Source organism: Fibrobacter sp. UWH4, assembly GCF_900142475.1.
Taxonomy (GTDB): domain Bacteria; phylum Fibrobacterota; class Fibrobacteria; order Fibrobacterales; family Fibrobacteraceae; genus Fibrobacter.
Genome location: NZ_FRAY01000003.1, coordinates 288,357 through 403,699 on the forward strand (window position 1 = coordinate 288,357; position 115,343 = coordinate 403,699).

A 115,343-nucleotide genomic window follows, 5' to 3' on the forward strand; every position below is an offset into this window, starting at 1 on the left:
GCCTTGCGTGAGCTTCTGCGGCCACCGCCGCCAAAGCCACCGAATCCGCCACCGAAAATATCGCCAAAGTTCGCGAAGATATCCTCGAAACTGAATCCCTGGCCGCCGAATCCGCCGCCACCAAAACCGCCACCGGGGGCGTTAAAGCCGAACTGGTCATACTGCTTACGCTTCTCGGGGTTGCTGAGCACATCGTAGGCCTCGGCAGCCTCCTTGAACTTCTCTTCGGCTTCCTTGTCGCCCGGGTTCTTGTCCGGGTGGTACTTGATGGCAAGTTTCTTGTAGGCGTGCTTGATCTCGTCAGGACTCGCGTCCTTGCCGACGCCTAGAACTTCGTAATAATCTCTTTTTTCAGCCATAATATGCCTTCGGCATTAAAGTGGTTAGTAAACAGTGGTTAAGCCGTAAACAGGAGTTGTTCATCTACAACAAAAGGATTGCCTCAATTTTAAGGCGAATCCTTTCGTATAATTAGTGGTTTTTGTCAATGACTAAAACTAATCACTAATCACCAACCACTAACCACTTCCTATTAGTCCACCACTTCCGCGTCGACGACTTCCGGACCGTCGCCCTTCTTGTCGTTCTTCGGCTGTTCAGAAGCACCCGGCTGCGGACCCGGCTGGGCCTGGTTTGCACCGGCGGCCTGGGCCATGGAGCTGATCATGCCCTGGAGCTTGTCCATAGCGGCCTTGATCTCCTCCTTGGTGCCGTTGTCCTTCTTGGCCTTGATGTCGTCGATAGCAGCCTGCAGCTGGCTCTTGGTGTCGGCCGGGAGCTTGTCGCCAAATTCCTTCAACTGACCTTCGGCCTGGTATGCCATCTGTTCGGCCTGGTTCCTGATGTCCACCAGTTCACGCTGTTCCTTGTCCTTGGCAGCGTTGGCTTCGGCATCCTTCACCATCTTGTTGATTTCGTCCTCGGAAAGGCCGCTGGAAGAAGTAATCTTGATGGACTGTTCCTTACCGGTTTCCTTGTCCTTAGCAGACACATGCACAATGCCGTTTGCGTCGATATCGAAGGTCACTTCGATCTGCGGCACGCCACGGGGCTTCTTCGGAAGGTCGGTCAGGTCGAACTTGCCGAGCGTACGGTTGTCGCGGGCAAATTCGCGTTCGCCCTGCAGCACGTGAATCGTCACGGCCGGCTGGTTGTCTTCGGCGGTAGAGAACACCTGGCTCTTCTTGGTCGGAATCGTGGTGTTACGGTCGATGAGCTTGGTCATCACGCCACCGAGAGTTTCGATACCCAAAGAAAGCGGGGTCACGTCGAGGAGCAACACGTCCTTCACGGAGGAGTCGCCGCTAAGCACGGCACCCTGGACGGCGGCACCGATAGCCACCACTTCGTCCGGGTTCACAGTCTTGTTCGGTTCCTTGCCGAAGAACTTCTTCACGGCTTCCTGAACGGCCGGAATACGGGTAGAACCACCGACCAGGATCACTTCGTCGATTTCGCTCAGGGAGAGGCCGGAGTCGGCGATAGCCTTGCGGCAGGGTTCCATGGAGCGTTCCACCAGGTGGGCGGTCAGCTGGTCAAACTTTGCACGGCTGAGCGTGAGGTCCAAATGTTTCGGGCCCGAAGCGTCGGCAGTGATGAAGGGGAGGTTGATGTTCGTGGAAGTCGTGGCAGAAAGGTCGATCTTGGCCTTTTCCGCGGCGTCCTTCAAACGCTGCAGGGCCATCTTGTCCTTCTTCAGGTCGATGCCCGGATTGTCCTTCTTGAATTCGTCGTTGATCCAGTCGATAATCACTTCGTCGAAGTTGTCACCGCCGAGCATCGTATCGCCGTTGGTGGCCTTCACGCTGAACATGCCGTCGTCGATTTCCAGGATGGAGATATCGAACGTACCGCCACCGAGGTCATACACGGCGACCTTTTCGCTCTTCTTGGAGTCAAGACCGTAGGCAAGTGCGGCAGCCGTCGGTTCGTTCACGATACGCAGCACTTCGAGGCCAGCAATCTTGCCGGCGTCCTTCGTGGCCTGACGCTGGGAGTCGTTAAAGTAGGCGGGGACCGTAATCACGGCCTGCGTCACCGGCTGGCCCAGGTAGTCTTCGGCAATCTTCTTCATGGTCTGGAGAACCATGGCCGAAATCTCGGGAGGAGCGAACTGCTTGTCGTCCACCTGCACGCGGACCGGGTCGGAACCCGAGCCCACCAGCTTGTAGGGCATGTTCTTTTCGGCAGCGGAGCATTCGCCGGCCGTACGGCCCATGAAACGCTTGATGGAGTAAATCGTCTTTTCGGGGTTGGTGATAGCCTGGCGCTTTGCCACGTGGCCCACCAGACGTTCGCCGTTCTTGCCGAAAGCGACAATGGACGGGGTGGTGCGGAAACCTTCCGCGTTAGCGATGACGACCGGCTTGCCGCCTTCCATCACGGACACGCAGCTGTTGGTCGTTCCCAAGTCAATACCGATAATCTTGCTCATAATGAGTCTCCTATTTTTAAATTCTTGCCGCCCGCGAATCAATCTGAACGGGGCGATTTTTTACGCCCATACATAAGCAAAACCCGTGCCAAATGCTAACAACTGGCAAAAAACGGCCATTTCGTTTCGTTCTGAAACAAGAAAAGCCCCTAAACCGGGGCAAAAAAGGCGTGTTTCATTATGGAACGGCGCTTTGGAAGAATGTGAAAACGTCATTGCGAGGAACGACGCGACGAAGCAATCCATAAAAAAAAGTGGGGGAGGCATCCCCCTGCTTCAGCCTTGCCCTATTGACATGCCCGTGGAAACCTCGGGTGTCATCCTGAGCGGAGCCTGTCATTCTGGAGCGCAGCGATAGAATCCAGGCGTAGTCGATATACGAAACTTGGCTACTTGTAGCCTTAGTTGAGTTAGGTTCGTAGGAGCAGGATCTAGGGCAAGTCTTCCGTCACCCCCTCTCCTAGGGGGACACCCCCTAACACCCCTTCCAGTGAACGTTGCTTGTAAACCAACGTAAAATAAGTTATATTGCCAAAAAATTTTTTCTTTAAATTGATTTAAAATAAGGATTCTTTCATGAATAAAATACCCCTGTTAGTTATTGTATTCACTGCTTTGACAATGTTTTTTTCTGGTTGTGGTAGCGACAAAGGCTCTAGTGCCGACGACAAATCCAATGAAAAAGTTGATGTAAAACAAGGGAGTTTCGTAGATTCACGTGATGGAAAATCATATAAGACTGTTTTCTTGGGTGATCAGGAATGGATGGCAGAAAATCTGAATTATGCGACAGCTGGAAGTTATTGTTATGACGGGCTTGATGAAAACTGCACTGAGTTCGGGCGTTTGTACAGTTGGTACGAGGCGCAGGAAGTATGCCCAGAGGGGTGGCATTTGCCAACAGATGAAGAGTGGAATCTGATGCTGGATTTCGTTGGTGGCAAGGAGGTTGCTGGAAGAAAGTTGAAAAGCGCCAGTGGATGGGAAAATGACGGTGGATGGGAAAATGATTTGAAAGGAGACCGTTGTAACGGACTTGACACTTACGGTTTTTCTGTGAAACCTTCTGGTAATTGTGCTTTTGATAATGTTTGCTTGGGAACTTTTTTTGCGGAGTTTTGGTCCAATAAAAGCCATGGTACAACCAGCGCTTACTATTGGAGTTTTTCTTTCTCTACAGATTCCGTTCTTTACTATGACGGTGAATATAGAGGTAATCGAAAGTCTGTCCGCTGTCTCAAAAACAATTAGGGTCATGACGAGTTTTTCCAGATTACCTCATTGTCAAGAGATTATCTCATCATAAAAAAATCCAAAATGTATTGCGTTTGTGTGGACAAAACGTATATTAATAGACATGAATAAGACCGCAAATTTATACGCCCGTATTGAACCCGATGTCAAAGAACAGGCCGAAAGCGTCCTGGAAACCCTCGGCATATCCGTTTCCAGCGCAATCAACATGTTCTATAAGCAGATAATTCTGCAACAGGGCATTCCCTTTGATGTGAAGTTGCCCAAGGCTCCAGAAAACGCCGCCAAATGGTCAAAAGAACGCTTCGATGCGGAACTCGAAAAAGGCTATGATGATATGCTGAAAGGTCGCACACGCCCTGCCGCGATGGTCCTTTCCGATGTCAAGAAGAAATACAAGAAAATCGATCCACTGGTCTAGACTATGCTTCACGTGATTGACGCAAAATATATTGGCGATTACAGGATATCCGTCGAATTCAACGACGGATGCCGTTTTGTCGCTGATTTCGAAAGCGTCATCAAGTCAGGCCATCGAGCCATAGTGCGGCAACTTGCAGACATCAATACCTTTAGGGATTTCGCGCTGCAAGCGTACACAATCACATGGTCAAACGGCGTCGACTTCGCTCCAGAATTCATCAAGAAACTGATAAATCCCGAACCCAGTCCGGCATAAGCCTGAACTTGATATCGCAATATGCGATTTCAAGTTTTTCTCAAAATAGGGGCTAAAATTTCTTCCGAACGTCTGCAGCGGAAAGCCAGCAGCCCTGTTCGGCAGATCGTTCGCCCTCGGCAAGAGCATTCTGGAGTTTCAATAAAGCCCTGTTCTGTATCAAATAAAAAAAATCTCCGTGGGGGAGATGTTCCCCTTTCGTTTTTTTTCAAGTATTGGTGCTTTCCTGTACTTTCTCGATAATTTCCTCAGGAGTCACAAAGTTCAGTACACTATAAGCGGTCATTTCATTGCCCATATCTTTGAAACTGGCCCCAAAGTGATAGACAGTGTCATCAATCAGCAGGAACCGGTCATGAATCGTCCGCATCGTCTTTAAATCTAGGTCAGGATATTGCTTTTTGTGCAAGGCTACTGCCTCCTTGAATTCGGGAGTGATTCTTGGAGAATAAATAACGGCCTTGACGCCCTTCATACGCATCGCCGCAAATTTCAGTACTTCGATTGTGGCATACGGGTCAATAAAAACTACAGAACGCTTCGCCGACTTCACGAGATCAGCAATTAAAACGAGCCCGTCAAAACGTGTTCCAGTCGCAAGTATGCCTCCTGTAGGAGTTTGCGAAGCTTTGACGAAGAAATCGATGCGTTGTTCGACCGCAGAAAGGCGGGAATCCTGTTCGGCTATGGATTTTTCCACACCTTCAATTTTTACATTTTGGTCCTCAATTAGCTGCCGCTGCTCATGCAAACGGTCAGCAATCTGCAAGTCTGTTGCAATTTTTCGTTGGTTTACAGCGAACCCTTTGAGCATATAGTCTTTCAATACCGTATTTGCCCATTGTCGAAAACGAGTTCCGGCAATAGACTTGACTCGGTAACCAACAGAAATAATTACATCAAGGTTATATAGGGTTGTATTATAGGTTTGGTCAGCATCAGCACCCATATGTGCAAAATTTGCACACGTGATATCCTTTTCCAATTCACCCTCTTTATAGATATTTTTGATATGCCTCCCAATAACGGTCCTATCTTTTTGGAACAAGTCGGCCATCTGAACTTGCGAAAGCCAGACGGATTCATTTTCCATACGAACCTCTAACCGAACTTCACCTTCTGGCTGGTAGAGCACAATTTCGCCTTTTTCTTCTGTTTTATCCATTTTTTACTCCTATAAACAAAAAAAAGCCGGCTTTTGATATATAAAACTCCCAATATTCATTGGGGATATAGCAAAAGTCGGCTTTTCTAGTCGAACGTGGCTTGTAAGCGGAAATCCGCTACCAGTGCCTGTCAAGTTTTAATATACAAAAAAAACTATGACGCGAAAAGTATCGCCAGCAGGGCCATCCACTCGCGGCGAGATAAAACGCCCTCTACTTCATAAAGGTTCTTTCCGCAGTACTCTTTTATTTTGCTGCCGTCCACTTCGTATATCGTGGGGCCGCAATAACGTTTTAGTTTTTCCCCGTCGAATTCCAGCAGGGTCTTTCCGCAATATTCCTTTATTTTATCCCCGTCTATCTCAAAAATGTTTTTGCCGTAATATTCTTTCACCTTGTCGCCATCAATTTCGTAAAGAGTTTTACCATAGTATTCCTTGATTTTGCCGCCTTCTATTTCAAGCAGCGTCTTGCCGTAATATTCCTTCAGTTTAGCCATGATATCCTCTTTTTTTGGGGGCTTCCATTTGAATATAATAAAAACCCTGGCCATCGTTACGGGAGGTCGGGGATTTTTTATGAGTGGGGAAGAATCCCCCCATTAATCGTCAAACGTCTTCGTAATGTCCTTTGCACGAAAGGATGTCGATGAACAGTTAGTCGTTCTCTATTGACTCTAATTCGCTGAGTTCGTTGTTTAAGTTGCATTTCGGTGTGTTTTTATGTATATTTTAACAAAAGAGGTTGCTATTATGTCACAAACCACCTTTAGCATCAGAATGGATGACAGCCTGAAAAAAGACTTTGACAAACTTTGCGAGGAGTTTGGCATGTCGATGACCACGGCGATAAATGTCTTTGCTCGTGCCGTTGTGCGCGAGAAGAGGATTCCTTTCGAGGTTTCGTCTACAAAGGCTCCCGCCTATGCCGCCGACAGGCGTGTTTTCTACAATGCAAATCCAGTTGCGAGCCGCATGTCGATGGTGATGCGCCAGCTTTCTGCCGAGGCCGAAAGAGCTGGGGCCGCCGATATGACTCTAGACGAAATCAATGCCGAAATTGATGCAGCCAGGAGCGGTCGATGAAGTATTATGCGGTCATTGACACGAATGTCATTGTTTCCGCTTTGCTGAAATGGAACTCTGTTCCTGGAGTCGTATTGCAGGCAGTTTTCAATGGATTTGTTGTTCCTGTATACAATGATGAAATTCTGATTGAGTATCGCAATGTTTTGAATAGACCGAAATTCGGTTTTTCTTCAGAGTTAATTTCAGAAACCATATCCCAGATAGAATCCTTGGGTGTTATGGAAAATGCTCTTGAAACTGTTGCAGAAGCCATGCCCGATCCAAAGGATATTGTCTTTTATTCCATTGCGCTTTCTCATGGCAAAACAGCCGAAACGCATCTTGTAACGGGGAATATCAAACATTTCCCTGCAAATCCGATTGTAGTCACCCCGCGACAGATGTTGGATATTCTGTGCATGTACTAAAAATCCCCGGCCTTCTTTACGAGAGGTCGGGGTATTTTAAAGTATGGGGGAGGCTGCGCGCGGTTTAAGATCCGCGGGAACTTATTCCCCGACTTGCAGTTTCAGGGTCTTTCCGGCGGGGTTGCGGACCACATAGACGCCGCTCCCGAAGCCGGCGGTCTTGAGTCCGGCCTTGAGGTCCGTGAGCGTTGCGCCGGCGTTCATTCGGATGTTCCCGAGCTCGGAGCCCATCAGGTCGAATACCCTGTAGCTGCCCGCGGCCCTCGCGAAAGCATTTGCCATGCCTGCGGCTCCTGCAGCTCCGGCGCCGTTATGGGCGATTTTCGGCACGATGCCCGTGGTTCCGTTGCGGATGTCCTCAGCGCTGCCTTCGCTTTCACCCCCAATTTCTCCAAATGCAATCCAGTCGAGGTTCACGTAGTCGCTTGTCACCATCACCTTGAGCACGTGCTCGCCCTCGGTGAGTTCCTTGGTGGTCGTTCCCTTGAAGGTGCCGTAGGAGTCGAAATCCCCGGTGCCCGCGAGTGCGAGCGTGTCGGTAATCGGCTCGTCGTCCATGAACAAGCGCACGCCCGTGTTGTCCATGCCGCTAGCGTAACTGAGCTCGAAGGGGAGCTTCCCGCCGGCCTGCACGTTCACGGTGTATTCCAGCCATTCGCCCTTCTGCGTGTAGCCCACGGCAAATCCGTCGCCGTTCTTCACGATATCCACGCGGTCTTCGCGATATTCCTTGCCTTGGTTTTCGGTGTCCATGTCATAGTAGGCCTTGCCGGCACCGCCCACATCGTAGTTCTCAAAGTCAATGAAGTTGGCGGGGCCTTCAACGCTTGCGCCTATAACCGGAACGTCGCATTTAGCTTCGGGGTCGGTGAGTTTTTCCTTGCAGAAGGGGCTTTGCGGAATGGCTGTCTTGCTATCCTCGAATTCCCAGTAGTCCGCTTCGAAGTCGCCTTCAAATACAAAGAATACGTCGTGCTTGCCAACGGCACCTGTGAGCGGAACTGTTACGAGGCCGTCTGCGGAAAATTCCGCCTTGCCAACAATTTCGCCGTTCACCTTGTCCAGACGGACGGTGATGCTCGACGCCTTCTTGACGTTCAGAACGGACGCCGAGAAGCTTTCTGCGCCTGCATCGCCGAATTCCACGCCACTAATCTTGGTGTATTTTCCTTCGGAAAGATTAGTGATGACCGTATTGCCGGCGGTACCGCTCTTGCGGACCCTCACGTCTTCGCCCCACGACATGGTTTCCGCTTCCACGCGCTTGTACGGGTCGAAATCTTCCACCTGAGCCACGCCATTATCCGGCCAATAATCAATTTTTTGAATAGTGCCGTCGGCGTTGTACTTCATTTCGGAAAGGCCGACAGAACGACGCTCCTTGTGTTGGAATTTCTGGCCCATCTTCTCGGACTTGTAACGCCAAAGTTCGTAATTTAGGCCGAAAACGTAGGATTTCCCCTTGAAATCGATGATACCCGGGTGGTTTCCGTTACTGCGCGACGAATGCGGCATAATGTCCCCCTTGTAGGTCCAGGGGCCCGTAATCTTGTCGCTCATGGCATACCCGATACCTTCCGCACAGCAGGTCGATGCGAAAGTCATGTAGTAATTGTTGCCGTGCTTATAGACCCAGGGGCCTTCCTGGTAATCCTTGATCTTGGGGTAGGTGACGATGGAGCCCTGAGTACTAATCATGTCCTTGTTCAACTTGATCATGTACAATTCGGGGTTGCCCCAGTACATGTAGGCCTGCCCGTCGTCGTCAATCCAGACGGTAGGGTCGATATCGTTCCAGTGCTCGCGCTGCCAGACCAGGGCCTTGTTCAAAGGTTCCTTGAAGGGGCCGTAAGGGTTATCCGCCACCAAGACGGAAATGCCGTTGCCGTGAATGGGGACGTACATGAACCACTTGCCGTCGCGCTCGATGACCTGTTCCGCCCAGGCCCCGTTGGTTTTTGTGCTCCACTTGATGTCGCCCAGGCTCGCTACGGCTCCATGACTGGTCCAGTTGACCATGTCCGTGGAAGTGTGCAAAAGCCAGTCGTACATCATGAACCCGTCGGCATTGTCCTCGTCGTGGGTCGTGTACAGGTAAACCGTATCCCCATGGACATAGGGCGCCGGGTCCGCCGTATAATTTGTCGTGATTACAATTTTCTGAGCGAAACCCGTACAAGCCAAGGCCAATACGGAAGAAACGAATAAGATATTTTTCATCTTAATCTCCAAACATGTTTTACACCAGAGATAAAGATATATCGCGAAAAGCCCCGCGGAACGCCCCGGGATTAACTTATCATTGACATTTTTACAAAAGCGGGGGAAGGCTCCCCCTGCTTGCAGCCTTGCCCTGTGTCATCCTGAGCGGAGCCTGTCATTCTGGAGCGCAGCGATAGAATCCAGGCGTAGTCGATATACGAAACTTGGCTACTTGTAGCCTTAGTTGAGTTAGGTTCGTAGGAGCAGGATCTAGGGCAAGTCTTCCAGCACCCCCTCGAACGGGCGCTCAGGCGCCGCGCCCGTAACGCCCCGGCTTCAAAATGTCCACGGCTCCAGAGCTAAGCTCGCCTCGCTCACATGGCCTCGGCCTTCGGCCGACGAATGTTCGCTCGACGACTTATCTTCTTCCGCCTTAGGGCTTTCATTTCCGGTTGTCTTGCCGCACTTGATGCGGCACCTCCTTTCCCCGCCCGCGTCATGCCGATGGAAATCGGCATTAGCTTTTCATGTCCGAAAAAAAACGCTCCGGCTCAGTCTGCTCCGCACGCTCGCATGGCCTCGGGCTTCGCCCGACGAATGTTCGCTTAGCGGCCAGGCATTCACCGTCGCTTTCTTTAGGCGTCCATTTTGTAGTTCTTGCGAGTGAAATTTTTCTTAATGTTCTTCTTAGACATAATAACCCTCAATGGGCTGTTAAGCACAGCCCTGTTTATTTGTTAAAATTGTTTGTTTAATTAACGATTACTCAACCATTACGCAACGGACGGACGCCCCATACGTTTTATAAAGATCTCGACTAGAAGCCGTTTTATCAGTATCACTCATTGATGAAATTGGAGCACCTTCTTCAGGATATTCAACAGATTCTCTAGGATAAAACCATTGAGTTGCTACTTTTTGATTCTTAAACTTATACGCCCAATTATACCCAGCCCCAAGCAAACTATATCCACTATAATTATACCCACCAAAACTTGTTGCGCGAGCATCTTCTGCGCCATGTCTATTTCCATCTGCATGCAAAATGATATAGAAATCATTTTCAGTTAACAAGCGCCAACCTTTGGGACAAATTCCCTGGTGGTTCGGCTTAATCTGATTTGCACAGCTCTTGGTATTGCACTCGCTCGGTAAATTCATCATCTCGGCCCACTGATAAAGTCCACCATATTTGTCACAGTTGGTAGTGTCATTATCGTAGCAATAGCGTTCTATTTTAGAATCGTTATTTTGGTCTTCTTCACCATCAACCATTTCACCAATATTCAAATTTTCCGCCATCACGGTAACAGAAGCAGAATTTTCATCTTTGTCTTTTCCATTAATTGTCAAATAGTAATAGGAGCGCCCGTTACGGGTATCGGTAAATTTCTTGTAGGCCCCAGTAAGGACGCTATCTGAATATAAAGCTCTTCGATGATTATACGGCACATATTCGCTACTACTCGACGGTTCCACCATACTGCAGCTCGAAACCACAACACTCGAAGAAGACTGCTTAACTTCTTCGCTGCTGCTCGACTTTGCTTCAGAAGAAGAAGAGTTCACCGAAGAACTAGATTCCTTCGCCTTTTCTACTGAAGAACTAGAATTTTCGTCTTTTTTAGAAGACGAAGAGGCGACCTCACCTTCGCTAGAAGATGACGTCGACTTTTCTACCGAGGAAGAAGACTTTTCCTTATCGGCACTCTTTTGCGAGCTAGAAGAATTTTTGGAAACCTCATCGCTACTGCTCGAAACTTCCGCAATCGGGTCAGGGTCGGCACTGCTGGAGCCGCTGTCGCACGCAGTAAACGCAGCAAAGACAAGAGCCATGGCAAGAAGTATGGATTCCCTACGCTTCGCTTCGAGAATGACAGGCCAAGAATGACGCAATGTAAAAATCTTCACAGAAGACCTCCAGTAACCTCGAAATTCTACACCCCAAATTTAATTTATTTTCGCACAAATTGTCCCCTCCGGCTATTGACAGGGGTGTTCAATTTATATATATTAGTGTTCAAATGAGCAAAAATAGTCAAAAAATCAATCCCGTGTCTATCCGCAGTTCCGCTGCAGAATACTTGACTTATGTGGCTGCCGTGGGCGGTTCCGAACAGAGCGTCGAAATGCGTTACGAAGACGAAAACGTATGGCTCACGCAAAAAATGATGGCAGAACTGTACGGGGTCGATGTGCGTACGGTTAATGACCATATTTCAAAAATTCTGGCAGATGGTGAATTGCCCGAAAATCCAACTATCCGAAATTTTCGGATAGTTCAAACAGAAGGTTCACGACAGGTTTCCCGTGAAATAATGCACTACAACCTCCAGATGATTATCGCCGTGGGGTTCAAGGTCAACAACGAGCGGGCGGTGCAGTTCCGCAAGTGGGCGGGGCAAATTGTCAAGGATTACACCATCCAGGGCTGGGTCATGGACAAGGAGCGGCTCAAGAATTTCGGGACAATCCTTACCGAAGACTATTTCGAACGGCAATTGGAGGCCATTCGAGAAATCCGCATGTCGGAGCGGCGCTTTTACCAGAAGGTGACTGATATCTATTCGACTGCGCTAGATTACGATCCCTCTGCAAAAATTACCCGGGATTTTTTCAAGAAGGTCCAAAACAAGCTCCACTGGGCGATTCACGGCCATACGGCGGCGGAACTCATTGTAGAACGGGCTGACAGCCAAAAGGAGCACATGGGGTTAAAGACCTGGGCTGCATCTCCAAAGGGCAAAATTCTTCAGTCCGACGTAGTTGTCGCAAAGAATTATCTTGAAGAAGATGAACTCAAGGCCCTGGAGCTGATTGTCTCGGGTTATCTGGATTTTGCAGAAATGCAGGCCGCAAGGCACATTCCCATGACGATGGAAGACTGGGCGAGGCATCTTGACCGCATTCTTGAGGCTACGGAGCACGAACTTTTGACAAACGCGGGCAAAATTTCCATGGAAGTGGCCCAGGCCCACGCCATTACGGAATGGGAAAAATATCGCGTGGTTCAGGATAAGCTTTTCCACAGCGATTTCGACTACTTTTTGGAATTGCACGAAAAAATGGCACAGTACAAAGCGTAACTGTGCCTAAATAGCGGGGGAGTGTCGCGCGGGATTATTTCAGGTATTGGGAAGATTGTTTAATTTCGTAAACAAGCGTTCATTTTAATTAAACGAGCTTATATTTATTTATATCGCCCGCGTGGGTGTGTTGTTTGGGAAAAATGTATGAAAATCAATCATGGTATAAATTTTGCCATGGCGGTATTTTGCGCAGGTGCCGTAAGCGCGAACGCCGCCATTGAATGGGTAAATCAGTGTGCCAGTAACGGCTTTACACTGATTGCGGAATCGGATCACTTTGAAGTTTGCAAGAAGCCGACGACCGACGATGGCCAAGCGAATAATGTCTCGATTCCGAATGCGGATGCGCAGGGCGTGCTTACGTCGCTCGAAAAAGTTTATTCATTCTATATCGATTCGCTCGGCTGGATATTGCCCTTCCCGAAAAGCCCGGATAAAAAGCTCAAGAGCAACATTTACGTGTTCGACAACTCCGTCATGGCGGCGCTTTACGGCGGGCAGGACTACGTAAAGGGCCTGAACAACGAATTTGGCCCCGGTATGTGGATTGGCGTGGGCTCGCTGAAGGATTACTGGGGCACATCGCACGAATTTGCGCACGGCCTGCAAGGCGTTGCGGGCTGGATGGGCAACAACAGCCATTCGGGCTGGTTTGCCGAAAGCCACGCGAACTGGATGGCGCATCAATACAATCCGAACGACGCCCATTGCTCGGAATACCTGATTAATTATCCATACCTGTATTACGGTTCTACGCGCGACCGCTACTGCAACTGGCAGTTCTTGGAGCACCTCAAGGAAGAATTCGGCGGCGGCTACAAGGGTGCTCACGAAGTCAACCGTATTTGGATGGAATCGATTCGCGACGGGGAAGACGGCCGCATGGAGCAGACTCCGTTTACCGCGATGATGATGGTTTACGGCTGGTCGCTCGATAGCTTGAACCAGCAGTTCGGCAAGTTCGCGATGAAGAACGCGACGCTCGAGTATGCTCCCGCAAAGAAGGCTTTGTATAAAAAATCCTATGGCGACTATGAATTCAAGACGCGTCGTGACGCAAGCTGGGGCGACAACTACCGCAGACACCCGCGCGTGACCATGCTGAACAAGATGGAATGCGCGGCGGGCGAGAAGTGCGCGGACCGCTACATTTCGCCGAGTTATTGGGCTCCACAGCGCTGGGGCTACAACTTGGTGCGAATCTATCCGGATTCCGCCGGAAAGGTCACCGTCAAGTTCCGTGGCATTGTGCAGGACAAGCCGACTGTGAGCGGGTATAAATGCTTTGGCGACAACACCGATCACTACATGGGAAAATCATACAACTGGTGCAATTACGCGCCCGACAAGCTGCCGGACCCGGCCTCGGGCTGGACGGTCGGGCTAGTCGCGGAGGGCGCGGACGGAACGCCCCGTTACAGCAAGATGAAGCATGGAACCGGATTCAATCTTGAAATCGAGACAACGGCAAGCGACAAGGCTTTGTGGCTTGCCGTGACGGCGACTCCGGCTGAAATGCAGACGATTTTGTGGGACCACTTCTACTACAGCATTTATCGTTACCCGTACATGATCGAGGTCGTGAATGGCGCTCCCGAGGGCTACAACAAGGATTTCTGGAAGCCCGCAAATGCGAGCGGATACACTAAGCACAGCAACGGCGGCGGTCTCGTGAGCAGCAAGGCGAAGGTCGATGCGAGCGTGTTCGTGGGCCCCGACGCAGTCGTGAACGGCGGTACCATTAGCGGCAAAGCCCGCATCGAAGACTTCGCGGTCGTAGACGGCGGCACCATTAGCGGGAATGCCGTTGTTCGCGGGCGCGCGCTCGTGACAGCAGGTACCATCGGCGACGATGCCGTGCTCGAAGAAGACGCCTGGCTCGTGAGCGGAAGCATTACCGGCAAGGCGAAAGTCGGCGCGCTTTCGATTATCGTGAATACGACGGTGACCGACAACGCTCAAGTCTACGGCGTGATGTGGGCGGTAAATGGCAAAAAGCTCTCTGGCACGGCGCAGTTGCGCGGCGACCTCGAAAACAACTTCGACAAGGAAATCTCGAAGGGGATCTTCTACGGCATGGTCGACAACGGAATGCTTAACAATGCAAACTACGGCGCAAACCTCACGACTCCGCCAACCGATGCGACTGCGAGCCTCGACAAGGCCGTATGGTATGCCGTGGCCGATGATTCCACTGGAACGAATCCTACGGGGACTGTTCATGCTCAAAGCCTGCGCCTGAATTTGGCGGACGATACTTTTGAAGTGTTCAATTTGAACGGAAAGTACCTGGGTGTCGTTAAAAATGCGGCCCGGGATCGAATTTCTATGCAAGAATCTCTGCGCAGGGCGGGCCTGAACGCGGGCACATACCTTGTTCGTGGCAAGGATTCTCGCGAAATGCACCGAGTAAATCTGCGGTAAACGGGGTTTTAGGGGTGTCCCCTAGGAGAGGAGGTAGCGAACAACGCCGTGTGAGCGAGGGGGAGACTTCCCCCTTTGTTCATTTTTTTGTTATAATAACGGATAGCACAAGAAGGGGAATATTGTTTGCTAAAAATTGTCCTCATAATGCTGGCTTTGATCAGCGTGGCAAGTTTTGCTCAGGACCCGAATCTGCATATCTATATTGCATATGGGCAATCCAATATGGCAGGGGAGGGGGCGCTCTTGAGTTCGGACTATGTGCCGATCCCGCGTTTTTATGTGTTGCGCGCTGCTGATTTTTCGGACCAGAAGGTGGGGGAACTTTATCCGGCGATGCCTCCGATGGGGCATAGTCAGTCGATGATCGGCATATCGGATTTCTTTGGTCGCAAGATGGTGCAGGAACTTCCGGACAGCGTCAGTGTTGCCGTGGCGAACGTGGCTATCGGAGGGCAAAGCATCGACCTGTTCGACAAGGACCGCAATGCAGAGTATATTGAAAGAATGAAAAGTACCGGAACTACCTGGTGGTGGATTCCGTACTTGAACGAATATGGGGGCGACTTGCACCAGCGCATCGTCGAAATAGGCAAGATTGCTAAACAGAAGGGCGTTATCAAGGGATTCTTGTTCCACCAGGGCGAGGCGGATAACCAGATGAACGACTGGCCCAAGCGAGTCAAGAAGGTCTATGACGATTTTATCAAGGAACTGGAACTCGATCCGAAAAAGACTCCCATATTGATAGGTGAACTTGCGCCGACGGGCGACTATGGCTGGAGAAATACGGCGGTTGCGGAAGCCGTTAGTCTGATTCCAAATGCGCATCTGATTTCGGCGCAGGGATGCCCTGTGCTTAAGGAAACGGATGCCTTGACGCATATCTCGTACAAACTCCATTTTACCCGAGAAGGTTACGAGATTCTGGGATCTCGCTATGCTGTAAAGATGCTTGATTTGCAAGGCATAAAGGCCAGCACCGACGCGATTGCGGCGACGCCTCGCGTGCGAGCAGAGGATTCTCGGGAACCACGACTTTATTTTGATACGCGAGAACAGGCCGTTTTTATTCGGGTGCAAAAAAACGGAAGGGAAGTCCGGTACCGTGTGACGGGAAAAAGAAAATAAGGCGTGCGCCTGGAAAGCAAAAGCCCCGGATTAAATCCGAGGCTCACTTAATATTTGCTCATACCTCAAAGTGCCGAAGGCACGACCTCGTGCCTCTAGCGCTTTGGGCGTATCTGTTACACCTGCGGAAGCTGGGCGAGGCTCTTCGCGATGTCTTCATCCGTCGGGATGTAGTCGTTCATTTCGCCGTCGTTGAACTTCTGGTAGGCCACCATGTCGAAGTAACCCGTGCCGGTGAGACCGAATACGATGTTCTTGGCCTGGCCGTTTTCCTTGCACTTGAGGGCTTCGTCGATGGTTGCGCGGATGGCGTGGCTGGATTCCGGAGCCGGGAGAATGCCTTCGGTCTGGGCGAAGAGCTTGGCGGCTTCGAATACCTTGGTCTGTTCCACGGACGTTGCGCGCATGAGGCCCTGATCGTAGAGTTCAGAGAGGATGGTGCTCATGCCATGGTAACGCAGGCCACCAGCGTGGTTGGCTGACGGCATGAAGCTGGAGCCGAGAGTGTACATCTTGGCGAGCGGGCAAACACGACCGGTATCGCAGAAGTCGTAGGCGTACTTACCGCGAGTGAGGCTCGGGCAGCTTGCCGGTTCCACAGCGAGAATGTCGTAGTCGGCTTCGCCACGGAGCTTTTCGCCGACGAACGGGCTAATAAGGCCACCGAGGTTGGAACCACCGCCGGCGCAACCGATAATAAGGTCGGCCTTCACGCCAAGCTTGTCGAGAGCGGCCTTGGTTTCGAGACCGATCACGGACTGGTGCAGCAACACCTGGTTCAGCACGGAACCGAGAACGTAGCGGTAACCCGGCTGCTTCACGGCGGCTTCCACGGCTTCGGAAATGGCGCAACCGAGGCTTCCGGTGGTGCCCGGGAATTCGGCGTTGATCTTCTTGCCGATTTCGGTGTTCATAGAAGGAGACGGAGTCACAGATGCACCGTAGGTGCGCATGACTTCGCGGCGGAAGGGTTTCTGTTCGTAAGAAACCTTCACCATGTAAACCTGGCAATCCAGTCCGAAGAAGGCGCTGGACATCGAAAGAGCCGTGCCCCACTGGCCTGCACCCGTTTCAGTCGTCACGCCCTTGAGGCCCTGCTTCTTGGCGTAGTAAGCCTGAGCGATGGCGGAGTTGAGCTTGTGAGAACCCGAGGTGTTGTTTCCTTCGAACTTGTAGTAGATGTGAGCCGGAGTGCCGAGTGCCTGTTCCAGGAAGTAAGCGCGAACGAGCGGCGACGGACGGTACATCTTGTAGAAAGTACGGATGTCTTCAGGGATTTCGATGTAAGGAGTGTCGTTATCGAGTTCCTGCTTGATGAGTTCATCGCAGAAAACCGGCTGGAGGTCTTCGAAAGTCACCGGCTTGCCGGTACCCGGATTCAGGAGCGGAGCGGGCTTCTTCTTCATGTCGGCACGGACGTTGTACCATGCCTTCGGGAGTTCGTCTTCTTTAAGGTAAGTCTTGACCTGACCTTCGATCTTGAGCGAGTTTCTCATACTAATTCCTTTTTTGCAGCCTGCTTAGGGCGAAAACATATTTTTGCCACAACAATATAAAAAAAGTTTGTCGTAAAATGAGTTTGTCTACGCCGATATAGTCTAAAATGGAATAGTTGACATAAAAAATTTTTTTAGTATATTGAAAGTATGGCTATAAATCATACACTATTCACAGGGCAGACGGAACCGGCAGGGGAGGTCCGCGTGTTGCATACTGGGGAGGGTGCAAAACCACTCCCGGTCCATAGTGGCAAAAAGTCCATTCGCCTGCGTACGCACCGAAAGCCTAAAGTAAAATCCGTGAGCAAGGAACCGTAAACTTTTACGGAACATGCTCATCATCGAAACCCTTTAACGACGTTGCTGTAAAGCAGCGTCTTTTTGTTCTCTCGGGTGGTGCATCCGGTGCTCTTGCTTGATAAATTCCTTATCGATATGCGTATAAATTTGTGTGGTGCTGATGTCGGCGTGGCCAAGCAGTTCCTGCAACACGCGCAGGTCCATGCCCGCCTCGAGACAATGCGTGGCGAAACTGTGCCGGAACGTGTGCGGCGAAACTTGCTTGCTCAGGTGCATGGTATGCTGCTGCACGATTTTCCAGGCTCCCATGCGGCTCATAGGCTTGCCTCGGGAATTTAAAATTATGTTGTCCGTAGTCGGGTGCGTGAGCGGACGGCCGAGTTCAATCCAGGCTTTTAGATTCTCTTTCGCCTTGCTGCCGAGTGGAACCAGGCGCTGCTTGTTTCCCTTGCCGATCGGCGTGAGCCATTCATTGTCGATGTCCAACTGCGAAAGTTTGATGCCGAGCGCCTCTGAAATGCGGAGCCCTGCGCTGTACATGAGCTCGAAAAGTGCCGTGTCGCGTAGCGGGTTCTTGCCGTTTGCGGCACTCTCGAACACGCTGTCGATTTCTTCGCGGGTGAGGTATTGCGGCAGGTAATGGCCCAGTTTCGGACGTTCAAGCATCGAATCGGTGCTGTAGTCATACTCGCCCTGGTTCTGCATGTACTTGAGGAATCCGCGCAGGCTCGAAAAATGCCTCGCGATGGAGGTGGGGGAGTATTCCTCTTGACCGGCGGTAAGCGTCAGGAACTCGTCCAGCTTTTCGGGGGTGAGTTCCTTGAGGTCCAGGCCGATTTCGTCGAGCCAGGCTACAAAATGCCGCAGGTCTTCCTGGTAGCTCTGGATGGTAGCGGGCGAAAGGTTCCGTTCCACTCCCAAGAAGGCTAGGTAACTGTCCATGCGGTTCGAATTAAGGCTCATGGTAATAATATAGAACTTAGAGCTTAGAGCCTAGAGCTTAGAATTAGATTTTTTTGAAAAAAATGCGTTTTTACCCCTTGACAGGGAATTTTTTTTATTCTATAATTGTGCGCGTCCAAGCGACAATGGATGATTAGCTCAGTTGGTAGAGCAGCTGACTCTTAATCAGCGGGTCGCAGGTTCGACCCCTGCATCATCCACTAAAAACCGTCTCCATCCCGAGGCGGTTCTTTCTTATATGTCATGTTTTTCGCAGGTCTCTTTTGGCGATGTGCTTGTAAGTTTTCACGTTGACATTTTGTAAGAAAATTCTATTTTATAAGACAATATAGAGTTGTTTAAGAGGAATTTTTCGATAATGAAGATTGTTTTGCCTGTTGCTGGAAACGGACTTCGCTTGCGCCCTTTTACAGAAAATGTACCAAAGTGTTTGCTCCCCGTTGCCGGAAAGACTATTCTGGATTGGATTGTTGAAAAATCGCTTGAACTTAAGCCTTCTGAAACCATTTTCATTACAGGCTACAAGGCCGAAGTTGTGGACCAATTCCTGACCAAGCGTTCTGCGTGGGGCAAAACCCGCACGGTTCTCCAGGGCAATCCCCAGGGCCTGGGCGAAGCGGTCAGCCTCGCACTTCCATTCGTGGATGACGACGAACCGGTGCTGATTATTTTGGGCGACACCCTCTTCGAAGCAGACCTTTCCATCTTGAACGATGTTGACCAGAACGTCCTCTACACTTATAAGGTCGAAGATCCGCGTCGCTTTGGCGTGGCCGTCACCGATTCTACGGGCTGCATTAAACGCCTTGTCGAAAAGCCGCAGGAATTTATTTCGGACGAAGCGATTGTAGGTATTTACTACATCAAGGATACCAAGGTCCTTAAGGAAAGCCTTAAGTACTTGATGGACAACAACATCCGTACCAAGAACGAGTTCCAGCTCACGGACGCCCTCGAAATGATGATCGAGAAGGGATGCCGCTTCCGTACTGCCCCCGTAAGCAAGTGGCTGGACTGCGGCCTTGCCGAAACGCTCCTCGAAACCAATGCCCATGTACTCAAAGGTTACGACAATTCGTCTTCGGTGAACCTCCCTGGCGTCAAGTTGATAGCCCCCTGCCATATCGGCAAGAATGTGAAAATCGTGAACAGCACCATCGGTCCGAATGTGTCGGTGGGGGATGGTTGCGTTGTCGAGAATAGTACCCTCAAGAATGCTGTCCTTTGGGATGGCGTCAAGGTCGAAGGTCGCACGCTCGATAATGTGATTGTACACGAATAGCCCTGCTGCTTAGACCCCTATTTTTCTAAATTTAAACCTGTAAAATAATCTTTTTTACAGGTCTTTTTTATGTGGAAAATTAAAGGAGCTATCCGTTACTTCCTATCCATCCTAGCGATGACTTTTGTGCAGATGGGAGTGTTCATCTACGCCCAAAAGATTCTCTCGGGGTCGTTTACCAATGTTGAATCGGGGCAGACCTGGCAAGCTTTCATGCTGCAGATTTTCTTCCTGGCACCATACATTCTGATGGTGTTTTTCGCAGGTTTTTTCACCAACAAGTTTTCCAAGAACAAGGTGCTGGCGTGGTCGGCTCTGACCATGACACTCTTTGTGATTGCCCAGTCGGTGCTGGTAACCTGCAACTGTCCGCGCGTGGCGTTCTGGCTTTCGATAGGGCTCAGCTGCGGCTTTGCGGTTCACAGTGCGGCCAAGTACGGTATCCTTAAGGAGATGTTCGGGGTCCGTAACCTGAGTTTTGCGAATGCGTTCTTGCAGATTTTTGGTCTGGGCGGCATCATTTGCGCCTCGTGGCTTGCCGTGGTGGGCGTGAACCTGATTAACCTGGAATCGCTGCAGTCGTACGCTGCCGTGCACCGCATTACATCGGAGTCTGTCGTTATCCCGTGGATCTTGTCCGGCGTAGGTGTCCTTGGTACGGTAGCCAGCTTTATGGTTCCGAAGGTCAAGTACGAAAACCCGAACGTGAACATTTCGAATGTAAAAAAGCACTTGAGCCTCGGCTGGCGTGTACCGACATTGCGAGCCTCGATTATCGCCCTTTCGATGTTCTGGGCCTTGGCGCAGGTGTTCGTGCTGATGTACCAGGATGTGTCGGGAACGAATGAAATCGATACGATTCAGAATTATCTTGCTTTTACGATAGTGGGTTTGATGGTGGGGTCGGTCATTGCGGCCACCAAGTCTCGCGACTTTATTGAAACCGGCTTTATTCCGATGGGGATGATCGGTGTCTCGGTGTGCATGTTCCTGGTGCCGTTCTTTGTGCATCCGTTTGCGCTGGTGGTGTTGTATTCTCTGACCGGTATTTTTGGCGGACTTTTCTTGGTGCCGGTCAATGCGCTGTTGCAGTACAACACGCGTCCGAACAATTCCGGGTCGGTGCTTGCGCTTGCAAACATGATCCAGGCGCTGGTGCTCATTGCCTTCCTGTTCCTGTTCTCGATGATGGTGCACTATACCGACATTCGTCCGCAGCATTATTTCTTGGGACTTGCCGTCGTTTCGCTGCTCGTCTTTGTCTGGACGATTTCGAACTTGCCGCAGGCGCTTTTGCGTACGATGCTCAAGCTCGTGTTCAACCGCTACCGTATTCGCGTGTTGGGCGTGCAGAATATTCCGAACGAAGGACCTGTGCTTCTGGTGGGTAACCATCATAGCTTTATTGACTGGGCTATGATCCAGATGGCCTCTCCGCGTCCGCTCTGCATTGCAAGTAACAAGGACCACTTTGAACGATGGTATCTGCGTGCCGTGCTCAAGCGCCTAGGAATGATCCGTATCGACAATAACAACCCCAAGGAGGCAATGGATAAGATTCATGAGGCTCTCCTTGCCGGTAAGGCGGTCGTGATTTTCCCGACGGGCGAAGTGTCCAAGTCGCCGCATGTGGAACCTTTCACGATAGACTATTCGTCGGCTATTGACGAGACGGATGCGGTTATTGTTCCTTTCTACATTCAGGGACTCTGGGGATCCAACTTCAGTTACAGCGGCTCCGACATGTACGGTGCATCTGCGGACCGTGCGGTAACGGTTGCTTTCGGCAAGGCGATTCCTGCCACTACACCTCCTAACGAGGTCCGAGCTATTATCCGTAAGATTTCGATCGATGCCTGGAAGTACGCCGTCAAGTTTGTCCGCCCGATTGCGGCATCGTGGATTCGTACCTGCAAGCGTTACGTGAAGCATGGCCCGGCAATCTACAATACCGACGGGGGGCATTTTTCGGGCTATAAGCTGATGGGTGCCGTGATGGCTTTCCGTGGACTTTTGAGGAAAAAGCTCGGCAAGGACGAACAAAATATCGGTATTATGCTCCCGCCTTCTCCGGCAGGCGTTATCGTGAACCTGGTGCTCTGGGTCATGGGCAAGACGAACGTGAACCTGAACTATACCTCTTCTGTAGACAACGTAAAGTACTGCTGCGAAAAGGCGGATGTATCGACGGTCATTTCGAGTAGGCAATTTATCCAAAAACTGAAGGGTCGCGGAAACGATTATTCGCAGGTGGCTTCCGACAAGGTGCGTATCCTTTATGCTGAAGACCTGATGAAGGAAATTCCGAAGGCAAAGATTGCCGCCCTGTTGTTCCTGTGCATTATTATGCCGTCGTGGCTGATCCGTTTTGTGTTCTGCAAGCGTACCAGCCTTGACGATACTGCCGTGATTGTGTTCAGTTCCGGTTCTGAGGGTACCCCGAAGGGTGTTCTCCTTTCGCACCGTAACCTGATGGGCAATATCCAGCAGCTGGCCTGTATCATTAACGTGAGCCGCGGCGACGTGATGCTTTCGGAACTTCCGCTGTTCCATAGCTTCGGCCTTACGGTGACGACGCTCTTGAACCTCACGGAAGGTTGCCCGATCGTAGCTGTGGCTGACCCGACCGACGTGAAGACGATGGCGCGCGTTTGTTCTGAATTCCACGTGACCTGCCTAGTGGCGACGCCGACTTTCTTGCGCGCCTTTACGGTTAGCCGCTATGTGCATCCGCTCGTGTTCAAGTACGTGCGTATGATTATTGCCGGTGCCGAAGCCTTGCGCCCGGAACTGGCGACGGCATTCCGCCTTAAGTTCGGTAAGGAAATCTACGAAGGTTACGGCTGTACCGAAACTGCTCCGGTGGCCTCGGTGAATACCGAAAATACGCTGCGTAACGACTATATGACGCTCCAGGTGAACAATAAGCCCGGAACCGTTGGGCCGGCTCTCCCCGGAACGCAGTTCCTGATTGTGGACCCCGAAACGAATATTCCGCTGCCGACAGGCGAGGCGGGCATGATTCTGATCGGCGGCTGTCAGGTGATGCAGGGGTACCTCAAGGACCAGGAACGAACCGATAGCGTTATCGTAAAAATTGACGGCATCCGCTATTACCGTACGGGCGACAAGGGTTACCTCGACGAAGATGGATTCCTTACGATCGTTGACCGTTACAGCCGCTTTGCAAAGCTCGGTGGCGAAATGATCAGTCTCGGAGCTGTCGAAAAGAAAATTCAGGATACGCCGGTGCTGGAAGGTTGCGATTACCTGGTGACGACGATTCCGGATTCCGCGAAGGGCGAAAAGATTGTGCTCCTGTACCAGGGTGAAAAGGATCCGAAGGATGTGCTTTCGGAATTGCGCGCAAGCGGATTCCCGCCGATTATGCTTCCGTCGCTTGCTTTCGCGGTCGAAAAGGTGCCGAAACTTGGTACCGGCAAGGCTGATTTTACCACGGCAAAGAAAGTTGCCAAGGAACTGGCTGGAGTAAAATGAACAATGTGTAGTGTGTAATGTGAAATGACTAATTACACACCTCACACTAGTAAAAGCCTATGACTGAAGAAAAAGAGATCCGTGGACTGACTCCTGTGCGTACGGCTCGAGTGATTTCGACGCTGGTTGCCCTGATGGGCATGGTTTTCCTGCTGATGCAGCGCGTGCTGTCGGCGGTCCTACAGATGGCGACTGATGGATTGAACCTCGGGCTTGCGCGCTACAACACCTTTACCGGACGCATGGCGCTCCAGAATTTTCCTGAAGACCGTCAGCTTTTTAAACTCCTCAAGGATGTCCAGTCGATTCTTCCGAGTGCCGAAATGGCCTTGACGGTGTTAATGGTTGTTGCGATTGTGCTACTTGCGGTGGCGCTGGTGGGGCTTGCTTTGCCGCGTCCTTATGTACATGTGCTGGTGGCCTTGAAAATCCTCAAGTGGAAAACGGGCGATGCCGATGAAGTCGAAAACGCGTCCCTTCGCGAAATACTGGAGAAAATAGGGGATGTCCCGCTCAAGAAGCTTGCGATTCCGTTTGGAATTGTGGCTGCACTCGTGATTGTTGCCCTTGTCATTTCCAACTGCCACGACAAAATCAAGGCTGCTTCGGTTGATGGTGCGGTTGATGAATTGCAGCAGCAGGCGGCAACTTATATCAGTGCGCAGCGTTCCTATTTTGCCCAGAAAAAGGTTGTCGGTGGGGCCAAGGCGTTGCAGCTGCCCGATTCCCTTTCAACGGATGCATTTACATACAAGATTACCGGGTCGCGATTCTTGGCTACATCTAAGGTCCCGCTTGGAGATTGCCCTGCCGGAACCAAGTGGTACGTGAGTGCTTCAGTGAAGGGTGTCTTTGAAAAGGAATTGCAGCTTTACCGTGCTCTTCCGAAGGATTCCGCCTGCGCTAAGCTGACTCCTGAATTCAAAAATATAGGCCGAAAGTAACTTATTTGCTGCCGCGCAGCTTTTGTCCCGCCTTGAGCGGTGCACCGGGTTTCAGGTTGTTGATGCGGCAGAGCGATTCAATTGAAATATTAAACCAGTTGGCGACATCCCCTTGGGAGTCGCCTTTTTTGACGATGTAGTAGTTGTTGTCACGGAGCTTTGCTTGAATTTTTCGGTGGGCCGCCGTCGCTTTTTTCATCGAGAATTGGTCTACGCCGTCTTTGAGACTCCAGTGGGGAAAATCAATAATGGTGCAGGGATCGATATTGACTTCTCCGTAGCGGATTTCAAAATGCAGATGCGCCGCCGAAGATCTTCCGGAGTTGCCAGCGAGTCCGACGATGTCGCCCGGAAAAACTTCGTCGCCGACCTTGAGAAGCCGCTTGGACAGGTGGGCGTAGAGAGTCTCAATTCCGTTCGGGTGCTTGATGAGTACGTAGTTGCCGTAACCGCCCTTATTGTAGCGTGACATAGTGACGATTCCCGGATATGCGGCGACGACGGGTTCATCTTTAATGACATTTACGTCGACGCCCCGGTGCAGGCGGTGGCTACGGATTCCGTAAGGGGAGCCGACGAGCGCCTCGTGAGTGATAGGAAGGAGCATCGTGGAAAAGTCAAAGAATTCGCCGTTGTTACCGCTTTTGCGAGACTGAGCCTGCTTGAGGTCGGCCTTTTTTACGTCGTTTGGCTTTGCGTGGGAAACCTGCTCGTTAGCTGGTCCTGAGGCGTGTTCGTTATTGACTGAATCGGGTGCGCTAGCTTGTTCGAGACTGTCCTGAGGTGAGGGCTGTTGGGGATTTTCTGGCACCGTTGCACGACGCGGAGACTTCTTGGTTTCCACAATTTCGTATTCGACTCCCTGCTTTTCATATAGGAGCGCCTTGGTGAAGGCTTTGGGATCGTCCGCCTTGATCTTTATTTTTTTTGATTTTTTTCGGAGGCTTTCTTCGTTTTTTTATTGTCGCTTTTCTTGGCTTTGCTGGATTTCTTGGAAGATTTCTTGTCCGATTTGGAGGAGGTCTTGCTCGATGTCTTGTGGGAATCCTTGACGCTGGAATTACTCTTGGCTTCGGCGGGGGCACATAGGCAGACGGTTGCCACGATGATTGCGACAAGGAGACTGGCCCATTTATGTGTTGCCGGAAACGCCATTTTGCGGTTTATTTAAGGAAGGCAAAGAAAACGGCCGCGATAATGCAGGCGAAGGCCACGATGTGGTTCCAGTGCAGAGCTTCGTTATTGAAAACCGTTGTCGCGATGACGGTAAACACCGTTAACGAAATGGCTTCCTGGATGATTTTTAGTTGCATCAGGGTGAAGGGGCCGCCGTTGATGCGGCTACCGATGACGTTTGCAGGAACGGCGATGCAGTATTCAAAGAAGGCGATTCCCCAAGAGGCCACAATTACGAGAAATAGCGGCCAGTCGGTGCTGATGTGCATTTCCTTGAGTTTTAGGTTCCCGTACCAGGCGAAAGTCATGAATACGTTGGAACAGCAAAGGAGAAGAATGGTGAAAATGCCGGCTTTCATAATATAGTAGACAGTAGGAAGTAGACAGTAGTCAGTGGTTGGTGGTTAGTGATTAGCTCGCAAACGGTAGGGCTTTCCGGTGCTCATCTGGTAGGCGAGGCGGGCGCGGACTTGTTCCAGGTATTGGATGTACTTTTCGCTTTGGTAGTCGCGGTAGGTCCAGTCGAAGGCGTGAAAGTGCCCGTCCTGGAAGTATAGCGTGGGCTCTACGAAAATACCGCGTTGCATGTAAACGCGCTGGCGTTGGTCCTTGGTGGTCGCCAAGAAGAATTGCCCGAGCGTCATATAGCCGGGGTCTAGGTTCACTGGGCGAAGACCGGGCGTGCCGTTTTGCCTTGCGATTTCAAGTTCGATGTCGTTGCTCCACAGCTTGATGTCAACGATGGATTCTCGTTCCACCAGCGTCTCGTAGCTGAAAAAGGCACGCACGGGGGCGTTCCCGATTTCTTCTTTATAGTAATTGGTGAAGGTAAACGGGAACGGCGGGAGCGCAAGCTCCTCTTCGCCAAAGCGGTTTCGGAGTGTTTCGCGTACAGCCTCGACCGCCTGGGAATCCTTCGCGAGAATCCCTACGATTATCTTGACCTTGGCTGGTGTCCTAAGTTCACCCATGGGCCGTAATTTAGTAATTTTTGCCCATGCGTTTTCTACTTGCCTTTTGTATTCTCGTTTCTATCGCCTTCGCCGAGGCACCTCGTGTGGTTCCTGAAATTTTAGATTCCATTCCGCACGAACAGTCCCATTTTACACAGGGTTTGTTCTTTGACGGCAAGGAACTGATTGAAACCACTGGCCAATATGGACAGTCGGGACTTTATCGCCGCACGATGGATGGCAAAATTCTCGATTCGGCAAAACTTTCCGAACGTTATTTTGGCGAAGGCTCTATAGCTGTTGGCGATGACATTTTTTACCTGACATGGAAATCCAAGAAAGCTTTCATTTATAGTCGCAAACCGTTTGCCCTCAAAGGGGAATTCCGCATTCCGACAGAAGGATGGGGGCTCACTTATTGGAGAAATGCTCTCCTTATGAGTAACGGCAGCAGTGAACTTTTGCAAATCCAGCTGGGTGGCTTCAACGTATTCGGAGCTATTACAGTCACGGACGGTGGCCGCCCCTTGAAATTGTTGAACGAACTCGAAATTGTGGGTGACACTTTGTACGCAAATGTCTGGCAGACATCCGTCATTGCGGTCATTTCGCTCCCAAGCGGAAAGGTGGTCCGTTATCTGGATTTTAGCCGGAAGGTGATGGATCTCCAGCGCAAATACCCGAATATAGATGTGTTGAACGGCATCGCCTACGACGGCAAGAATCTTTGGATTACCGGCAAGAACTGGCCTTATATTTATAAGTTGAAATAGAAAAAGCTGATGCCGGATCTGGGTCCGGCATGACATTTTGCGACTAATTCTTAAAGCTCCAGACGATGCCGTAGGCGAAGCGCAGCCCTTCGGGGGTGTATCCGCTTGCGGGCATATAAATGCTGTGGTTGAAGTTCTCGATGCGGGTGTAGAGTTCAAAGGTCAATATCTGCATACGGGCCTCGAAATCGAGCGCCAGATACTTCTTCATGAGTTCCAGTTCGGGATTTCCGTTTTCGTCAATGGTGCAATCGTAGCGTTCGCCGAACCATTGCCAGTCTACGCGTACACTTACGCCGAGTCGGTCCGAAACGAATCGGTTCTGCCAATGAATGCTGCCCTTGTAGTAAAGTTCCGGCGTGTCGAGGAGCTTGCGGCTACGGTCAAGAGTCTCGCCGCGTTCCAGATAGAATTTCCAGTTGCCAAGCCTGAATCCCACTTGCAAAAGCCAGTCGAGGCTGTTCACATTGTCGATGTTGGTCCAGGTGTAGACTTCTTCGAGTGTGTTGGTTGTATCGACATGTCCCCATTTCACCCAGCGTGGCTTAATCAGGTTGTCAACGTTTTCGTAGCGTAGCCCGAGACCGTAAAAGACTTCTCGTTGCTGGTATCCCAGGTTGAAAATGTAGCGATCGCGTTCTTCGAATTTGAGATCCCTGCGGTGGAAGGCGAGGCGTCCTGTTTCATCGATACGGATTTGTGCGACATCGGGGAACTTGTTGTCGTGACGAAAGGCGACATTGGCGCGTAAATGGTAGGGTAGAAAGGCCAGGACGTCTGCGGAGTAGGCGGGGGCGTAATCTACGGAGTCGCGCACGGAGCTGTTGCGTTGCATACCGGTCTGGGTGCGGAAAAGGAGCCTGTTCCATAAGGTATCGGAAAGCTGCAGGTAACCAGTTTCGCGATCTTGGAAATAGTTTTTCGTTGTATCGTTGTCGCCAGTATGGTCCGTATTCACGAATTCATACTTGAACTTGATTGCCGGATTCAAGAAGGTGTGGTAGGTGATTCCGAAATTGCCGAGCATCGTCTCGTAAGTGGTCAACTTGAGTGTATCGTAGTAAAGCGTATCGCTCTGTTCGATACCGAGCGAGTCAACGTAATCATGCTTGCCTCTAAAAATGTGGGGGAGGGAGTCCTCTTCGATTTCGTGTGTCGTATAGGTAAAATCGGTCGAAAGCGTAAGCTTCTTTATCGGGTAAAATTCAAGCCCCGCCCCATAACCGAGTGTATGGATTTCGATTCCGTATGGGTCGGTCTGGAAGGTTCGAACGGCCTTGTCGAGGGTGTCGAGAAGTACCTTGTGGTTGGAATTGTCCGCATTTTCGAGATTCAGGTAATTCATCTTGACGAACGCCTTGCCGAAGCCGAATCGCCAAGTGAGAATCGGCTGGATGTGCATACTGTTCATCGCGATGTTGCGGCCACCGAACGGTATCTGCGTGGAGTCGCGGCCCAGGGCGAAGTAGGGCGAATGGGTCACGTTCTGGTAGCTGTATTCCTTGGAGTCGACGTCGGAGTGGCTCGCAAGTCCGAATTCAAGTGAAACCGAATCCGTTATGAGACGGCGAAAGTCTAGTCGTAGGGCGTTCCCGCTAAAGGCGGGGCGTTCCCAGTTCAGGTCGGTAATGGGCGTATCGACGGGAATGCCTTTGCGTTCCTCGAAAAGGATTCCGTTTTCGCCGTTCAGGCCGAGTGTCGTGGCGTCATAGCCGAGACGCGTGGTAAAGAGTCCGGCGAGCTTGCTCGGATAGCGGCTCTGGATAGATCCCATCCCCATGTGGTCGGGGTCAAGTTCCGGTGCGCCGAGGATCGAGGTTCCGAGAATCCATTCGGATTTCTGTCCCGCTATGTCGTAGGTGCGTTGCATCACTTCGCGGTGCGGAAGCACCCAGCGACCGGCGTCAGTTTCTCGCGCGGCAGGATCGATTCCCCAAGGAGTCTTGTAGACAGAGTCTTGCGCTGCCGGCTTCACATACTGGTCTGGCTTTAGCGGTTCAGCGAATAGAGAAATTGCGAAGAAAAGAACAAAGAGCAAAGAACAATGAAAAAAGAAAAATGAACTTTTAGCATTCATTCCACCATTTTTAATTCTTAATTCTTCATTATTCATTGTTTTTTCCAAATCTCTAATTCCTCACACCTCATACCTCAAAGCGGCAAAGCCACGACCTCATGCCCAACCACTGCCTACTGTCTACTTCCTACTCTCTTTAGTACCATTCCGCTCTCAGTTTTTCGCGGCGTTCGCGTAATGCGTCTACGACGGAGTAAGGCATTTTCATGCAGTTCGGGGGATAGGCTCCCGCTTCGGTGTGGAAGTCCGAACCTCCGGTACCCACGAGTCCGAACTTTTGAGCCATTTCTTTGTACTTGCGCCCAACGGCACCCTTCTGGGCCGGACTGTAGACTTCGATTCCCTGTACGCCCCATTCCACCATGCTTTCGATGAATTCGTCGCTGAGGCCAGATTTGTAGGGGTGGGCGAGAACGGCGATTCCGCCTGCATTTTCGATAAGCTTGATCGTCTGCTGCGGGTTGAGGCCCTTTTTTTCGACAAAGGCTACGCAGCCGTCGCCAAGGTACTTGGTGAACGCTTCTGAAAAGTTCGAAATGTATTCCTCGTCGACCATGGACATGGCGATGTGCGGGCGTCCGATGACCTTGCCCTTGCAGTAGCTCACGACCTTTTCGTAGGTGATGTCGATTCCGAGGGCGTTCAATTTCTTGATAATCGCTTTGGCTCGCGTGATTCGCTGCTTGGCGAAATCCTGTAGCTCCATGTTCAGTGCGAGGTTTGTCGGGTCGCAGAAATAACCCAGGATATGGATGTCCTTGCCTTCCCATACGGCAGATATTTCGATGCCCGGGATAATTTCGAGCCCGATTTCCTTGGCGGGTTCAATGGCGAGGTTGTAGCTGTCCAGGTTGTCGTGGTCGGTAATAGAGATGCAACGAAGCCCCTTGCGTTTGCATAGTGCAAGTAGCTCCTCGACAGAAAGGGTGCCGTCCGAGAGCTTGGTGTGCATGTGGAGGTCCGCATACCCGCCGCTTTCGGTGACTATGGTAGAAAACCCTTTCTGCATCACTTGACCTCGTAATATTCTCGAATGAGGGCAGCTTCGCTGGATTTATCCGGATGCAGGCTCAGGTTCAGGAAGGGAAAGCAGTTCTCGCTGACAAAACCGATACGGCAAGGGGCTCCGCTCACCTTGGCCAAATACAGCCTGGGCAAGAAAGCTTCTCCCAGATAAATACAGACCTGGGGGGCGAAATCCTTGATTTTTTGTTCTAATTCAATGAAGGCAGGTTCGTCGTAACGGCATTCGAGGTCGCTGTAGTAGAGGGCTTTGGCGCGTTTGGCGGAAACGACTGCCTGTAGCGATTCGTGGGCGCAGAGTAACGCATTGTTAAAAAAGGCGTCAGGCATCGCGTGCATGAATGCGGCCGACTGTTCCATGTCTCGAGCCAAGAAAAGGAGCGTCTTGGGGTTTCCCTTGAGTGCTGCGGGAAAGTCAAATGCTCCGGAATCTTCGCCCGCTTTTTGCAGGAACCAGCGAAATAGAGATTCCTTGCCGCTGAATCTCTTAAAAAAGTAACGAAAACAGTCTTTAAAATACGGGGACGGTTTCACGGGGAAAAATATACTAATTTTGGGGCATGCCGAAACAAAAATTCTATGCGATTAAGACCCCAGATGAAAGTAAAATTGTGATGACCTGGGCGGAATGTGAAAAATTGACCCATGGTGTCAAGGGGGGGCTGTTTAAGTCGTTTGGCTCGAGGGCCGAAGCGGAGGCGTGGATTTCCGGGATGGAAGCTCCGGTACCTTCCGGATTGCGTGTGTTTGTGGATGGCTCCTTTTCTCCGGGGTTTGCAAAATCGGGTTGGGCGTTCGTGGTGACCGAAAACGATGTGGAAATTGCACGCGGTTCGGGAATTACGGCTTTTGATGCGGAAAGCAGGAATATCGACGGCGAAGTGATGGCTTCTTACCAGGCGATGCGCTGGCTCGATTCGAACGACAAGACGGGGACCATCTGTCATGACTACGAAGGGATTGCCCGTTGGGCCAAGGGAGAATGGCAGGCGAAGAGTAATATCGCAAAACGTTACGTGGCGGCGGCGAAACCTTATCTACATCGAGTCTCGTTCGAGAAGGTGGCCGCACATACGGGCGTCAAGTGGAACGAACTGGTGGACCAGTTGGCGAAAGACGCTATCGCCCGTGCAAGGAAAAAGTGAAACTTTGTATTGAGCTACTTGGACACAAATTTTTAAGTTGTCAAAAATTTACATTCTTTTGCAAACAGTTGTTTGCAAAAATGCGGACAACTTTGCCTACATTTGATTTTGCCGGCGAACGTCGGCAGAATACATCAATCACTTGATGGCATTCTTTCAGTTAGGGAGTCCCGCCAATTCCTGGGTGCCGGCGGGGCTCTTTTTTGAATTATTTTTTGCGGTCCTGCCAGGTGCTCTCATTGAAAAGCTGCCCTTCAGAAAGGCCGTATTTTTCTTGGATGCCCGCTTCGCGGATTGCATCTTCGATAGTGATTTTGCCCTGGATGGCCTGCGTGTAAATGAGCACCTTGCGGCGCACGGTTTCTGCGTCTTCGGTGAGCATTTCGAGGCGGAAGTGGTTTACTCCTGCGCTGCGGAGACGGGGGAGCAGCTTTAATGCGGATTGAGGCTTGCCTACAAAGAGCGTATTGCGGCATTCTGCATCGCTCTGCAAGAAATGGCGTTCGCCCTTGTGGTCCAGAATTTCCACCCAGTGCTTAGTGCAAATCTTGCCACATTCGGGGAAGCGACGGCCCGTGGTGAGGGCTCGGGCGAAGGCGCAATATTCCGAATGGAAGGCGGGCATGTACTGGTGCAAGGTGAGCTCGAGGCGCGTTCCGTCGATGTTTTCGAGCAGGTCAAAGAGCTGCGTGCTGTTGAGGTCCCACGAAGGGTGGAGTGTCGAAAGATCTTGTGAAAGGAGCCAGTCGTAGCTTGCGCTATTGGCGGCGTTCAGGCTGTAGTCGCCCGTAAGAGGAATGCCGCTTTCCTTGAGGATAGAGAGCGCGCCGAGGTTACGCACCAGCGCAAAGTCCGGGGCCAGACGAAGGATATTCTTGAGGTAATGGCTTTCGCCCGGCTTGTGGATGCGGAGCGTCGCCATGCCCGCCTTGAAGCCGAGTTCGCGGATTTGCTGCAGGGAATCGTCGTATTTGACTCCCCAGTCGAAGTCCATGATGACACGGTCGATGGCGAGGCCTTCGAGGGCGGCGATTTGATCCGGATTGCGGACGAGCACGCTGATAATCGGATGCGTTGTGCCGCCGGCGGAAGATATACCGCTGGCGGTTGGTGCGCCATTGGTAGAGACTCCGGATTTAAATTTGGCGCGGGTCTCGTCCAAGAACTTTTTGCCAGTCTCGGCGCTCGGGTTCAATGGTTTCCATTCGGTGCGCTTTTCGTCGAGTTTTTCGATGGCGGCCTGGCGGAGCGTACGGAGAATCTTCCCGGGGATGAACGCGTCGCGGTCCACTTGAATGTCGAGGTGCTTTAACTGGTAGGCGGTCGAACTTAAGGCCGAAAGTTCTTTTTGCGCGAGTTCGCGGATAGCCTTGTCCGCTTCGTTTTTGCTGCGATTCTCACTGTTGCGCGCCGCTTCGAGTATAAAATCGGCCTCGACTTCGACGGCGTTTTTCGGTGTGTCGTATACGGACAATTTGAGTGCTTCGCCGATTTTACCCGAAAGTGTCATGGTGACCGGCAGGCGCACGAGTTGTTCGCGGTCCGTAAAAGTCTTGCGCAGTTCGCGTTCAAGCGCAGGGGAGTCGTTGCGGTAAACTTGCATGCCCACGGCAATCTGGCGGGTGTCGAATTCACGCCCGAATTCAAGCTTTAGGAGCTTGGGGTCGCCGCGCTTTGCATGCGGTAAATGGGTGACTTGCGCGGCGTAGAGGCGACTTCCGACACTTATACCGAGGGATGCATTTTCGAACAGGATGCCATCCCCTGGGCGCGGAAACATTCTCGAAGATCCCGAGCTTGCCGAAGGGGCGATATCGGAGATTGCGCTGTCGAGACCGACAATTATTTGCCCACGGTCGACCTTTACAACTGTACCGAGGAAAAGGCCGTGGTGGTTACTGAACGTGCCGTCGACGAGTTCCTGGTGGTTGTCTCCTTCCAAAAATCCGGTGGTCAGCCCGCGGCTGAAAAGCACTTCGAGTGGCTCCATGTCCTTTGCTTCGAGGCTTGTTCCGTTCAATGCCTTGCGGTAGGCTCGTGAAACGGCTGCCACGTATTCGGGGCTCTTGAGGCGTCCTTCAACCTTGAGAGAATCAACACCGATTTCTTCCAGTTCTTTGAGCTTCGGAAGGGCGCATAAGTCATGGGGGCTGAAGAGGTACTGTGCATCTGTTTCGCGATATTCCTTGCCGTCAACAAAGATACGGTAGGGAAGTCTGCAACTCTGGGCACACTGGCCGCGGTTCGCGCTGCGGCCGCCGAAGTTCTCGCTGGTCAGGCACTGGCCCGAGTAGCTTACGCAAAGCGCCCCGTGAATGAATACTTCAAGTTCGAGGTCTGTCGCAGCCTTGATGCTGGCGATTTCCTTGAGCGAAAGTTCGCGAGCGAGTACCGCTCGGTTGAAACCGATGGATTTGACGGCGTTCACGCTCTCGGCGCTGGCTAGCGTCATCTGTGTGCTTGCGTGGATTTCCTGATTCGGGCAAATGGCCCGGATGAGTCTCGCCAGCCCTATGTCTTGAATAATGAACGCGTCCGGCTCCAGGGAAATCAGTTTTTCAAGGAATTCGGGCAGTTCCTGCAGTTCTCGTTCAAAAACAAGGACGTTCATTGCGAGAAAGGTCCGTACCCCGCGGATACGTGCGTAGCGAATCATGTCGCGGACATCTTCAAACGAAAAGTCTTCGGTGCGGCCCCGGGCATTCCAATGAGGAACTCCGAAATATACGGCATCTGCGCCGTTGTTGACGGCCGCTTCGAGCATTTCTCGCGTGCCCACGGGCAGCAGAAGTTCCGGCAAGCAATTCCTTGAATCCATAGAACCAAAGATAAAAAAAGAGTGTGCCGCCGGTGAGCCATGAACGACTCGTATTGACGAGTCGTGTAGGCGAGAGAACCTGCATCAGTGTAAGGTATAAGCGGATTTTAGCCGGTCCGGTCTTTTAATAACATAAAGTAAAAGGGAGCTCACTAAGAGTTCCCTTTTACTTTATGGAGGTGAGGGGAGTCGAACCCCTGTCCAAAATCACGTCCATGCACGTTCCTACAAGCGTTCCCTTCGTACTTAAGTTCTCGTCTGATCTACGCCCAAGAAGGTCGGCGCGGACTTTGACCAGCCTAGTGAATCTCGGACTCTAGCCCCAGGCATGCGAGAATCCTATCCCATATTGCGTCCGGACGTACACCCCGATGGGAGCGGAATGAGGCCCGGCGTTGCCGTTAATTAGGCAGCGAGTGCGTAGTTTTCGTCAGCACTTATTTTTTTTCAGACTTTTTTACGAGTGCCCTCGTCTGAGACCTCGGCTTGCAACTAACACTTCGGTAACCCTGTCGAAACCAAAGCACCCCCATTTTTTCACTTAAGGTGCTTTGGGTTCGACCTGTCGACTAAATGCGAGCGGGCGAGCATTTAGGCCCTTAAGCTCACGAAGTGAGCGCAAGGCCCGAAGGGCAAAATTGCTGCGAATAGCAGGAATTTTGGCAAACCAGAGCACCCCCAGTAACTGAGGTATATGCAAATATACAAAGATCAATGGAATTTGTAAAGTAACTAGTTTAGTTGAGACTGCCCCATCGATTAAACGCGACCAAGGGGAGCGTTTAAGCCTTTGAGAACGCAAAGCGTTCGAAAAGCCCGAAGGGTGAGAATAACGCGAATAGCGTTATTCGAAGCAAACCAAAGCACGTCGGTGCTTACTGTTTATATCAAATATAAAAAATAATTGTCAAATGGGAAGAGGACTATTTTCTATATTTAATCCTATGAAGAATCTTATTACTTTATCTGCAATCTTGTTGACTGCCGTATTCATTTTTTCACTTTCTGCTTGTGCCGATGAAGCAGCCGAGGCCGAAATGAATCGCCTTAAAGCCGAAAATGCGGTGCTCCAGGGTCAGGTAGATTCGTTGCAGAAAAACCTGGATTCTCTGACCGCCTATGGCGATTCGGTCAAAAAATCGCTCGAAAAGCTCGATATGCACCTCTAACCGCCCTAGGTAGTTCAGAAGCCGGAATTCTGATTTCAGAACTGATTTGGCTAAAAAGACGAAATTTTCAGCTCTAACAATTCTGAATTCTGAACTCCGAAATCCGAATTTTCTTATATTTGCGCCCGTGGCTCACCATGGTCTGCTGCCGCGGCAGCGACCCCTTAATGTTTCGCTGGCCCAATTTGCCCGAAACCTTATCGCCGTCAAGCCTCTCAGGAGGCGCTAGTAAGATGGCTTTAAGCACACACAAACACGAACCAGCCACACCGCCTGCGGGTTTATTTCCAGCCTGCACCTGCGGTCAACCCTTACTTATGAGGTGCCCCGAATGGAATACATCGCACTCGCACTCTCACTCGTTGCAGTGATTCTGTGCATCGTTATCCTCACGAAGGTTAACAAGCTCCTTACCATGCTTCGTACCCCGATTTTCAAGAAGCTCACCCCGGACATGAACTTGAAGCCGGCTTCCCGTCGCCCGATCAGCGCTCAGGAAATGGCTCAGCGCGGTGAACGCAAGGAAAATCGCCAGAACAACAATGGCAAGGACCGTCCTGCTAAGGAAAATCGCGACAACCGCGCTGCTGACAAACAGCAGCAGCCTGCTCGCGACCGTAATGAACAGCGTGACCGTGGCAACCGCCGCGATCGTCGCGACCGCCGCGAAGGCCGCCGCGAACAGAACGTTGAAGCTCAGAACGTAGCTGCCGAAGCCCAGGCTCCCGCAGCTGCTCTCGCCGTCGAAGCAGCCCCGGCCGCCGCTCCTGAAGCCCGCCGCCCGCTCGCTCCGCGTATTCCGGTTGAAACTCCGGCCGCTCCTGCCGTTGAAGCCCCGGTTGCTGCTCCTGCAGCACCTGCCGCTGAACCCGCAGTCGAAGCCGTCGAAACCACCTTCGATCCGTCCAAGGTCCGCTACGGCCGCCGCAACGTGATCAAGAAGGCTCCGGAACTCGCCGACGAAGACTAATTGAGCACGCGCTAGCGCGAAATTGAAAGCCTCCGGTCATCGACCGGAGGTTTTCGTTTTTTTCAAAGCGAACAAAAAAATCCCAGATTCTTACCGAGGGATTTTTAATTTATATAAAAAGTCCCCGCGCTGGCGGGGACCGATTCTGTTATTCTCGACCCTGGAGCGTGTAGCGCGATAGGGGAGGGAATCCAGTGCAGCTTCCTGTCGCCTAGAATTCCACGAGGCCCTTTTCGGCGTCGGCGAGAATCACCTTGGTCGCCATGCCCACGAACAGGCCGTGACCGACGATTCCCACGATGTGTTCCAGGTCGCGGGCGAGCTTGTCGGCGTCTTCGATAATGCCGAACTTGGCGTCTGCAATCAGGTTGCCCGAGTCGCTAATCACCGGGCCGTCCTTACCGGGAGCACCCATGCGCACCTTGAGGTCGCCGCCCAGCTTCTTCACGCGTTCGGTCACCACGGCGATAGCGCCCGGAATGATTTCCAGCGGTACCGCGAACTTTTCGCCGAGCTTGTTCACCTTCTTGCCGCTGTCCGCGATAATCACGTAGTTGTCCGTCATCGAGGCCACAATCTTTTCGAGCAGGTGGGCAGCCCCGCGGCCCTTGATCAAATTGCGCTGGTCGTCGATTTCGTCGGCACCGTCAATCACCATGTCAAGGTGGCTCACTTCGCCCATTTCCTTGAGCGGAATGCCGAGGTTACGGCACTGCAGCGTGGTGCTCCAGCTCGTGCTCACGCCAACCACATGCAGGCCTTCGGTCTTGATGCGCTCGGCAAGGCGGTTCACCATGTGGGCGGCGGTGCTACCCGTTCCAAGACCCACGGTCATGCCGTCCTTGATCATATCTGCCGCGCGTACGCCTGCAGCCTTCTTGAGTTCGTCCATCGATGCCATTAGCGCCATCTCCTGTTGTGGTTGTTGTCGTCAAAATCTTCGCCGTCGGCCCCATCGAAGCCGTCGTCAAAATGGTCAAAATCTTCTTCGCGGTCGGGGTAGCCGGTTTCGAGCTCGGTAAAACTCGGCTGCTCGATGGCGACCACCGTCACGTCGAAAGTCAGGTCCTTGCCCGCAAAGGGGTGGTTCCCGTCCACGACCACCGTGTCCTTCTTGATTTCCTTGATCGTGTAAATCCCGTCGGATTCTTCGTCGTCGTCCAGGTTCAGCCCGTCCACGAACTCGTCTGCCGTCTCCGGTAGCTGGAATTCGCGCACGTCCTCGTCCATGTACATCTCGAGTTCCATTCCGAGCCAGATTTCGCCCACCTCGCGGAGTTCGTCCTTCGGGACCTCCATCACCAAGTCGGGACGGTAGGGGCCGTAGCCCTGTTCAAACGGAATATCGACAGAAAAACTTTCATTCAAGTGACGGCCTTCCAGCGCGTCTTCAAGCCCCGGAATAATGTTGTTCGCCCCGTGAATGTACACGAACGGGTAGCTCGCGGGCACTTCTTCGAGAATCTTTCCGGTGCGTTCCTTCAAGGAATAGGCAATGCTGACCTTCAGCTTGTCTTGAATCATTTCCATACGCGCCCAAATATAGAAATATGTTGCCTTATGGTTTAGTGTGAGCCTTAAGCGACTCGTCTTAACGAGTCGTGTAGGCGACCTTTGGACACTTGGCAACTTGTTGCCTTAGTGTACATGGCCACCTTTAGGTGGGAGTGAGGCGATGTCATAGTTTTTTTGAAGCGATAGAGCCGAACGGTCTGTAGATGGGGGAGGTTTCCCCCTGCTTGCAGCCCCGGCATACGTCATTGCGAGGAGCAAAGCGACGAAGCAATCCATAGCCGGGTCTTCCAGCACCCTCTCGCCTAAGGGGACACCCAGAATCTTCGGGAAGGTTGAATAAGCGCCATTCCAGCACCCTCTCGCCTAAGGGGACACCCCTTAAAAACCCCGGATGTCACCCCGGACTTGTTCCGGGGTCACCTTTCCATCCGAGAAAACGCTTAGCAAGCAACGCTCCGACTCAGCCTGCTCCGCACGAGCCCAAAGACCGTTCGTCTTACGCCTCACTCTCGCAAACATGCTTGGTTAATACCAAGCATTTATTACTCACAGAAATTACGGCCTTCGGCCTTTACTGTCCGCTTAGCGGCCAGTCATTCGCCGTCGCTTTCTTTTGGCGTCCATTTTGTAATTTTTACGGCTGGAATTTTTCTTATTATTCTTGATGTTGTTGACGCCTTCGGCGTCCGCGGCGTCACTCGGTCATAGAATCAAACAAGTTTGATTCTGCGACACTCGTTTAGCGCGCTTTTCTTAGACATAATAACCCTCAATGGGCTGTTAGGTACAGCCCTGTTTATTTGTTAAAATTGTTTGTTTAATTAACGGTTACTCAACCATTACGCAGCGGACGGAAAAGCCCTGAGTCTTATACGAATCATCATAAGAATTTCCAGTTGCAGTTCTCCATTGCGAACTTACCTTAGAAGCAATTCCATTATATTGGTCGCTTTCTACAGGATAATGCCAATATGTACCATTTTCTACGTTCGTGAACGAATGATCCCAAAGATACCCCGTACTAATAAGGCTATAGCCACTATCATTGCTACCGCCAAAGCGACCAGCACGGGTGCCCTCCACTCCATCTTCATTGTTATCAGCATGCACCACAATGTAGTAGTCATTATAAGTCAGCAACCTCCAGCCACTGGGGCAGATTCCCTGGTGGTTCGGCTTAATCATGTCAGCACAGCTTTCGGTGTTGCAACGGCTCGGCAACTGCATCATTTCTGCCCACTGGTATAGGCCACCGTACTTGTTACAGTTCGTAGTATCATTATCGTAGCAATAACGTTCTATTTTAGTATCGTCTTCCTGGTTTTTTCGGCCTCTTATAAACTCACCGACATTCAGGTTTTCTGCCATCACCTTGATTGTGGCAGCCTTGCCTGCCGTGTCTTCGCCGGTAATTTGTATGTAATAGTATTCACGGTTGTCGCGCGGGTCAACAAATGCTTTATACGCGCCAGTACGCCAAAGCGATCCTTTAAACGCCTTGTCGAACGAACTGCTAGATTCTTCCACCACACTGCTACTCAATGGTTCCTCCATACTGCAGCTCGAAGCCACAACACTCGAAGAAGATTGTTTAACCTCCTCGCTACTGCTCGACTTGGCTTCCGAAGAAGAAGACTTCACAGCGCTGCTGCTAGAGTCTTCTTTTTTGACGGAAGAACTACTCTTGTCGCCGCTGACGGAGCTAGAAGAATTCTTAGTTGCTACCGAGGAGCTAGAATCCTTCGCACTCTTCTCGCTAGAAGAAGACTTGTCCTTATCGGCGCTCTTTTACGAACTCGAAGAATTTTTGGAAACATCACCGCTACTGCTCGAAACTTCCGCAATCGGGTCAGGGTCAGTACTGCTGGAACCGCTGTCGCACGCAGTAAATACAGCAAAGACAAGAGCCATGGCAAGAAGTATGGATTCCCGCTTCGAGAATGACAGACCAAAAATGGATTGCTTCGCCCTTACAGGGCTCGCAATGACGTTTGTAAAAATCTTCACAGAAGACCTCCATTTGTAAAATCCCACCAAACTAAACTCATGTGCAAATATAGACAATCTAATCTAGACTTCTAGCAGTTCTCGACCGATTTTATGGATTTCGTCACAAATCATTTTTTGACGTTCTGGTGATGGGTGCTTTGAACCGTTCATATATGCGGCCATAAGAGATTGCTGTATCCCTAGTCGGCGGGCTACTTCAGACATGTTTATGGGCCTTAGTGCGATAGATAGTCTTAGTGGAAAATTTTCAGGTTCGAAAATGGAGTCGTAAGAAATATCCTCGTCAAGGGAATCCCATCGGAGTCCGCCAAAGGACATTCTAAAATCAAGCCTCTGTTCGGGAGAAGCCTGTTTTAAACGGTCGAACATTGCAAAAAATAGTGTTGCGGTACGTCCGTCTTTTGCGCTAAGGCGTAGCCCTTCGTTTACCGGTTCAATTTTTTCAATGTCTTCACGGTACATTGTTACTCCAGATTTTTAAAATACTTGACCCATTCATTTTCAAAATGTTCCTTGTTTTCTTCTACAATCGATTCTGCGAGTTTCAATTCATTGAGTCTCATTCCCTTGCTGTCTACAAGTTTAACAATTCCTCCTTGAATTTCAAACTTTGCAAGACCTTCGTTGCTTTCTACATGGACATGAACGGGTTCGTGTTCTCGAGAATAGAAGAAAAACCTTAGGCCGAAAACAGTGAGCAAATTGGGCATGTAGCCACCTTTAAATATAGGATATATTTTTATATCCTGCAATGGTTAAACATTTTTATAGGGGAAGTCCCTCTTCTATACACGCTTATTTGACGCTTTTGAAAACCTTTCCTGCTTGTAAAATTTTTATAACGGGGCGGAGGTGCGTGATTGGGGGAGTAGGGCGCTTGATATTATTTTTCTATGAAAGCAAAACTCGTTTTATTACTATATTACAGCTATGCTTTACGGTATTTGTTCTGATATCCATTCGAATGCGGTTGCCTTTGAAGCGGTTATTGCTTCTATGAAAGACAACAATGTCGATAGGAGAGTTTGTCTTGGTGATTTAGTGGGTTATGGTGCGGATCCGGACGAATGCGTTCGTCTTGCTCGCGAAAATATGGACATTTGCATTATCGGCAACCACGACAGCGTGGCAATCAAGCACGAGTCCAGCGCCGGGTTCAACCCGTATGCCAAGCAGGCCATCGAATGGACCCAGAATCATTTGTCCGACGAATCCGTCTCGTTCTTGAGGACGCTCCCGTACATTTGCGAAGAAAACGATATTTGCTTTGTGCACGCCTCTCCGCTTTCGCCCGCGGACTGGGTGTACGTGACCGAGCTCGAAGATGCCCTCGACGCTTTTGAACATTTCAAGGGCCGCTACTGCTTTGTGGGCCATACGCACAGTCCGGTGATTGTGGCGAGCCGTCCGAACGCCATCCCCAAGATTCTGGATGAATACGAATACACTATCGAGGACACGGAACGCCTGCTGGTGAACGTGGGCAGCGTAGGCCAGCCTCGTGACCGCGACCCGCGTTCTTGCTGGTGCCTGCTCGATACCGAGGCCAAGTGCGTGCGCCTGATTCGCGTGGAATACGACGTATACCAGACGCAGGAACGCATGAAAAAAGCCGGCATGCCAAGCTTCCTCATAGATCGTTTAAGTGTGGGAAGGTAAATAGTGATTAGTAAACAGTGATTAGTATACAGGGGCGCTGGTATCAAGAATTCCTAACAACAGGTCATTGCCTACTACCTACTGCAACGAAGTTCCCCTAACCACCAACCACTAATCACTAGCCACTAAATTATGAAATGGGTTCTAGCAGTTTTTGGTAAGGCGGGTTCGCCGTTTATTGCCGACGAGGTCGACAAGTACGTGAAGCGTTTGCGTGGGGGAGTGTTCCCGCTCGAAGTCGTGGAACTCAAGGAATCCAAGATAGACGACCGTTTTCCGGGAAACATCGTATTCTTGATCGGGTCGGCGTACGGCATCGACGAAAACTTGAAAAAGACCGCCGACTTGCTCCTGTCGCTTTCGCCGCTGACTTTTACCCATGACCACGCCCGCGTACTTTTCGCGGAGCAGCTTTACCGCGTGCAGATGGTCATGCAAAACCACCCGTACCATCATAGGTGACCGCTCGGCTCTATTGCTAAAAAAAATGTGATATCGCCTCGCTCCCACCTAAAGGTGGCCATGTACACTAAGGCAACAAGTTGCCAAGTGTCCAAAGGTCGCCAATACGACTCGTTGATACGAGTCGCGTATGGCTCACAGATGACCGCTCTCATCCACTAAAGGAGGCGTCATATTCTCAAGTTCAAGTATGAGTGTATACGCTTAAGTCATCCTGGAACCGAAGGTTCCGGGATCCATAAAGCTTTATCGGTAGGCTATGCCTTAATCGTGAATTGAGTTCTTAAGGCTTTCGATGAGGCGGGCGAAGCTCGGGTCAGTCTCCATTTCCTTCTTCACGCTCTTGATGGCGTGAACGACGGTGGAGTGGTCCTTGCCTCCGAAGCGGGAGCCGATGCTCTGCAAGCTAATGGGGGAGCATTCGCGCATCAGGTACATGGCGACTTGGCGAGCCTTCGAAATTTCCTTGGTGCCGCGGCCCGATTCGGTCAGCTTGGCTTCGGGAACTTCGTAGTGCTTCGAAACGGTATGCAACACGGCGTCAAGGCTTACGCGGCGACGGAGCGTCGGTGCAATTTCAGATACGACCTTCTGCGCAATGCTCATGTCGATATCGTGGTGCATCAGGCTTGACTGTAATGTCAACTTGATGATAGCGCTTTCGAGGCAACGCACGTTGCTTGCGATGCTTTCGGCGAGGTAATGCAACACTTCGTCGCTGATTTCGAGGTGGCGTTCTTCGGCCTTCTTATGCAGAATCGCTTCGCGCGTTTCGACGTCAGGCGGTTGAATGTCGACAGTAAGGCCCCATGAGAAGCGGCTCACGAGTCGGTCAGAAAGATTCTTCACTTCGGCGGCGGGTGCATCGGATGTGAGCACGATCTGCTTTCCTGCCTGGTGCAGCGCATTGAAAATCAGGAAGAATTCATTCTGAGTTTCGTATTTGCCGGTCCAGTTCTGGATATCGTCAATCAGCAGAATGTCGACTTCGTTCTTGTAGAAGTCGGACATTTCCGTGATACGCTGTTCGCGCAGGCATTTCATGTATTGCTGCGAAAAATCTTCGGAGGTCAGATAGCATACGCGCTTGGTCGGATCTTCTTCGAGAATGTAGTTGCCGATAGCCTGCAGCAGGTGAGTCTTGCCGAGACCCGAAGAACCGTAAATAAATAGCGGATTGTACTGTGTGCCGTCAGGATTCCTTGCAACGGCGAGAGCGGCGTTGAACGCGAGCTGCGCCTTGTCGCCGGGAACGAAATTTTCGAAACGGAACGATCCAGAAAGCGGAATGCTCGGCTTCAGGAAATCCTTGAAGCTGTTGTTCGCCTGGGGAGCCGGTTGTGCGACAGCTTCCTGCTGCTGGAAATCGAATTCCATGGTCGATTCGTCGTGAGTCACTTCTCGCCAGGCCAGGCGGATAAGTTCCTTATAGGCGGAATAGACTGCCGTGTCCAGTCCGGAAGGAACAGAGATCGTAGCATGACCGGTCGTCTGACTGGTAAGCTTGGTCTGTGCAAAATAGGTCTTATAAACCGAATCCGAGAGCATTCCACGGAGGTAGTTCAAACATCTTTCCCATTCAGCTTGCATTTCAATTCCTCATCCACAAAAGCTTGCAAATCTATCCACAATTAGTCTATCAAATTTAGAAAAAAGAGGCGCGGTTGTTGATAAGTTCAACCATTCGCTGGCAATGATTAAAAATAGAAAAACAGACTGCCACCGTAAGTCCATGATACTCAAACAGATAAAATTGCATTTTGCCGTATAGTATAAAGCAGGGAAATGGCGAGAGAAACCTGTTCTTCCGATTATTTAGTTTACATAATCCGCATTATCGGCAATAAAGAGACAAGGTAAGGGGAGGTTCGCAACGCTCGATTTTCCTACGCAAAAACTATCCCAATGCATCCTTGAACGCCTGATAATTCGTTATTTCGTTGCCCCAGTAGAACACGGCGAATTCAACAAGGTCAAAGGCTCCCTTGAATTCTTCCATGAGTTTGGCATAAACTTTGGCGACAACTTGCGGATTGTTCCGGAAAGCCCCGCAACCAAATGCCCCCAGCACAAGACAGTCAATTTTGTTCTCGACTGCCACATCGAGAATTCTACGACCGCGTTGCAGGTGCAGCCGCTCTAGTTCCGCATCGGAAATCGGTTCGGCATGCCGCAGGTTCGGTGCCGCGCAGGTGATGACGTCCACGTCGAAGAATCCGCTGCTGTCTAGACGTTCGGGATAGTCCGTATCGCTCTTGATGACCTTGACACTGGGCGTATAGATGCAGCGGTCCGTGTAAAGCGGATTCTGGCGGCTTCTGTGAAAGTCGTAGTAATTCATCAGAAGGCTTTTTTGATTCAGTACAGGGTAGAGCGTTGAACAGCGGCACAGACTTTCTTCCTGTGCAGAACTCCCCCATACGACGCCTCCTCCAGGATTTGTTGCAGAGGCAAAATTTAAAACCCCGATGCGTTTGTCAGGATTTTTTTCGTGGATTAGGTCTGCCGCTTCAAGGGTCCTGTGATTGGTGACCGTGACCAGTGTCTTTTTTCCGAATTCAGGGCGGTTAAATTCAATATTGTCGTTAAAATAAGTTCGGGTATTAGCCCTGGAGGCCTTGATGGATTCCTGCAAGTCCTGTGATCGCATCATTTCTACGGAATCCTTGAATATTGTCGACAGGCGAGTCCTGCGTGCTTCGCGAGCGGCATCTCCCCTGCTGATTCTGTATCTTTCGTTCATAAAAACTCCAATTTTTTATAAATATATCGTCTTTTTGGCTTTTTTTGTAAAATCAGAAAAAAATTTCAAGCTGTGTTTGACAATTCCACCCTTTTGCCTTGATATAGATTGTATCGCAGAGTTTTGGTAGAGGTTCTTTTTGTATATTGTATAAAAAATGAGACGAATTCTTTTATCTATTATCTTTTTTTTGATGACGGCCTTGATGATGGACGGCTGTGCCGTTACCAAAAAGTTGTCGGCCGCCGATATCCTTTCCCAAACGGTCCTGGAATTTGACAATTTGTCGCTTGACTCAGCCTCGATAAATAAGGATCTTTTCCCGAAGTCCGATGATTTGAAGAAAAGCTTGTTGCCGAATCCTCACGTGATTGCCTTGGTGCAAGATTTTGCCCGAGGAATTCTCGAAAAAGAAATCGGCAAGATTCATTTAACGGCGACTTTGAATGCCAAGAATCAAAGTAACGATACGCTCTGGATTCGTGGCCTGATGGCGAACCTGGTGCTGGATACCTTGATGGAACTTCCTGTTGCGCTTCGCGATTCCGTAAAGCTTGTCCCCGGCGACAATAGGATCGTTCTAGTAACGGAAATGCCGATCGACCGCCGTATATTTAGGTTGATGGATGTCAACGTCGTCCATATCGTGGGGCGTATGGATGTTTCGCTCAAGGAACAAGAAGAGGCTTTCACGCTAGATTTCGACCAGGAGCGTAAAATAAGCCAGGAAGAAAAGCAGGCGCTTGCCGACAAGGCGCGCACCTCAGTCCTAGACAACATCGTGAGCGACTGGGTGGGAGCCATCAGTTTTTAGACGAGTGAACGCTCATAGGCAAGCTTCAGACGAAAGATTTTAACTAATAACTCAAGACTTAGACCAATGAATAAAAGAACTTTTGTACCTGAAAATTTCAATGTAGACAATGTAAAAGATGTCGAGGCGCTTTATCAGAGATTGCTTGACGAAGATGTTGCAAACTCCCCCGATGCCCTGCGCTCCTGGATTTTAAAATGGAGCGAACTGGGTTCGGTTCTTTCGGAAGTTTCTTGTCGGCGTTATGTCGCAATGACTTGCAATACCCAGGATGAAGCGGCGGCAAAGGCTTACGAAGACTTTGTCAGCAATGTTGACCCGATTTCTAACGAATACAGCGACAAGCTCAACAAGAAACTCATGGCGCACCCGGCCAAGGACAAGCTGAAGGAAGAATTCGGCATTTGGTTCCGTAGCGTGCAGGTTTCTCTGGACCTTTTCTCCCCCGCAAACATTCCTCTTGAAACTGAAGAGACGATGGCCGTTCAGGCCTACCAGAAGATTACGGGCGGCATGAGCGTAGAATTTGACGGTGGCATCAAGACGATGCAGCAGTTAGGAGCCTACCTCGAAAAGACCGACCGCGACCTGCGCGAACGCGCTTTCCGCACCATGTGGGACCGTCGCTTAAAGGACAAGGATGCTCTCGACGAATCCTTCGACAAGTTGTTCCAAATCCGCAACAAAATTGCGAAAAATGCCGGCTGCAGGGATTTCATCGACTACATTTTCCTCGCCAAAAGGCGTTTCGACTACTCCCCCGCCGACTGTAAGAATTTCCATGAAAGCGTCGAAAAACTGGTGCTTCCGCTCCTCAAGGAAATCTACAAGAAACGCGCCGACAAGATGGGCCTCAAGACGCTTCGTCCGTGGGATCTCTCTGTCGATCCGCTGAACCGCGCTCCGCTGAAACCGTACAAGAGTGGCGATGAACTCATCGAGAAGGTCGACCAAATTTTTGAGTCGATCCACCCCCAGGCCGGCAAGTGGGCCCGCGAAATGCAGGCGAAAAAGTTGATCGATCCGGATAGCAGGCTCGGCAAGGCTCCGGGCGGCTACCAGATTGGCTTCGACGAAAGTCGCCTCCCCTTCATCTTCATGAATTCGGCGGAAACCGACCGCGACATTTATACGCTGCTGCACGAATCGGGACATTCGTTCCATCAGTATGCTCTTGCGAACCAGCCTATCCTCGCCTACCGCGACGTGCCTTCGGAATTCGCCGAAGTCGCGAGCATGAGTATGGAACTGATCGGCATGAATAACCTCAAGCCCTTCTACGGAGACGATTCCGAGGCAATCCGCCGTAGCATCGAAGGTGAGCTTGAGGACGTCATTTGGCTGTTCCCGTGGGTGGCAAGCATCGACAGTTTCCAGCACGAACTGTACAGCCGTCCGAACCATACCGCGAAAGACCGCGAAGCGATTTGGAAGGGAATTATGGACCGCTACGACGCTGGCGTGGACTACTCCGGTTTCGAGGCTGTTCGCAACAACCTGTGGCAAAAGCAGCTGCACCTGTTCGAGTGCCCGTTCTACTACATCGAGTACGGAATTGCACAGCTCGGTGCGCTCCAGGTTTGGGCGAATTTCAAGAAAAACCCGAAAAAAGCCATCGACGACCTGTTCAAGGCCGAAAGTTTGGGTGACAGCCGCCCGCTTCCGGAGCTTTTTGCCGCTGCAAATATCAAGTTTGACTTCACAGCAAAGACGATCGAGCCTCTGATGCAGGTCGTTTGGGACGAATTAAACTAGACGAAAGAACGGCTTTTCGTGCCAATAGACGAAAGACTAGAAAAAAAATGCATTTTTTTCGTAAAAAAGCCCAAAAACGGTTGACAAACGAAAAATAAAATGGTATATTTGGCGCACATCCTGGAGGGATGGCCGAGTGGTTGAAGGCGCACGCTTGGAAAGCGTGTTTACCTCACGGTAACGAGGGTTCGAATCCCTCTCCCTCTTCTAAACAATTTCAGAGGTACCTAGATGGCTGAAGAACAGAGAGTCTATCTTGATGACATTTACGCAAACGAACAATGTCAAGGCTCCGTTTTCCGCGCAGTGGTCATGATGGCCCAAGAAGCACGCTTCGTCAACAAGCAGGCAAACCAGGGTTATATCAACCTGACTAAGAAGCCGACCACCATCGCTATGTACAAGTTCAAGGAAGGCAAGCTTTCCATTACCGATAAGAAGGCTTCCGAACAGTCCGACTCCGAAATGGCTGTTGCCGAACCGGAAATGACTGCCGCTAATGCTGCCCAGGTTTCGGGAGCTGCAGACGACGCTTTCGGTGCATAATTCAATACTTTTTTTCTCCTTAAAAAAGTGAAAAGCGGTTCTTCTGAACCGCTTTTCTTTTTCTCCTTCTTCTTTGTTCTCCTTCCCCAGTTCTCCTCTTAACCCAATCTCCTACCCTTTCTCCTTTTCCTCAAATTATACCTGCGCGGTCTTGCCGTAGAAAGTCTCCGGGAACGTTTTTGCGGCACAGCTGTTGCATAGCATGCGAAGCCTCGTCTCCGGAGCGGATGCTACGCGGATTTGCGCTCCACAGTCGCTGCACTTGGCGAGGAATACCACCGACAGCGGAACTGTCTGCGGGACATAAGCCTTTCCTTCGCCAATTTTGTGAATCGTATTGCGGAAAATGACTTCCCCATCGGCATTCTGGAAGATTTCTCTGACGATGCAGCAGTCGAAGCTGCGACCGCGTCGATTCTTCATGCGCATAGTGAAGCTTGCGTTTTCCGTATCGCGCCTGAACTTTTCCCAGTCGCCTACATGGCGATAGAGATCGGTCACGTAGTGCCACGGAATTTCCGACGGCTCGAAGCCGAACATACGGCAGAAACGCCTATTCCCGCTGAGGAGGCGGCCGTGTTCGTTGACTTCAAAACAAGCTATGTCAATCATGTTCATCATTGTTCGCCTCCATTCAGATAGTATCGATACAGGACATCAGCAGAAAAGATTGCCTTGTTCCCGAGCTGAACCGAGTTCAGCGTCACCGTCCCTTCCTCATCCCCAAATACAACCGGTGCGTTTACGACGTTCGAAAGATCGACCGATCCGATTCTAAACGCAACCGGAAAACCATTCTTGTAAAGCCAAAGCGAGGTTCCGTTCCAAACCGCCGTGAGAGCGAGCGGAACACCAGTTTCTACTGTTACTCCAGAGATAAGGGCGTTATCACAGGAGTATGCGGAGCCGTTTGAGGCGAAGAAAGCGAGAGATGGTTTTGTTACGCCGCAATCGTTGTTGATGACTGCCAGGCTGAATACCCCGCTTGTTTTTTCCCATTGCTTGCTGACGATATTGAGACGGTACGAACTTTCAGGATCGAGACTGCCGATGATGACGTTCGCCTCAATGGTAATCGCTTCAGGATTTGCTGTCAGGTCGCATTCGGACGTTGCCGTTCCGTTCTGAGAGGCTTCGTCCCACGCGCATACGTGTCCGTAATCGGGTTCGTGCGGCATTTCGCGTACAGAATAACAGTTTATATCATTTCCGGAATGGTAAACAACCGTATCATTCTTGCCGTTGCCGTCCAAGCTTGGAAGTGAATCGGGAAGATCCGTGCCGCCTGCATCAGGAATGATGGTCTGCATCGGAGGTGCAGTCAGATCTGTTGCGGTCAGGTTTTCGGATTCCGATGCGGGAATCGGGCCCAGCAGGGAACAGCCGTTTCCGTTATTCAGCAACAGGAAGGCGACATCGCCCACGGTTCCGTCTTTTGTCGTGTAGAGCACGTGGGTTCCTTCGGGAACATTTTCGAAGGTGAATTTCCCATTCAGGTCTGTTGTCGTGGAGATGAAATTTCCGTCAACATTCAGCGACAAGTCTAGAGGATTTCCATTGTTTCTGATAATTCCCGTAAATTCATGCTTGCCCAGCTCCGGTTCCGAAGTGGCTGTAGAAGAAACCGGAATTGTATAGGACGAGCTACTGATCCGGATAATGGGATCCGGAAAGACAATGGCAGTGCCTTGTTCAAGCTCGGATGAAGTGGGGGCGGACGGATCGGCAGGAGTGGAAAAAGAGGAAGACGATTCGGAATCTGGCTGCGATATCATCTCGGAACTAGATGCTGGTAGATTATTTTCCTCCGCGGCACCTGCAATCGTATTCTGTTCTTCATCGACGCCACCTGCCCAGAAAGTGCCACACGCAGACAAAACGAGTGCAACTGTCGGGGCGATGGCCCAAAGACGGATGTTGGCCGCTTTCTTTTGCAATTTAGTCATGGCGTTCCTCCTTGGGCAGGGTGTTGGTAAGGGGGAACAGCTGAACATTCAGGCGGTAGACGCGCTCCTCGCCGGTGTCTTCCATGACGATCGAACTGACGCGTCTGCGGAAGTCGGCGATTTCTTTGATGATTTTTTCGTAGGCGGCTTCGGAAATACCGATGGTAAGTCCAGAAACGTCGCGCTCCTTGACGGGAACGTGGTCGAGGCTTTGCACGCCAAGCTCGCCCATCTGGCGGTGCATTTCGCGGATGGCGAGCGAGGTGACGTCGATGTTACCCGTGGTCACCGAGCGGTTGCATTGGACATAATGGCCCTGCTCGTCTTTTTCGAGAAAGCCGTTCTTTTCGAGGAGCTTGAGCGAATTCTTGACGTGGGCCGCATCGCTTTCAAAGACGAGCTCCCCCGCCATCTGGGCGGGTGTCGCGCCGTTCAGGCGCGGGGCCATCTCGCGGAGTACAGGATTCAGCCAGCTGCCGTAATAGTCGTACTGGTCCTCGCCCACTAACGCAAAGGAATTGTCATTAGCGAGCGCTCGCATCTCGGCGAATATCTTCTTCTTTGCGGCGGAGGACTTTTCCTGGTCAAACGCGACTAGAAGCCTGAAATACTGCAGATCGATGCCGACAAGTCCCATGGCCGAAGCGACACGTTCTATACCCGCTTCGCTTAGGTTCGTCTTGCCGTCGCAGACAAGCTTCAAGAAAACCGGAGAGGAATACCCAGCAGCCTTTGCGAAATCGCGCCACGTAAAACCGGAGCGTTCCTTACGTTCGGCATAAAAATCGCGAATATAAATGCGATAGCTGGTGTATTCCATTAAGGGTTTCATGCCCCTAATATAAATTCTTCATTTACAAAAGTCAATAGTTCAAGATACAAAACCGCCAATTTTCGTTTAAAATTTAGGTTAAATGTCTAAATTTTCACATTTTAGGTGATATTCTATGATACAAACTTGCAAAAAATGATGATAGAGAGCATATTGAAATGTCTCGCCCATAAAAAAAACGCCGCACTAACGGTGTGAGTGGGCGATTTTCCGAAATTGACGCTATACATACCTTGTGTATAGACGCTCAAATTTTGGGATGGTATTTTTATCTGTGGCCGTAGTGGAGTTTCTTGTCCTCGTACATCAGGACATCGGCTTCGTGCATGGCCTTGCGTACGTCTCCCCCATTTTCATCATGGAAAAATCCGAGCGCATAGCTCACGTTTCCTTTCTCCTTGGATTTCTGGCGGAGCTTTTCAACACGGACTTCAAGGTCCGCTTTGGGCTTGTCCAATGCGACCACGACGAATTCGTCTCCGCCGGCGCGAAAGATTTCGCAATCGTAGAAAGTATCTTTCAAAATCTGCGAAGCGCGTTTCAAAAGGGTGTCACCTGCGTTATGACCTTCATTGTCGTTGACGGGCTTGAGTCCGTTCAAGTCGGCGAATACGACGGACACAGTCTTGTATTGGATAATTCCGTTCACCAACTGGAATACCTGGTTGTTCATGGCATTGCGATTTTTGACCCCAGTCAGCAGGTCAACATTGCTCAATACCTCGAGCTGCTGCACCAACAAGTAACTCGCCACTTCAGAGGCTATAAAGAACGTCACCAGTTCAAGAGTTTCCTTGATGCGGAGCGCTTTTGTGGTATCAAAGTTCGTCACCCAGATAAAGCCGATAAATTCATTGTTATGCGTGAGCGGAAGCAATACCTGGCTCTTGACGTTTGCCCCTGTTAACGAGGCGTGCCAAGCGGGATTTCTTTCGCGGACAATTTCCATGTCGGCATCGTTTTGGATAATCAGACAGTTGCTGCCCTTGAGTGTTTCAATCCAGGATTCGGCGTAATCGACAAATTTGTCTGATATAATTTCGTGGATGTTCGTGACATTGGCACCCACTTTTGTGGAAGAACCTAAAACCGAGCAGGTTCGGTTCTTGAAATCCGTATGCAACACGCAACAGGATTCTGCTCCGCACAGTTCACGGATGTCTTCGATGACCTCGTCCATGGTCTTAAGAAAATTCTTTGTTCCGCGCAGCTTAATACAAGCCTTGAGTACATTGGACGAATTCTCGGCCGAAAGCCTTGTCATTGTTTCTAGGTCCGCTTTGGGAGTTGCTTCGAGCGAATAGACGCAATAGCTTTTTTCGGCGTCGTCCACATCGATCGGCAACATGAACAGGTTGATCCAGAATGGAAAGCGTTCCGGCTGAATGTAGGCGAGGACGGGTTTTTGAAGTATGGCGCTCTGGTAGCAGAACTTTTCAAAGTTCAGCTCCTTTTCCATGTACATTTCGTAATTGGAACCGGGGATAAATTTCTGGTTGAAAACGGAATTGCCATTATCGTCCTTTCGCTCCATAGACTTGATGTAAAGCTCGTTTCCAGCTTCGATGCAGATTGTCCCGATGCTCCCGTCGTTCGTTTTTTCGACGGAAAGAATGCAGGTCATCGTATGGAATGAATCGGCAAACTGTTGCAATTCCTCTTTTTTCATTTTCTCCTCATAGGAGGATAGCGGTCGTAGAACCGTTTTTTATCCTCGTACATCAGGACATCGGCTTCGTGCATCGCAATACGGATGTCTCCCCCGTTCTCGTTAAAATAAAAACCTAACGCAAAACTAACATTTTCTGGATTGGCGGAATCCTTGCGTAGCTTTTCGACGCTCTTTTCCAGCTCTTCTTTAGGCTTGTTTGTTGCCACGACGACGAATTCATCTCCTCCGGCACGGTAAATCTCGCATCCCTCAAAAACGGACTTGAGGATAAAGGCGGCTTCCTTCAAGAGGCAGTCTCCGGCGTTATGTCCTTCGGAGTCGTTGATCGCCTTGAGTCCGTTCAGGTCCGCAAAAATGATTCCCAGTTTTTCGGGAGCTCGTTCGCGGCCTGTCACCAGTCGAAGAACCCTGTTGTTCATGGCGTTTCTGTTCAGGACCCCTGTCAGCAGGTCTGTGGTGCTGAGCATCTCGAGACGTTGTAGCAGCTGGTAGTTTGCAATCTCGGATGCGATAAAGAGGGTGGTCAGTTCCAGGGTCTCTTTTATATATTCAGTATTTTTCGTGTCAAAGTTCGTGGCCCAGATAAAACCGATCGTTTCGTTGTTGTGCTGAAGAGGGAAAAGCACTAGACTCTTGACCCCAGCACTCTGAAGCGAACGATGCCAGTTCGGATTCCTCCGCTTGACTTCTTCCATATCGTGATTGTTTTCAATAATCAGGCAGTTGCTTCCGGCAATGGTCTCGAGCCAACTCTTGGCATAATCAATAAAGGGGTCGTTCAGATAGTTCTTGAGCGAGTATTGGCCGGAGTTCGGCTTGATGCTTTCGCACAGCAACGAACAAGTCCTCTCGTGAAAGTCGGTGAGAAGGATGCAACAGTAACTAGATTCGCAAATTGAACGGATGTCCGCGATGACTTCGTCCATGGTCTTGAGAAAATTCTTGGTACTGCGGAGCTTGATGCATGTTTTCAGCACTTCGGAAGTGGTCTGTGCCGAATGATTTGTCAGCTGGTCGATGTTTGCCTCTGTCGAGATTTCTTGCGTATAGGTGCAATAACACTTGTTCGGATCGTCGATGCTCAGCGGCTGACTAAAAATATTGAACCAAACATTAAACCGGTCCGGATGAATGTAGGCATGCATCGGCTTCTTGTGAACCGCGCTGCTAACAATAAAGTGTTCAAAATTCAGGTCCTTGGGAATATATTCCGTATATTCCTTACCGGGAACGAAAGCTTTGTCGTTGTCGAGACTGATTGGTGAATCGTAATTTTTTTCGAATGAGGCTAGGTAGGCCTTGTTGCCTGCTTCGATGCAGATTTTGCCGTAGCTCCCGTCGGGCTTTTTCTCTACGGATAAGATGCAAGTCATTAAATCGAACTGGTCGACGTATTCCTGCAAGTCCATAAACATCTCCTTATCTGCACAAAGACAGATAACATAAACACCTGAATGATATAATAGCACTTTTTATAGGAAAAAGTGCTATAAAAAACATTAATGTAAGGAATTCCATATTACAATTTGGAATAGTCCCTACTTAGAAAGATCCTTGACGACCATGATTCCGCTGCGTTCAATTTTGGGGTATTGACGCATTCCTTCGCCGCCTTTGCCCTTGTCGAGAACCTCCAGGAGATCGCCCTTTGTGGAATAAAGATGCAGTTCCCAGGGCCCGTTCGGAGCATTGAAGTAGCCGGAGTTTTTTTGCACATTGCGTTGGAAGGTGCGATTGAGACGATCCGCCACGCTACGAGCCTGGACAAGCGAAATGTCACAGAGTTCCCACGAAATCGGTACGCCGCCCATATCGTAAATGAGCAGGGCCTCCATATCGCTAGCTTCTTTCATGGTAAACTTCCAGCTGAAGTTTTGCCAACTGGTACTCAAGTCCAAGATACGTCCGTTTGCGTAGGGAGTGTATTCCTCGGCGTCCTTCTTGATATTCACATTCAGGGTGCGGGGCTTGTCGGCCTTGGCGCGCATGCTGAAAATGTAGGTGACGCCTTCGCGCAGGGAAAGCTTTTGCTTGAACTGCAAGTTCCAGGATTCCTTGCCCGCCTTTTTGATGTCGAAACGGACGATTCCCTGGTTGACCTGTACATCGGCTTTGCCTCCCCAGAAATCCACCTGCCAGTTCGAAAGAGGTTCTTCGCTTGAGAAATCTCCATTCTGGATCAGGTTCGTTCCCAATACCTGCGAGCCGATGTCGAAATTCTTTTCCTGGATGAACGTCGGGATGACACTTGTGTTCTGGATGCCGTTCGGATTGTCGACGCAGACATCCTTGCCCCAACCGACCAGGGTGTTGAATGAACTATGGACGGTCATGTCCATTTCGGGACTGTCCGAGTTACCGGGACCCCAGCTCCAGGCGAGCCAGCCGATATTCAGTCGTTCCGCCTCGGACATAATGTACCTATAAGGGATATCCTTGATTCCCCCAGCGGCAACGGGCGCGAATTCACCAATAATTAAAGGCAACTTGCTGTCGACGGATGCTTCCAGCACGCCCTTGATGCGGTCCTGAACGGTTGCGTAACCCGTCTTTTGCGCATCGTGACGTTCGGTGGGCCACCACATGTGAATCGAAAACAGCAGATTGTGCTCAGGGTCCGCCTGCAACAGCTTCGGGCCCACTTCGAGAAGGTTCTTTTCGCTTTGCCCCCACTGGTCTGCATCAATCATCAGGGGTACGCGGATTCCCGAAGCGCGCATTTTGGTGACAATCGCATTGTAGGTGGTGAAAAATTCGTCGGAATCCATCATGTCTGCACCGGGTTCATTACCGATGTTCACAATCAAGTATTGCTGATGGTTGGTAATTAGCTGGAGCGTTTCTTCGCGAAGCCAGAATTCCATCGCTTCCATCAGGCGGTCCCAGTTGCCCGTTGTGTCGTGAATTTCCGGAATGGGAATCATGCCGTTTGAAATGCACTGGGTAATGATGTTGTCCAGATCGCTGACTCGACCGCGTGTATTCCAAACAATTCGAACGCAGTTTGCACCGGTTTTTGCAATTTCAGGAATCGTCTTGCCTTCACGGTCAGTCCAGATGAACATGTGGTTGATGCCACGAAGGATGACCTTTTCGTTATCTTTGCTGTATAAAAAGCGGTCCTGAACAAAAAATCCCGGTTTAGCCGAAGCCATATTCATAAAATCAAATTCTCCATTTTTTACAACTGAAAAATACAATTATTTATGAAACAAGGGATGATTTTTTTCAAAAACACAAAAAAAATGGTTGGAATATTTGCAACAAGGGAATTTTTAGGCCCACTTCGGCTGTACCTGCCTTTCGGGGAGGTGTTTCCAATATCGTACCGGCAAACATTGTTTCATGAGTTTGGAATTTTCGCGTTCCTTAATGGCGATGGATTTATAGTAATCCTGCCACAGTTGTACAAAATTGTCAGACGAGTTCACTGCCGAAACCTGTCGTATATTCGGAATGGACATCTCGACGGGATTCTTTCCGTCGTAGTAGACTCCAAAGCCTCGCTTGGAATCGTAAATGACCCATCGTTCGTTGGCAAACCGGCCTCTGAAATGTCCGATCAGCAGCTCGAGAATGTCGTATTTAGGTTCTATCTCCGAAAAATAGGTGCCATCGGGCATTCGGCTGAAGCGTACCATACCAAGCATTCCTCCGACTTCGCGCCTTACTGAACGTGCGGTCATGAAAATAGGAAGCATCTCGTCGGAGGTGGGATTTTTCGCGTAGGTCGGGTCAACTCCGCGGAACATTTTACGGAGATAAGCGAGGATTTTCATCTCAATTCCGTCTTCTTCGGAGCGAAATGCGGCATCCAATGTCGATAGAATATCTGGGCTTGCCTGGTTCGATATAGCCCGCTTGAGTCTTTGGGCGGATTCCTCCGAGGTCTCGATACGGAACGGCTGCATAAAGAGATTGCAGGGAGAATCGCTACGGTCAGGATGAATTTCACCGACATCCAAATGCTGACGATAGATTTCAAAGACGACACTTAAGAAACCGTTGAATGTTGAATCGTATGAAATGGAAAGCATAAGTTAATTCAGAATTCGGAGTTCTAAGGTTGAAATTAAGGGAGATTCGGGGATTTGATTTCGGTTCTTAGGCAGGCAGGGCAAGAGTTTGATTAGAGAATAAATCTAGTTGCAAAGGTTGGGGCTTGGGTAGCAACAAGGGGCGCACCATTTCGGGGTACAATCGACGCAGGCAGGCCGGTGTATCGGGATGGTAGATGAAATATTGCGCACGCTTCAGGACCACCCCCATTTTTTTCATCTGTTCAAGACGAATCTTGCTGAATCGACGTCCAGAAACAATCAACTGGGCTGATTTGACACCGATTCCCGGAACCCTTAGCAGCATCTCGTAATCGGCCGTCTGGATGTCTATGGGGAAAAATTCAGGGTGCCTTAGTGCCCAGGCTACCTTAGGATCCAATTCCAAATCCAGGTTTGGGTGTGCCGTGTCCACGATTTCGTCGTAGCCGAACTTATAGAATCGCATCAGCCAATCCGCTTGATAAAGCCGATGTTCGCGAACCAGCGGAGGCTTTGTAGTGAGCGCGGGAAGCCTCTTGTCGGCATTTATAGGCACATATCCCGAAAAATAGACGCGTTTCATTTGCTGTTGCTTGTAAAAGCCGCTAGAAAGTGTCAAAATCTGTAGGTCGGTCTCCCCCGCCGCCCCGACAATCATCTGGGTACTTTGTCCAGCAGGTAAGAACTTAGGCGAATAACGGGAATGTTCCGTCCTGTATTCCAGCTTGCGCTCGGCAAGGAAGTTCATGGGCTTGTAGATGGAGGCGTGGTTCTTTTCGGGAGCCAAATATTGCAATGCCCGGTCCGTCGGAATTTCGATATTTACGCTGCTACGGTCGGCGTAAAGCCCGGCTTGGTACAGGAGATCGCTTGATGCTCCGGGAATCGCCTTGAGGTGAATATAGCCGCCGAACTTGTGAACGGTGCGGAGCTCCTTTGCAATTTGCACCAACATTTCCATGGTTCGGTCGGGAGTTCCTACGACGGCTGAACTCAGGAAGAGCCCCTCGATATAGTTGCGACGATAGAACTCCAGCGTCAGCTCTATCAGTTCCTTGGGAGTGAACGTGGCACGGGGAATGTCATTGCTGCGGCGATTGATGCAATAGGCGCAATCGTATTTGCAGGCGTTGCTCAAAAGCACCTTTAGTAGCGAAATGCAGCGCCCGTCTGCAGACCATGTGTGGCAAATACCTGCACTGCAAGCGCTTCCGAGCCCGCCTTGAGGGACCTGACGCTTGGATCCGCTGGAAGAACACGAAACGTCGTACTTGGCCGCCGCGGCAAGAATTTTCAATTTCTCCTGCACATTCATAATTGCCTTTTTGTTTAGTTGCACTTTTGTTCACTATAAATATAAACATAACTGCTCAAAAAAGCAAGTGCAAGGAGAACTTTTTTATAAAAAAAGTCGAGCGTGGGGAAAAGGCATGTAGCCTGTTATCGGAGCGATGGGCGAACCCTTTGGGAATTGGCTCTTTTCTGTGTTCGTTATACAAGAAAAGGACCGCTTTGATGCGGTCCGTTATCTTGTTTTTAGTTCTTTGTCTTTTTCTTGGACTTCGCCTTTTTTTCTTTGGCTTTTTTCGCTCTCTTCTCTTTTGCCTTGGCTTCACGTTGTTCCTTGGCGAGACGAGCCTTTTCAGCCTTTTTAGCTAGGCGTTCTGCCTTCAGGGCTTCCCTTTCGGCCTTTTCCGCTTCGCGTTCAGCTTTCTTTGCCTCGGCTAGAGCTTTTTCGGCTTCTTGCAGAGCCTTCTGCGCTTCGAGTTTTGCCGCGAGAGCCTTCTTTCCCCTTTCAATGGCTTGGGCGATTTCGTCTTCGGCTTTCTTGGGAGCTGTAGATGTTGTGTCTGTAGAACTTGCCACGGCAGAATCCGCTTCAGCCTGTTTCTTCGCGAATTCCTCTTCGGCATCCTTCATGGCTTCGATTGCCTTGTTCTTTTCTTTTTCCTTGAGGGCGATGTCGGCGTTAATCGCAATCTTCTTGACGGCTGCGGAGTCCAGATCGGGGCAGATCAAATCCTTGCCGCCCTTTTGTCCGTCGGCACATTCCATTTGCCCCTGGAACTTACCCATCTGGTAGGTTCCCCATTGCTTTTTCGTTATGCGTTCGGAGTAACAAACGGATTCGCCTGGCATCCACTGGTAGCAGGTGTCTTTCACGGTCCAGAAAGTCACAAGGCCGTTGGGAAGCCCCTTGTGGAACACTCCGCCAAATTCACCGAAGTCGACAAAGCCTTCGAGGCTGTTCGCGTTAAATGTCAGCGTTACCGGTTTTTTCTTGAACGGGTTGTATACGGTCATGCGTCCGTGCAGGGCGTTACGCTTGTAGGGAATGTCCGCCATCACGAAACCCTTGTCGGAGTACATACGCACCATACCGTTGACGTAACCCTGCGTGTAAGGCACTTCCAGGAACTTGAAGTAATAGGAACTGTCCCCCCTGCCGTAAACCTTCTGGTCGAGCACGCTGGAACGGTAGAAGGTGGAAATGCCTTCGCGCATACCCATTCTATAGTTGGATTTCCAGAGGATTCCACCCCATTCCGGGCCCTGTTTCTTGGGGTAGGTCGGGTCATTCATGTAGCCAATTTCTTCGCCGTAAAGAAGGCCGTTCGCATCGACATGACGGACGTTTTCAACATAGCCGTTGGTGGCAAAACCGGTCAGGAGGCCCTTGTTCAGACAACGGACGTCGCTATAATCCGTAAAGCGACCTGCAGCGCTCGGAATCAACTTGCGGGGCATCCCCGAAAGGTGGAACAGATACGGGTTGCGCATGTCGCTTTCAAGAGTGGCGTCGGGCCTGTTATGGACATTGATAAAGCAGTTGATGGAATCCGCCGTGGCCTTGTTGGCTTCGACATATTCGCCGAACGGAGTTTTTTCGCCATCTTCAAAGTTCAGTGCGACAGCACCTTCCAGGGCGCCTCCCTTCGCATAATCCGAAAGCATCGGAACAGACTGCTTGATATGGTCCACGCACTGTTCAATGAAGAATTCTTCGGAACAGGTCATGCCTTTGGGACATGTCAAAAGACGAGGTTTCGGGAGATTCCAAACCTGGACGATCTTTTTCCCTTCATCATTTGCTCGCCAACCAAAACCACCCTTTTCACGGACAGTGTAGCAACCACACACCTTGGCCTCGTCGCGAATGGCTCCGATACGGTTCCTTTCCCTAGGGACAATGTTTGTTGCTGGCTCTATCCAACAGTCCATGTATTCAAAATGATTGATATCGTACATGCCCGGCATATTGGCCGCTTCGGCTGAATCCACCGAGGCAAGTGCATCTTCAAAATCATCGGCAAAAGCAACAGAAACGGTCAAGGCTAGAGCCGAGGCAATCTTCAAAGAAATCGATTTCATACAAATCAAATCTATATATATAAAGTGAATTTGTCTTGTAAATTAAGTTTACATAGGTGTTTTTGTCCCCCTTGCCCTAATTTACAGATTTTGGTATCTTTACAACACGCCATCGACGACCCGGAAAAACCTTCCGACAGCCGCCAGACGAGAACGGGTACGGCCAAACGGATTAAATCCGCGAACCGCCCCGACCTACAAGGCAAAAATAGGCAAAACGATGGACATCAAGATTCTACAGCAGCCCGATGACGTCACCTGCGGGCCGACTAGCCTGCAGGCGGTCTACAACCACCTCGGCTACAAGATTTCCCTAAAGCAACTGATTTCTGAAATTGAGTTCTTGGAAGACGGCGGAACTCTGGGCGTATTCCTCGGAATCGACGCGCTCAAACGTGGATTCAAGGTGACTATTCATTCGTATAACCTGACGCTTTTGGACCCCACCTGGAGCGAACTTTCCATGCCGGAACTGAAGGCTAAGCTTGAACTTTTGCGCAAGGCGAAGCACGCCCCCAAGCTTCGCAAGGCTATTGAGGCCTACATCCGCTTTATCGACTTGGGCGGAACAGTGGCGTTCTCCGACTTGCGTGCAGCCATGTTCGAAAAATACTTCAAGAAGGGCGTACCCGTGCTCTGCGGGCTTTCGGCCACTTACCTGTACCGCAGCATGCGCGAATTCACCGGTGCCGATGACAAGTCCGTCTTCGACGACATCCACGGCGAGCCCATGGGGCACTTCGTCGTAGTTTACGGAATCGACGACAAGAAACAGTTCATGGTCGCCGACCCCGACGGCACCAACCCCCTCCACAAGACCCCCTACTACAAGGTGGATAAGTTCCGCCTGCTTCACAGCATCTTGCTCGGCGTCATGACCTACGACGGCAACGTGTTGGTCATTGAGAATAAGAAATAGGATCATGAAAAAATTAATCGTTGTAAACAATCCCAAGCACTGGAAGTTACATGTTCCGGGCATCGATATCATTTCGGCACAGGACTACCTGATTTCGAGCAAGTACACTAACGAACGCAACCTGCGCGTATTCAACCTTTGCCGCGATTACAACTACCAGAGCAAAGGCTACTACGTGTCACTGCTGGCCGAGGCCCGCGGGCACAAGGTGATTCCGGGCGTCAAGAACATGCGGGACTTCAAGGCTCCGGCGGTCATCAAGCACATTTCCGACGAAATCGATAACCTGATCCAAAAGAGTCTGCACAAGCTTACCGGCACGGAATTCGTACTTTCGATTTACTTCGGCCAGAACGTGAGCCCTCAATACCTGGAGCTTTCGCAGGAACTTTATCGTTTGTTCCAGGCACCGCTACTGCGTGCGAAATTCGTGTTCAAGCAGAAGTGGTTCATCCAGAGTATTCGCCCAATTTGCGTGGATGAAATTCCTGAATCCCACATGGAATTCGTGGACAAGTTCGCCCAGGAATACTTCGAAAAAACTCGCTACGCCACCAGTAAAGAAGAAGATTACCTGTACGACTTGGGTATTCTTACGAACCCCGACGAAGTGGAGCCGCCCAGCAATGCGCAGGCGATTCAGAACTTTATCAAGGCCGCCGAAGAAACGGGATTCCGCGTGGAAATGATTACCAAGAAGGACTACCCGCGCGTAGGCGAATTCGACGCCATCTTTATCCGCGAAACCACCAACGTGAACCACTACACCTACAGTTTCGCCCGCCGTGCCCAGTCGCAAGGCATTGCCGTCATTGACGACCCCGACAGCATTCTACGCTGCTCCAACAAGGTCTATCTGCAAGAACTGATGCAGGCCGCGAAGATTCTTTCGCCGAAGACGATTATTGCCCACGCCGAAAACCGTCATACGCTCGCCAAGGAAATCGGATTCCCGATGGTGATCAAGTCGCCGGATTCAAGTTTCTCGATGGGTGTAAAGAAGGCGACTAATAAAGAAGAACTGGAACAGATTCTCGACGAGATGTTCGAACACAGCGACCTGCTGATTGCTCAGGAATTCACTCCGACGGAATTCGACTGGCGCGTGGGCGTGCTCGACGGCAAACCGCTTTACGCCTGCAAATACCACATGGCCAAGGGCCACTGGCAAATCTACAACTGGGAAAGCAACGACAAGCAGAGCGAAGAATTTTCGGGCAAGTGCGAAAGCATCCCCATCGAGATGGTTCCGCATGGAATCGTAAAAACCGCCCTCAAGATTTGCAGCCTGATCGGCAACGGTCTTTACGGCGTGGATTTAAAGGAATGGCACGGTCACCCGATTGTAATCGAGGTGAACGACAATCCGAGTATCGACGCAGGCATCGAAGATGGCGTAGGCAAGAGCAAGGTTTACCTAGCCATCATGAGGTCGTTGCGTCACCGCATCGAGGAACGCATGAACGCCGCACAACACAAACTGCAGCAACATGAGAGGGAATGGTTCTAGGAAACAGTAAACAGTATGCAGTGGTTAGGCCGTCAGGCCGTAAACAGGGCGGCTTCGCCGCATTTATAAAACCTAATCACTAATCACCAACCACTAACCACTAATTTTTATGACTAATTACAAACTCTGGCAACGCTACGGCATCGAGATGGAATACATGATCGTGGATCGTGATTCCTTGAATGTTCTCCCCCGCGCAGATGTTCCGCTTGGAAAAGACAAGAACGGCGAGCAGCTTTCGGACGTGGAACACGGACCGATTGGGCTTTCGAACGAACTGGTGAGCCATGTGCTAGAATTCAAGTGCGCAGAACCGGTTGATAGTCTGAAGCACTTGGGCAAGACATTCCACCACGAAATCCTGAAAGCGAACGAATCGCTCAAAAGCATTAACGCGATGCTCTTGCCCACGGCGGCCCACCCCTTTATGGACCCCGCCGAGATGAAACTCTGGCCCTACGATTGCCTGGACATCTACGAGACTTACGACCGCATCTTTAACTGCAAGGGTCACGGCTGGGCGAACCTGCAATCCACCCATATCAACCTTTCCTTCAACGGTGACGAGGAATTCGGCAAATTGCACGGAGCTGTTCGAGCCCTGTTGCCACTGATTCCTGCCATCGCCGCCTCCAGCCCGTTTTTGGACAGCAAGTACTGCGGATTCCTGGATGGACGAATCGAAACTTACCGACACAACCAGGAGAAAATCCCGAGCATTACAGGCAAGGTGATTCCCGAAGCAGTCTTTACCTACAAGGATTACGAAGAGCAAATTTTCAACCGCGTGAAGGCAGATATTGCGCCCTACGATCAGGAACATTTGCTGAATCATTTCTTCTTGAATAGCCGCGGAGCCATCGCCCGATTTGACCGCGGCGCCGTAGAAATCCGTCTGGTTGACATTCAGGAATGCCCCGATGCCGACATTGCCATTGCCGAATGGGAAGTCGCCGTACTCAAGGGTCTTGCGGAAGGCGCTTTCGCCAGCGAAAAAGAAATTCGCGCGCTCGATACCGACGCACTCGCCAAGATTCTACTCGCAACGACAAAATCCGCCGAAAAGACTGTGATTGCCGACCGCGATTTCTTGAATATTTGGAAGGTTGACGCAAGCGAAATCACCGCCGGTGAGCTTATTCAAAAAATCACGGACCGTGTCAAAGCCAAAATCAGCGCCCATTCGCAGGCCTTGCTTGCCGAAATGTTCAAGCGCGGAACGCTAGCCAGCGCCCTCGTGAAAGCCGTTGGTGCAGACCCCGATCGAGATGACTTTGTATACGAATACGGAAAACTCGCCCACTGCCTCGCGGAAAATAAACTGTACAGCACAGAGGGATAGTGTGGAATGTGGAGTGTGAGGTGTGGAATGCAATTAAATGTCATCCTGGAGCGACTGAAAGGAGTGACGGGATCCATACAGTTCAATAAACATTTATATTTCCTTTATGAATAAAAGAAGCGACTCCATCTTAATCCTCACTTGCGAGCATGCCAGCAACCGCCTGCCCGCGGCGTTCAAGAAGGCCGTTCCTGCCGAGGTTCTAAAGACCCACCGGGCCTACGATATCGGGGCAGTTCAGGTTTTCCGCAAGCTGGTACGCTTCGCCAAGCCGGAATTTAGCTGCGAAGGAAAGTTCTCGCGTCTGTTTGTAGACCTGAACCGCACCATCACCAACAAGAGCGCCTTCAGCGATTACTTGCGGGAGCTCGAAACACGCACCCCAGCAACCGCCGCAAAAATAAAAGAGTCCGCCACAAACTACTGGACTGAATACCGCGCCGCCATCGAAAAGTTTGTCGCTAAAAACATAGGGTCGCTTCGACAGGCTCAGCGACCTGAAGCGGCCATTGTCCACCTGGGCATCCACAGCTTTACGCCGGTACTGAACGGCAAAGTCCGCAACGCCGACATCGGAATCCTCTACGACCCCGCACGCCCACAAGAACGCGCCTATGCGAATGTCATCAAGGCCGAAATCAAGCGGCTCTACCCCGCCATGAAGGTCCGCTTCAACTACCCGTACAAAGGCTCTTCCGACGGGCTCACCACCACGCTCCGCAAGAAGTTCGGCCCGCGCTACGTGGGGATCGAGATTGAGATCAATCAGAAATTTTTTCAGCGGTGAGGTTCGAGCTATGAGGTCGGCGCAAAGCGCCTTTGAGCTCGTTTCACTTTGAGTTTTCCAAACAAAAGAGCTCTAGGATTAATCCTAGAACTCTTTCACTTAAGGTCTGCCAAAGGCTGACGTGCTCACACCTCAAAGGCTCCCTTCGGGGAGCCGTGCTCATACCTACTACAAGCAGTGTGCGCGCAAATCTTCGTCGCTCAGAGTGCTGAGGTATGCAGGCGGCACATCGAGAACGGTCTTGCAACCGGTCTGGCCGTTAGCCTTCATGCGAAGCGCTGCGCGGGCGTAAGCCACGAGAACGCTCGTCGTGAATTCCGGGTTGGAATCGAGCTTCAGGCTGTATTCAATCACGTGGGTGTGTTCCAAGTTCATGCCAGTCTTGCCGGTACGGATCACGAAACCGCCGTGAGCGAGCCCGCTGTGGTTCTTGTTGAATTCTTCTTCGCTGATGAAGTTCACTGTGGTGTCGTATTCGTCGAAGTAGTTCGGCATCGTCTTGATGGCGTTCTCGATGTAGGACTTGTCGGCACCTTCTTCGGCCACGACGTACACCAGGCGAGTGTGCTTCTGGCGCGTGGTGAGTTCCGGCATGGAACCGCTACGCACGGCTTCGAGAGCCGCTTCTACCGGGCAGGTGTACTGCTTCGCGTTCTTCACGCCCTTAATGCGGCGGACAGCGTCACTGTGGCCCTGGGAAACGCCCTTGCCCCAGAACGTGTAGTCCTTGCCTTCCGGAAGGATGGACTGGGCATAAACACGGTTCAGGCTGAACATGCCCGGGTCCCAACCCACAGAAATCATCGCGATCTTGCCGGCAGACTTAGCGGCAGCGTCGACGGCGGCGAAATGCTGCGGAATCTTGGCGTGCGTGTCGAAGGAATCGATCACGTTGAACATGGCGGCGTACTTCGGGGTGAGCACCGGCAGGTCGGTCGCGGAGCCGCCACAAATGATGAGCAGGTCCACCTTATCCTTCCAAGCTTCCATTTCAGAGACGTTCAGCACCGGTACGCCCGCTGTCTGGATCTTGACCGTAGCGGGGTCACGACGCGTGAAAACGGCGACCAGTTCCATATCCGGAGCCTGCTTCACAGCGCATTCCACACCGCGACCCAGGTTACCGTAACCGAGAATAGCAATCTTTGCCATAACAATATCCTTGTTAAAAATTTTTGCGTAGAAAATATAAAAAAAGTGGTCAGTAAACAGTGGTTAGTGGTTAGGGATGAGAGAGAAATTCATGTAAATTACAGTTCCCAATCTTCTTTTTTTATACAGCGAAGAGAGTAATAACCATTGGATGTGGATATCGTATTTTTTTCATCCTTGCCATTAAGATCAATATCGAACAACTTCATACTTCCATACAAATCGTATGTTGAAGTAATCCATTGTCTATATCTTCCCAAATCGTGAAAAATGTACCCTATGGGCTCGCCTGTACTTGGTTTTTCTTTAACATAAGCCATTCCGCCAAATAAAGAAACATCCATGCATTCACTATTCATAAAATGCTTCAGACCATCCATTCTGTCTACAACTTCATTCCATTCTGCCAAGCGTGGAACGCGCCATCCATGGGGACAAATGGAATCAATAATATCTGGATTAAACGTCCCATAGTTTTTTTGCTTGGTGTTCATATACTGTACAGAATACAGTCTTCCATAGATGTCGCAATTGCTTTGCTGTTCATCGTAGCAAGTGCTAGTTTCCGCTGGGTAATTCAGGTTTTGGTCCATCCACACTCTATCGTCAATGGTGATGTATTTATACACTTGACCATCTCGAACATCTTGGAATGTTCCACGCCCGCTTTCCGGGCATACTTCAGATGCATCGAAACAGGAGGAGGTGTCTGTGCAAGCGGTCATTAATTCCAGGCCCGCAAGCAACACAAGTAAGAAATTGTTTATTTTCATTTATCAAATTCCCGTTAAGCCGGACAAGCCGCGGTCTCCGCCACTGCAAGGTCTATCCAGTCGGACTTGCCGCCGACGTAAGTGAGGCGCTGAATGGAATCGTCGAGGTACTGAATTTTAATCGTCTTCATGGTCGTGAAGCAAATTTAAAAAACTTAGTCTTCTACGCAACGGATTGAGATCTTATAATATATTAGTACTTCACCTGATCCGGAATGCAAGCCACCAATTTTTCTTTGGGAATTTCCAAGAAATACTTCACCAGTTCTGCGTCAAGTTGCGTGCCGGCGACATCCTTGATAATCTGAATAGCATCTTCGTGAGTCTTGGGAGCTTTATAGGAGCGACGCATTGTAATGGCGGAATACGTGTCTGCGATGGAGATAATTCTTGCCGCAAGCGGAATTTGGTCCCCCGGTTGACTGTAATAGCCATGCCCGTCAATTCGTTCATGGCGATACTTTATCCAATCGGTAATATGTTTAAACGTCTGGAGCGGCTCCAGAATTTTCACACCAACTTTAGGATGGCGCTTCATGACCGTCCATTCTTCGGGGTCCAATTTTGCAGGCTTGTTGAGGATGGCTTCAGGAACGCCGAGCTTGCCGACATCGTGCATAAGTGCCGCGTATTCCAGGCTTACCGGATTAATGCCCCGTTTTAGGTGAGGCGGTAAGTAATTATAAAAAAGCATCGTAATGCGCTGCACATGGCGACTGTGTCCGTTCAGGTTCGGATCGCGCGCATCGACGACGCCAACCAAGACTTCTGCAATATCGATGCTTCTGGATTTGGCTGTTTCAAGCAGATTGAACATCAGAGTAAGAACGATGGCGACAAAAACGCTTCCTCCTAAGAGAATCAGCGCCATCATGATATCGGGCTCCCCTACAAAGGCACAAAAGAGATAGCCGAACAGGAAAAAGACCAGCAAAACGCCTGCAATCGTTTTCCAGACGCGGTCGCGAACGCTTCCTGCAGAAAGAACATCGTGCGTATTCTTGATAAACAGAAAATACCTGATGATGTTTACCACCATCAGAATCGAGCCTAGTATAATTGGCACCGTAATGTACAGGTCCAAATGCATTTCAAGTTAGAAAATAGAACATTTTTATTAAAAACGCATCGTTTTTCCTATTCCAATATAGAATATCCCATAAAGTGTTTTATTGTGAAACGTTTTTTTGCAATTTTATTCTGGCACGGATTTTGCTATCTTTGAAAATGGAAATTGTAAAACTTAAGCCTCATAGGCATTTTTATAGGAAAATAACGAAATGGCAGAAGATTTGAACCAGCAGGAACCGACCGCAGAAGAAAAGGCAAAATTCGAAGCAGACGTGCTCAAGGCCGCCGAAGACGCGATGAAATTAGACGAGAATCTAGAGACGGAAGACGAAAGTGGATCTGACGAAAAGTCTTCTGACAATTCCGCGGACGCACCTGCCGACGCTTCTGCAGAACAGCCCACAGAATCCGCTGCCGATGCTTCGGCGAGCTCTGCAACCGAGACTGCAGCACTCAAGGCTGCCCTGGCCGATGCGAACGACCGCAATTTGCGCCTGATGGCCGAATTTGACAATTTCCGCCGCCGTAGCGCCAAAGAGCAGCTCGACATCATCGAAACAGCGAATGGCAAGCTTCTTGAAAAGCTCTCCGAAGTTCAGGATAATTTCGAACGCGCATTCGCGAGCGAAAACAAGGCCAAGGACTTGGAAGCATTCGAAAAAGGCATGCAGATGATCTATAACCAGTTCGCCAAGATTCTTTCGGATGCTGGTCTCGAACAGATTGATCCGACGGGTGCTGAATTCGACCCGAATATGCATGAAGCCCTGATGCAGCAACCCTCCGAAACGATTCCTGAAGGTCACGTGGTCACCGTGTTCCAAAAGGGCTACAAACTCAAGAATAAAATTCTGAAAACGGCCAAGGTGATTGTTTCGTCCGGCAAGTAAATTCGGGCAAAATAACCTTTTTAAAAAGCCTTTTCGGCTTGTGAGATACCCATAAGGATTCCTTATGGGTTATTTCATATTTAGGAACGCCTGTTTCAGTTCGTGCGCGGCCGTCTCCGGGTCGGCCGCCTTCATAATCGCAGACACGGCGCAAATGCCCGCAATACCCGAGCCCTCCAGCACAAAGATATTGTCCTTGTTGAGCCCGCCAATGGCATTCACCGGAATCGGCACCGCCTTCACCACCTCTTTCAAGGTTTCTACCGGAGTAATCACCGTTTTTACATGAGTCGTGGTCGGGTAAATAGCCCCACAACCCAAGTAGTCCGCTCCCTGTTCATAAGCTTCCAAAGCCTGCGGCACCGTCTTGGCGGTCGCACCCACAATCACGCTCTCGCCCATGAGCTTGCGGACAAATTTCACCGGCATATCGCTCTGCCCCACATGAACGCCCTCGGCACCTATCGCCAAGGCCACATCCACGCGGTCATCGATAATCAAAGGAATCCCGTAACGGGATGTAATCTCGTGCGTCGCCTTAGCAAGTTCCAAGTATTCACGGGTAGACCGGTCTTTTTCGCGCAGTTGAATAATGGTTGCGCCTCCTTTGCAAGCAGCCTCCACCACAGGCAAAAAACGATCTTCCGGCACAGTCGTGCTGTCGGTAATAAAATAAAGCGTCGTATCGAGATTCTTCATGCGCACAAATATAAAAATCCGCCTCGTGTGAGAGGCGGACTTTTATTTCAGATCTAGATCCTTCGACTTCGCAACTTCGTTGCTACGCTCAGGATGACACTTTAGGAATTAACCCAAGGTAACAGTCACCTTGTGCACACCCTTCGTAAAGATCGGGGCCACATCAGCGTCAATCTTCTTGCCATCGACGATCATCTCGGCGACACCCTTGCACACGTGCTTCGGGTTCTTCACTTCGATTTCGTAGGTAGCGCCGCGGAACTTACGGGTCACCTTGAAGCCATCCCAGGAGCTCGGGATGCAGGGATTCACGATGAGGCCCTTGAAGCTTGCACGGACACCGATGATGAACTGCGTTGCAGCCTGGTAGGTCCAGGAGCTGGTACCGGAGAGCCATGCGTTACGGCCCATACCGAACTGCTTGTGTTCGTCACCGAGGATGTTCTGCGGATAGCAATACGGTTCAGATTCGAACTCGTCGAGCTTGGTGTTCTTGGCAGCCGGGTTAATTTGGCTGTAATACTGGAAGGCCTTGTCGCCACGGCCGAGAATCGTTTCGGCAATCATCACCCACGGGTTGGTGTGGAGGAAGATACCGCCGTTTTCCTTGGCTCCAGGAGGATAGGTAGAAATGCCACCCACGTTCGGGTCGAAGCCGCGGTAGCCCGGAGTAGAGCTCTTCACGCCGTTGGCGGTGTTGAGGAGCTTATTCAGGCTGTCCATGCCCATTACGGCGCGGTCGCCAGTAGCAATGCCAGAAATCACAGACCAGGACTGGCTGTTGCAGTAAATCTTGCCGTACTTGGCCTTGTTGGTGCCGTAGGCGTTGCCCTGCTTGTCGAACCAGCGGACCCACCACTTGCCGTCCCAAGCGCTGTCATTGAAGGCCTTCTTCACGTCTTCGTACCAGCCCTTGTACATTTCGACAGACTTGGTGTCGCCGAGAGCTTCGCAGATGTCCATCATTTCAAGGAGAGCCTTAGCATACAGGCCCGTGTTGAAGGAGGATTCTGCACCGAGCGGGAGGTTCATGCAGTCGTTCCAGTCGGCAAAGCCGAGGAGCGGGAGGCCGTGCTTACCGAGGTGAGTACGGGTAAAGTTGAGAGAACGCTTGAGGTGTTCGAGCACAGTGCCCTTTTCACGCTGAGCGCGCTTCTTGCCGGCTTCGTAGAACGGAACTTCCTTCTTGAGGAGGTCCATCTTGCCGGTTTCCTTGAGGTAGTTGGCAATAGTGAGAACGATCCACAGGTGGTCGTCGCCGTACCAGTCAGCGTAAGCCGGGTTGCCGTTTTCATCGAGCACACCCTTCTTTTCGCGAGAGTCACCGGCGTTAGCTTCGTTGCCGTTGTCTTCGGCAAGGGCAAGCGGAGCGTACTGGTGCATGGCGTTACCTTCCGGACGCTGCACAGAGAGCAGGTTCAAGGCGAGTTCCAATGCTTCTTCCGGCATGTGGCTCATCACGCCCATGAGGTCCTGGCTGGAGTCACGGTAACCGATACCGCGGCTGGTGCCGTAGCCCAGCTGATACAGGGACAGGTAGCGGCTCCAGTTCTTGGTGGTGTGGCACTGACGCGGATTGTGCACGTTCACCATGGAGTTGAACGCTGCATCCGGAGTCTGCACCTGGATCGTAGAGAGGTACTTTTCCCAGAACTTGGCGAGTTCGTCGAAAGCCTTGTCGACGTTCTTCAAGTCGCGGTACTTGGCGATAGCCTTAGAGGCAACCTTCAGGCTCTGTTCCTGACCGAGCTGGGTGCAGGTGCGGAAGGTCTTGCCGGCGGCAATCTTGCCAGCGTGGATCATGAGAGCGGCAATGTTGTCGCCACGGTCGCATTCGCTGTTGGAAAGTTCTTTGTTGGCGAGGCTGAGCGGAGCGGCCCAGGAGCCCATTTCGTTTGCGCCGAGGAACACGCGGCGGTCGCCATCGAAGCTACCGACCTTGCAGTTAGCAGTCACGTAGTTCACGGCGAAGTCACGCTTCATGTAAGCGTACTGTTCGAGCACCACGTGGCCGTCCTTTTCCCAGTGGCCCTTGAGGGTCATGGTCTGCGGGACCCAGTCGGCGTTGGTGAGCTGCTTTTCAGCTTCGAAGTGGCTGAATTCATAAACCGGGATAATGTCCACTTCCTTGGAAGCCTTGTCGAGATTCGTGACCTGGATATCCTGGAGGAGAGTGTTGGAGCCAGTCGGCACGAAAATCGTCACCTGCGTACGGAGGCCTTCGCATTCGGCGATCCAGCGCATGTAAGAAAGACCCACGTGGCATTCCCACTTCTTCATCTTGGTGAGAGTCGGAACCACGAACGGAGAGAACACGGTGTAGCCCTTGGCGTTCTTCACGCGGATATAGATGGTGCTGGCCTTAAAGTCAGAGCAAGGCATCTGGGCGATGTACTTGGTGATACGGTTCAGGGCCGGGTCGCCCTTGCAAACGAGGGTACCGCCAGTCGTATCGACGATACCACCAAAGTTCAAAGTACCAACATAGTTGCACCACTTGATCGGGGTTGCCGGCGTGGTGAGCACGTATTCTTTCTTGGCGTCGTCAAAGTAGCCGTACTTAGCTGCAGCCTTAGCTGTAACCTTCTTGGCCTTCGGGGCGCTCTTCTTGGTCTGTTTTGTAGCCATTGTTTCTCCGTAAGAGGGGGTTAAAAATTCAAGTGCAAATATAAAAATTTAGTCGGCAGAACTTAGACCGCTTCGCTCTTAGATCTTAGAAAAAAGTCTAAGTTCTAAGCTCTGAGTTCTAAGTTCTAACCTTTCTGGTTGAAATTCTCAAAGTCTCGGTTTCCGAAGTTGATGTAGAAGTAGCCGTCGAGTTTCTTGTTGCGAACCGGATCGCGCAAAATGCCAATAGCGGCACGCACGTACTTGAGCTCCACCAAAATGTGGTCGCGGCTCATGCAGTTGAGGAACGGACCTTCGGCAAACAAAGTCGGGCGCGGTTCTTCGGCAATCATCTTTTCCAAGTGATCCACTTCCTGCATCAAGCGGCGTTCATGCGCTTCGAGTGAACGGATCAGCTCCTTTTGTTCTGCTCCAAAAAGGAAAGCGAAACCAAGTGTCCTGGGGTCGTCGTTGAATCCTGTCAGGTGCTTGAGCACTTCCTTGCGTAGGGTCTCCCTTCCCTTTTCGGTAATCGAGAAAACAACACGTTCCGGACGATTACCGTCACGAACGTTGCGGCCTTCGATATTGCCGTGCTTTTCGAGAGTCGCAAGCCTGTTGTAAATTGTCGATGTACTGAGGTTTGCCCTGCGGTCCAGTTCACGATTGCGAACCTCGGTAATGATGTCGTAACCGCTGCGCTTCTTCTCTACGATGAGGCCCAGCAGTACCAAGTCATAACGATTCATATAAACACCTTCTTCTAATTCCACAGATGCAAAATCAAAAGTTTTTCACTTAATGAAAATTCATCTATTGGATTATTCCAACTTGGAATATAACTAAAAATTGTCGTGTTGAGACTTTTTTTTCCAAAAAAAATGTACACACGGCTATAATTTTTGACTATAACAGCAAAAAGAACCGCGATTGTGGATTTATTTCGATTATACGAGCCTAGTTCTCTTTTAACGTGAATTCGTCATTTTCGTACACCAATGTGACGCTCGTTGCATCAATTTTCTTCACGGTTACCCCCCAAATTTCCTGTCCAACGCTTACTACTGCACTTTCACCACTGAACTTAAGAATTGCAACAGGATTGGAACCAGGTAGAATCGCATCCAGCGTAATTGAGGGAGGCGGAACCTTGCGAGCAGGTTCTTCAGTTACGACATCCTTTTTCACGCTCTTTACGGGAGCTGAAGTCTTAGGAGCATAAGATTGCGGTAATGCAAAGGGATCGCGACTCCCCCTATCCATCTTGGTTTGTGCATTCAGATTCTTAAGCAAACTCTTGAAATCCAAGGTGCGAACTTCGGAAACTTCAGAACTGGAATCCTTTTTTCCATTCACATTGTCTGCCATGCGGTAGAGGAATACCCCCCACACAAGCATTGTTGCGGTAAAAAGCAGAACAATAAACTTATTCATTGCTACCTCCCGCCTTACCAAGAATGGACATCCTTATGGATGCAATTATCAAATTATCCTTATCCGGTTGAACATCAATGGAAGAAATCTTCAAACAGTAAATTCCATTTTCCAAATCTGTCACAAAATCATGAAAATTGTGATAATATCCACTGGCCTTGAAACTCACTGGATATTCCGCGCGGTTACCATGCAATTCACGTTCTGCTGTGGACAAATCCAACAGCTGTACGCTATCTGAGGCAGCCGTTTCCAAAATACTCTTGAGAATCCCAGAAGCAGAAACTTCCACATTAATTCTAGAATCAATCTGAGCACTGATTTTCTTATATTCTGCGATCAACTCATCAGGAGATTTCGCATCGTCCTGCATAAGCGTTGTTTTATGAGCTTCGGCACGGATGGCGGTATATTCACCAACAGCGGCCATTCCTACTGGTACTAAATACTTTGCAATGACAGCCACCACTATAGCAACGGTCAAAACAGAATAAATCAAAAAACGGTTTTTCTGGAAAAAGAGGCTCATCGATTATCCTCCACCAAAATTTCAAATTTTACTACAGGATTACGGCGGTAGGTAGTCTTTTCTGTGCTCCTAAGGCGGGCATTGAAAAAGCCCGGCATATGTTCCAAAGCTTGCAACATCATAGAAACATCACCAGATGTTGAGGCCTGCCCCTGAATAATATGGGTATGGTTTTCAACATTCCATTTTGTAATCCATAAATCTGCGGGAACAGTAGCGACGATATCCTTCATGGATGTAGCATAACGGCTGCGATGCGCTAGGAATACTTCTGTTTCGTCCCGGTCCTTTTCCAACTTTGCCTCAAGTTCAGCCAGTTGCTTTCGCTTTTCAAGTTTTTCTGTATATTCCTGGATTTTTCCTTCATTGGAGTAGCCATAATACATAACCCCACAACGGAAAAAAGCAACCATCAGCAAGGACATCACAAGAATTACTGTACATGCTTTCAGCGTCCTGCGGAAAAGAGCAGACTGCTTTATTTGCGCAAGGGCCTCCCCCGAAGTTGGCGAAGAAAATCCCCTCATCTTGTCCGAATGAAACAACCAAAAATCTTCTGCAGCAGCACAAGCCACGCTGATATGTTCCCGAACATCCACGAGCAAGTCCTTAACAAGGTAATTTTCGCGGATATATGAGGCAACCTCTTGAACCTTCTTTTCTGTGTCACCACCTGTCAAGCGATAGCAGGCAATAAGAGTATGATCCTGAACAAAAAAGAAATCTATACAGTCACGTTCTACAAAATAGCAGAGCGAACTTCCCTGATTATCCTTCTGAATGGTATCTGCAACATAAAATGCAGCAGGAACATGCTTTAAAATACTGAATCCAGCCTTCCGAACTTTTTCAGCAACAGCATCCACCGCATCTCTTGACGCGCCAATTCTGCAGACACCGTCGATGGAATCCACATTTTCAAAAAAACTTTCCTTATAACCAGGAATAGATATACTATCAACTTCGCCAAGAACCTTAATGTTGGTCAGGTCATCCACCAATATGACGCCATCTGTTGCGCCACCATTTTTTAACTGGAAACGCCGACATTCCTCAAGAGTTCCCTCAAAGCTGACATCGGTAACACCCCTCCCCTTCTTGCGGAACACCCTCGAAATACGAGAATAATCGCAGCCCAGTTCAAGGCACCAGACATAACGTCCTAGAAAAACAGAAATTGCAGCCCCAAAAGACATTACTTCTTAGCATCCTTTTTCTTAGGAATAATTGGTTTTTGAGCTTTTTCCAGTTCGTCTGCTACATCCACACTGGCGTCCGCTCCATAATAAATATGGGGCGTTACAAAAATCAGAAGTTGACTTTTACTCTTGACACGTTCTACGTTCTTAAACAGCCATCCAATCACAGGAATAGATCCGAGGAACGGGACCTGGTTATACACGTCATGCACGCCTTCCTTTACCATGCCACCTAACACAATAGTTTCGCCATTTCGTAGTCTTACAGATGATTTCACATAACGTTTGTTAAGTGTGGGAGGAACATTTGAGTTAAAGGATCCTTCGGGTTCTGAAAAATCCGGAACGATTTCACAAGTAATTTCTCCTTCGCCAGTAACGTAGGGTGTAACGGTTATATTGGAATTTGCTGCAATCTGTTCAAAACGTTGGGTAGTCTTATTCGTAACAGCATCACCCTGATTGTAGTCCACTTCAGAAGTAAGCATATAGTACTGAGTCTGACCAATGGTAAGTACAGCGGTTTCACCATTTAGGGTTGCAATTTGAGAACGAGCCTTCACATCCAGAATCTTTTCCTGTTCCATTGCCTGAATTTTTGTTACCATATCCTTAGGTACAGAAATAATTTCCCCAAGACCAATTCCATCAACAACGCTCTGAGTCTGTTTTGCATTAAGAGTCTGATCAATATTGGGGAACAAAGCTTCAGACCCCATGTTCTTGGAAGCCTTGCCAAAAAGCAGATTCAAGCCATGGCTATGTCCTTTTTCAATATCCATATCCACCACGAGGACTTCAATCAAAATCTGAGCCACCGGTAAATCCATCTTTTCAATGTACTGGGAAATCGCATCGAGAACATCGTAAGATCCAACCGCAATCAATGCATTCTGCGATTTAACCACCTGAATCTGGGTACTTTTGGTAAGGCTAGAGGGCAAAAGTCCAATAACAGTTTCGGCCTTCAAATGCTTCAACTTGATCAGCAGGGAATTATCCGCAGTCTGCATTTCATGGGGACCAATAAAGTAAACACCATCACGCTCCCAGAATGTGTAAGATGTTCCCTGGAACAAATATTTCAAAGCATTTTGCAAAGAAACATTTGAAATATGAGCCGTAATGTTACCGTCCAACTTTCCATAAACCATGGCATTCATCTTTGTCTGAGCCAGGATTTCACTTACAACATTTGCAAGAGGCGCTTCAATGGCTTCCACGCTAAGCAGAGAATCCTTACCATAGCGCACCTTGTACTTGCCATTACCGGCATTATTACCAGAAAGATTCCATGTAGGCTTCTTGAACGTTGCTACACCGTCTTCTTCTTCATATTCTAAATCCACCTTGCCAGCAATGAAATTCATTGCCTTTTCAAAAGACAACCCCTTGAAAAACAGGGTCACATTCTGCGTGGGCGAAAAATCATTTATAAAGATATTCTTGCCTGTGATCTCAGTAATCTTGCGAATAAGACTTGCAAGATTTGCATCATCCACATCAACACTCAGTTTATCCGCTTTCCATTCAACGATAAAACGCTTTTCAGGAGCCTTCGGCGTTTCCGGAACAACAGGAGCAGGCTTACGCACATGAATGACACCTCGTTCCACGCTATATTCATAACCATTACCAGTCAAAAGTACACGCAAGGCATCCTTCAAAGGCTGGTTATTGAAATTGACTGTCACCGGGCCTTTCACTTCTGGAGCAAGGAATAGATTTAAACCATACTGCACGGCCATTCCTTGAAGCAAATCACGGATTTCCGTATTTTTCACATTCAGCTTATTGACTACGACGGTATCAGCAATGGGCAATTCCTGAACCTGCGCAAATACCCCTGTAGCCCACAAGCTCATTAAAACAACGAATAGAAATGCTTTTTTCATTTAAGCCTCAAATCACATTACCGCTTCGGCGGCAATCTCCGATTCTGTTGTCAAACCAAGTTTAACCTTTTCAAGACCATCTTCTGCCAAAGTTTTCATTCCCTCGGCAACAGCCAGCTTTCGTAAATCCGATGTAGACACATTCTCATGAATCCTATCACGCAAAGTTTCGCTCATTTTCATCATCTCAAAAATGCCGACACGACCCTTGTATCCACTTCCTCCGCATGCCAAACAACTAGAATCTTTTCCACCACACTTGGGACAAATGCGGCGAACCAGACGCTGAGCCATAATAAAGTTTACTGCACTGGCCACTAGGAACGGCTCAACGCCCATATCAATTAAACGGGCAATAGCCGAAGGAGCATCGTTAGTATGCAAAGTACTGAAAACCAAATGCCCCGTCAAAGCGGCACGAATCGCAAGTTCAGCTGTTTCACTATCGCGGATTTCGCCCACCATGATTACATCGGGATCCTGACGCAGCAAGGTTCGCAGTGCAGCAGCAAAGGTCAAATCAATCTTTGTATTTACCGCAGTCTGTGTAATACCATCCAGTTTGTATTCAATTGGCTCTTCAATAGTGGAAATATTCAGCTTAGAACTGCGAATCATCTGCAGCAAGGTATAAAGCGTCGTTGTCTTACCGGAACCCGTGGGTCCAGTAATCAGGAACATGCCATAAGGCTTGTGAATTTCAGCCTCAGCCATCTCAATTTGGTTAGGCAACATTCCCAGAGAATCCAAGCGATGAATAATCTGTCCTTTATCCAAAAGACGCAATACCATTTTCTGGCCGTAGTCCGTTGGCAGCGCAGAAACACGAATGTCCACAGCCTTGCTACCGTCACCAAAATGAATTCGGCCATCCTGAGGTCTACGATGTTCTGCAATGTCCATACTGGCCATGATCTTGATTCTAGAAACAGTTTCTGAAATCAAGCGCACGGGCAATTTGCGGACAATCTGCAATTCACCATCCTTGCGAAAACGAACTAAGAAAACCTTCTCCCCAGGTTCAAAATGAATATCAGAAGCTCCGGTCTGCACGGCTTCGGAAATAATTTCATCTACAAGCCTTGCCACAGCGGAAACTGCACGTCCATTTTCCTGCTTTGCACCAAAGGATGACTCGGAATGAGCAGCAAAAGTCTGAACCCACTCGGCAATACTATCGGGATCCGCTTCCACTGGCTGAACCAAAATACCAGTTGCCATTTGGAGTTCTTGAACCAATTCCAAGTCAACTGCTGAAGGCATGGCAACAGTCAAATAACCCGTATTGTCGTCATATTTCACCGGCAAAACGGAGTAACGCTGCATAAGCTCCAAAGGCAAAAGCCTAAGACATGCGGGGCTTGGTGGATTCTTCAGCAGAAAAGCCATAAACTATTTGGAAACAGATGGAGCCAAGATAACGCGAAGAGTCTGTAAAACTAGACCTTCGGAACTACTGGTGTCAGCAACAACAAGAGTATCTACCGGAGTAAATCCAGATGCGGATACACTGAAAAGATTCTGTTTTGACGGGAGCGAATCCAGAATGGCACGGCCATTCTTATCGGTAGTAACATCAACAGCCTTGTGACTACCAGACGTTACTGAAACATTTGCTCCAGAAATCACGTCCATAGATGTTTCGTCAAGAACGATCACCGTATAGCGGTAATATCGTCCGGTATCGGCTTCCGTTACACCCTCTGGCAAAATAGCCAAATTCAAAGTACGCAACATCAAGGAGTAAGATGAATCTGCAATAGTCACAACATCAACTGTATCAGTAGGTATGTACCCCTCCATGAAAACAATTACTTGATTCACATAACTCTCGGCAGACGGGAAAACCACCTTACCATTAGAATTTGTTTTCAACGTCTTCGAAACACCGTTTTCGGAAGTGAACTCCACGGAAGCATTTTCTACGGCCTTGCCAGTAACGCCATCACGCACAAGCACGGTATACTGCACCGGAATGCGGTCCAAATCTTCGTCTTCATCCTGAAGGCAGCCCCAAAAAACAAGGCTAGACGCCACAATCAAAAAAGCAAGAAACTTATTCAAAATACCCTCTTAATTAATCATGGTAAAAGATAGCAATTTTAGCTATATTATCCAACAAAGAACTCCTCCTGATTTAGTAAACAGAACGTGACCCAACGCAATGTAAAAAATGGTTTTACAATGGCCGTAACCATGGTGCTTCTAAGCATTCTTGGCATCTTGGCCATGACTATTTATGGCATGGTAAAAGCAGAGCGCATCGAATCATTCAGAAGGTATCAAAAAAGTCAGGACGAACTATCCACAGAAACGGCCATGGACTACGGCTTTTACCGTATGGAAAACGAAAAAATGCCTTGGCGCACAGATAGCCTGAACTATTCCACCCACTTAGGGAACATAAAGTTCAGCATGAGCCACAAGCAGGACGGACTTTTCTCAAAAATTACCATTTTCAGTTCCGATTCCATGAAAAATGGAAAAAAAAATGAATTTCACCCAGGAATAACTCTGCCCACACTCCCTGCAATTACGCTCTTAGCCCCAAATGCAGACATTGCCCTGGTTGGTGACGCCCAGATTCAAGGCGGAATCGCCCTAAAAAACGGAAGGGTCTCTTACAGCACCCATTACAAAATGCCCGCAAGTCAAAACGCCTTTGTAGACACAATTCGCTATGATGCGAATTATCCCTATTTTGACTCCATCGGTATTTTCCCGGAACTTACCCGAGACATTTTTGCCCAGAACTTTGTAAAAGAACGATGCACCTTTGATGCGACAGATATTGTCCCCACAGAACTTTTCTGCAAGACAGTAGTCATTCGCGGAGACGCCAAGTGCGAGAACTGCAAGATTATTGCCGATCGGCTCTTTATCTCGGAAAGAGCTAGTCTACAAAGAGCCAATATCATTGCCAGAACAATTTCCATAAAACAGCAAGCCATTGTATCGGGCGCATTCCTTGCCCAGGATTCTCTGGAAGTAAACCTTTCAAATCCTCAGGTCGGCACACTTTGGTTAGCCTTGCAGGGCCGAAAAACCAGTGAAGTTGAATACAGCGGATACATGGACATTCAACGGCTCATCGCCAGCAACACAGTCATTATTTACCTAGCCGACAACTGGGACGAGACCTTACAAAGCACCCCCATCAAAATTGGACCAAAAACAGATCTTAGAGGAGCTATCATCAGCAGAGGTTCAGTAGACATGCAAGGAAAACTCCAAGGTTATTTCGTTGCATGGGCCTTCGCCTTCTATGACGACAATACGCTCTGGAGCGATTTTTTGCGCAATGCAAAAATTACGAACGACACAACATTGCATGTCATAACCCCTGATATTGTTCAAATCGGAAAGGAGGCCACAATTGCCTTCTAACAAGTACAAAAAGGGAGTGACTTTAATCGAAGTGCTACTCAGTTTCGCCATACTCACCACTTCCGGAGTCATGCTAATGAGTTACCTATACCCTAATAAGATAACACAAAAAGCATGGATCGACGACTACGGCCACAACCTAAGTAAACAGAACCTTTACCTAAACGAAGGCTTGGAAAAAGACACGATTCTCGTGCATAGGGACTCCATCGGTATAGAATGGAAAACCCTGATTACCGAGCAAAACTCCGGTGACGAAATCTGCTACAAGGCAATTTCTATCCGCAACAAAGCCGACACAACCCGAGCTCTCTATAAATGCGAATACAGGAAAAAGAAATGAAACGCGGCTTTACACTCATAGAATTAGTCGTCACCATAGCGGTTTCTGGCATTTTCTTCACCCTAGCCATGCACCTTTACACCCAGGCAGTCAAAGGCCAACTGGCCTTCACAAAAAAAGATGCAGCCTATATGCAACGCTCCGTTGACATCGCCCTAACAAAAAAGATGCTCCAAGAGCATCCTGGTAAATGTATTGATAGAAAGTATGCCTTAGATTCCGATACCGAAACCCATCCCCTCATTCAGAACTTGAAATGTAAGGAACTGAAAAGAGGGCGAATTGTGGTGTATGGGAATCAGGGAACATGGGTTGTGAAACATTAAAAGCTATTTATAGCTACAGATAGATATCAAATGTTCAACAGAGCCACAGTTTGATTTACACTCCCACACTGCATGACATCAAGCAGACCAAGAAAGCCGTAAGCGAAGCAAAGAATTCTCTTATGCAAAAAACGTGAAATTCGATTCGTCAGCAATTACGAAGTTTTAGTCATTAACCCTGACTCCCAAACTAAGTCGGAATTTCCATCCCCTTTCAAGGTCATAGGTATCTGTTACTTGGTAAAGAGCCAAGGCGGACAAGCGCCACCATGGCCCTAAATGGAAATATAAATTCAACCCCATCTTGGTAGAAAAACTCACTAGATGTTCAGGGCTTAAGGCGAACCAGTCAAAATTATACCCACCAGAAATCGATAAAGGAAAATTGAATTTTACTAAAGGAAAAAATTCAATAGTCGGATTCAATGCGTTCAACAATAAAAAAGCAGTCTGTCGGAAGCGAGCACTTTTATCAGCATCTTCAGACTTGTCGCTTACAGGATTCATGACAATTGCAAATGTAACGAGGCCAGCTAAGGCATTCGTAGAAATCCTATGCGAATCTCCGTCTTTAACCACACGGATATTTAACAGATCTCCGCCTAGGTTGAAATAATCCCATACATAGGCATTTCCAAAATAGATCGAACCATAAATATTACTGAAGTATAAATCAGTTTCAAAGACAAGCCCGTCATATTCCCGATAAGGCTGATTCTTATCAGCATAGACAATTCCTGTCAAAAGAAGAAATAGCAGAATATAACGTTTTACCATAGGTTCGTTTTTGATCGGCTGTATGAACTATAATGAGTGAATGTTTTAAGAATCGCCTCTAAAGAAACACCAACACCTACTAAGCTTGAGTAGCCGACATTTTTATATCCTAAATCCTTACTTGCAAAAATTGACATAAAAGCCCTTCCCGCCAATCTATAATCCGCTTTCAAAATTTGATTCTGATTAGCTAGAAACAACCCCGCCGCGCCCGAAGCCGTTTTATTTCCCTTAATTCCATGGAAAATGTCCATCCTATTTTGATTTGCCAGAAATCATTAGCGAGAAAGAATTATTTATTCTTTGAGAACGTAAATAAATTTTTTTACTTTCTTTTAATTTGGTCTTATATTCTATTGGACAAAGACCTGCATCTGAAATAGTAACGTTAATATTGGAGCTTTCATTATATTTTATGAAATCACAGCCGATTTTTACTTTTTGAGTTTTTCCTTCTACATAGTTTAAAATTTGACAATTTGAATTTTTACATTCACTAATTGAAATAAAATTGTCTAAATAGAGCATATCCCCATCGACCAATTTTTTTAAGATTTTTTTCAATTTAGCATTGTATTTTTTTCCTGATTTGGAAATTTCAAGTTGATATAGTTCATTTTCATAGGGGTTAATCTTAACCCAAATCGGGCAATTTCCGCCATCCTTAAAATCTAGAACTTGATTATCAATATCAAAGTGTACAAAGTCGCACAAAATAGAAATTTCACCGGGCTGTATTTTTTCTTCTATGGGCAATGAATATGTCAGTCCTGAGAAAAACTTAGCATCATTATCCATAATCTCGCAAAAATGTTTACGCTCCTTAATGTCCGGCAAAGACTTTATAACAAGTGAATCGTTTATAGTTTTACAATAATTTGAAGCATTTTTACAAAAAACTTGTAATGTAGTTCTGTAACCAAGCTGCAACTTGTGGACTCCAGATTTATTCTCCAAATTGAAAAAAGTGTTTTGCCAATTTCGTTTTATCTTATAGGAATTATGTTTACATACTCCTGAAGAAACCTTACCATTTATGCAAAAAATGCATCCGTTAGAATCTTGCCAAGAAGACAGTTCTGGCTGAGCCAGCAACATCGTGCATGCTAAAAAGCAACTTCTCAAAATTCTAGCGTTTCTGAGGACGAAAAACTTTCCAATAGCCATTATTTAAAATCCTTGTTGAGGTCCATTTTACGCCAAAGAATTCTTTTACCGTTACACCAACATCTTCTGTAGGGGCAATAACAATTTTGCCGGTTGTGTTCGCAACATTTTGCGCAAAGTTATTTCTTCCATCAAAAGTTTTCTTACCAGTACTACAAGAATAGAGCCTTATCATACCTTCGCCTTTATAATTAAATTCTCCATTATTCAACCTTTCGCCAAACTGAATCCCATCCATTTTCCCTGATTGAGGCAACGGTAGATACACTGGATCTTCCAATCCAATGATATATTCATTCCCATGAGCCATAAATGTAAATACATTTTCATTGTCATCTAACAAATATTTAGCCCATTCCATCACATTTTTATCAGTAGTCCAATAACCTTCGACACTTAATAACATTGAATTGCTACTATACACATCTAATCCTAAAATAGCCAGCTTAGCACTGTTTTCTGTAGCACTATAGTTCCATGCTTCAAATTTTTTGCTAAAACCATAACTCCATCCGCCGTTTTCAGCCCAACTAGCATACAGGCTTCCATCCATAGCACTGACGCCACCATACCAGCCACGGCCTTCCATGCCAAACAAGCCGGTTTCATATCCACCGTTCACCTTCACTAGCGAAGTGTTGTCACTGGCCTGGAGCTCGGCAAAGGCTCCCGCATAGGCTGTCATCCCAAGGAAATTCCCGTAGGCGTCCCAGTTCATGCTGCCGCCTGCTTCAAGGCCTGCGCAAACACCAGCTTCGTCTTCCTTTACACCAACACAGACATGGCCGTGTGTTGATATGGAATGCCCACTATAAGTATTATAGCTGTAACCGAACGTTCCTTCAAAGTTGAGTATCCACCACTGATAGCTTCCGCCTACCGAGGCCTCAAAGGTTTTGGAGCCGTTCTGGTACCAGGTGTAAGAGAGGATTCCCCCAGACAGGCCAAAGTTCCAGCCACGGTTAGAATCCCAACCAATGGTGAAGAATCCTGCATCAAGACCCCATAATCCCGTCGGATCAATAAAGTTTACCGGATCGCCACCATAAGTGTAGGGATTCGCATATTGCCCAGCAGGATCAGGACTCATCCAAAGCCCAAAGAACGGATCGAAGTAACGCGCGCCGAAGAAGTACTTGCCATGCTCGCCATCATATTCTTTATCCTGCCAGCGGCGGTTATCCACGTCGCCTTCCATACCTTCTGCAAGAGCATTCTCTCGGCCAAACGGACGATAATCATAAGCGGTCTTGATCCCTGAGAGACCTGCATAGGCTCTAACATTGCCTTGTGCATCCATCAGCGGATACACAGCCTCGGTTCCCAGTCCATTACGGAAGCCACCTCCAACAAGCTCAAGCCTTTCAAGTTCAAAATCAGTGTAACGACTCTTGTTGTAAGTACCAAACCCAGGAATTGTTACTCGATCCCAAATCAAACCGCCTCTAGTATACTTCCGATCCCAAACACGGTTACCAGATTCATCATATGCAATTTTTATATGTCCAAACTCTTCATCATACACTATTTCCTCATCAACATCGGCAAGACTCAATTGAGAAGGAACATCTCTATACAACGCGACATGTTCTGGCAAACCAGTAGAATTTAAGGTATATGCAGACTTATTATAACCATCCAACCACACATTACCCCTTACATCGTACTTCAAAGCATTGGCAATAACATTGCCATTTGCAGATATTGCTGTAGGTTTATAGCTGCCACTAGCATATGTATAGGTTAGTGTAGTATCTTTTTCAAATTTCGATACTAAGCGACCCAAAATATCATAATCATATTCTGCGTTACCGACACCCGCATCATTTGTTGTGAATTTTGCCAATCGTCCTAAATCATCGTACTCAAATGCATTGCTGAACGTTTTTCTGTTCTGGCCAGGCAGCATCCAGGAATGAGTGGTTTCCAAAACTCGATTAATCTGCGGATCCTTGTATTTCAAATCTTCCGAATACACCGATTTTCCTGATTCATTTGTATACTCAATTTTTGTTGTACGACCATAAATATCATGTTCAGAATTTTTAGACACAACAACCCTGCCGCCATCCTTATATACAACTTTTTCAACCGTGCCGACGGAATTTCTCGTATATTCAACAAGTTTCTTGCTGGATTTTCCTTCTTCATCAAGCAATTCACTTACAGATTCAAGACGGCCAAATTCTTCGTATGTATAAGACTTACCTGTTACAAATTCCCAATTTTCAGTTGAGGAATTCCATTTTTTCACGATACAGGAAGCTATATTACCGGCAGTATTATATTTGTAATGAGTTTCTACTATCGGGGCTCCATCTTCAAACAAGTTTAAGGTCCAGTTGATTTTTACACGACCAAGATTATCATAACTTGAAAGCTTAACGGTATTAATCAGCCCTTTACGATTATAAGATATCACGGCACCTGCTTCATGAGGTAAGACTCCTTCTATTCGATCAATGATGTTCTTAACCAATTTTTTCAACTTATTGTCATAATTAAGAACATTAGGGTTGTTCTTCTTAACAACTTCAGGAACATCGGACTTAAGAATATCTGATACCTTCGGCATCCCATAAATAGTTTCTACAGTAGGATATGTATAAGCGCTTAAATCAGCATTAGGATTGCTAAAGCTACAATTATTACAATTCCCTCGCACTTCACCAGTAAGAACAAGACGATCTTCATCGTCATAAGTAAAAATGTTAAAATGACCGTCGCCCTTGCTGATTTGCTTAGCATCACGAGTAAAACGAATTCGATTTTTAGAATCATACTTTGTCTCAGTGCGACCACGATCTGGCGTTTTGGAAGCAACTAATCTACCGACATCATCATATTCATATTTTGATTCAAATCCGTTTTGATTTTCAATTTTAGACAAACTAAGTTGCGTTGTTTTTTTATCATATTCGTTACGCGTAATCATCACATCGTCATTATGCGTAATCCATGAAGCGAAAGAATTTCCTGCAGCATCAACAATACTCTGAGTAAACACACCATCAACCGATCGATTGATTGTCAAAACATACGGATAGTCAATTTCATCATCATTTTCAAAATCGCTATCTTCGATAGACGACAAATGAGACTTGTAAAGATTTTCTATTTCATTGCCATTGGAATTTGTTCCATCAGTCGATAATGAAGCTAATTGTTCTTTAGAGAAAAATTCCTTTGAGCTAGACGTTTTGATAGGAATCTGCCATGTTTGTGCAAAACTATTACTTAAGTCGAAACTAGCTTCTCCCATTCCAGCCTGTTTAATTCGCAACGCAGAATTCATTCCGTAAAAATGTTCTGTTTCGGTATAGGGATGATTGTATGAATCAATTCGTTCCTTAGATGACTTTGTGTCACCATTGTAGTAGTTTCTAGACTTGTCGACACACTTTTCGCAGAACATGTCTTCGTACTCATACGAGCCTTTGTTCGAAACATAAGGTATCGGAGCATATTTTGTATTGCCGGCTTCATCAAGATACAAGGCTGAAATTTTAAATTTTCCTGTCGTCAAAGGAACTTGCGTTTGCACAACTCTTCCAAAACCATCTTTTACAGAGTATGTCTCCAATACCTTGGATTTTTCTGCCGGATCCAAAAACATTTCGCTTTTTACGTAGGAGGGCACCACTTTCGGCAAAACGCGATCTTTTTCAGAGCACTCTTCAAAAATAGCCTCAATTGTCAAATGGCTTGTAAGTTTATTTGTCTTAATTACGGCTACTTTTTGAGATTCATCATAAGTAATAGATATTCCATTCAAAAACTTACTAGGATCATCTGCATTATAACCTTCAAGACCGTTAACAAAAATCTGTTTGATAACATAACCAGGAGTAGTATGTACAATAGCGTCAAGATCTGATTTTTCAACCAAAGCAACAGGAGCCTTGTCGTTATTGACGGTCATATATCCCACATCACCTTTGTATCGAACATTCAGAGTTTTTGGAGGAAAAAATTGAATCGAACGCGGCTGCAATGGGGATAGCGCTGCATACTTAATTCTAATATGCCTATTTTTTCCATCACCCCACGTTTGCATTTTTATTGCAGGAGCGATAATTGTGTCGGGATTAACCAAAGGATTGGTTAGATACTTATTCCATGTATTTTTATATGCAGCAGGAGTAATGATTGCTAGCGAACCATTTTGATAGATACACTTTGGACAATCATTCAAAGGTCCGAATGAAGTATTTGAAAATTGAGGATAGCTTGCTATGTGAGAATTATTATAAAAACTCGGATGTTCATTAAAATACCAAAAGAATACTGGAGTTGGGGTTTGCTCAGTGTTTCCGTCGCCATAATTAACGGAGTACACCTTTAGTCTTAATGCTGAAAAACTTCCTACAACAGGGTTCTCACGAGCATTATCATAAGCAATAACTCCACCAGAACCCAAATGCTTAGGACCGAACTGCACGTCAATTTCTTTATCGATTATTTTAAATTGGGCTTCGTCACTAGCGAATCCTTTTGCAATCCAGCCTTTTCTTAATTTACCATTATTAAAAATGTCAATAGCACTGCCTGCATAAATAGATGTGTTTGCTTTGTCCGAAAGGGTAATCTTTTGAGAGCCTGTATAAACGGAAGGTGTCCCCATATAATCCCTTTCTGCCATATGAACCGCACCCGTTTCCAAAGAAAGGTACGCATTAGATCTATTCTTATTCCAATATTGAACTTGAATTTCGCCATCTCTATAAAAAGAAACTTGACAAATCATAGGATCTGTTTTACCAGATACCTGAAACGTTCCTATTTCAATCACAGTAAATACGTCACCGTGTTCGTCAAATTTTCTCCAAGAAACAAAAATTCGTCCATTGCCAACGCTTGGAATAATTTCGTTATTTATCGGCAAAACATAAGGATAAATACCATCTCTATTCAAGGTTTCAGAAGCTGATTCTCTATGGTCTCCCAAGAAAATTTTTCCATTACCATAAATGGTAACTCCATCATAACGTCGTCCACCATAATTAATCTCATGCTCAAACTCAATATATAGTCTTTCATCACCAGAAGGCCAAATATCTGACTTAAAAGGCTTTATATAGATATTTGCGTATCCTGGAATGCCATAATTATAAGGTCTGTCCACATCTAAAGGTGTTCTTAATTCGCCCTCAAGTTCTCCTTCAGGAACTGCAAATGCAATAGACAGGCAAACCAATATAGTGAAAATGAAGGAATAGATAAATTTATACATTATAATGGCTCCTTACTACTCAATAGTGCAATCCGGTTGAACATCCAAGGACTTTGCATATATGTACCCGCGCACATATCCTCCCGAAGGAATCCTCACATCTGCATTCGGAGCCACAACTACCGCGTTCAAATACACTTTTGTTTCAATAGAGGCATTTTGGCCAACATAAATGAAGAGGTCGCCAATCTTACCATTATGCTGAAGTTTATTTTCATTACCGATTCTTAGATTTTCAGCAATCCAAATTCTCGTGCCAGGAGCAAAAGTCATGTTAACTTTCGAATCTGCATAGAAGGACCTGAAGTAATAATCACCCGCCTCAAAATGAATATTTGACTCATTTCTAGCAGTAAAATCCCTATACGATCCTGCGGAGAGATTTCTTGTCTGCAGAGACTCAACAAGCACATCACTTGTACCATAACTAACCATATATGTAGGAATAACTGGTACAACAAGGGAACTAAGCTTAGTTGCCGAATTATACTTGGCCCCATCTTGTAATTCAAGATTATTTACATAGTAGATGCCATTTACAATAGCATTATTTCTAAGAACAACAGAGTTGCCAGAATAGATATTATTGTTATTTGTGGTTGTTACTCCAAAATTGACAACAGATCCTGCAAAAATATTTCCGCTTACAGTCACACGATCAGCAAGAGCAAGACTTCCAGTAGAATAAATCTTTGCATTCGCAATTGAACGAATAACATCAGGAACATTTTCAGAAATATCTGTATTAACAATTCCTATTCCAGGATCATTATAGTTTCCTGATCCACCACCAGAACCGCCACTTCCAGAGCCACCATTTCCGGAGCCTCCACCGGAGCCACCATTTCCGCCATATTCATCATTTGGATCGAACCAACTCTCTTTAGACGGATCAAATGTAGGATCCAAATAAGTCACATCTCTAATAGTCAAGGAGACCTCTTCACCCTTTTCATTTTTAAATGTCGCTTTCATCGGAAGTTCATCCTTCAGAATTGGAATTGTTGTCGGTGCGACATATTCTTTACCACCCCAAATCAGTGTCCAACCATTCTTGAAATGAATGTCAAAGACAATTGTTTTAAGGTTTGGATCATTTACTGTCGGAAGAATATCCAATTGATAGGAATTAAAACCAATGGGTCTGATCGATCCTACAGCCATGTCACTTACAATTCCATAAACTGGATTAGAAGGAGGTTCCTTGTAAAGTTTCAACATATAGGTAAGCGAACTTTCATCAGTTCCAACAATTTTAATTTCTATATCATTCCAATGATCCGCAATTGGAATCGAAATATTGCTGGTGTAATCAGTAATAGTCTTATTCCACCCATTTGAATTATACAATTGGATTTCCTTGACATTAGACACAGTCTTTGGAGTAATCTTAAATGTAAAATCATCACCAGTTACCTTAGATTTGTAATAAAGAATGTATTGTCTAAATGCACAAGAAGAATTAAAGTTCTTATCGGTTGTCTCAAACGCACTGAGAGTAAGATCAAGAGCATCCTTTGCATTATAATGCATGCCGACAAGACGATTTTTTTGTTTGTAATTATTAGATTGGAATACGACAAATGGGTTTCCGTCCTTGTTCACGCCCAGATCAGTACTTCCTTGCTGCATTTGCGGTTTTGCAAAAGCAGGATTTCCAATGGAAAGCCAACGATTATCTTTGTAAGAAATTACAGAAATGTCATCATGGTTGTCAGCCGTTCTAAACATTATAAACGGAACTGTTTTATCATTGAGGAGCTTCCGAACTTCAAAGTCGAAGTCATCATTGTCATTAAGGTACGCAATAATTTCTCTTTCTTTATCAAGATTCTTTGCGTGATAAACCGTATTGATGGAGTTATCCTTCAATGTGGTCCACTTCAAATAACGATTATAAGTCTGACCATTCACATTATAATTAGATTTGATTTCTCCCTTAAACACGGTCAATACTGTATAAACTTCAGAATTTTCGTCATCTTCATCATCAGAAGTACTCATTTCATACATCACTGCCAAATACAAATCTGTGCCGTCAGAAGCAAGTTTAAACCTCTTAACATTATCAATTGCATCGAAAAGATTGTCAGACCAAGAAAGTACATCTCCATAAGAAACCGGAGTTCCATTCTTTTGACTTACCGCAGCCCAAATCTGCTTTCCACTCGGAGTTTCAGAGGCTTCATAAAGCTGCTTGATATAAACAAACGGAACTGAATATGCCAAAGCATCTATAGAATTCTCGTCATTTTTAGTTGAATTCTTTAGTTCATCATTACTAAGCATTTTAGAATTAGCCAAGTAAGCTACGTATAGCTTGTTATATGGACCAACAGTAATATCAGATGCAAACACTTCACCATCTTCAATCACTCCGGTTTTATATTCAGTAATATTTCCAAGAGCAACGCTAACATTTTTGTTTGAAAGATCTGCTGTAGTATTGTATTTATCAAATACGGGCGTTGAGCCTAAATCTTCAAAATCATTCTTAGATTTATTCCAAACTTTTGCACGCAAAGAGTTGTCCAATTCTGTATTCGGGAGCCCGTTTTCGCCAAGTTCGTCAGAAATATACAACTCCCTGTTATAAATCATCACAAGATTTTTATTTGCATCTTCAACAATTTTAACATCATTTACCTGTATTTTCTGTTGGGAATCGTTATAGGGATTCCACTTAGAGTTTGTTTTATAGAACACCTTCGGATACCTAAAGAAGGAACTTCCATCAGAAATGTATGCTAAATATGTGTATGAAGATGAAGCCTTATTGCCAGATGCGGGGTAAAATTCAGAAACCGTTTCTGTAAATAGAGCGTCATCATTAACTTCCCACTTATTTCCGTCAAACGAAGCGCTGCGCAAGTAACTAAATTTGTCCTTATAAAGAACAGAAGAAGAATCGAAGTTGTCTTGATATTTGGGCAAGATACCATTTGCAAAGCCTGTCATATCGCCATATTCGACCCAATCATTTTCTTTTTTCTTGATTGTGAATTCATATACATTGCTACCATAAGGTTCAACATCTATCTTTAGCATCCAAGACTTAGTCTCTGAAAAAGAAATCACAGGAAATGTCAATTTTGCACAGCATGGAGGAGATTGCCAAACGTCATCTGCATTAAACGGTACCAAGCTAAACTTAAATCTGTCATTAGGACCAAGCGTTTCAAATTCAACAGGCACACTAATTTCTGACAGCGAATATGTTTTAGAAAGTTTTCCGTTTGTCGGAATGTCAACAGAATTGCCATTCAATTTAAGGCTTTTCAATAAATCGGAACCATTGGGATAAGCCGAGCAATTACCATCAACAATAGTTGTTTTCGATGCCAAATAGACATCGCCTTCAGCGGTTTCGGAGTAAGTTTCAAGTTCTCTGCCCAAATTATCAAATTTAACATAAGAACCAATTCCACGATTATCAACCGTCGTTTGAATCTTGTCCCATTCATCATTCCAAAAAGAGGCTGTAGAAGTTGCCTTCAATGGAAGAATGCGCACATCTTGCAAATAAATCGAAGATGTCGAGGATGTGCTTAAGTAAATTTTTTTTTTAGATGTTTCAGACATATCAAAGATCTTTTCAATATATTGCCACTTGCCAGCATTTTTCAGATCTTCGGGTTTTGTATCCCATGAAAAAAGTTTTCCATCAACGGATACATTCAATTTATCATTACTTTTTGTCAATTGCATCCAAGCAGAGAACTTATATGCTTCCTTCCTTGGTTTTGCAATTGTACCAATAAGAGTCGTTTGCGTGTTCAATTTCAGAGCTTTTTTAGAAAAGCGACCATAATCAGATAGCTCCTTTCCTTCTTTGATATCGGGAGCATAACCTCCAGAAAATTCTTCAAACTTACAATTTGACCAATTAGCCACATTACAATTTTCACCAGAAAGCATCAAACCTTCATCAATGCCACAATTTGCTGCATTACCAAACATTTTACCATTTTCTTTATTTTCAAGGAAAGATGCGACTTTGATTTTTCTCGGTCCTTCTTCGGTTTCAACAACTTGCTTGTTGAGATACCTTGAATTATGAGATTGCGGTTCCCAATTACCATTTGTCGTTCCACCGTTAAAAGCAATGTTTGCGATTTCAGACTCAACTTTTGATCTAGATTCCTTTTTCTTTGGAGCATATTTCCAGGAGGACGTTATAACATACTGACTATTTATTTTTTCAAAGCCATTTGCAGTTGCCGATACAATCATACCAGTATTGCAATTCGGAATACATGAATAACTTCCCGCCATCACGTTAATTCTGTTTTGGTTCTCTATAGTTTTGAGAATTTCTTTTCCCGATTCCGTTGTCGGTGCAAAATCATTCAAGTATTTATAAACTTCCTCAGTCGTACGATTGCCAATATGCTTTTCAATTTTCTGAATCATACCATTCTTTTTAGAATAGGTATTTTTTGTAACAGTCTTTATGCCCCTAGAAATTTGAACGATTTTGGAAGGTTTATCTACATATACAGGGTATAAGTCTTCATTTTTACGGTCTCGTACAAAAGAAGTACGTGTTTCAGAAATAATACCAGTATTGAGTTTACCACGCATGACTTCGCGGCAAACATTGCCAACGGCTACATTTTCCTTGGATCCATCATAAGAAGGTTGGCAAAGATAGCGTTCCGCAATGCCAGCACCATTGGGTAGTTCAACCTTCATAACATCCATCAAGGGAGTATTTGAAATTGGATCATAATCAATGATATTCGTGGATTTTGTACTAGACAAGAAACTATACAAGTAAGAAATCGTTTGGTCTGTCACAGGTTCCAAAATTTTCTTTTCGCGAACTAGATATGCACCGGCAGATTTTTTGAAAGAATTATTCACCTTATAGAAAATCTTTGTTTTACCTTTGTCTGGGGCTGAAGCGGCAAACATATTTCCGCCAAGGGAATAAATATTTTCCGTTTTATAACCATCCAATTCTGATTTAAGATCTTCTTGAACCCAATTTTTGCCGTCCCAAATCCATGCAGAAAGATATTTTCCATGTTCTAAGAACCAATCGTTACCTGCTATAAAATGCCTGTGCTCGGAATTTCCCAATTCATCATAAGAAATATCACTCCATGTACCCAGTTTTTTGTGAATAAGCTTTACTCGAGCTTCACGGTGCATTGTAGTGTACCATTTTCTTTGATAAGCTCTTGTTGTTATAATAAAATCATTACCACCAACACCAGTCCAATAATACTTGCTGTTTAAACTCCAGGATTTTAAAAGTTTATTAAAGTATCCAGAAGACCAAGTACTTCCATTAAAATCAAAGATTCTTATAAACCTTTTGTCTGAATAACGGACAACATAGTAATTATCCCCTATAGCAGGTACATCGGCCGGGTCTGTATTACTAAAAGCGTATTTTAATTGTCGATTATATTTTTCACCATTCCAATTATATAAATGCACTCTAGAATAGTTATAAAAATGAGTTCCTTCACCAGCATCAATTAATGTATTGTTGTTCAATACAATATCATTTTCCGAATCAAGATCACTCCCAAAAGATTGACCTTCAATAAAAGTACCGTTTATAAAATTATAAACCTTATATGCGAGACAGTTCCCTGAACACAATGTTTCACCTTTTTGATATACAATCAAAATATGGTTTTTCAAAGGAATGATTCTGTGACCAGACCCATCATTATCATCAACTTTATTAATCGTAAAAGATTGATTCTCTGTACCGGCCCATTTGCTCCATTTGATATCCACTTTCAAATAACCATCATTCCAGCCCCAACCTCCTTCATCATCCAGTTCATAACTAAGAACATAATCTGGGCCAGTCAAAAGTTTTCTGACCTTTTGATCTGAAAAATCAAGCGGAGAATCAAATTTAGTAGTGTATTGAGTTGGCGTCGATACAGTTCTCCACTCTTTACCATTCCATTGATATACATAAGCAGGCTTCTTTTCTCCATTTGTATCTAAAGCTAAAAACCAGCCTGCATCTCCTATACGAACTTCATCAATTCCTTTTGCAAGTTCATGAGGGGATTTGACCCAGCGTCCTAGCAATCTAGTGTAGATTTCCAATTTATCATTTTTATTATTACCGACCAAATAATTTGTGCCATCTTCAAGTACACCTTGACCAAAAATTTTTTTCAATTCAAGTTCTTCAACATGTCCTCTTCCCATGGATTCTTTCCAATACGAATACTCAACCCAGCCACATTTTTTTCCTTTTATGCTATAAAGAGCGCCTAGCGGGTAGGCGGTTTTAACACCATCTATTGTTGTTGCGTCTTGAACTTTGGTATAGTATTCATAATTTTCAAAATCAATTTCTTGTTGATCCTTATTATAGAACCGAATAGAATTCAACAGACGCTTGACGAAAGAAGTTCTCGGTTGCAAGGGGGAATAACAAAATGTGACTTTGCCAATAGGATTATCGTCTTTTTTAGATTTTGGGGGAGCAAACATCTCAACTTGAGCCAAGAACTTGCGTACAATTTTTTCTTTAAACATATCATGCGAATCAATTTCGAATTCATCTCCTTGATCATCCTTGTATTCACCTTCAAATTCGCCCTCGCCCTTATTTTCATATGTAAATTTTACATGACCACCATCAGATGCGTAAACATCTGTAAGATAAGTTTCTTTAGTATATTTTGAGTCAGAGCTCCAAAATTCAAAAGGGTCATCGTCGCTCTTTCTTATAGTCCCACTAAGGCCTTCTAAGATTTGGTCGTATTTGTAAGTAAGCGAATTTCCTTCTACGTCTTGTTCTGTTGAAAGATTCCATGCAACCGGATAAAAAGAAGATTCGCCGCCAAGAGCATTTTCCATAATTCCCAGTGCATAATAATTCTTATTTCTTTTCACTTGGGGCGTTTTATTTCCTAGCTGAGGGATTAAAGTAACAACCTCTTGTTCATACGGTTTTAACCATATAAGGTCATACTCAGTTGCATTCGGTGTTGGAGCATACAGGGAGTTAACTTCATCAATATCACCATAGGTATGCACTATACCTTCGGTATCCGTTATCCTCCATCCCTTCACATACTTCCATATAACATCTGCATGACCCGGATCAACATGTTGACCAACAACACGTTCAATTTTCCAATACGGGTTTCCTTCAATAACCCAATATTCTTCGCTTGTAGATGATTTTGTACCAAAATTGCCAAGCCATTTTGTTTGATCAAAAATTTTATAACGATTTCCCTCAGCTGTAATGAGATAGTAAATATCATCATCTAAAAAAGAATTTTCTTTACAATCACAAACAATTTGAGCTCGCCCTAACGACCAACCCAAACCGACTATGCCCGAAGAAACATCTTTATTCTGAGTTTCGACATCCTTAAAGACATTTCCAGAATAGGATAGTGTAAAATTGGCTCCAACATGACCAACAGAAATAGAAGCAATCTCTTTTTGCAAGGCAACAGTACCGGACATCGGATTTATGCCACCCTCTGGACTCATGTACTTGTTAAACGCTCCTGCAACATCTGACGAAAAAGAATTTGTCCATAATGAAAGGGCGAGGATGGATAAAAAAACATTTAGTTTATTCATAAACTGATTCCAAAAAATATTCCTAATGATAAGGAGCTCTTTTATCTGTTTCTAAAAAAAGCAAAGATAAAAAATGTCATCATACATTACAAGATGCAATCACTCTATTCTCTTAAATAGCAGAAAATACGGTAACTCGCCATCAATCAAGAATTTACCGCAATACACAAACAAACGAAAAAATAAAATTACACAATGGTTTGGCACAATCATTTACATACACTTTGATACTATATATTTCTAAAACATTAGTACAAATATTAGCAGTCATTTTCTATATTGAATTAAAAAGAGGTAATAAATGAGTTACAAACTATTTATAGGACTTGCTCTAACAATTTTGTGCGCATGCAGTGACGACACCAGCTCAACTAAGCCTTCTCCCGAAGAACCAGAAAATGCATCTTCTAGTTCCATACAAGAAAACAATTCTCTCAGTTCTAGTTCCATAACTGCAATAGAAAGTTCTTCAAGTGTAGAAGTAACCAGTTCTGCCGAAGAGTCAATGTCTTCTTCAGAAGACTTCGTTCTATCCAGCGATTCTGCACCGGTTTCTAGTTCCAGCAAGGTAACAGCCAGTAACTACGACCCAGTAACGGGGATTCTTACTGATGAGCGCGATGGGGAAACCTATAAGACTGCAAAGATCGGAACCCAAGTATGGATGGGCGAAAATTTGAGATTTGTTGTAGAAAAAGGAGAAAACTCCTGCCAACACTTTGATAATGACATTTCTGATTCTATCGCAAAAAAATTTGGACGTCACTACTCATGGATTGCTGCTGCTCAGCTTCCTTGCGAGTATGACACCCTATGGGCATTCTCAGGCGACAACTCAATTATTAAGGAACCTCATCAGGGAATCTGTCCCAGTGGTTGGCACATACCAACACGCGATGAATGGCAAACTCTACTGAGCACGGTTCCTCTACAAAGTATTCTGTCTACCGAATGGAAAAAAACTTTGCATGGCTATGAGGGAACCGATGATTACGGATTTTCCCTCAATCGTGGTCGATTTGAGGTTGAGGACTACCAGGAATTCCTCATTCTTAACGAGCGGGCCATTGATAAAAACTATAGTATAGCAATTTACCATGATGAGAACCCGGTTCATTTAGTGACTTCGCCCAAATTTTATAGTGGCGCTTATCTTCGTTGCTTAATGGACTAAATAAGAATCTGAGAATCCAAAGAAAAATGACCTGTAACACAGGTCATTTTTTTTAAAAGAACCGCGGCCCGCTGAAAGCTAGTCGCATATTTCGTTATAAAAAAATCCCCGCCACCATCGCTGGTAGCAGGGATTTTTAAAGTTCCTTAAGGAAACTTATTATGCGTTGCGCTCTACGAGCGCAGGCATATCGGCTCGGAAATGGGAACAAACGAGTTTGTTCCCGCTTCACTCGCCTTATTGGACTGCTTTGCAGTCCGTTGTTCTACGCCTCGGTCATGGTCTAGCAAGCTAGACCGCGACTCTCGGCTTGCGAACAATTATGCCTTATTCAGACGATCCTGGATCATGTCGATGATTTCGGAGAGTTCCTTCGGGAGGTGCTTGCCGAACTTCGGATAGTGGTTTTCCTTAACGTCAGCGAGTTCCTTCTTCCAGCCTTCCACGTCAACCTTCGTGATCTGCGGGAGAGTTTCCTTATAGTAGTCAGCGAGACCATCAGTATTGATGGCGCCTTCCTTCGGCATGTAACCGATCGGAGTTTCGACAGCGTTGTCAACACCGTTGCAGCGGTCGAAGATCCAAGCGAGCACGCGGCTGTTGTCGCCGTAACCCGGCCACATGAAGCCACCCGGAAGCTTTTCGTTGTTGGCATCCTTGCGGAACCAGTTCACGTAGAAGATCTTCGGAAGCTTGTCTTCAGTGGACTTCTGACCGATTTCGATCCAGTGCTTGAAGTAGTCGCCCATGTTGTAGCCGCAGAACGGGAGGATGGCGAACGGGTCGCGACGGATCTTACCGACCTGAGAGGCGTCAATCGTAGAGGCAGCGGTGATTTCGGAACCCACGATGGAGCCGAGGAACACGCCGTGGTTCCAGCTGAGGGACTGGTGGACCAGAGGAATGGTGGACGGACGACGGCCACCGAAGAGGATTGCAGAGATAGGCACGCCTGCCGGATCTTCCCATTCCTTAGCAATGCACGGGCACTGCTTGGCCGGAGCGGTGAAGCGAGCGTTCGGGTGAGCCATTTCTTCGCCCTTAGGAGCCTTGTCCTTCGGGAGAGCGTCACGGGTCTTGCCCTTCCAGTCAACGAGCTTGCCCTTAGCCGGGTAGCCGATGCCTTCCCACCACACGTCGCCGTCTTCAGTGAGGGCGCAGTTGGTGTAAATGGTGTTCTTTTCTGCAGAGATAAGAGCGTTCTTGTTGGATTCTGCAGAGGTGCCCGGAGCAACGCCGAAGAAGCCGGCTTCCGGGTTGATAGCGTAGAGACGGCCATCCTTACCAAACTTCATCCATGCAATGTCGTCACCGATGGTTTCGACCTTCCAGCCCGGGATAGTCGGGATGAGCATGGCGAGGTTCGTCTTACCGCAAGCAGACGGGAATGCGCCAGTCACGTACTTGACTTCGCCCTTCGGGTTGGTGAGCTTGAGGATGAGCATGTGTTCAGCGAGCCAGCCTTCGTCGCGAGCGAGAACGGTAGCGATACGGAGAGCGAAGCACTTCTTACCGAGAAGGGCGTTTCCACCGTAGCCCGAACCGTAGGACCAAATGAGGCGTTCTTCGGGGAACTGAGTGATGTACTTGTATTCAACGTCAGCGCAGGGCCAGATGCCGTTGTCGCTTTCGCATTCGCGGAGCGGCTTACCAACGGAGTGGAGGCACGGAACGAAGTCAGCGTTCGGGTCTGCATTGAAGATATCGAGAACCTTCTTGCCGGCGCGAGTCATGATGTCCATGTTGAGAACGACGTATTCGGAGTCCGTGACTTCGATACCGTTCTTAGAAATCGGGGAGCCGAGCGGGCCCATGCAGAACGGGATCACGTACATGGTACGACCGTGCATACAACCCTTGTAGAGCTTACGCATCGTCTGCTTAAGTTCAGACGGGTCGATCCAGTGGTTGGTCGGACCTGCATCTTCTTCCTTCACAGAGGAAATGAAGGTACGGGATTCGACGCGGGCCACGTCAGACGGAAGAGAACGGAACAAGTAGCAGTTTTCCTTCTTGGCAAGCTTTGTGGCGAGGCCGGCCTTGACGCACTTCTGCATGAGGGCATCGTATTCTTCCTGGGTGCCGTCAACGACAACGACGTTGTCCGGTTCGCACATGGCGATCATTTCATTCACCCAAGTACTGATCTTCGGGTGCTTGATATCGTTAAGAGTAAGACTCATTATGAGCTCCTATTGGGTTTAACGTTTGTTTCGATAATTTCGAACGCGGTAAAATCTACAAAAATAATTTACAGATTGCAGGGGGATTTTTAAAAATTTGACCAAAAAACACCCGTCATCCTCCACACGCAGTCCGCCCTCCCCCATAAAAAAATTTTTTTTGCGATTTTTTTTGCTTTTTTGATAAAAAAGTTTACATTTTCGTCAAAAAATACATAAATTAGGCTTGTGTATACAAAAAAGTAAACCTCAAGAGGTTATATGAGTTGGTCTTATTCTAGGGAACATCAAAAAAATATTCTTTGTATGATTATGGCGGGCGGCCAAGGAAGCCGTCTGCAACCCCTCACCCGCGACCGCGCCAAACCGGCTGTTCACTTTGGCGGAACCTATCGTATTATTGACTTTGTTCTGAACAACTTTATCAACTCCGGCATCTTCAAAATCAAGGTGCTCACGCAGTTCAAGAGCGATTCCCTGAACAAGCATATTTCGGCAGCCTGGAATCTGAACGCAAGCCTCGACCAGTATGTGGACCTGGTGCCTGCCCAGATGCGCACTGGCGATGACTGGTATAAGGGGACCGCCGACGCCATTTTCCAGAACATCAACCTCATTACCGACGAACGCCCGGACCTCGTGGCTATTTTCGGTGGCGACCATATTTATAAGATGGACATCAACCAGATGATTGATTTCCACCTGAGCCGCGCCGCTCTCTTGACTATCGCCGCCATTCCGGTGCCGGTTTCCGAGGCGCGTGAATTCGGTATTATTGAAGTTGACGCCGATAACCGCATGATCGGTTTCGAAGAAAAACCCAAGAACCCGAAAGAAATGCCCGGCAATCCCGGCTACTGCCTCGCGAGCATGGGCAACTATATCTTTACGAGCAAGTTCCTGGTGCGCGAACTCCTGAAGGGAGCCGAAAATGGGGCTACCGACTTTGGCAAGCACATCATTCCGAGCCTGTACAAGGACTACCCTGTTTACGTGTACGACTTCAATACCAATATAGTGCGTGGCGAACAGGCCAGCACCAAGGGCTACTGGCGCGATGTGGGCACTCTTGACGCCTTCTTCGAAGCGAACATGGACCTCTGCTCCGAGAATCCTCCGTTCGACCTTTATAATAACTATTGGCCGATTCGTACCTTCAACTGGAACCAGCCGCCTGCAAGGTTCTTCGCCGGCGACGGTGATTCGCATCAGGGGGCAGCAATCGATTCCATCGTGTCTTCGGGCTGTATCATTGGTGGCGGTACCGTTGTCAAGAGCATCCTCTCCCCCGGCGTGACCATCCAGAAGGACGCCCTCGTCGAGGAATCGATTCTTTTCCCGAATGTGACCATCGGTCCGGGAGCCAAGGTGCGCCGAGCCATTATCGAAAAGGGCCTGCACATTCCGGCGGGTTTCCAGATTGGCTACGACCTGGAACGCGACAGGAAGCTTTTCCACGTGACCGAATCCGGCATCGTCGTCCTCGCTAAGGATACGATCATTAAAGCGTAGGAGGCGAGTGTCGCGGGAAAGCTTGCTTTCCCATGACCGAGTCGACGAAGCTTGCGCTCGAAGAGCGCAACGCATAGTTGTTAAAGATAACAAGCATTAGAAAAGTCCCGGTCATGAACCGGGACTTTAAACTTTTTCCAATTAATGGACGATTAGAAATTACCAAAGTCTAAATCCGGCACCCATTCACCGCCTGTGCAGACCATCGGCATCGTTATTTCGTTGATTTCAAGATTCTTCTTGGCACCTTCCGGGGCACAAGCATTAGCTTCCTCGTCTTCGGCCCATTGGCCATCTTTGCAAACGCGCTTCATCGTTATTCCACCCAAGTCCACTTCCTGGGTTTCGCCCTCCTTGCAAGACTGATCGGCTTCCCATACGCCATCCTTACAAACCATCTTTGTCGAATAGCTCTTTCCATTCAAGGTCACGGACGTATCCTTGGTGGCGCCTTCAGTTTCGCAGGAATTGTCGACTTCATTAAGGTCTTCGTCATAAGTCCATTCGCCTTCTTCGCAAACCAGCTTAACCGGCAGAGAAATGCCATTCATCGAGAAGGTCGTATCCTTAATAGCGCCTTCTTCGGAACATGCAAGCAAACTCTTGTCAATAGACCATTCGCCGTCCTGGCAAACAAGTTCAAGCGAAACACCCATATAGGAGGTCATTTCTTTCGCACCTTCCTGATCGCAGGAAGCACCCAATGCGGCAACAGAGCCTTCTTCGCTAGAAGAGCTTACGCCGCTCTGGGATTCATTAGAAGTCGGATTAGCGGCCTTGGATTCGCTGGACTGGATGTCGTTACCCTTGGATTCGCTAGAGTTGATTTTTTCACCACCCTGGGCGTCGCTGGATTCCGTCACGGAAGCGCTGGATGCCGGCTCTGCATTTTCCTTCGGGGCTGCCGGGGAAGATTCATCGTCACAAGCCACCATGAGGCCGAAAGAGGCAGAAAGGGTAAGGGCCAAAGCCATTTTTTTCAAATTCATACAGAACTCCTTTTGATTTGTTTACATAAAAGATGTATTTTTGTGACATCTTTTTCAATGAGAAATTCATAAAAAATGTTGCAGAAAAGAAACAATTAAATCGGATTGGTTCATCACTGCCATTTTTTTCTTGAATTACGCATTTTTTCAAAAAATTTTCTGTTTTTTTTGTCGAAATCTATGTAATTTTATTCTCGGATTTTTAATTCAACCCAATATTGGAGATACACACATGGCAAAAAAGATGATTGCGTGTGATGGTAACGAGGCCACCGCTAGCGTAGCATTTGCTGTTAGCGAAGTTGCGGCTATTTACCCGATTACACCGTCTAGTCCTATGGCTGAGCACGCCGACAACTGGAGTGCTGCAGGCAAGAAGAATATTTGGGGACAGGTTCCCCGCGTGTTTGAAATGCAGTCCGAAGGTGGCGCTGCCGGTACCGTTCACGGAGCGCTCCAGGCCGGTGCTTTGACCACGACCTTCACCGCTTCCCAGGGTCTTCTCTTGATGATCCCGAACATGTACAAGATTGCGGGCGAACTGACCCCCACGGTCTTCCATGTGACTGCCCGTGCCCTTGCCATGCAGGGCCTTTCTATTTTCGGTGACCATTCCGACGTGATGGCCTGCCGCCAGACCGGCTTTGCCATGCTCGCCTCCAGCTGCGTGCAGGAATGCCAGGACCTCGCTCTCGTGGCCCACGCTTCTACTCTCGAAAGCCGCGTTCCGTTCATGCACTTCTTCGACGGTTTCCGTACCTCCCACGAAGTGATGAAGATCGAAGCTCTCGAAGACGGCGTTATCCGTAACGTCATCGACGAAAAGTACGTGAAGGCTTGCCGTGAGCGCTGCCTCACTCCGGACCGCCCGACCATGCGCGGTACCGCACAGAACCCGGACGTTTACTTCCAGGGCCGCGAAACGGTGAACCCGTTCTACGCCAAGGTTCCGGAAATTGTTCAGAAGTACATGGACAAGGTCGCAAGCTACACTGGCCGTCAGTACCACATCGTGGACTACGTCGGTGCACCCGACGCCGAACGCGTGATCATTTCCATGGGTTCTTCGACCTGCACCATCGGTGACACCGTCAAGTACCTGAACGGGAAGGGCGAAAAGGTCGGTCTCGTGAACATCCGCCTGTACCGCCCGTTCCCGATGGAAGCCGTCGTTGCAGCCCTCCCGAAGACCGTCAAGAAGATTGCCGTCCTCGACCGCTGCAAGGAACCGGGTTCCGCTGGCGAACCGCTCTTCCAGGACGCCCTGACCGCTATCTCCGAAGCCGTGATGGCTGGCAAGATGGCTATGCCGAAGATGATCGGCGGCCGCTACGGTCTCTCTTCCAAGGAATTCACGCCGGCTATGGTCAAGGCCATCTACGACGAACTCGCCAAGGCCGACCCGAAGGCACGCTTCTCCGTCGGTATCAACGACGACGTCTGCCACACGAGCCTCACCATCGACCCGAACTTCAAGCTGGAAAGCGACTTCTTCCAGGCCATGTTCTTCGGTCTGGGTTCCGACGGTACCGTGGGTGCCAACAAGAACTCCATCAAGATTATCGGTAACGAAACCGACAACTACGCACAGGGCTACTTCGTTTACGACTCCAAGAAGTCCGGCTCCATGACCACCTCTCACCTCCGCTTCGGTAAGAGCATCATCGACGCCCCGTACCTGATTGGCGAAAACGAAGCCGACTTCGTGGCATGCCACCACACTCCGCACCTGGAATCCGTGAACATGCTGAAGTACGCGAAGGATGGCGCAACGTTCCTCGTGAATACCCCGCACTCCGCCGACACCGTGTGGGATACCTTCCCGCGTCCGGTGCAGGAAGAAATCATCAAGAAGCACCTCAAGGTGTACGTGATCGACGCTTACGCCGTTGCCGCGAAGACCGGCATGGGCCGCCGCATCAACACCGTGATGCAGACTTGCTTCTTCAGTAAGCTCGGTAACGTGCTCGATGCCGAAACCGCCATCAAGTACATCAAGAAGTACGCCGAAAAGACCTACGCCAAGAAGGGTCAGGAAGTGGTCCAGAAGAACTGGGACGCTATCGACGCCTCTCTTGCTAACCTGTTCGAAGTCAAGGTTCCTGCTACTGTCACCAGCAAGAAGGAATTCCGCGCTCCGATCCACGGCGACGCTCCGAAGTTCGTGAACGAAGTCACCGCAGAAATCATCAAGGGCAACGGCGAGCTCCTCCCCGTCTCCAAGATGCCTTGCGACGGCGTGTTCCCGACCGCTACCACCAAGTACGAAAAGCGCGACCTCGCCCTCAACATCCCGAGTTGGAATCCGGACGCTTGCGTGCAGTGCGGCAAGTGCGCCATGGTCTGCCCGCATGCAGCCATCCGCGTGAAGGTTGTGGACGAAGCTGCCGTGAAGAACGCTCCGGAAGGCTTCAAGTTCACTCCGGCCAAGGGCTTCAAGCTCGAAGGTTCCGACAAGCCGGTGTTCGCGATTTCCGTGTCCAGCTACGACTGTACGGGTTGCGGCGTCTGTACGCAGGCCTGTATCGGTAAGGACAAGACCGACGAAACCAAGAAGGCCATCAACATGGTGCCGCAGGAACCCATCAAGGTTCAGGAAGGCAAGTGCTGGGACTTCTTCGTCGACCTCCCGGAATTCGACCGCACCAAGGTCAACAAGAACCTCGTCAAGCAGGCCATGCTCCTCGAACCTCTGTTCGAATTCTCCGGCTCCTGCGCAGGCTGCGGCGAAACCGCTTACGTGCGTCTCGTTTCTCAGCTCTTCGGTGACCGCATGGTTGTCGCCAACGCTACGGGTTGCTCCTCCATTTACGGCGGTAACCTCCCGACCACTCCGTGGGCCAAGAACAAGGAAGGCCGCGGTCCCGCTTGGGCGAACTCCCTCTTCGAAGACAACGCTGAATTCGGTCTCGGTATGCGCCTCGCTATCACGAAGCATGCCAAGCAGGCTCTCTCCCTCCTCGAAGCCGTGAACGTTCCTGCCGAACTCAAGGAAAAGCTCACGACACAGAAGCAGGACGATGAAGCCGGCATCAAGGCCCAGCGTGAAAACGTTGCCGCCCTGAAGGCAGCTCTCGCCGGTGCTACCGACGATGCATCTGTCAGCCTCCGCGACGAATTCGCCGACTACCTCGTGAAGAAGTCCGTGTGGATCTTCGGTGGTGACGGTTGGGCATACGACATCGGTTACGGTGGTCTCGACCACGTGATGGCAACCGGTGAAAACGTGAACATCTGCGTTCTCGATACCGAAGTGTATTCCAACACCGGTGGACAGGCTTCCAAGGCCACGAACCGTGGCGCAGTCGCCCTCTTCGCTGCCGCTGGTAAGCGCGCCGGCAAGAAGGACCTCGGCCTCATCGCCATGAGCTACAAGAACGTTTACGTGGGCCGTATCGCCCTCGGTGCAAACGACGCTCAGGCCCTGAAGGTTCTCCAGGAAGCGGAAGCACACAATGGTCCGTCTCTGATCATCTGCTACTGCCCCTGCATCAACCACGGTTTCGATCTCAACAGCCAGCTTCAGCACCAGAAGATGGCCGTGGATTCCGGTTACTGGACACTGCTCCGTTACAACCCGGCTCTCGCCGCCGAAGGAAAGGCTCCGCTTATCCTCGACTCCAAGAAGCCGACGATCCCGGTTGCAGAATACATCTACACCGAAAACCGCTACAAGCAGCTCACCCGTAACAATCCGGAAGTGGCCAAGAAGCTCGCCGACGACCTCCAGAAGGAAGTGGACGCCCGCTACGCATTCTATGACGCCATGTCCAAGGATACCGAAGGGTTGATCAGCCTGTAAGAGGTATGAGGTCGGCACTCCGTGCCTTTGAGGTATGAGCTCGCTCGCGATGCTCGCTCTGAGGCATGAGTGAGGCCTTTCGGCCTTTGAGGTTATTAGTAAGACGAGAGTCAAGAGAAATCTTGGCTCTCGTTTTTTATTGTATATGTCATTCTTTGACATTTAAAGAATATATATTTGTCTGTATGGATACAATTGAAATTCTAAGCAAATTGGCCTATCTAGAGAAATTAGAACGAGAATTTAAAGAAGCTCACTCAAATTTGAGTCCTTCTGATATTTTTGATTTTTATAAAAAAAATAATTGGCCGATTGTCACCGAACTACAAACACCATTAGGAGTGTTAACGGTATTGGATGAAATAGGAACTATTATTACTGAAATCAACCCTAAGTTACCCATGTCCGTTGCACAAACGGACAGAAATTTCCAGGACTACAACGACCTGTTGTCCTTGCGCAAGGAACTTTCCGAAAAAACAGGCAAGTCCGTGGATGTTGTCATAGAGAAGTTTGCAAACCCCATTATCTTGTATCGAGCAAGCAAGGAGTCCATCCGTGTCGAATGAGTTCGAAACGACTTGATCCGCTAAAGGAAACCTTTATCAAAATCATTAGAGAAGGTCTAGCAAACAAGTCCTTTGACGAAGGTGAATTTGAAGCAGCGAAAAACGCGGGCTTTTACAAGTTCATTGATTTCAATATATTTTAAGAGCTACTTCACCGTCCTGCCACATTCGCGTTAGGCCTCCAGCCACTTGCAGCTATACTGCTTAGTGGCTATGGTCCCCTTTAGGGGAGATAGCGAGCCTGCGAAGCGTGACCCCTTGTGGGAGAGACTTGCCGAGACAATGCCGCGGACACCTCATTTTTTTTCAAAAAAAATGAGTTTTTTTCGCCAACATCCCTTGACAGCGGAATTATTTCTTTTTATATTTGGCTCGTTCGGTTAGGAAACTGACCAAACAAAACAAACTACTGGGGTGGTAGCTCAATTTTGGTTAGAGCACCGGCCTGTCACGCCGGAGGTTGCGAGTTCAAGCCTCGTCTATCCCGCTAAAAAAGCCTCTCGAAAGAGAGGCTTTTTAGTTTTTATTCCATCCGCTCCCCTCCTTTATAATTCTATAATTTGGTTTGTACTTAGGAGGATATATGCGTCAGCGATTCCACGCCATATTTCTTTTTTTATCAGTTTCGGCCCTATCCGTCGCTTTTTGGGGATGCAGTGCGAAAAACAGTTCCGACGCCGAATATATAGATGAAGACTACTCTTCGGAATACGACGATTTTTCAAGTAGCTCCGTTGATTCGCCCGATAGCACATCCAGTTCTAGCGGACAAAAGACAAGCTCTTCGGCCGAGTCCTCCTCCTCTTTAACGTCTAGTTCCTCCGAGGAATATGACTCTCCCAAGACTTCTGCATACATCGATTCTATTTACGATTCCAGGAGCAGCAAGACTTACAAGACCGTACAAATCGGGTCGAATGTCTGGCTTGCCCAAAACTTGTCTTACAAGACGAACAAGAGCAAGTGCTACGATGACCGCCTGGAAAATTGTGAAGTATTCGGACGCATGTACAAGGTCTATTCCGATAGTGTTTGTCCTACCGGTTTCAGCCTGCCAACCAAGGAAAACTGGGAATCTCTCATCAAGATTGCAGGTTCGACCGGGCTGCTAAAAACAAGTCGCTATTGGGAAAAATCCGACAAGGGTAAAAGAGGTAACGATTCCCTGGGCTTGTCGCTTGTACCCGGAGGCCTCTGCAGGGAAGACAAGTGCGCAAAGTTAAACAAGTACGCTTACTACGCCATCAAGGATTCCGCAAGCGCCGTTTACGAAGTCAGCTACGAAAACGACTCCCTCGTGCTCAGGTCCAAGAAAGATTTTGCAGATTCCATCTATGTTTCGGTGCGTTGCATCAAGGCCGCATCGAGCGTGCAGACCGCAAAAGAACTCCAGGCGAACTGCAACAACGGAGATTCGACTTTTGTCATAGACGAAAGGACTCCTTATAAGTGCAAGTATTCTCAGTGGCATAAGGTGCGGGACACTCGCCCCGATAGTTGCAACAAGGAACTTGCAACGACGATCTACAATAATACCCTTTACACTTGCAAGTCAGGGATTTGGGGAACATATTCCTCTCTCGATTTTGAAATCGGCTTCTGCAGCGAAGCGAACAAGGGCGAGACATACGACCTGTTCGGAAAGGCCTACATCAGCAACGACAGTCTAGAATGGCGCTCACTGTCCATTGCGGAAGCGAAGGGAGCCTGCAAAAACAAGTATGCCACCGAAATCGTTTCTTTTGAAGGCGACAAATATGTTTGCGAAAATGAACAATGGCGAAGGGTTATCTACCCCGAAACAAAAGTGGGACTCTGTACCGAAGAAATGGCTGGAGATACGGTTGTTCAGTTTACTGGACGAGCCGCCTCTGCCGGTGGCATCGATGTCGCGTATTTCGAAGTAAAATTCTTTGTTTGTAAAGACAAACAGTGGCGCGAGGCGACTAATGACGATGAAGTTTTTGGTACTTGCGATTCCAAGAGAAACGGCGATGTCGTGCAGAAACCTTCAGTTGCTACCGACAAAAACACGTGGCCTCGCTATGCCTGTGAAAACGGCAAATGGCGCCTTGCTACCACCATCGAAAAATATGCTGGAGTCTGCACCAGTAAAATTCAGGATTCCGTAACAATGGCCGCAGGTTACCATGTCTATTGCGACAAGGGCTCATGGCGTATGGCAACCCCCGAGGAATTCTACGGAGCATGCACCAAGGCTCTGCAGGACGAATATTACGATGATTCTACGAAATACATTTGCGACAACCTTGTATGGCGTAAGCTGGATCCGCCGCCCACAGGAACGACAGAATATTGTACCTCCAAGAACGAGGGTGATAAATTCACCCGCAAGACATCCGTCACGACCCTGCGCTATTACTGCCACAACTACAAATGGACGCCGGTAACGGAACTTGAATACAGGATCGGTATCTGCGAGCAGGATTCGTTGGGAAAGAAAGTCAGCGTATCCCCTGATTCGTCATCTTACGAATGCGTCAAGTTAAGCAACGGAGACTATTGGTGGAAACAGCTGACCATCGAAGAAGAATTTGGCATCAAGTGTGACATGGATTATCAGGATACTGTTCGCCTGAACCAAGTCTGCACAGACGGAGCATGGCGGCAACTGTCGTCCCTTGAAAAGAGTATCGGACTTTGCACTAAAACCCAAGTTGGGAAAATGACCCAAAAATCATCCAGCTACTACGAATGTCGCGCCAACGGGTGGACCACGGTCTCCAGGGAGTATTATGAGCTAGGCAAATGCTCCTCGGAAAACGAAGACTTTGCCGGACGGGCCGGCAGCGTCATCTATTTCTGTAATAGCGGATCCTGGAAAGAAGCCGACGAAATCACGGATCTTACCAAATGCTATTCATACAACCAAAACCATTATGCGGCCTATAAGGGAAACATCTACCGGTGCGACGCCCGTACAAACCGTCAAAAATTGCAATGGGAATTCGAAGGCGACATTACCATAAAGTATGGCCTTTGCACTTCCGATAGAGTTTACAAGAGTGTCGCTTACAATGACAGTTTCTATGTCTGCATGTGGAGGGGCTGGCAGGCCGCCAATCTTGAGGAAGCCCTGAAATCATTCAGTGGTAACGAGGCAAATGTCTACGGTCAGAAGTACGTGCGCAGTGGAAACTCCTGGGCGCCGGTTTACGGAACCATGACCGACTCGCGCGATAAAAAATCCTACAGGACGATCTACATTGAAAACGAAACTTTCATGGTGGACAACCTGAATTATGCCACTCCTGGTAGTAAATGCTACCTGGACGCCGAACGCTATTGCGGAGACGACTATGGCTACGGAAGGTTCTACACCTGGGAACAGGCCCAAAAGGCGTGTCCAACCGGTTGGCACTTGCCCAGTTATACTGAATACAAAAAAATCGTAGGAAGCAAGCTTGAGTTATACATAATTGACCCAAGCACATGGCAAATCAATCAGCAACCAACCAATTTCATCAGCGGACTGGAATACAAGGGAACGGGTGTCTACTACAACGGAACCTTCAACTACGAAAAACTTTATACGGCATTATGGATTGCCGAAGAAGATGGTTCCGCAAACGGCTTTGTCGACTGCCGTAGTTCGCAGAATCCATGCAGCAATATCTTTGGAACATCTACCGTTCCTGCATCTTATGACGAGTCTAGTCGGCCCACGGTTTACGTGAACGCCAAGGACAATTATGCAAATGTCCGCTGCATCAAGGACTAAAGGGATGCCGGGGCGTCACACGCCCCGAACAAAGCTACGCCATCAATTTTTCTAGATCCGCGACGGTCCTAGGAATGTTTTGCGAAATGTTCCTGAAACCGTCCTTGGTAATCAGCAGGTCGTCCTCGATGCGGATGCCGATTTTTTCGCGGTATTTCTTGCCGTCGATAGTCGCCTCAAATTCACCGTAGAGGCCGGGTTCGCAAGAAATCAGCATTCCCGGACGCAAAACGGTTTCAAGCGAGCGGGTGCCGGGTTCACCTTCGTGAATCTGTTCACCGATGAAATGACTTACGCCGTGCGGGCGCTTGTCGTAAAGCAACTTGAATTTACCCTTGCACCCTTTGACCAACCGGGCCTCCAGTTCGCGTATGATAAAGTCCCAGGGAATGTTCCCGATTTCTTTGAGGGGCACTCCAGGGCGTACGGCCTTCTGGTATTCCGCGGCGGAGTCAAGGACGATTTCGTACAACATTTTTTGAAGCGGATTGAATTTGCCGCTCACCGGAATTGTGCGGGAAATGTCGCTGTGGAGAGTCCCGATGCGGATGCCGAAATCTAGGAGCACCAGCTCCCCCGCCTTAAGGGGTTCGTCTTTTTTCACGTAATGGAGACAGCAGGCGTTCTCGCCTCCGGCGACGATTGTCGGGAAAGCGAGATCGCCGTCACTTGCGCGCTGCATCTCGTAGTCGAGGGCAAGGCCCAAGGCGCGTTCATTCTTGAAAGAGGACATGTTCGCGAGGATCGTGCGGAACGCATGGTCCGTTACAGCCTGCGCCGCTTCGGCGTCCTTGATGCGTTCGGGTTCGAGCGGCAGTCTTAGCGACCAGTGGAGGGCCGCTGCACTCTTGAGTTTGATACCCGTGGGCTTAAGCGCCTTGAGCAACTGATGCCTGAACCGGTCGTTGTGGTCTTCCTTGAATTTTTCGAAGAAATACGCATAGGCATACGAGCCCTTGGGAAGTTTCCTTGCGCGGGCCACCACCGTATCCATCAATTCATCTACGGGGCGCACGTCCTTGATTCCTGTGATGCGGGCGACTTCGTTATTGTCTTCCAGATACCCGAGGCGTTTGCCGTTCCAGAATTCCTTGAACGGATCTTTCGGAGGAACGAACAGGATTTCGTCGTTGGTTTTCGGATCGAGCAAGAGGTAACACCCCGGCTGGTTTATTCCCGTAAGATACAGGAAGGCGGGTTCCTGTACCATCTTGTTCCAGGTCTGCACGAACGCTTCTTCGCTTCCCGGTTCAATGGGCATTCCGGCAATCACGAAAAAGGAGTCCAGTTCCTTGAGCATGGCCTTGCGGCGTTTTTTGTATAAATTCTTGGCATTATAGAGCGAAGATTCGATAAAGACCTGAGAATAGGGTCTGGAGCAAGTGTTTACAACCATATTATCCTCAAAAAAGGTGTTTTTTCGCAATAAATTTACCATTTTTGTTCCCTTTTCGGCTCAAATTATTATAGATTTTAGGCATCACAGACTAGAATGGAGCCTGATTAAATGTCTCTTTTGAAAAATTGGAAATTTCTCCTTGCAGCTATGACTGTTGCCATGTTCACCGCTTGCGCCGGCTCTTCCGGTGGTTCTAGCGACGATTACGATAACGCCGACGGATCCGAAGAATCTGTTCAGAGGTCTGCCCCGAAGGAAAAGATTGACGAAAACAAGCTGAAGAAGACCGAAGAAGAAGCGGTCGCCATTACCGAAGAAAACCACAAGCTCCGCAAGGAAATCTTCGAAGCCAAGAACAAGCTCGGTATTTCTACAGCTCCTGCTGCCGAAGAGTAATCATAGCCACGCGTTCTAGATGGACGAACAACGCTATTCCCTATCGGATGACCTGAAACGAATGGTTTCAGGCGAGAACGAAACGGTTTTCCGCTTATTGGAGAGCCGTTTTTGTGTTGAAATACAGACGAGGCTTCCGGGACTACGCATTATTGCGAAGGAAAACGGAGACTTGCCTGGTGTTTTGGCCGTTCTAGACCAGTTGAAGATGGCCGCAAAAAACGGCAAGGTTCTTTCGTCCGGAGCTCTTTCGAGACTGCTGGATCCTGCCGACACGGGTGAATTTGATTCATCCGGAGAGATCCCGACGGCCCCTATTTTCAGGAACCGTATGGGAGTTTCGGTGTTCGCGAAGACCAAGGCTCAGGCCGAACTGGTGCACGCAGTCGAACATAACGACATCATCTTCGCGAAGGGCCCTGCCGGAACCGGCAAGACCTTCCTTGCCGTGACACTCGCCGTGGCAAGCCTAGAACGCCATGAGGCAGAACGCATCTGCCTGGTGCGCCCGGCAGTCGAGGCGGGTGAATCGCTCGGCTACCTGCCCGGCGACCTCAAGGAAAAAATCGCACCGTACCTGCGCCCCATCCACGACAGCCTCGCCGAACTGCTTCCCGCAGAAAAGCTCCGCCGCTACGAAGAAACGGGGTCCATCGAAGTCGCCCCGCTCGCCTACATGCGCGGCCGCACGCTCAAGCGAGCATTCATCATCTTGGACGAGGCGCAGAACACGACCCCCGAGCAGATGAAGATGTTCCTCACCCGACTCGGTCCCCATAGCAAGGCAATCATCACCGGGGACGCGACCCAGGTGGACTTGGCCAAGGGACAGAAATCAGGGCTCGTGCACGCTATGAACCTGCTCAAGGGAATCCGCGGAATCGCGCAGGTGGAATTCGAGTCGACGGACGTGCTCCGCCACCCGCTCGTGAAAGACATTTTGAAAGCTTACGAAGGATCGTCGTAGAATGAAAAAGAAAAAAATGAGAATTCACTTTATCATTGGATGGCTTCTGGTTGTTGCCGCCGCCATTTTCCTTTTTCCGGACCGCAACATCGCCCTCCAGTCCGAACGTCCTCACCTGGGCCAGGTGAGCACACGCACGATTGTCGCCCCCATCAATTTCGAGGTGCCCAAGTCCGAACAGGAAATCGAAGCTGAAAAGACCCGTGCCGCCGAAAAGGTGAACGCTATCTTCGGTTTCAACAGCGACGAGACCAACCGCGTTTCTGAAGACTTGAAGTTGTTCCTGCACAAGCTTGCCCAATACGGTTCCCTGCAATCGCAGATAAACCAGCTGAACGCAAGCGGTGACGGTGATTCGTCTGTGCAGCCCAAAGTCGTGCAGGCCTCCCGTATTTACGAAGTCCTGAAGCAGCGCATTTCGACTTCGGCTATCAAGCCGCTGAGCCAGAACTCGAAGGCCCGCGACTCGCTCCTTTCCGTGTTTAACCGCATGCTCCAGATGGGCGTGTCCAACACCTTTATCGCAAGTACCGAAACTGCCGCGCAGCTTTACCGCGACAACTACAACCTGCAAGATTTCAAGTACATCATCTATAACAAGCCGAACATCACGCTGATCAAGGACAACGAAAAGTCCACCGTCGAAGTGAGCACGATCCAGCCGCTCCGCCGCCGTATCGACGAAGCGTTCGCCCAGCTGCAGATGAGTTTCCCGAACGAACAGGGGCTATTGAGCGCTTTCTACGAAACGTTGTTCGTGTTCATGATGCCGAACGTCTTCTACCTTGAAAAAGAAACGGTCGCGAGCCGCGAAGACGCCCGTAACAAAGTGACGCTGATCAAAGGTATGGTTCCCCGTGGCATGGAAATTGTGGCGCAGGGAGCTCCCATTACCAAGGACATTCTTGAAAAGATCGACGCTCTGCAGCGGGCCCAGCAGAAGGAAGAAAATTCCAAGACATTTACGGCTATCTACGGTAACGCACTTGTCTTTACCATCATCATCACTTTCTTTTTCCTGTTCCTTTTCAACTCTCCCTCGCGGGGCATGTTCAAGACGGCGCGCCAGCTGTGGAGCTTGATTGCGCTTGCCCTATTGCAGCTTGTCGCATTCTGGGGCGTACACCACCTTTCCGGAAGTATCAGCAGCGCAGACATTTCAATAATACCTGAAAACCTTGACTTTATGTGGCTCTATCCGGTCGCATTCGCGCCTGTTACCGCAACGGTGCTCTACGATCGCCGCCTTGGAATTGCCTTTAGCGTATTCTCTTCGTTGATTTTCGGAATCCTGAACGGTTACGACCTCGCAGCGATGGTCTGTGCATTCAGCGTGACCTTTGCCGCCACCTACCCCATTGCAAGAATGCGTTACCGCGTCCAGTTCGTATGGGGAATCATTGTCGGCGTTCTGGCTATGGCCGCCGCCATCAGCGTGATGTACCTCCTGCGCAACCGCCTTTCCCTGGAAGCGTTCTACCAGAACCTGATTGTGGGAAGTGCAAATATCGTGCTCTGCTACGCTCTCGCCTCTGTCGCGTTGATCCACTTGATGGAACGCATCTTCGGAATCACGACCGTACTCACCCTCATGGAAATGTCGGACTTCAACCGTCCGGCCCTTAAGCGTATTTCTGAATATGCTCCTGGAACTTTCCACCATAGCATCCAGGTGTCGAACCTTGCAGAACATGTCGCCGAAAGTATCGGAGCCAATTCACTCCTCGTGCGCGTAATGGCTCTGTACCACGACATCGGCAAGACGATGCGCCCCGAGTACTTTACAGAAAACCAGAAGCAGGGCGTAAACCCGCACAACAATATCGATCCCCTGCAGTCCGTCAAAATTATCACTGGACATGTGGAACAGGGAACGGCGCTTGCAAATGAATACAACATACCGTCGCTTGTCGCTGCCGGTATTCGCGAACATCACGGTTCTTCGATTATCCAGTACTTCTACCACAAGGCTCTCGAAAATGCCAAGGAAACCGGAGAAGAAGTCAAGGTCGAAGACTACAGCTACAAGGGTCCGAAACCGCAGAGCAAGGAAACGGCTATTCTCATGCTCGCTGACATTATCGAGGCTACCAGCCGCTCCATGACCGATACGAGCCCCGAGGCATTGGCGGCGATGATCCACAAGACCATCGAAAGTCGCTTTACCGAAGGCCAGTTCAACGAATGCAACCTTTCGATCAAGGAACTTTCCAAGCTTGAAAAGGCTTTCTTGAATAGCTTGGACGGCACGTACCATACACGAGTCAAATATCCTGGTCAAAAATAATATCAGCGGGCTCTAATGCAAAAAAAATGCGCTTTTTAGTCCCAAATCGGTTGACAAGAACATAAAACTTTGTATATTTGGCTTCGTAATCTTGAGATGAGGATTAATACTGATGGATAAAAAGAATATCATTCTGATTGCTCTCGGTGTGTTACTCCTCGTAATCGGTTTCATTTGCCTCGCCACTGGCCCTGCAGACAATCCGGTTTCTCTCACGGTTGCACCGCTTATTTTGGTTGCCGCCTACCTGGTCGTAATTCCGGTCGGAATCCTCTGGAAAGGCAAAAATCAAGACAAGTAAAAATTTCGGGCGATTAGCTCAGTTGGTTCAGAGCGTCTGCCTTACAAGCAGAATGTCAGCGGTTCGAATCCGTTATCGCCCACTACCGAAAATCGGAAACGATTTGGGGTGGTAGCTCAATTTTGGTTAGAGCACCGGCCTGTCACGCCGGAGGTTGCGAGTTCAAGCCTCGTCTATCCCGCGAAAAACGCCTCTCAATAGAGAGGCGTTTTAGTTTACTGAACAAAGTGAAGTAAACTAAATACACACCTTCATCTTGAAGGTCTTTTTCGTTTGTTGTGCGAAAACTTTTGTGGAGCAAAACAGAGTCACTCAAGATTCCTTGCCATAGAGCGTTACATACTAAACGCAAAAAAAACAATTTAGTATGTAAAAAACGGCTTACTCGCAGTCGAAAAAGCCCAAAAAAGACGATTATGACGCCTGTATATGAAAAAAAACTCTCTAAAAAGGGCTTTTTAATACCGAAATTACATACTAACCATACCAAATGCGACAATTAGTATGTAAGGCTTGATGCATCAACAATACAATTACATACCAAAACACCCAAAAATCAATTAAGGTA

At 48.5% G+C, this 115,343-nt stretch carries 91 protein-coding genes, 5 tRNA genes, 1 other RNA gene and 1 pseudogene (1 of these 98 only partly in view); 45 read left to right on the top strand and 53 right to left on the bottom strand.

The window, feature by feature from the left end:
* Positions 1-359 carry the beginning of a molecular chaperone DnaJ gene (gene dnaJ / locus BUA93_RS06540; RefSeq protein ID WP_072978361.1) on the bottom strand. 787 nt of this gene lie to the left of the window's left edge, so 359 of the gene's 1,146 nt are visible here — the first part of the coding sequence; it begins with the start codon at positions 357-359; its stop codon lies off the left edge, out of view.
* Positions 360-532: 173 nt separating this feature from the next.
* On the bottom strand, positions 533-2,434 hold the full coding sequence (gene dnaK, locus BUA93_RS06545; RefSeq protein ID WP_072978362.1) for a molecular chaperone DnaK: 1,902 nt from the start codon (positions 2,432-2,434) through the stop codon (positions 533-535).
* A gap of 576 nt (positions 2,435-3,010) precedes the next feature.
* Between dnaK and BUA93_RS06550 the strand changes: the two genes are divergently transcribed.
* The 3 genes from BUA93_RS06550 (at position 3,011) to BUA93_RS06560 (ending at position 4,367) form a co-directional block, all read left to right on the top strand.
* Positions 3,011-3,685 carry a fibrobacter succinogenes major paralogous domain-containing protein gene (locus BUA93_RS06550; protein ID WP_083597198.1) on the top strand — a complete coding sequence of 225 codons (675 nt, stop codon included), beginning with the start codon at positions 3,011-3,013 and terminating at the stop codon, positions 3,683-3,685.
* Between the two features lie 106 nt (positions 3,686-3,791).
* A complete protein-coding gene (locus BUA93_RS06555) occupies positions 3,792-4,109 on the top strand; it encodes a type II toxin-antitoxin system RelB/DinJ family antitoxin (RefSeq protein ID WP_072978363.1) in 318 nt (105 codons plus the stop codon).
* 3 nt (positions 4,110-4,112) lie between these two features.
* Positions 4,113-4,367, top strand: coding sequence for a DUF2442 domain-containing protein (locus BUA93_RS06560; RefSeq protein ID WP_072978364.1), 255 nt, complete (start codon positions 4,113-4,115; stop codon positions 4,365-4,367).
* Positions 4,368-4,575: 208 nt separating this feature from the next.
* Here the strand turns inward: BUA93_RS06560 and rhuM are convergent, their stop codons facing one another.
* Together rhuM and BUA93_RS06570 are read right to left on the bottom strand one after the other, a co-directional pair.
* Positions 4,576-5,532, bottom strand: coding sequence for a RhuM family protein (gene rhuM, locus BUA93_RS06565; protein WP_072978365.1), 957 nt, complete (start codon positions 5,530-5,532; stop codon positions 4,576-4,578).
* 155 nt (positions 5,533-5,687) lie between these two features.
* A complete protein-coding gene (locus BUA93_RS06570; RefSeq protein WP_072978366.1) occupies positions 5,688-6,086 on the bottom strand; it encodes a hypothetical protein in 399 nt (132 codons plus the stop codon).
* 199 nt (positions 6,087-6,285) lie between these two features.
* On the opposite strand from BUA93_RS06570, the gene BUA93_RS06575 reads away from it, so the two are divergent.
* Together BUA93_RS06575 and BUA93_RS06580 are read left to right on the top strand one after the other, a co-directional pair.
* Positions 6,286-6,618, top strand: coding sequence for a type II toxin-antitoxin system RelB/DinJ family antitoxin (locus BUA93_RS06575; protein ID WP_072978604.1), 333 nt, complete (start codon positions 6,286-6,288; stop codon positions 6,616-6,618).
* Positions 6,615-7,028 carry a putative toxin-antitoxin system toxin component, PIN family gene (locus BUA93_RS06580; RefSeq protein WP_072978367.1) on the top strand — a complete coding sequence of 138 codons (414 nt, stop codon included), beginning with the start codon at positions 6,615-6,617 and terminating at the stop codon, positions 7,026-7,028. The genes BUA93_RS06575 and BUA93_RS06580 overlap by 4 nt, the downstream gene beginning before the upstream one ends.
* A gap of 81 nt (positions 7,029-7,109) precedes the next feature.
* On the opposite strand, the gene BUA93_RS06585 is transcribed toward BUA93_RS06580, so the two are convergent.
* Both BUA93_RS06585 and BUA93_RS06590 read right to left on the bottom strand, forming a co-directional pair.
* Positions 7,110-9,248 carry a family 43 glycosylhydrolase gene (locus BUA93_RS06585; protein WP_072978368.1) on the bottom strand — a complete coding sequence of 713 codons (2,139 nt, stop codon included), beginning with the start codon at positions 9,246-9,248 and terminating at the stop codon, positions 7,110-7,112.
* A 744-nt stretch (positions 9,249-9,992) separates the two neighbouring features.
* The gene (locus tag BUA93_RS06590; RefSeq protein ID WP_139257842.1) at positions 9,993-11,141 is read right to left on the bottom strand and encodes an FISUMP domain-containing protein; all 1,149 of its coding nucleotides are present in this window, start codon (positions 11,139-11,141) and stop codon (positions 9,993-9,995) included.
* A gap of 113 nt (positions 11,142-11,254) precedes the next feature.
* On the opposite strand from BUA93_RS06590, the gene BUA93_RS06595 reads away from it, so the two are divergent.
* From BUA93_RS06595 to BUA93_RS06605, 3 genes are all read left to right on the top strand, one after another.
* Positions 11,255-12,316 carry a virulence RhuM family protein gene (locus BUA93_RS06595; protein ID WP_072978370.1) on the top strand — a complete coding sequence of 354 codons (1,062 nt, stop codon included), beginning with the start codon at positions 11,255-11,257 and terminating at the stop codon, positions 12,314-12,316.
* Between the two features lie 147 nt (positions 12,317-12,463).
* Positions 12,464-14,743 (top strand): DUF6055 domain-containing protein, encoded by a 2,280-nt coding sequence (locus BUA93_RS06600; protein WP_072978371.1) that lies wholly within the window; start codon positions 12,464-12,466, stop codon positions 14,741-14,743.
* Between the two features lie 147 nt (positions 14,744-14,890).
* Positions 14,891-15,874 (top strand): sialate O-acetylesterase, encoded by a 984-nt coding sequence (locus tag BUA93_RS06605; RefSeq protein ID WP_254793888.1) that lies wholly within the window; start codon positions 14,891-14,893, stop codon positions 15,872-15,874.
* A gap of 116 nt (positions 15,875-15,990) precedes the next feature.
* On the opposite strand, the gene BUA93_RS06610 is transcribed toward BUA93_RS06605, so the two are convergent.
* Complete coding sequence (locus BUA93_RS06610; RefSeq protein WP_072978373.1) at positions 15,991-17,370, bottom strand: TrpB-like pyridoxal phosphate-dependent enzyme; 1,380 nt, start codon at positions 17,368-17,370, stop codon at positions 15,991-15,993.
* Between the two features lie 150 nt (positions 17,371-17,520).
* Here BUA93_RS06610 and BUA93_RS16210 point away from each other — a divergent pair, with 150 nt between their 5' ends.
* Positions 17,521-17,691: a hypothetical protein gene (locus BUA93_RS16210; RefSeq protein WP_175547383.1), complete on the top strand. Its 171-nt coding sequence runs from the start codon at positions 17,521-17,523 to the stop codon at positions 17,689-17,691.
* Positions 17,692-17,724: 33 nt separating this feature from the next.
* Here BUA93_RS16210 and BUA93_RS06615 read toward each other — a convergent pair whose 3' ends face one another.
* A complete protein-coding gene (locus BUA93_RS06615; protein ID WP_072978374.1) occupies positions 17,725-18,636 on the bottom strand; it encodes a tyrosine recombinase in 912 nt (303 codons plus the stop codon).
* Positions 18,637-18,763: 127 nt separating this feature from the next.
* Between BUA93_RS06615 and BUA93_RS06620 the strand changes: the two genes are divergently transcribed.
* The 4 genes from BUA93_RS06620 (at position 18,764) to BUA93_RS06635 (ending at position 24,360) form a co-directional block, all read left to right on the top strand.
* Positions 18,764-18,836 (top strand) — tRNA-Lys (locus BUA93_RS06620).
* Positions 18,837-18,994: 158 nt separating this feature from the next.
* Positions 18,995-19,918 carry a sugar phosphate nucleotidyltransferase gene (locus BUA93_RS06625; protein WP_072978375.1) on the top strand — a complete coding sequence of 308 codons (924 nt, stop codon included), beginning with the start codon at positions 18,995-18,997 and terminating at the stop codon, positions 19,916-19,918.
* A 69-nt stretch (positions 19,919-19,987) separates the two neighbouring features.
* Positions 19,988-23,416: an MFS transporter gene (locus tag BUA93_RS06630; protein WP_072978376.1), complete on the top strand. Its 3,429-nt coding sequence runs from the start codon at positions 19,988-19,990 to the stop codon at positions 23,414-23,416.
* Positions 23,417-23,475: 59 nt separating this feature from the next.
* Entirely contained in the window at positions 23,476-24,360 is an 885-nt protein-coding gene (locus BUA93_RS06635; RefSeq protein ID WP_083597200.1) for a hypothetical protein, read from the top strand.
* Position 24,361: 1 nt separating this feature from the next.
* Here BUA93_RS06635 and BUA93_RS06640 read toward each other — a convergent pair whose 3' ends face one another.
* The 4 genes from BUA93_RS06640 to BUA93_RS06655 form a co-directional block, all read right to left on the bottom strand.
* Complete coding sequence (locus tag BUA93_RS06640; protein WP_072978377.1) at positions 24,362-25,204, bottom strand: M23 family metallopeptidase; 843 nt, start codon at positions 25,202-25,204, stop codon at positions 24,362-24,364.
* Positions 25,205-25,278: 74 nt separating this feature from the next.
* On the bottom strand, positions 25,279-25,515 hold the full coding sequence (locus tag BUA93_RS06645; protein WP_072978378.1) for a hypothetical protein: 237 nt from the start codon (positions 25,513-25,515) through the stop codon (positions 25,279-25,281).
* Positions 25,516-25,523: 8 nt separating this feature from the next.
* On the bottom strand, positions 25,524-25,895 hold the full coding sequence (locus BUA93_RS06650) for a DMT family protein (protein WP_072978379.1): 372 nt from the start codon (positions 25,893-25,895) through the stop codon (positions 25,524-25,526).
* Positions 25,896-25,940: 45 nt separating this feature from the next.
* Positions 25,941-26,507, bottom strand: coding sequence for a DUF4416 family protein (locus BUA93_RS06655; RefSeq protein ID WP_072978380.1), 567 nt, complete (start codon positions 26,505-26,507; stop codon positions 25,941-25,943).
* A gap of 26 nt (positions 26,508-26,533) precedes the next feature.
* Here BUA93_RS06655 and BUA93_RS06660 point away from each other — a divergent pair, with 26 nt between their 5' ends.
* Positions 26,534-27,262: a glutaminyl-peptide cyclotransferase gene (locus tag BUA93_RS06660; RefSeq protein ID WP_072978381.1), complete on the top strand. Its 729-nt coding sequence runs from the start codon at positions 26,534-26,536 to the stop codon at positions 27,260-27,262.
* A 43-nt stretch (positions 27,263-27,305) separates the two neighbouring features.
* Here BUA93_RS06660 and BUA93_RS06665 read toward each other — a convergent pair whose 3' ends face one another.
* The 3 genes from BUA93_RS06665 to BUA93_RS06675 all read right to left on the bottom strand — a co-directional run bounded on the left by BUA93_RS06665 (position 27,306) and on the right by BUA93_RS06675 (position 30,896).
* On the bottom strand, positions 27,306-29,237 hold the full coding sequence (locus tag BUA93_RS06665; RefSeq protein WP_139257844.1) for a hypothetical protein: 1,932 nt from the start codon (positions 29,235-29,237) through the stop codon (positions 27,306-27,308).
* 238 nt (positions 29,238-29,475) lie between these two features.
* Positions 29,476-30,348: a PHP domain-containing protein gene (locus BUA93_RS06670; protein WP_072978383.1), complete on the bottom strand. Its 873-nt coding sequence runs from the start codon at positions 30,346-30,348 to the stop codon at positions 29,476-29,478.
* Positions 30,348-30,896 (bottom strand): hypothetical protein, encoded by a 549-nt coding sequence (locus BUA93_RS06675; RefSeq protein ID WP_072978384.1) that lies wholly within the window; start codon positions 30,894-30,896, stop codon positions 30,348-30,350. The genes BUA93_RS06670 and BUA93_RS06675 overlap by 1 nt, the downstream gene beginning before the upstream one ends.
* Positions 30,897-30,922: 26 nt before the next feature.
* Between BUA93_RS06675 and BUA93_RS06680 the strand changes: the two genes are divergently transcribed.
* Complete coding sequence (locus BUA93_RS06680) at positions 30,923-31,507, top strand: ribonuclease H1 domain-containing protein (protein WP_072978385.1); 585 nt, start codon at positions 30,923-30,925, stop codon at positions 31,505-31,507.
* A gap of 208 nt (positions 31,508-31,715) precedes the next feature.
* On the opposite strand, the gene BUA93_RS06685 is transcribed toward BUA93_RS06680, so the two are convergent.
* Together BUA93_RS06685 and ssrA are read right to left on the bottom strand one after the other, a co-directional pair.
* The gene (locus tag BUA93_RS06685; RefSeq protein ID WP_072978386.1) at positions 31,716-34,325 is read right to left on the bottom strand and encodes a U32 family peptidase; all 2,610 of its coding nucleotides are present in this window, start codon (positions 34,323-34,325) and stop codon (positions 31,716-31,718) included.
* Positions 34,326-34,496: 171 nt separating this feature from the next.
* Positions 34,497-34,856, bottom strand: a transfer-messenger RNA (tmRNA) gene (gene ssrA / locus BUA93_RS06690).
* 413 nt (positions 34,857-35,269) lie between these two features.
* Between ssrA and BUA93_RS06695 the strand changes: the two genes are divergently transcribed.
* The gene (locus tag BUA93_RS06695) at positions 35,270-35,494 is read left to right on the top strand and encodes a hypothetical protein (RefSeq protein WP_072978387.1); all 225 of its coding nucleotides are present in this window, start codon (positions 35,270-35,272) and stop codon (positions 35,492-35,494) included.
* A gap of 331 nt (positions 35,495-35,825) precedes the next feature.
* Complete coding sequence (locus BUA93_RS06705) at positions 35,826-36,464, top strand: hypothetical protein (RefSeq protein WP_072978389.1); 639 nt, start codon at positions 35,826-35,828, stop codon at positions 36,462-36,464.
* 211 nt (positions 36,465-36,675) lie between these two features.
* Here BUA93_RS06705 and rpiA read toward each other — a convergent pair whose 3' ends face one another.
* The 3 genes from rpiA to BUA93_RS06720 all read right to left on the bottom strand — a co-directional run bounded on the left by rpiA (position 36,676) and on the right by BUA93_RS06720 (position 39,521).
* Positions 36,676-37,365, bottom strand: coding sequence for a ribose-5-phosphate isomerase RpiA (rpiA, locus tag BUA93_RS06710; protein ID WP_254793889.1), 690 nt, complete (start codon positions 37,363-37,365; stop codon positions 36,676-36,678).
* Complete coding sequence (locus tag BUA93_RS06715; protein ID WP_072978391.1) at positions 37,365-37,994, bottom strand: FKBP-type peptidyl-prolyl cis-trans isomerase; 630 nt, start codon at positions 37,992-37,994, stop codon at positions 37,365-37,367. Before BUA93_RS06715 ends, rpiA begins: the two co-directional genes overlap by 1 nt.
* An 813-nt stretch (positions 37,995-38,807) precedes the next feature.
* Positions 38,808-39,521, bottom strand: a complete 714-nt coding sequence (locus tag BUA93_RS06720; RefSeq protein ID WP_175547384.1) for an FISUMP domain-containing protein — start codon at positions 39,519-39,521, stop codon at positions 38,808-38,810.
* A 73-nt stretch (positions 39,522-39,594) separates the two neighbouring features.
* On the opposite strand from BUA93_RS06720, the gene BUA93_RS06725 reads away from it, so the two are divergent.
* Positions 39,595-40,005, top strand: a complete 411-nt coding sequence (locus BUA93_RS06725; RefSeq protein WP_072978393.1) for a hypothetical protein — start codon at positions 39,595-39,597, stop codon at positions 40,003-40,005.
* Positions 40,006-40,049: 44 nt separating this feature from the next.
* On the opposite strand, the gene BUA93_RS06730 is transcribed toward BUA93_RS06725, so the two are convergent.
* Positions 40,050-40,451 (bottom strand): DUF2442 domain-containing protein, encoded by a 402-nt coding sequence (locus BUA93_RS06730; RefSeq protein WP_072978394.1) that lies wholly within the window; start codon positions 40,449-40,451, stop codon positions 40,050-40,052.
* A gap of 2 nt (positions 40,452-40,453) precedes the next feature.
* Entirely contained in the window at positions 40,454-40,699 is a 246-nt protein-coding gene (locus tag BUA93_RS06735; RefSeq protein ID WP_072978395.1) for a DUF4160 domain-containing protein, read from the bottom strand.
* A 220-nt stretch (positions 40,700-40,919) separates the two neighbouring features.
* Here BUA93_RS06735 and BUA93_RS06740 point away from each other — a divergent pair, with 220 nt between their 5' ends.
* Positions 40,920-41,648, top strand: coding sequence for a metallophosphoesterase family protein (locus BUA93_RS06740; protein WP_072978396.1), 729 nt, complete (start codon positions 40,920-40,922; stop codon positions 41,646-41,648).
* A gap of 132 nt (positions 41,649-41,780) precedes the next feature.
* Positions 41,781-42,110, top strand: coding sequence for a 23S rRNA (pseudouridine(1915)-N(3))-methyltransferase RlmH (locus tag BUA93_RS06745; RefSeq protein ID WP_072978397.1), 330 nt, complete (start codon positions 41,781-41,783; stop codon positions 42,108-42,110).
* Between the two features lie 264 nt (positions 42,111-42,374).
* On the opposite strand, the gene dnaA is transcribed toward BUA93_RS06745, so the two are convergent.
* Both dnaA and BUA93_RS06755 read right to left on the bottom strand, forming a co-directional pair.
* Complete coding sequence (dnaA, locus tag BUA93_RS06750) at positions 42,375-43,700, bottom strand: chromosomal replication initiator protein DnaA (protein ID WP_072978398.1); 1,326 nt, start codon at positions 43,698-43,700, stop codon at positions 42,375-42,377.
* 307 nt (positions 43,701-44,007) lie between these two features.
* The gene (locus tag BUA93_RS06755; protein ID WP_083597202.1) at positions 44,008-44,853 is read right to left on the bottom strand and encodes a TIGR02452 family protein; all 846 of its coding nucleotides are present in this window, start codon (positions 44,851-44,853) and stop codon (positions 44,008-44,010) included.
* Between the two features lie 193 nt (positions 44,854-45,046).
* On the opposite strand from BUA93_RS06755, the gene BUA93_RS06760 reads away from it, so the two are divergent.
* The 4 genes from BUA93_RS06760 to BUA93_RS06775 all read left to right on the top strand — a co-directional run bounded on the left by BUA93_RS06760 (position 45,047) and on the right by BUA93_RS06775 (position 47,968).
* Complete coding sequence (locus tag BUA93_RS06760; protein WP_139257848.1) at positions 45,047-45,667, top strand: hypothetical protein; 621 nt, start codon at positions 45,047-45,049, stop codon at positions 45,665-45,667.
* Positions 45,668-45,733: 66 nt separating this feature from the next.
* Complete coding sequence (locus tag BUA93_RS06765; protein ID WP_072978400.1) at positions 45,734-47,422, top strand: M3 family oligoendopeptidase; 1,689 nt, start codon at positions 45,734-45,736, stop codon at positions 47,420-47,422.
* Between the two features lie 122 nt (positions 47,423-47,544).
* Positions 47,545-47,629 (top strand) — tRNA-Ser (locus tag BUA93_RS06770).
* A 24-nt stretch (positions 47,630-47,653) separates the two neighbouring features.
* Positions 47,654-47,968 (top strand): hypothetical protein, encoded by a 315-nt coding sequence (locus BUA93_RS06775; RefSeq protein WP_072978401.1) that lies wholly within the window; start codon positions 47,654-47,656, stop codon positions 47,966-47,968.
* A 135-nt stretch (positions 47,969-48,103) separates the two neighbouring features.
* Here BUA93_RS06775 and BUA93_RS06780 read toward each other — a convergent pair whose 3' ends face one another.
* The 9 genes from BUA93_RS06780 to BUA93_RS06820 all read right to left on the bottom strand — a co-directional run bounded on the left by BUA93_RS06780 (position 48,104) and on the right by BUA93_RS06820 (position 59,830).
* Positions 48,104-48,589 carry a PAS domain-containing protein gene (locus BUA93_RS06780; protein WP_072978402.1) on the bottom strand — a complete coding sequence of 162 codons (486 nt, stop codon included), beginning with the start codon at positions 48,587-48,589 and terminating at the stop codon, positions 48,104-48,106.
* Positions 48,586-49,914, bottom strand: a complete 1,329-nt coding sequence (locus tag BUA93_RS06785; RefSeq protein ID WP_072978403.1) for a peptidase associated/transthyretin-like domain-containing protein — start codon at positions 49,912-49,914, stop codon at positions 48,586-48,588. Before BUA93_RS06785 ends, BUA93_RS06780 begins: the two co-directional genes overlap by 4 nt.
* Complete coding sequence (locus BUA93_RS06790; protein ID WP_072978404.1) at positions 49,907-50,746, bottom strand: TIGR02147 family protein; 840 nt, start codon at positions 50,744-50,746, stop codon at positions 49,907-49,909. Before BUA93_RS06790 ends, BUA93_RS06785 begins: the two co-directional genes overlap by 8 nt.
* 268 nt (positions 50,747-51,014) lie before the next feature.
* On the bottom strand, positions 51,015-52,415 hold the full coding sequence (locus BUA93_RS06795) for a GGDEF domain-containing protein (RefSeq protein ID WP_072978405.1): 1,401 nt from the start codon (positions 52,413-52,415) through the stop codon (positions 51,015-51,017).
* Positions 52,412-53,827, bottom strand: a complete 1,416-nt coding sequence (locus BUA93_RS06800; protein ID WP_072978406.1) for a sensor domain-containing diguanylate cyclase — start codon at positions 53,825-53,827, stop codon at positions 52,412-52,414. Before BUA93_RS06800 ends, BUA93_RS06795 begins: the two co-directional genes overlap by 4 nt.
* A gap of 129 nt (positions 53,828-53,956) precedes the next feature.
* The gene (locus BUA93_RS06805) at positions 53,957-55,573 is read right to left on the bottom strand and encodes a cellulase family glycosylhydrolase (protein WP_254793890.1); all 1,617 of its coding nucleotides are present in this window, start codon (positions 55,571-55,573) and stop codon (positions 53,957-53,959) included.
* Positions 55,574-55,693: 120 nt separating this feature from the next.
* Positions 55,694-56,455, bottom strand: coding sequence for a TIGR03915 family putative DNA repair protein (locus BUA93_RS06810; protein ID WP_072978408.1), 762 nt, complete (start codon positions 56,453-56,455; stop codon positions 55,694-55,696).
* A 67-nt stretch (positions 56,456-56,522) separates the two neighbouring features.
* Positions 56,523-57,773, bottom strand: a complete 1,251-nt coding sequence (locus tag BUA93_RS06815; protein WP_072978409.1) for a putative DNA modification/repair radical SAM protein — start codon at positions 57,771-57,773, stop codon at positions 56,523-56,525.
* Between the two features lie 221 nt (positions 57,774-57,994).
* Positions 57,995-59,830 (bottom strand): toxin-antitoxin system YwqK family antitoxin, encoded by a 1,836-nt coding sequence (locus BUA93_RS06820; RefSeq protein WP_072978410.1) that lies wholly within the window; start codon positions 59,828-59,830, stop codon positions 57,995-57,997.
* Positions 59,831-60,050: 220 nt separating this feature from the next.
* Between BUA93_RS06820 and BUA93_RS06825 the strand changes: the two genes are divergently transcribed.
* From BUA93_RS06825 to BUA93_RS06840, 4 genes are all read left to right on the top strand, one after another.
* A complete protein-coding gene (locus BUA93_RS06825; protein ID WP_072978411.1) occupies positions 60,051-60,749 on the top strand; it encodes a cysteine peptidase family C39 domain-containing protein in 699 nt (232 codons plus the stop codon).
* A 4-nt stretch (positions 60,750-60,753) separates the two neighbouring features.
* Positions 60,754-62,259: a RimK family protein gene (locus BUA93_RS06830; protein ID WP_072978412.1), complete on the top strand. Its 1,506-nt coding sequence runs from the start codon at positions 60,754-60,756 to the stop codon at positions 62,257-62,259.
* A 109-nt stretch (positions 62,260-62,368) separates the two neighbouring features.
* Positions 62,369-63,601: a glutamate-cysteine ligase family protein gene (locus BUA93_RS06835; RefSeq protein WP_072978413.1), complete on the top strand. Its 1,233-nt coding sequence runs from the start codon at positions 62,369-62,371 to the stop codon at positions 63,599-63,601.
* Between the two features lie 106 nt (positions 63,602-63,707).
* Positions 63,708-64,388, top strand: coding sequence for an N-formylglutamate amidohydrolase (locus BUA93_RS06840; RefSeq protein WP_072978414.1), 681 nt, complete (start codon positions 63,708-63,710; stop codon positions 64,386-64,388).
* A gap of 168 nt (positions 64,389-64,556) precedes the next feature.
* Here the strand turns inward: BUA93_RS06840 and BUA93_RS06845 are convergent, their stop codons facing one another.
* From BUA93_RS06845 to BUA93_RS06860, 3 genes are all read right to left on the bottom strand, one after another.
* Entirely contained in the window at positions 64,557-65,540 is a 984-nt protein-coding gene (locus BUA93_RS06845) for a diaminopimelate dehydrogenase (protein WP_072978415.1), read from the bottom strand.
* A 98-nt stretch (positions 65,541-65,638) separates the two neighbouring features.
* Positions 65,639-66,313, bottom strand: coding sequence for an FISUMP domain-containing protein (locus BUA93_RS06850; RefSeq protein WP_083597204.1), 675 nt, complete (start codon positions 66,311-66,313; stop codon positions 65,639-65,641).
* A 193-nt stretch (positions 66,314-66,506) separates the two neighbouring features.
* Complete coding sequence (locus BUA93_RS06860) at positions 66,507-67,403, bottom strand: HD-GYP domain-containing protein (protein WP_217650991.1); 897 nt, start codon at positions 67,401-67,403, stop codon at positions 66,507-66,509.
* 190 nt (positions 67,404-67,593) lie between these two features.
* Here BUA93_RS06860 and grpE point away from each other — a divergent pair, with 190 nt between their 5' ends.
* Positions 67,594-68,274, top strand: coding sequence for a nucleotide exchange factor GrpE (gene grpE / locus BUA93_RS06865; protein WP_072978417.1), 681 nt, complete (start codon positions 67,594-67,596; stop codon positions 68,272-68,274).
* Positions 68,275-68,343: 69 nt separating this feature from the next.
* Here the strand turns inward: grpE and thiE are convergent, their stop codons facing one another.
* From thiE to BUA93_RS06910, 9 genes are all read right to left on the bottom strand, one after another.
* Positions 68,344-68,973: a thiamine phosphate synthase gene (gene thiE, locus BUA93_RS06870; RefSeq protein ID WP_072978418.1), complete on the bottom strand. Its 630-nt coding sequence runs from the start codon at positions 68,971-68,973 to the stop codon at positions 68,344-68,346.
* A gap of 108 nt (positions 68,974-69,081) precedes the next feature.
* On the bottom strand, positions 69,082-71,601 hold the full coding sequence (locus tag BUA93_RS06875; protein WP_072978419.1) for a glycoside hydrolase family 94 protein: 2,520 nt from the start codon (positions 71,599-71,601) through the stop codon (positions 69,082-69,084).
* A gap of 125 nt (positions 71,602-71,726) precedes the next feature.
* Positions 71,727-72,329: a PadR family transcriptional regulator gene (locus BUA93_RS06880; protein WP_072978608.1), complete on the bottom strand. Its 603-nt coding sequence runs from the start codon at positions 72,327-72,329 to the stop codon at positions 71,727-71,729.
* A gap of 208 nt (positions 72,330-72,537) precedes the next feature.
* A complete protein-coding gene (locus BUA93_RS06885) occupies positions 72,538-73,014 on the bottom strand; it encodes a hypothetical protein (RefSeq protein ID WP_072978420.1) in 477 nt (158 codons plus the stop codon).
* Positions 73,007-73,543: a type 4a pilus biogenesis protein PilO gene (pilO, locus tag BUA93_RS06890; RefSeq protein ID WP_072978421.1), complete on the bottom strand. Its 537-nt coding sequence runs from the start codon at positions 73,541-73,543 to the stop codon at positions 73,007-73,009. The genes BUA93_RS06885 and pilO overlap by 8 nt, the downstream gene beginning before the upstream one ends.
* On the bottom strand, positions 73,540-74,739 hold the full coding sequence (locus tag BUA93_RS06895; protein ID WP_072978422.1) for a PilN domain-containing protein: 1,200 nt from the start codon (positions 74,737-74,739) through the stop codon (positions 73,540-73,542). Before BUA93_RS06895 ends, pilO begins: the two co-directional genes overlap by 4 nt.
* On the bottom strand, positions 74,739-76,637 hold the full coding sequence (locus BUA93_RS06900) for a secretin and TonB N-terminal domain-containing protein (RefSeq protein ID WP_083597206.1): 1,899 nt from the start codon (positions 76,635-76,637) through the stop codon (positions 74,739-74,741). Before BUA93_RS06900 ends, BUA93_RS06895 begins: the two co-directional genes overlap by 1 nt.
* A 12-nt stretch (positions 76,638-76,649) precedes the next feature.
* Positions 76,650-78,026 (bottom strand): GspE/PulE family protein, encoded by a 1,377-nt coding sequence (locus BUA93_RS06905; RefSeq protein WP_072978424.1) that lies wholly within the window; start codon positions 78,024-78,026, stop codon positions 76,650-76,652.
* A gap of 3 nt (positions 78,027-78,029) precedes the next feature.
* Positions 78,030-78,701 carry a carboxypeptidase regulatory-like domain-containing protein gene (locus BUA93_RS06910; protein WP_072978425.1) on the bottom strand — a complete coding sequence of 224 codons (672 nt, stop codon included), beginning with the start codon at positions 78,699-78,701 and terminating at the stop codon, positions 78,030-78,032.
* Between the two features lie 87 nt (positions 78,702-78,788).
* Here BUA93_RS06910 and BUA93_RS06915 point away from each other — a divergent pair, with 87 nt between their 5' ends.
* The 4 genes and pseudogenes from BUA93_RS06915 (at position 78,789) to BUA93_RS06925 (ending at position 80,693) form a co-directional block, all read left to right on the top strand.
* The gene (locus tag BUA93_RS06915) at positions 78,789-80,024 is read left to right on the top strand and encodes a type II secretion system protein (protein ID WP_139257850.1); all 1,236 of its coding nucleotides are present in this window, start codon (positions 78,789-78,791) and stop codon (positions 80,022-80,024) included.
* Positions 80,014-80,091, top strand: a pseudogene (locus BUA93_RS16755) (prepilin-type N-terminal cleavage/methylation domain-containing protein); the annotation flags it as partial. The gene BUA93_RS06915 and the pseudogene BUA93_RS16755, both read left to right, overlap by 11 nt.
* Positions 80,092-80,100: 9 nt before the next feature.
* A complete protein-coding gene (locus tag BUA93_RS06920; protein ID WP_254793892.1) occupies positions 80,101-80,367 on the top strand; it encodes an FtsB/FtsL family cell division protein in 267 nt (88 codons plus the stop codon).
* Positions 80,364-80,693, top strand: coding sequence for a pilus assembly FimT family protein (locus BUA93_RS06925; RefSeq protein ID WP_175547385.1), 330 nt, complete (start codon positions 80,364-80,366; stop codon positions 80,691-80,693). Before BUA93_RS06920 ends, BUA93_RS06925 begins: the two co-directional genes overlap by 4 nt.
* Positions 80,694-80,858: 165 nt before the next feature.
* Here the strand turns inward: BUA93_RS06925 and BUA93_RS06930 are convergent, their stop codons facing one another.
* From BUA93_RS06930 to BUA93_RS06950, 5 genes are read right to left on the bottom strand one after another with little or no spacing between them, the layout of a single operon-like run.
* On the bottom strand, positions 80,859-81,437 hold the full coding sequence (locus BUA93_RS06930) for a hypothetical protein (protein ID WP_139257852.1): 579 nt from the start codon (positions 81,435-81,437) through the stop codon (positions 80,859-80,861).
* A gap of 26 nt (positions 81,438-81,463) precedes the next feature.
* Positions 81,464-81,724: a hypothetical protein gene (locus BUA93_RS06935; protein WP_072978430.1), complete on the bottom strand. Its 261-nt coding sequence runs from the start codon at positions 81,722-81,724 to the stop codon at positions 81,464-81,466.
* A 1-nt stretch (position 81,725) separates the two neighbouring features.
* A complete protein-coding gene (locus tag BUA93_RS06940; RefSeq protein ID WP_139257854.1) occupies positions 81,726-82,637 on the bottom strand; it encodes a hypothetical protein in 912 nt (303 codons plus the stop codon).
* Positions 82,600-87,870, bottom strand: a complete 5,271-nt coding sequence (locus BUA93_RS06945) for an RHS repeat-associated core domain-containing protein (RefSeq protein ID WP_072978432.1) — start codon at positions 87,868-87,870, stop codon at positions 82,600-82,602. The genes BUA93_RS06940 and BUA93_RS06945 overlap by 38 nt, the downstream gene beginning before the upstream one ends.
* A gap of 15 nt (positions 87,871-87,885) precedes the next feature.
* Positions 87,886-95,454, bottom strand: coding sequence for a bactofilin family protein (locus tag BUA93_RS06950; protein WP_072978433.1), 7,569 nt, complete (start codon positions 95,452-95,454; stop codon positions 87,886-87,888).
* A gap of 301 nt (positions 95,455-95,755) precedes the next feature.
* Between BUA93_RS06950 and BUA93_RS06955 the strand changes: the two genes are divergently transcribed.
* Positions 95,756-96,628: an FISUMP domain-containing protein gene (locus tag BUA93_RS06955; protein ID WP_083597208.1), complete on the top strand. Its 873-nt coding sequence runs from the start codon at positions 95,756-95,758 to the stop codon at positions 96,626-96,628.
* Between the two features lie 320 nt (positions 96,629-96,948).
* On the opposite strand, the gene BUA93_RS06960 is transcribed toward BUA93_RS06955, so the two are convergent.
* Positions 96,949-98,811 carry a phosphoenolpyruvate carboxykinase (GTP) gene (locus BUA93_RS06960; RefSeq protein WP_072978435.1) on the bottom strand — a complete coding sequence of 621 codons (1,863 nt, stop codon included), beginning with the start codon at positions 98,809-98,811 and terminating at the stop codon, positions 96,949-96,951.
* A gap of 261 nt (positions 98,812-99,072) precedes the next feature.
* On the opposite strand from BUA93_RS06960, the gene glgC reads away from it, so the two are divergent.
* The gene (gene glgC, locus BUA93_RS06965; protein WP_072978436.1) at positions 99,073-100,323 is read left to right on the top strand and encodes a glucose-1-phosphate adenylyltransferase; all 1,251 of its coding nucleotides are present in this window, start codon (positions 99,073-99,075) and stop codon (positions 100,321-100,323) included.
* 152 nt (positions 100,324-100,475) lie between these two features.
* Here the strand turns inward: glgC and BUA93_RS06970 are convergent, their stop codons facing one another.
* The gene (locus BUA93_RS06970) at positions 100,476-101,312 is read right to left on the bottom strand and encodes a hypothetical protein (RefSeq protein WP_072978437.1); all 837 of its coding nucleotides are present in this window, start codon (positions 101,310-101,312) and stop codon (positions 100,476-100,478) included.
* A gap of 232 nt (positions 101,313-101,544) precedes the next feature.
* On the opposite strand from BUA93_RS06970, the gene nifJ reads away from it, so the two are divergent.
* The 4 genes from nifJ to BUA93_RS06990 all read left to right on the top strand — a co-directional run bounded on the left by nifJ (position 101,545) and on the right by BUA93_RS06990 (position 109,425).
* Complete coding sequence (nifJ, locus tag BUA93_RS06975) at positions 101,545-105,114, top strand: pyruvate:ferredoxin (flavodoxin) oxidoreductase (protein WP_072978438.1); 3,570 nt, start codon at positions 101,545-101,547, stop codon at positions 105,112-105,114.
* Positions 105,115-105,299: 185 nt separating this feature from the next.
* Positions 105,300-105,683: a hypothetical protein gene (locus BUA93_RS16215; RefSeq protein ID WP_175547386.1), complete on the top strand. Its 384-nt coding sequence runs from the start codon at positions 105,300-105,302 to the stop codon at positions 105,681-105,683.
* 411 nt (positions 105,684-106,094) lie between these two features.
* A tRNA-Asp gene (locus BUA93_RS06985) sits at positions 106,095-106,170 on the top strand.
* A 96-nt stretch (positions 106,171-106,266) separates the two neighbouring features.
* Positions 106,267-109,425: an FISUMP domain-containing protein gene (locus BUA93_RS06990; RefSeq protein WP_072978439.1), complete on the top strand. Its 3,159-nt coding sequence runs from the start codon at positions 106,267-106,269 to the stop codon at positions 109,423-109,425.
* A gap of 34 nt (positions 109,426-109,459) precedes the next feature.
* On the opposite strand, the gene BUA93_RS06995 is transcribed toward BUA93_RS06990, so the two are convergent.
* Entirely contained in the window at positions 109,460-110,821 is a 1,362-nt protein-coding gene (locus tag BUA93_RS06995; RefSeq protein WP_072978440.1) for an aminopeptidase P family protein, read from the bottom strand.
* 120 nt (positions 110,822-110,941) lie between these two features.
* Between BUA93_RS06995 and BUA93_RS07000 the strand changes: the two genes are divergently transcribed.
* The 6 genes from BUA93_RS07000 to BUA93_RS07025 all read left to right on the top strand — a co-directional run bounded on the left by BUA93_RS07000 (position 110,942) and on the right by BUA93_RS07025 (position 114,956).
* The gene (locus BUA93_RS07000; protein ID WP_371359297.1) at positions 110,942-111,220 is read left to right on the top strand and encodes a hypothetical protein; all 279 of its coding nucleotides are present in this window, start codon (positions 110,942-110,944) and stop codon (positions 111,218-111,220) included.
* 19 nt (positions 111,221-111,239) lie between these two features.
* Complete coding sequence (locus BUA93_RS07005; protein WP_072978442.1) at positions 111,240-112,187, top strand: PhoH family protein; 948 nt, start codon at positions 111,240-111,242, stop codon at positions 112,185-112,187.
* 1 nt (position 112,188) lies between these two features.
* Positions 112,189-114,474, top strand: a complete 2,286-nt coding sequence (locus tag BUA93_RS07010; protein ID WP_072978443.1) for an HD family phosphohydrolase — start codon at positions 112,189-112,191, stop codon at positions 114,472-114,474.
* Positions 114,475-114,586: 112 nt separating this feature from the next.
* Entirely contained in the window at positions 114,587-114,775 is a 189-nt protein-coding gene (locus BUA93_RS07015; protein WP_072797772.1) for a hypothetical protein, read from the top strand.
* Positions 114,776-114,782: 7 nt separating this feature from the next.
* A tRNA-Val gene (locus tag BUA93_RS07020) sits at positions 114,783-114,857 on the top strand.
* A 23-nt stretch (positions 114,858-114,880) separates the two neighbouring features.
* Positions 114,881-114,956: transfer RNA gene (locus tag BUA93_RS07025), tRNA-Asp, on the top strand.
* Positions 114,957-115,343 lie beyond the last annotated feature (387 nt).

What these genes read in the sequence shown, in the direction of transcription:
- dnaK (WP_072978362.1), bottom strand. Translation starts at nt 2,434, where the DNA reads ATGAGCAAGATTATCGGTATTGACTTGGGAACGACCAACAGCTGCGTG.
- BUA93_RS06550 (WP_083597198.1), top strand. Translation starts at nt 3,011, where the DNA reads ATGAATAAAATACCCCTGTTAGTTATTGTATTCACTGCTTTGACAATG.
- BUA93_RS06555 (WP_072978363.1), top strand. Translation starts at nt 3,792, where the DNA reads ATGAATAAGACCGCAAATTTATACGCCCGTATTGAACCCGATGTCAAA.
- BUA93_RS06560 (WP_072978364.1), top strand. Translation starts at nt 4,113, where the DNA reads ATGCTTCACGTGATTGACGCAAAATATATTGGCGATTACAGGATATCC.
- rhuM (WP_072978365.1), bottom strand. Translation starts at nt 5,532, where the DNA reads ATGGATAAAACAGAAGAAAAAGGCGAAATTGTGCTCTACCAGCCAGAA.
- BUA93_RS06570 (WP_072978366.1), bottom strand. Translation starts at nt 6,086, where the DNA reads ATGGCCAGGGTTTTTATTATATTCAAATGGAAGCCCCCAAAAAAAGAG.
- BUA93_RS06575 (WP_072978604.1), top strand. Translation starts at nt 6,286, where the DNA reads ATGTCACAAACCACCTTTAGCATCAGAATGGATGACAGCCTGAAAAAA.
- BUA93_RS06580 (WP_072978367.1), top strand. Translation starts at nt 6,615, where the DNA reads ATGAAGTATTATGCGGTCATTGACACGAATGTCATTGTTTCCGCTTTG.
- BUA93_RS06585 (WP_072978368.1), bottom strand. Translation starts at nt 9,248, where the DNA reads ATGAAAAATATCTTATTCGTTTCTTCCGTATTGGCCTTGGCTTGTACG.
- BUA93_RS06595 (WP_072978370.1), top strand. Translation starts at nt 11,255, where the DNA reads ATGAGCAAAAATAGTCAAAAAATCAATCCCGTGTCTATCCGCAGTTCC.
- BUA93_RS06600 (WP_072978371.1), top strand. Translation starts at nt 12,464, where the DNA reads ATGAAAATCAATCATGGTATAAATTTTGCCATGGCGGTATTTTGCGCA.
- BUA93_RS06605 (WP_254793888.1), top strand. Translation starts at nt 14,891, where the DNA reads ATGCTGGCTTTGATCAGCGTGGCAAGTTTTGCTCAGGACCCGAATCTG.
- BUA93_RS06610 (WP_072978373.1), bottom strand. Translation starts at nt 17,370, where the DNA reads ATGAGAAACTCGCTCAAGATCGAAGGTCAGGTCAAGACTTACCTTAAA.
- BUA93_RS16210 (WP_175547383.1), top strand. Translation starts at nt 17,521, where the DNA reads ATGGCTATAAATCATACACTATTCACAGGGCAGACGGAACCGGCAGGG.
- BUA93_RS06615 (WP_072978374.1), bottom strand. Translation starts at nt 18,636, where the DNA reads ATGAGCCTTAATTCGAACCGCATGGACAGTTACCTAGCCTTCTTGGGA.
- BUA93_RS06625 (WP_072978375.1), top strand. Translation starts at nt 18,995, where the DNA reads ATGAAGATTGTTTTGCCTGTTGCTGGAAACGGACTTCGCTTGCGCCCT.
- BUA93_RS06630 (WP_072978376.1), top strand. Translation starts at nt 19,988, where the DNA reads ATGTGGAAAATTAAAGGAGCTATCCGTTACTTCCTATCCATCCTAGCG.
- BUA93_RS06635 (WP_083597200.1), top strand. Translation starts at nt 23,476, where the DNA reads ATGACTGAAGAAAAAGAGATCCGTGGACTGACTCCTGTGCGTACGGCT.
- BUA93_RS06645 (WP_072978378.1), bottom strand. Translation starts at nt 25,515, where the DNA reads ATGGCGTTTCCGGCAACACATAAATGGGCCAGTCTCCTTGTCGCAATC.
- BUA93_RS06650 (WP_072978379.1), bottom strand. Translation starts at nt 25,895, where the DNA reads ATGAAAGCCGGCATTTTCACCATTCTTCTCCTTTGCTGTTCCAACGTA.
- BUA93_RS06655 (WP_072978380.1), bottom strand. Translation starts at nt 26,507, where the DNA reads ATGGGTGAACTTAGGACACCAGCCAAGGTCAAGATAATCGTAGGGATT.
- BUA93_RS06660 (WP_072978381.1), top strand. Translation starts at nt 26,534, where the DNA reads ATGCGTTTTCTACTTGCCTTTTGTATTCTCGTTTCTATCGCCTTCGCC.
- BUA93_RS06670 (WP_072978383.1), bottom strand. Translation starts at nt 30,348, where the DNA reads ATGCAGAAAGGGTTTTCTACCATAGTCACCGAAAGCGGCGGGTATGCG.
- BUA93_RS06680 (WP_072978385.1), top strand. Translation starts at nt 30,923, where the DNA reads ATGCCGAAACAAAAATTCTATGCGATTAAGACCCCAGATGAAAGTAAA.
- BUA93_RS06685 (WP_072978386.1), bottom strand. Translation starts at nt 34,325, where the DNA reads ATGGATTCAAGGAATTGCTTGCCGGAACTTCTGCTGCCCGTGGGCACG.
- BUA93_RS06695 (WP_072978387.1), top strand. Translation starts at nt 35,270, where the DNA reads ATGAAGAATCTTATTACTTTATCTGCAATCTTGTTGACTGCCGTATTC.
- BUA93_RS06705 (WP_072978389.1), top strand. Translation starts at nt 35,826, where the DNA reads ATGGAATACATCGCACTCGCACTCTCACTCGTTGCAGTGATTCTGTGC.
- rpiA (WP_254793889.1), bottom strand. Translation starts at nt 37,365, where the DNA reads ATGGCATCGATGGACGAACTCAAGAAGGCTGCAGGCGTACGCGCGGCA.
- BUA93_RS06715 (WP_072978391.1), bottom strand. Translation starts at nt 37,994, where the DNA reads ATGGAAATGATTCAAGACAAGCTGAAGGTCAGCATTGCCTATTCCTTG.
- BUA93_RS06730 (WP_072978394.1), bottom strand. Translation starts at nt 40,451, where the DNA reads ATGTACCGTGAAGACATTGAAAAAATTGAACCGGTAAACGAAGGGCTA.
- BUA93_RS06735 (WP_072978395.1), bottom strand. Translation starts at nt 40,699, where the DNA reads ATGCCCAATTTGCTCACTGTTTTCGGCCTAAGGTTTTTCTTCTATTCT.
- BUA93_RS06740 (WP_072978396.1), top strand. Translation starts at nt 40,920, where the DNA reads ATGCTTTACGGTATTTGTTCTGATATCCATTCGAATGCGGTTGCCTTT.
- BUA93_RS06745 (WP_072978397.1), top strand. Translation starts at nt 41,781, where the DNA reads ATGAAATGGGTTCTAGCAGTTTTTGGTAAGGCGGGTTCGCCGTTTATT.
- dnaA (WP_072978398.1), bottom strand. Translation starts at nt 43,700, where the DNA reads ATGCAAGCTGAATGGGAAAGATGTTTGAACTACCTCCGTGGAATGCTC.
- BUA93_RS06755 (WP_083597202.1), bottom strand. Translation starts at nt 44,853, where the DNA reads ATGAACGAAAGATACAGAATCAGCAGGGGAGATGCCGCTCGCGAAGCA.
- BUA93_RS06760 (WP_139257848.1), top strand. Translation starts at nt 45,047, where the DNA reads ATGACGGCCTTGATGATGGACGGCTGTGCCGTTACCAAAAAGTTGTCG.
- BUA93_RS06765 (WP_072978400.1), top strand. Translation starts at nt 45,734, where the DNA reads ATGAATAAAAGAACTTTTGTACCTGAAAATTTCAATGTAGACAATGTA.
- BUA93_RS06775 (WP_072978401.1), top strand. Translation starts at nt 47,654, where the DNA reads ATGGCTGAAGAACAGAGAGTCTATCTTGATGACATTTACGCAAACGAA.
- BUA93_RS06780 (WP_072978402.1), bottom strand. Translation starts at nt 48,589, where the DNA reads ATGATGAACATGATTGACATAGCTTGTTTTGAAGTCAACGAACACGGC.
- BUA93_RS06785 (WP_072978403.1), bottom strand. Translation starts at nt 49,914, where the DNA reads ATGACTAAATTGCAAAAGAAAGCGGCCAACATCCGTCTTTGGGCCATC.
- BUA93_RS06790 (WP_072978404.1), bottom strand. Translation starts at nt 50,746, where the DNA reads ATGAAACCCTTAATGGAATACACCAGCTATCGCATTTATATTCGCGAT.
- BUA93_RS06795 (WP_072978405.1), bottom strand. Translation starts at nt 52,415, where the DNA reads ATGAAAAAAGAGGAATTGCAACAGTTTGCCGATTCATTCCATACGATG.
- BUA93_RS06800 (WP_072978406.1), bottom strand. Translation starts at nt 53,827, where the DNA reads ATGGACTTGCAGGAATACGTCGACCAGTTCGATTTAATGACTTGCATC.
- BUA93_RS06805 (WP_254793890.1), bottom strand. Translation starts at nt 55,573, where the DNA reads ATGGCTTCGGCTAAACCGGGATTTTTTGTTCAGGACCGCTTTTTATAC.
- BUA93_RS06810 (WP_072978408.1), bottom strand. Translation starts at nt 56,455, where the DNA reads ATGCTTTCCATTTCATACGATTCAACATTCAACGGTTTCTTAAGTGTC.
- BUA93_RS06815 (WP_072978409.1), bottom strand. Translation starts at nt 57,773, where the DNA reads ATGAATGTGCAGGAGAAATTGAAAATTCTTGCCGCGGCGGCCAAGTAC.
- BUA93_RS06820 (WP_072978410.1), bottom strand. Translation starts at nt 59,830, where the DNA reads ATGAAATCGATTTCTTTGAAGATTGCCTCGGCTCTAGCCTTGACCGTT.
- BUA93_RS06825 (WP_072978411.1), top strand. Translation starts at nt 60,051, where the DNA reads ATGGACATCAAGATTCTACAGCAGCCCGATGACGTCACCTGCGGGCCG.
- BUA93_RS06830 (WP_072978412.1), top strand. Translation starts at nt 60,754, where the DNA reads ATGAAAAAATTAATCGTTGTAAACAATCCCAAGCACTGGAAGTTACAT.
- BUA93_RS06835 (WP_072978413.1), top strand. Translation starts at nt 62,369, where the DNA reads ATGACTAATTACAAACTCTGGCAACGCTACGGCATCGAGATGGAATAC.
- BUA93_RS06840 (WP_072978414.1), top strand. Translation starts at nt 63,708, where the DNA reads ATGAATAAAAGAAGCGACTCCATCTTAATCCTCACTTGCGAGCATGCC.
- BUA93_RS06845 (WP_072978415.1), bottom strand. Translation starts at nt 65,540, where the DNA reads ATGGCAAAGATTGCTATTCTCGGTTACGGTAACCTGGGTCGCGGTGTG.
- BUA93_RS06850 (WP_083597204.1), bottom strand. Translation starts at nt 66,313, where the DNA reads ATGAAAATAAACAATTTCTTACTTGTGTTGCTTGCGGGCCTGGAATTA.
- BUA93_RS06860 (WP_217650991.1), bottom strand. Translation starts at nt 67,403, where the DNA reads ATGCATTTGGACCTGTACATTACGGTGCCAATTATACTAGGCTCGATT.
- grpE (WP_072978417.1), top strand. Translation starts at nt 67,594, where the DNA reads ATGGCAGAAGATTTGAACCAGCAGGAACCGACCGCAGAAGAAAAGGCA.
- thiE (WP_072978418.1), bottom strand. Translation starts at nt 68,973, where the DNA reads ATGAAGAATCTCGATACGACGCTTTATTTTATTACCGACAGCACGACT.
- BUA93_RS06875 (WP_072978419.1), bottom strand. Translation starts at nt 71,601, where the DNA reads ATGGCTACAAAACAGACCAAGAAGAGCGCCCCGAAGGCCAAGAAGGTT.
- BUA93_RS06880 (WP_072978608.1), bottom strand. Translation starts at nt 72,329, where the DNA reads ATGAATCGTTATGACTTGGTACTGCTGGGCCTCATCGTAGAGAAGAAG.
- BUA93_RS06885 (WP_072978420.1), bottom strand. Translation starts at nt 73,014, where the DNA reads ATGAATAAGTTTATTGTTCTGCTTTTTACCGCAACAATGCTTGTGTGG.
- pilO (WP_072978421.1), bottom strand. Translation starts at nt 73,543, where the DNA reads ATGAGCCTCTTTTTCCAGAAAAACCGTTTTTTGATTTATTCTGTTTTG.
- BUA93_RS06895 (WP_072978422.1), bottom strand. Translation starts at nt 74,739, where the DNA reads ATGTCTTTTGGGGCTGCAATTTCTGTTTTTCTAGGACGTTATGTCTGG.
- BUA93_RS06900 (WP_083597206.1), bottom strand. Translation starts at nt 76,637, where the DNA reads ATGAAAAAAGCATTTCTATTCGTTGTTTTAATGAGCTTGTGGGCTACA.
- BUA93_RS06905 (WP_072978424.1), bottom strand. Translation starts at nt 78,026, where the DNA reads ATGGCTTTTCTGCTGAAGAATCCACCAAGCCCCGCATGTCTTAGGCTT.
- BUA93_RS06920 (WP_254793892.1), top strand. Translation starts at nt 80,101, where the DNA reads ATGAGTTACCTATACCCTAATAAGATAACACAAAAAGCATGGATCGAC.
- BUA93_RS06925 (WP_175547385.1), top strand. Translation starts at nt 80,364, where the DNA reads ATGAAACGCGGCTTTACACTCATAGAATTAGTCGTCACCATAGCGGTT.
- BUA93_RS06935 (WP_072978430.1), bottom strand. Translation starts at nt 81,724, where the DNA reads ATGGACATTTTCCATGGAATTAAGGGAAATAAAACGGCTTCGGGCGCG.
- BUA93_RS06940 (WP_139257854.1), bottom strand. Translation starts at nt 82,637, where the DNA reads ATGGCTATTGGAAAGTTTTTCGTCCTCAGAAACGCTAGAATTTTGAGA.
- BUA93_RS06945 (WP_072978432.1), bottom strand. Translation starts at nt 87,870, where the DNA reads ATGTATAAATTTATCTATTCCTTCATTTTCACTATATTGGTTTGCCTG.
- BUA93_RS06950 (WP_072978433.1), bottom strand. Translation starts at nt 95,454, where the DNA reads ATGAATAAACTAAATGTTTTTTTATCCATCCTCGCCCTTTCATTATGG.
- BUA93_RS06955 (WP_083597208.1), top strand. Translation starts at nt 95,756, where the DNA reads ATGAGTTACAAACTATTTATAGGACTTGCTCTAACAATTTTGTGCGCA.
- BUA93_RS06960 (WP_072978435.1), bottom strand. Translation starts at nt 98,811, where the DNA reads ATGAGTCTTACTCTTAACGATATCAAGCACCCGAAGATCAGTACTTGG.
- glgC (WP_072978436.1), top strand. Translation starts at nt 99,073, where the DNA reads ATGAGTTGGTCTTATTCTAGGGAACATCAAAAAAATATTCTTTGTATG.
- BUA93_RS06970 (WP_072978437.1), bottom strand. Translation starts at nt 101,312, where the DNA reads ATGAATTTGAAAAAAATGGCTTTGGCCCTTACCCTTTCTGCCTCTTTC.
- nifJ (WP_072978438.1), top strand. Translation starts at nt 101,545, where the DNA reads ATGGCAAAAAAGATGATTGCGTGTGATGGTAACGAGGCCACCGCTAGC.
- BUA93_RS16215 (WP_175547386.1), top strand. Translation starts at nt 105,300, where the DNA reads ATGGATACAATTGAAATTCTAAGCAAATTGGCCTATCTAGAGAAATTA.
- BUA93_RS06990 (WP_072978439.1), top strand. Translation starts at nt 106,267, where the DNA reads ATGCGTCAGCGATTCCACGCCATATTTCTTTTTTTATCAGTTTCGGCC.
- BUA93_RS06995 (WP_072978440.1), bottom strand. Translation starts at nt 110,821, where the DNA reads ATGGTTGTAAACACTTGCTCCAGACCCTATTCTCAGGTCTTTATCGAA.
- BUA93_RS07005 (WP_072978442.1), top strand. Translation starts at nt 111,240, where the DNA reads ATGGACGAACAACGCTATTCCCTATCGGATGACCTGAAACGAATGGTT.
- BUA93_RS07010 (WP_072978443.1), top strand. Translation starts at nt 112,189, where the DNA reads ATGAAAAAGAAAAAAATGAGAATTCACTTTATCATTGGATGGCTTCTG.
- BUA93_RS07015 (WP_072797772.1), top strand. Translation starts at nt 114,587, where the DNA reads ATGGATAAAAAGAATATCATTCTGATTGCTCTCGGTGTGTTACTCCTC.